The organism is Actinopolymorpha sp. B17G11 (genome assembly GCF_040196095.1).
Classification (GTDB): domain Bacteria; phylum Actinomycetota; class Actinomycetes; order Propionibacteriales; family Actinopolymorphaceae; genus Thermasporomyces.
The window spans coordinates 288,358-402,489 of record NZ_JBEFTW010000002.1; the positions used below are offsets into that span (position 1 = coordinate 288,358).

Consider the following 114,132-nt stretch of genomic DNA (forward strand, 5'->3'; position numbering starts at 1 on the left):
GGCGATGAACGTTCGCATCCTGCTCTGGGTACGCCTGTACGTCGACCTTCGGCTACAGGCCAGCTCCGCCTGTCAGTAAGTCGAACGCCGCAGATCTGGGGCGGTCCGCAGACGCCTGAGCTCCCTTGATTTCCAGGACGCGGGCGCCCTGCCGATTCGAGACACCTGAGCGCTGCGCCGATTGGCCGGTGCGCCTTCGCCGGAGCCGGACCTGACAAAGATGACGGTCTCCAGCTCTGATCCCTTTCGCCACAAGACCACCGTCGTACGCCTTCGTACGGGAGGAAAATCGTGTCGGCTACCTCCGCCGCGTCAGCGCGGCAGACTCGTCAACCCCGCTTGCCGTTCTGGGCCCAGATCCTCGCGGGTCTGACCCTCGGCATCATCCTCGGCCTGCTCGCCCGCGGCCTCGGGCTGAGCTGGCTCGCCGAAACCCTCACCCAGATCGGCAGCATCTTCGTCCAGCTGCTGCGGGTCGCCGTACCCCCGTTGATCTTCACCGCTATCGTCGTGAGCATCGCCAGCCTCCGCCAGGTGACCGGTGCGGCACGACTCGCGGGCCAGACCCTGCTCTGGTTCATGATCACCTCGCTCCTCGCCGTGACGATCGGGCTTGTCCTCGGTCTGCTCACCAACCCGGGCCTCGACACGTCGCTCTCGCAGGACAACGCGGAGGCCTATGACGGAACCAGCGGGTCCTGGCTCGACTTCCTCACCGGCATCATTCCCGCCAACGTGCTCGGCGTGTCCGCCGAAACCTCAACGGAGCAAGCGGATGGCGTGGTCTCGGTGACGACGGCCCTGTCGTTCAACGTCCTGCAGATCGTCGTGGTGGCGGCGGTCGTCGGAGCAGCGGCGCTGGCGGCGGGGGAGAAGGCCGAACCGTTCCTGGCGTTCAACCGTTCAGCGCTTGCCCTTGTGCAGAAGGTGCTCTGGTGGATCATCCGGCTAGCGCCGATCGGGACGCTCGGCCTGATCGGCAAGGCGGTCGCGACGTACGGTTGGGACCTCCTGGGCCCGCTCGCGACCTTCACCGTCGACGTGTATGTCGGATGCGCACTCGTCCTCTTCGGTGTCTACAGCATCCTCGCCCGCCTGCACGGCCTGAGTCCGTTGAAGTTCTTCTCCGGCGCGTGGCCGGCGATCGAGTTGGCGTTCGTGTCCCGGTCGTCGGTGGGCACCATGCCACTGACCCAGCGCGTCGTGACGCGGAACCTCGGTGTGCCACAGGAGTACGCCTCATTCGCCGTGCCCTTCGGTGCCACCACGAAGATGGACGGCTGCGCGGCCATCTATCCAGCGCTGGCGGCGATCACGGTGGCGCAGATCTTCGGTGTCAACCTTGGCTTGACAGAGTATCTGCTGATCGCGTTCGTCTCGGTCGTCGGTTCGGCGGCGACGGCGGGGCTCACCGGTGCGATCGTCATGCTGACGCTGACGCTCTCGACCCTCGGGCTCCCGCTCGAGGGAGTGGGTCTGCTCATCGCCATCGACCCGATTCTGGACATGATGCGTACCGCCACCAACGTCGCGGGCCAGGCGCTGGTGCCGACCATCGTGGCGAAGCGGGAGGGTCTGCTCGACCTGCAGGTCTACAACGGCCCGCGGTCTGCACTGGCGCCGGAGCCTGAGCCAGCCGCCAGTCCGGTCACCGCAACGGCCTAGCGAGCTTGAGTGTCGCGGACCTGTCCGACGGATCAGACGCCCACCGTGGGCGGCATCTTCGGACAGGTCCGTGGCGGTCGAAACTACTGCCGTGGCAGGGTCGCATGGCTGGTCTCAGACGGAGCTCGCCAGGCGGAAGCCGATGCCGACGAGATCTGGGTCGTACGCGCCATGCCGGCGAGAGCACCGGGCGAGGTCTCGGCAGTGGAACCACGCACCGCCACGGGTGACATGAGGATCGGTCGCGTAGGTGTCGGTGACGGGGACGCCCGCAGGCGCTCCCGGGTAGCGTGCATATTCGGTCGAGGTCCACTCGTCGCAGTTCCCGGCCAGGTCGAGGACCCCGAACGGGCTTGCTCCCGCTGGGAAGGATCCCACCGGCAGGGGGCCACCCGCTCCATGCTCCCGCAGGTTCGCCAAGCGTGGGTCGAACTCGTCACCCCAGGGGTACTCCCGCGTGTCGTCGCCTCGGGCCGCGCGTTCCCACTCGTTCTCGGTGGGCAGCCGGACGGGCCGGTCGAGTTGGTGACCGAGCCAGGCGCAGTACGCAGTAGCTTCGGCCCAGGGGACACCGGTGACCGGATGGTCTGGCTCGCCTGTGGGCGATCTGCGACCGGTGTCGGCGGTGAAGTGCGACCACTGTGCGTGGGTGACGGCCGTACGGGCGATGCGGTACGTGGGGACGTACACGTCGGTCCGGGGCGCCTCCTTGCGGAACCATTCGACATCGACCTGAAGGTCACGGTGTCGGTCGAAGACAGCTGCCACCTCCTCCATCGGCGTACCTCGGTGAAGGAAGCCACCGGGCACCACCACCCAGTCGGCGTACAGGGGATCTGTCGAGCGCGTTGTCATGCGGGAAGACTCGCAGTGGTGACCAACGGCAGGCATCGGTCCACCGACCGAGCCTTCCTCCGACCATGGCCTGAGTCGAGGCTGAGCCGACGGTCAGCGCGGGACCACCATCGCCAGGAGGCAGCCGACGAGGGCGAACGCCAGGAACGTCAGGACCTTCCATCGCACGCCGTCTCCTCCCCTCTGGTTCGACGCCACCCGTTGACCCGCTTGGCCTTCGCTCGACGCGACCACATGTCGGTACGTCGCTGTGGTAGGACGCGGCGGCCGGGACCGGCGGGAATGGGGGCCGGGTCCGGTCGACCAGCCGCCGCGCCTTGGCGTTAACTGTAGGCCTAGGTGCCTGTGGGGACAACCTCCAAGCCGGCCAGGCGGACATAGCGTCACGAACGATGATCGATCCAACCGCTGATCGGGCTCTCTTCCGGCAACTCGCCGACGAGCTTCGACGCCAGATCGCCGCGGGCGAGCTTGCGCCGGGAGAGCGGCTGCCCTCCGAGGGCGCGCTAGGGCAGCACTACCACCTTGCCCGGACTGCCGTGCGTTCGGCGCTCGGTGTCCTTCGCGCGGAGGGCCTCGTCGAATCGGTACGTGGTCTCGGCTGGGTTGTCCGGGATCGTGGTGAGCTACGTCCGGTCCGCCTGGGCAAGGGTGATGAGGCCACGATCGTGCTCGGCGAAGGGCTGCCGCAGGTGGTGGTCAGTCGCAAGGACGGAACGACCGAAACGTTCCCGGCGGACCAGGTGGTCATCCGCCCTGCTTAGAGCCTGTTCCTGAACCTCTGTTGATCTTGGTCGGTCGCCCCGTCAATGTCGCACGGGCTCGGTGTCGCGCAGAGAAGTGCCGGCGGGCTGGGGTACCGCGTCGGGCTCGGGAGTCGAGGTAGCCGGCACCACACCAAGGTGCCTGGAATCCGCGTGCCTCGTTCGGATCTTGATCGGAAGGACGAGGTGCTTGACACCCTTGTACGGCTCGCCGCTGGTGACGCGGTGATGAAGCAAGAGTGCCGCCTCACGGCCGATGTCCGTGGCGGGAAGGGACGCGGCGACCACGGTCAGCGGAAGGATGTCGAACGGGCCGGCGTCATCCATGCCGGCCAGGTCGACCTGTCCTGGTACGTCGACGCCCATGGCCGCAAGGTCGGCGACGGCGTGCGCGAGGGTAAAGCCGTTCGCGCAGAGAAGGACGCTCGGAGGATCGGGGTCTGCAAGCAGCGTCTCGAGCGTCCCGGACTGTCCGGGCTCGGTCAGCCCGACGTATCTGCGGAGCACCGTGAGTTCGGGGTGGATGGGGATGTCGTTGTTCCGCAGCGCCTGCAGGTGCCCTGTCAACCGGTCGCGCACGCTGGTGCATTCGGTCTCGCTCCACAGAGTGGCGATGCGTCGGTGCCCCATGCGGATCAGTTCCTGCGTCACCTCGTAGCCGACCGCGACGTTGTCTGCGACGACTGCGTCCGCGGCAAGGTCCGGCCGGTACCGGTCGATCATGACCAGAGGAACGCCGCGCCGGCGTACCTCGGCCAGGGCGTCGGCGTTGGCACCGCCTTCGGCCGGGTAGAGCACGATGCCGCTGACGTTCGCGTTGAGTGCCTCCTGAAGTGCCGTCCGCTCCCGCTCGGGACGGTCGTTGCAGTGCGTGAGGAACAAGCGGTAGCCGTGCTCGGTGCAGGTGGTTTCCAGACCCATCAGAAGCTGACTGATGTAGGAGCTGTGGTTCTGCAGGATGCACGCCACGGTGGGCTTCCGGTGCGCTCCGGCGGGCGTCGGCGCCTCGGCATTTGCCTTCTCAGCAGGCCGTTCGGCGATGAACGTTCCGACTCCCTGACGGCGGACGAGGACCCCCTCGGCAACAAGCTCGTTGAGGGCACGGACGGCGGTTGTCGAACTCACGCCGAACCGGCGGCATACCTCGCGCTCGGTGACGAACGGTGTTCCGGGGGCGTGGCCACTCTGCTCGATCGCGGCACGCAGCGCGCGCCGCACCTGCTCGTAGAGCGGAGCCCTGTCCGTCTTGTTGTCCACGCTCATCGCACACCCACTGGTTCATTCTCATCCGACCGCGACTGCTCAGGTTAACCCTCCCGTCAAATGCGTCCAGAGGCCGTTGCTTAGGGACGCTGCTACCACATTGACACATGCAATCCTCGCAGTACCTTTACCGCCATCGCCCACCGTCCTGAGCCCTGTAGGGAAACCCCGCCATGGACCGAACCCCGTCGAACGTCTCGCGTCGCCGGTTCCTGCTCGCCTCGACTCTGCCGATCGGGCTGTCCGTCCTGGGTTCTGCCTCCCCTGCGAACGCGGCCCCGCCGACGTCGGGTATCTCGTGGCCGGAAGGTCAGGCTCTTCCGCACTTCGCGCGGCCCCGCCACCTCGATGTCGTCAACCTTCTCTCGCCGGTCCCCAACGACGAGAAGGTCATGTTCACCACGCTTCAGGGTCTGGTCAATCGCTCCCGGCCACGCCTCTACCTGCTCCACACCGAGGAAGAGGGTGCATACACCTGGCTGGAGGACCTCGGCCTGCCGTGGGACGAGCAGGACCGCTGGGAGATGTTGTCGAAGTATCAGACGGAAGCCAAGGGAATGGTGGTCTGGGATCCCAGCATCCCCGACACAGTCAACGTCGCCACCACACTGGCGGGAATCCACGACGCGCTGGCCGTCAGTCCGCAACTCGCGGCCCGGCTTTCCGAGGCTCCCTACCGACTGACCACACTGGTCGACCTGCGCGATCGCTTCGACAGCGGCCTCGACGCCTACAGATGGCAGTTCGAGGAGTTGTGGGACAAGACCACCCACCGGATGGTGGTAGCTCTCAATCCGGAGGTCCACCTCGGATTTTTCCGGGACTACGCCGTCGCCAACCGCGCGATGGTGTTCTGGCTTGAAGTCAACGCAGCCGAGGAACGCGCGCTACTGGAGGACATGCTGTCCGCGGTTGACCCGTACACGCCGTACATGGGGTGGTTTGCGTCCGACATCGCCGGCGAGTTCGCCGGCACTGAGCTGGTGTCCCAGCACGCCGCCTACGTCGTCCCCGCGGACTGGTTTGCGAACGGCACGGTGTTCGCGGGTGCCCGGCCGCCGGTCAGTGACCAGCAGCAGTCACCGCCCACTCCGCGGCTGGAGAACCGGATCTATGTGACGTTCACCCTGGGCGAGGGCGACAACTTTGCCTACAACCAGCACCACATGCGCAACCTGTGGGAGAACGACGCGCGCGGCAGTGTTCCGATCAACTGGACCACCAACCCGCTGCTCGCCGATGGCGCACCGGCGATCCTGGCCCACTACCAGCAGACCGCGACCGAGAACGACTACCTCGTCGCTGGACCCTCTGGCGCGGGCTACATCTACCCGACCGCGTGGCCGGACGCCACCTTCTCCACCTACACAGCGACGACGGGTGCGTACATGAAGCGCACCGGCATGGACTCGATCCAGATCCTCAACCGGGTCGACCACGAGGACGTGGACCTCAGCGACGAGAAGGCTCACCAGTTCGCCACGGACGTACGGCCCAGGGGTTGGTTCATCCACCACACCGACCACACCGAGATGCAGGTCGTCGCGGGCGTGCCGCAGGCGACCGGATATCTCGTCAACAGCGTCGAGCAGACCAAGAACGCCATCGCCGAGTCGGCCGCGGACTGGGACGGCACGTCACCGTTGTTCGTGTCAATCGCTCCGATCGCGTGGAGCATGAATCCCGCGGACCTGGCGGAAGTGGCCAACTCACTGAGCGATGACTACACGGTGGTCCGCGGCGACCACTTCCTCGACCTCGCGCGTGAGGCGCTCGGACTTCCCCCGATGGACTGACCCGTACGACGGCCGTGCTTCGGCATCTGACCGCCGACCCGATGTCTGTGTGGGTCGGCGGTCAGATGTCACTTCGGACCCGCCGCGAGTCGCCTGACCACCAACTCGGTTGTGTCTACGCCAGCTCGCCGCAAGGCCAACAGTGCCGCGCCCGCAGCAGGCTCGAGCACCGGATCAACAACGTCGAGGCGTTTCCCTCGTGAGGCTGCCAACCCGGTCCCGACTCTCCCTGCAAAAGCACCGGACCGACCTAGACCAACCTGTAGAGCTACTGGCACGGTCGTCGACTCGAAGTGAGCAGCGAGCAAGCGGACACCAACACAAGTCGCCCCGGCGAGTTGGCTGCAGGTCGCCGAGGCAAGCGGTGACGACTCCGCGGCAGCTGTTGTCAGCTGAGCCACGGCATCTGCGTCGGTGTCCTCGTCGATCAGGATGCGCGCCATTGCGTCGAAGGACAGGTGACGAGCACCACCGGATAGTGGAAGTAACGGTCGTTACGAACGTGTTCTCCATCTTCGGTGATGCCAAGGATCACCGAGCCCGTACCGGCGATCACGACGATGCCCGGACGGCCAGCAAAAGCTCCAGCCTGGGCCACAACTGCGTCATTGACGGTGTACCGAGCGCATGCGAGCCCGCTGACCTCGACATGTTCAATAGCCCAGCCCAAGTCGCGCTCACCGTCGAAGCCAGCCATTCCGGATACCAGCCCAACGGCGTTACCAGACTGAACGCCAGCTCGATGTATCGCATCGTGAATGGCGGACCGAACGTGCTCCTTGGCGTTGATGTCGTGCGTAGGACTGCCACCGGCAGCCTGCGACAACCCCAGTACACGTCCGTCGAGAGCGACGCACACAACCCGGGTGTGGCTGCCACCTGAAGGCCGTATGCGTGCGGCTGTCTGCCCTCCCCGTCGGTCGGTCGCGCACATGTCGACCAAGGATGCAGCGCGACAAAGTTGATCGACGGCAGTCGATCGGACGGCCCATGTCGGAAGTCTGAGCGCTCGGACCGCACGGGAGGTGCGGTCTGACGCGTTCAATGCGGAGAAGTGGCCTTCCGAAACGGGTCACGGTCAACCATTTCTCCGCAATCGACTCAGGCTCGAGGCAATTCCATTCAGGTTCGAGAGCAATTCCATTCAGACTCGGGGGCACGGGGTGCCCGCGACCACGACGTCCTCCACTGTCAACTCCGCCTTGCCGGCGCTCCGACGGAACCGGACCAGGTCCGCCGGCGCGCCGATGTCGAGAGTCCCGCGGCCGCCCGCGATGGCACCTGGCGTCGTCGTCGCCAGCGCCACCGCCTCGCCGAGCGAGAACGGCCCCAGCCCCGCCACGTGTGCCACGCCGTCGCCGATCGAACGCGCGGCACCGGCAAGGTACGGCGTACCCACATGCGACAACCGCCCCTCGGCGGACAGCTCCACCTCGCCACCGACCGGCGTGCGGTAGGTGCCGGGCGGCGATCCCGCGAGTGTCGTGGCGTCCGACACGAGGAACGACCGCGACAGTCCCTTGGCCCGCAGCATCGCGATGAGTGTGTCCGCCGGCAGATGATGGCCGTCGGCGATGAAGCCCGCGGCCAGGCGGTCATCGGCGAGCTGCGCCCACACGTAGTTGGGATGCCGGGCCAGGACCGCATGGGCGCCGTTGCCGAGATGCGTCGACAACGACGCACCCGCCTCCGCCGCCGCCCTGATCTGCTCGGGTTCGGCGTGCGTGTGGCCTACGGAGACGCGGATCCCGCGGGTGACGAGATCTGAGATGTAGGCAGGACTCCCAGCGAAGTGCGGCGACAGCGTCACCATTCCCACCAGCCCGTCGCAGGCCGCCTGCCAGCGCGCGAACTCCGCCACGTCGGGCGGGCGTACGTGCGCGGCCGGATGCACCCCGCGTGGCCCGTCCTCGCCGGACAGGTGCGGCCCCTCCACATGGACGAAGGGGATCGCGTGCCGCACCAACGGGTCGCGCTCCCGGGCCCGGACGATCCGGCGCAGGCACGCGATGATGTGGGACTCGGCCGCCGTCACGATGGTGGGAACGACGGTCGTGACGCCGACCGCGAACAGCGCGTGGACGAGACCGACCACCACCTCCGGCCCGGCATCGTCCTCGGCGGCATTGGCGTCGAATCCGCCGAACCCGTTGACCTGCAGGTCGACGAATCCGGGCGCTATCCATACCTCCGCGTCCTCCGCTGAGCCCGCTGAGCCCGCCGGACTCCTGGTCACCTTCGCGATGAGGCCGTCCTCGATGCGTACGACCGTCAACAGGCCGGTAGCGGGGTCGCGGCCGGCCAACTCGGTCACGCCGGGAGAACCGGGCAAAGGCTCAGTCGAGGTCATGGGCGGAGTCCTGGTCGAGATAGACGGTGCAGCCGTGGTGGGTACGCAAGGCACTGGCCGGACACGACTCCGCGATCGGACCCTGCAACGCGTCGCGAACCGCGGGCGCCTTCGCCGGCCCGGGAACCATGCAGAACATCCGCCCCACGTCGAGCAGGCGCGGCACGGTCAGGGTCAGAGCCCTCGTGGGTACGTCGTCGAAGGTGGGGAAGCAGCCGTCGTCCACCTGTTGCTGGCGGCAGGTGGAATCGAGCTCGACCACCTTCACGGCCAATGGATCGGCGAAGTCGGCCACCGGCGGGTCGTTGAACGCGATGTGGCCGTTGACGCCGATGCCGAGACAGCAGATGTCGATCGGGGCCTCGTCGAGCAGTGTGGCATATTCCGCCGGCCGGAGCTCGGCATCCCCGTCGGTCCGCATCAGGTGCACGTCCTTGAACGGCAACCTGTCGAAGATCGCTGCCCGCAGCCACTGACCGAACCGTTGTGGTGCCTCGTCGGGAAGCCCGAGATAGTCATCCATCTGGAACGCCGTCACGCGTTCCCAGTCGATTCCCGCCTCGGCGGTGAGTGCGTCGAGGGTCTCCTGCTGGCTGGGTGCGGCCGCGAAGATCATGCGTACGGCGTCCTGGAGGCCGAGCCGTTCGCGGATCTCCGCCGCGATGTCGCTGGCCGCCGCATGCCCGAGGCTGGCGCGGTCTGGGAACACGCGGACGATCGGTTCGGTCACAGTGGGTCCTCTCGGTGCGAAATGCCCGACACCTACCAATAGCAGAGGCCACATCGAGATGTTCTGGTGTGGCAGGGAGTCGGACGTGATCGGACATCGGCGATGATTTGCAGGGGTACCGCCGGTCAGACTCAGCAGCGGGCGACGACACGACCATCGGTGGAGGGGAAGGGCCATGAACGACTCGACGAGTGCGACCAGCCCGGGCTGGTTGCGCGGACCGTTGCGGCCGTTCCGGTTCGGGCAGTACCGGCTGTTGGCCGCGTCGGTCACGCTGTCGCTGTTCGGTGCCGGCGGATGGTTGATCGCGCTCGTGTGGCAGGTCATCGCGCTGGGTGGTGGGCCTGGCGCCGTGTCGATGGTGTCGGCCGCCTCTGCCGGCGGAATGCTCGCCACCGCTCTGCTCGGCGGGGTCATGGCCGACCGCATCCCGCAGCTCCGGATCCTGCGTGCCGTCGCCGTCGTACGCACCCTCGCGGTCGGCGTGGTGGTGGCACTGGCCGTCGCAAGCTGGCTCGAGGTGTGGCACCTGGTGCTCGTGGCACTGGCGATCGGGCTCGGCAGTGGGTTCACCTATCCCGCGTACTCCGCGCTGCTGCCGTCGATCCTTCCCGGCCGGGACCTGATGGCCGCGAACGGTGTCGAGGGCATGCTGCGCCCGATGATCATGCAGGCGGCCGGTCCGGCCGTGGCGAGTGCGGTGATCGCGGCCTGGTCCCCGGGCGCGGCCCTGGTGGTGGTCTGCGTGTGCGAGGCGGCCGGCGTCGCCCTGCTGCTGGCGATGCGCCCGGTGCCACTCCGGCAGGAGCGTCCGGCAGGCCCTGAGCATCCCGTGCGATCCGCCGTGACCGACCTCAGGGACGGCTTCGTCTACATGGTGCGTACGCCATGGCTGTTGGCGACGTTGCTGTTCGCGTCGGTACTGATCCTGCTGATCATGGGGCCGATCGACGTCCTTGTACCGTTCGTGATCAAGGACCGAGCCGGCGGCGGACCCGGCGACCACGCGATCGTGATGGCGGCGTTCGGAATCGGTGGCGCGGTCGGGTCGATGGCGATGGCCTCGTTCCGGATGCCACGGCGATACCTCACGGTCATGAACCTGTTCTGGGGCCTCGGTTGCGCGCCCCTCGTCTTCGTCGGCTTCGCCACCCACGTCGCGCAGATCGCGGTCGCGGTGTTCGTCGTCGGGATCTGCTTCTCCGCGCCGATGGTGATCTGGGGAACCCTGTTGCAGCGTCGGGTGCCCCCGCACATGCTGGGCCGGGTCTCGAGCCTCGACTTCTTCGTCTCGCTGGTGTTCATGCCGTTGTCGATGGCGCTGGCCGGGCCGGTGAGCGCCGCGGTCGGGTCGGGTACGACGTTCCTCGCCGCCGGCCTGATCCCCGCCGTGATCGCGGTGCTGGCGATCGTGCTGGCGAAGATGCCGAAGGACGAACTCGCGCACCCGCTCGACGACCGCGGAGACGACGAGGACGGATCCGCCGGAACGGACGACGAGCCCAGGAACGAAGCGGTCCCCCCGGTCGAGCCCGTGCCCGTGTGCACCTGACGTTTCCGGTCTCGGCGGGACGCCGCCGGATCGGCCGCCGGGTACCGCTCGTCGCCCGCCGGTCGGGGTCAGGGAGTCGTCGGGCGGTGCAGGTCGGCCGGCAGCTCCTTGGCGGCGGCCCGGTCGAGCAGCCACAGCGTGCGCTGCCGACCGCGTACGCCGGCCGCCGGGATCTGTACGGGACCCGCCCCGGACAGAGCCAGGCGTACAGCCCCCGCCTTCTCCGCTCCCGAGACCAGGAACCACACCTCGCGCGCGGCGTTGAGCGCCGGGAAGGTCAGGGAGATCCTTGTGGGCGGCGGCTTCGGCGCTCCGTGGACCCCGACCACCGGACGTTCGTCGTAGACGGCGGGACGTTCGGGGAACAGCGACGCCACATGACCGTCCGGCCCGACCCCGAGCATGCAGATGTCGAACGCCGGAACCGGGCCGTGGTCCTCGGGACGCACCGCGGCGGCCAGCTCGGACGCATAGCGCTCCGCGGCCGCCTCGACCCTGGCGGCGTCATGCTCGTCCGCGGACGGCATGGGGTGGATCCGGGCCGGATCCACCGGCACGTGGTCGAGGAGTGCCGCACGGGCGCCGGTCTCGTTGCGTTCGGGATCGCCGGTGGGCAGGTAGCGTTCGTCGCCCCACCACACGTCCAGCCGTCGCCAGTCGATCGCGTCGCGGGCCGGCGAGTTGGCGAGGGCGGCAAGGCTGCCGGTCCCGATCCCACCGCCGGTGAGGACGACCGACGCCCTGGTCCGGCTCGCCTGGACGTCGACCAGCGCGGTGACGAGCCGGGCCGCGATGGCTTCGGCGAGCAGGTCCTTGGTGGCATGGACGACGATCTCGGGGGTACTCATCGCGAACCCTGGACCTCCGCCTCGCGCGTGGACTTGCGCGGATCGATGTCGTGGGCCCGCATGCGCAGCAGTTCCTCGACCGTCAGCGCATAGACGTCGTCCGGATCCAGCCGGCGCAGTTCCTCCGCGAGCAGTTCGGAGGTCTCGCGGCGTTTCAGTGCGACGTGGCGTTCGGGCTGATCGGGAATCGAGTACCGCGCCAACAGACCGTCGCCTCGGGTGATGGCGATGTCGCCGTCGTCGGTGTGGAGACGGGCCGCCGTGATGCCGGGGCCCTCGCTCGTCGTCACCGACGTCGGGATCCGCAGCCGCAGGGCCAGCCAGGCGGCTATCAGGTCGGCGCTGGCGTTGGACCGTTCGGCCTCGATGGTCGCGCCGACGACCCTGGCGTGCTTCTGGTCCAGTGCCGCGGCCAGCAGGGCCCGCCACGGGGTCGTACGCGTCCACGCCAGGTCCGTGTCACCCGGCGCGTAGCCCCGGCAGTGTTCGTGCAGCGCCTCGATCGGTCGTTCGGCTGCCGCCGCATCGGTGACCCGGCGACGGGCCAGCTGGCCGAGCGGATCGGCTGAGGGGATCGCGGGCGCCCTCCCGGGCCACCAGGTGACGACCGGCGACTCGGGCAGCAGCAACGGCATCGCCACCGAGTCCGGGTGCTGGGAGAGCTCTCCGTAGAGGCGGAGCAGCAGGCTCTCACCCGGACCGCTCTCGCCGCCCACCCGCACCTCGGCGTCGAGTCTCGCCGGGCCTTCGCCGTTGCGCGGGATCACGCCGATGATGCGGGACGGATGCTCCTTCGCCGCCAGCATCGCGGCCTTCAGCGCGTCGTAGTGTCCGCTCTCGTCGGCCACCACGATGAGCGTGAGCACCATGCCCATCGCCGGGCTCCCGGCGTTGCGACGCGCCTTGACCAGGGCCGACGCGATCTCGCTCGCACTCGTGTCGGAAAGATCGATGATCACAGCACTGCTCCTTCACTCCGCACGATCGGCGCCCGGATCCCCTTGTCGTACGGGTGTGGCTGTCGTACGGGTGGCTGAGAAGCCTCGCGCACGTCGCTCACGGTCGTCTCCAGGTGCGGCCGTCCCGGGCGAGCATCTCGTCAGCGCTGGACGGCCCCCAGGTGCCGGACGGGTACTGCTCGAGCTTGGCGTGTTCGGCCCAGAAGTCGACGATCGGGTCGAGGATCTGCCAGGACAGCTCGACCTCCTCGTGCTGGGGAAACAGCGGCGGATCGCCGAGAAGCACGTCGAGGATCAGCCGTTCGTACGCCTCCGGCGAGGACTCGGTGAACGCACCGCCGTAGGCGAAGTCCATCGTCACGTCCCGGATCTCCAGCTGCGTTCCCGGCACCTTCGAGCCGAACCGGATGGTGATGCCCTCGTCAGGTTGGATCCGCATCACGAGCGTGTTGTGGCCGAGCTCCTCGGTCGCTGTCGCCGCGAACGGCAGGTGCGGTGCCCGCTTGAACACCACCGCGACCTCGGTGACCCGCTTCGGTAGGCGTTTGCCGGTACGTAGGTAGAACGGCACCCCGGCCCAGCGTCGCGTGTCGACCTCCAGCTTGATCGCGGCGTAGGTCTCGGTGCGGGAGTCCTTCGGGATGCCCTCCTCGTCGAGGTAGGCGCCGACCTTCCTGCCACCGGCCCACCCGTCGGCGTACTGTCCGTGCGCCGTGTGCAGATCGAGCCGACGCGGCAGCTGCACGGACGCGAGGACCTTCTGCTTCTCGATCCGCAACGCCCGGGCGTCGAAGCTGACCGGCTCCTCCATCGCGTTGAGCGCGAGCAGCTGCAGCAGATGGTTCTGGATCACGTCGCGGGCCGCGCCGATGCCGTCGTAGTAGCCGGCGCGCCCGCCGATACCGATGTCCTCGGCCATGGTGATCTGCACATGGTCGACGTAGTTGGCGTTCCACACCGGTTCGAACATCTGGTTGGCGAACCGCAGCGCGAAGATGTTCTGGACCGTCTCCTTGCCGAGGTAGTGGTCGATCCTGAAGACGGCCTCGGGCGGGAAGACCTCCGACACGATCTGGTTGAGCTCGCGGGCGCTCTCCAGGTTGTGACCGAACGGCTTCTCGACCACGACCCGGCGCCAGTGCTCCGTCCCCTGGTCGGCCAGGCCGTGTTCCTTGAGCTGGCGTACGGTCACGGGAAACAGCTTCGGCGGCACCGAGAGATAGAAGGCGTGGTTGCCGTTGGTGCCGCGCTCGCGGTCGAGCTCGTCGATCGTGGTGCGGAGGCGTTCGAACGACGGGTCGTCACCGAGCTCGCCCTGAACGAACCGGCAGCCCTCCCGCAGCTGCTTCCAGACCTCCTCGCGGAACGGCGTGCGCGCGTGTTCCTTCACCGCGTCGTGGACGACCTTTTCGAAGTCCTCGTTGGCCCACTCGCGGCGGGCGAAGCCGACCAACGCGAAGCCGGGCGGTAGGAGCCCGCGGTTGGCGAGGTCGTAGACGGCCGGCATGAGCTTGGTACGCGCCAGGTCGCCGGTGACCCCGAAGATGATGAGGCCGCACGGACCGGCGATGCGGGGGAGCCGGCGGTCCTGCGGATCGCGGAGCGGGTTGGAGGGTGCGGGGCGGTTCTTCACCAGCACGGCCTCATCGGTCATGGACGACCTCTCCTTGGTCGGCGCTGTGCCCTCGTGACGACCGCACGTCGTTCGGTCATGGGCGCACCGTCTTGACGGCGGCGATGAGCTGGGCAAGGCCAGCTCGACGATCGGTGAGATGCAGGCGTACGACGGGTTGTCTGGTGGCGATCAGCACCCGGGCGTCGCCTGCGGCCTGGGCCCGCTGGAGCTGGCCGAAGGTGTACGGACGGTCCGGTACGGCGAGGTCCTCGGCCACCTCACCGGTGATCTGGACGAAGCCGCCGTTGCGGTGCCCGCCCTTGTGGTACTGCCCGGTCGAGTGCAGGAACCGTGGGCCCCATCCGAACGTCGTCTGGACGCCGCTCGTGGCCGCGACAAGAGGGCGGAGCTCTGCCGCATCGGCCTCGCCGTCACGGTCGAGGTAGGCCTGCAGCGCGAGATAACCCGTCTCTGGGACGAGAACGTGCAGGGACGCGAGGAGCGCGGCGAGCGACTGCTCGCCGCGCAATGTCGAGGGGTCGCCGTAGACCTCGACCGCTCCTTCGGTCAAGGCGAGCGGCATCCCGTCTCCGGCCTCTGGCGCATCGAGCAGCGCCCGCGCCTGCTTCTTCGCCTCCTCGACGTTCGGCTGGTCGAAGGGGTTGATCCCGATGACCCGGCCGGCGATCGCGACGGCGGCCTCCCAGAGCTGGAACATCGCGCCGAGGGGTCCGCTGGTGAGGACCTGGCCAGGGACCTGGTGTTCAGGCGTGCCGATGGAGACCCTGGTGCCGGCACCGGCACCGTTCCAGCCGGGTGTCGTGGCCGACGTGCGGCCGACGTCGACGGGCAGCAACCCTCGCCCGTCCTTGCCGGTGGACTCGGCGACGAGCTGTTCGACCCAGGCGGGGAAGCCCCTGATGGGCGTGGCACCGTCGCCCAGCACGACCTTCTCGAGGCCCTGCTCGTGAGCCGCGGCGAGGGCGGCGGCCAGCGTCAGGGCGGGGTTGTCCGGGGTGGACTCGGCGAGCGCCGGAAGGATCGCCTCCGCCTCGTCGAGAAGCTCGGCGACGTCGGCTCCCGCCAGTCCGGCCGGCACCAGACCGAACGCGGTCAACGCGGAGTAGCGCCCGCCCACCTTGGGGTCGGCGAGGAACACCTTGCGGTAGCCCTCGCTCTCGGCCAGCTCGGCGAGCGGAGAGCCCGGGTCGGTGACGACGACGATCCGGCTCGGGCCGTCGATACCCGCATCGGCGAACGCCCGGAGGTAGGCGCGGCGCTGACTGTCGGTCTCGACGGTGGAACCGGACTTGCTGGACACGACCAGCACGGTCCGGTCGAGCCGGTCCGCGAGCGCCCGTCGGACGACGGCGGGGTCGGTGGAGTCGAGGACCGTCAGCGCGACGCCGGCGGTCGCCGTGATCACCTCGGGCGCCAGCGACGAGCCGCCCATTCCGGCAAGGGCGATGTGGTCGAGTCCTTCCTGGCGCAGCTCTGCGGACAGGGCGTCGATCTCGGCGAGCAGTGGCCGCGACGTGCGCGGGGAGTCGACCCAGCCCAGCCGGATCGAGGCCTCCTCCTGCGCCGCCGTACCCCACAGCAGGGAGTCGCCGCGGGCCAGTGCCGGCGCGACGTCGTCGTCCACGAGTGCCCGCAGGACCGCCCCACAGGTGGGCTGGTCGACCTCGACCCGGACGGCGTCGGTCACCGGTGGGCCCCCAGCTCCCTGCTCACTGACTCCAGCAGTTCCTTCCAGCTGGCCGCGAACTTCTCGACGCCCTCGTCCTCCAGGACGCCCACCACGTCGGCGTAGCTGATGCCGAGCGCCTCGAGATCGTCGATGACCTTGCGGGACTCGGCGTAGGTGTCGAGCACCGTGTCGCCGCGCGTCTCGCCGTGGTCGGCGTATGCCTCGATCGTCGCCTCGGGCATCGTGTTGACGACGCCGCGGGTCACCAGCTCGGTGACGTAGATCGTGTCGGGCAGGCTCGGGTCCTTCGTCGACGTCGACGCCCACAGCGGCCGCTGCGGGTGCGCACCGGCGGATTTCAGCGCCTGCCAACGGGCACCCTCGAAGACCTCTTCGTACGCCTGGAACGCGAGGCGGGCGTTGGCGATCGCGGCCTTGCCGCGCAGAGCCCTGGCCTCGGTCGATCCGATCTTGTCCAGCCGCTTGTCGACCTCGGTGTCGACCCGGCTGACGAAGAACGACGCCACGCTGCCAATGCTCGACAGCTCATGGCCGGACGCCTTTGCCTGCTCCATGCCGGTGAGGAACGCCTCCATCACCTCGCGGTAGCGCTGCAGGCCGAAGATCAGGGTGACGTTGACGCTGATGCCCTCGGCCAACGCCGTCGTGATGGCCGGGAGTCCTTCGCGCGTCGCCGGGATCTTGATGAAGAGGTTCGGCCGATCCACGAGCCACCAGAGCGCGCGCGCCTCGGCGATCGTCTTCTCGGTCTCGCGCGCCAGCCGGGGGTCGACCTCGATGGACACCCGGCCGTCGACGCCCCCGCTCGCGTCGTACGCCGGACGGAGGACGTCGCAGGCCCAACGGATGTCGTACGTCGTGATCGCGCGGACGGCCTCCTCGACGTCGACGCCGCGGACGGCGAGGTCCCGGGTCTGGTCGGAGTAGACCTTCGCGTCGGACAGCGCTTTCGCGAAGATGGTCGGGTTGCTCGTCACGCCGACGACGTGCTTGTCGCGAACCAGCTCGGCGAGGTTGCCCGAACCGAGTCGCTGCCGGGACACGTCGTCGATCCAGATCGCCACGCCCTCGTCGGCGAGGGCCTTGAGTCGGTCGTTCATCTGGGTCCCCTTCTCATCGTCTGCGATGGCGGCGCAGGTTGGCGCAACAGCCCTGGCGGGCTGGCCCGTCCCTACCCGCGAGCGGCGGCGATGCTCTCGCGGGCCGCCTGCGCGACCGTTTCCCCTGTCAGTCCGAACTCGGTGAACAACGTCTTGTAATCCGCTGAGGCGCCGAAATGTTCGAGTGAGACGATCCGGCCGGAGTCGCCGGCGAAGCGGTACCACGGCTGGGCGATGCCCGCCTCGACACAGACCCGCGCCTTGACGCCGGGCGGGATGACGGTGTCGCGGTAGGCCTGGTCCTGCGCGTCGAACCACTCGACGCACGGCATCGACACGACCCGGGCCGCGACGCCCTCGGCCTCGAGCTGCTCCCGGGCGGCGACGGCCAGCTGGACCTCCGAGCCGGTCGCGATCAGGACGACGTCGGCCACCTGGTTTCCTGGAGCGTCGACGAGGACGTAGCCACCCCGCGCCACCTCGCTCGCCGGTGCGAACCCGGTGCCTCCCGAACGGTCGAACGTCGGGACGTTCTGCCTGGTGAGGGCGAGTGCCTTGGGCGCGTCGGAGTGAGCCATGACGTGCTGCCAGGCGGCCGCCGTCTCGTTGCCGTCTGCCGGGCGGATGACCTCGAGGCCGGGAATGCCGCGCAGTGCCGCGAGATGCTCGACCGGCTGGTGGGTCGGACCGTCCTCACCCAGGCCGATCGAGTCGTGGGTCCAGACGTAGATCACCGGCAGCTTCATCAGCGCGGCCAAGCGCACGGCGGGGCGCATGTAGTCGCTGAACACGAGGAAGGTGCCGCCGTACGGACGGGTGCCGCCGTGCAGGGCGATGCCGTTGAGGACCGCGCCCATGGCGTGCTCGCGGACGCCGAAGTGCAGGACCCGGCCGTACCAGTCACCGGTGAACTCCTTCGTGGAGTATTCCGGCGGGATGAACGACGGCTCGCCAGCCGGCGTGGTGTTGTTGGAGCCGGCCAGGTCCGCCGAGCCACCCCACAGCTCCGGCAACACCGGAGCCAGTGCGGTCAGCACCTCACCGGACGCCTTGCGGGTCGCGACGTCCTTGCCCGGCTCGAACGACGGAATCCGGTCGGTCCAACCCTCGGGCAGCCGGCGCGAACGCATCCGATCCAACAGCAGGGCCTGGTCGGGGTGATCGTCGCGCCAGGCCTGGAAGGTCTCCTGCCATTCCTCGTGCACCTTCGCGCCGCGCTCGCGCAGTTGGCGGACGTGGGCGAGCACCTCCTCGTCGACCTGGAAGCTTCGGTCGGGGTCGAAACCGAGGACGCGCTTGGTGGCGGCAACTTCAGTGGGCCCGAGGGCCGAACCGTGCGCCTTGCCGGTGTTCTGGGCGTTGGGTGCCGGCCAGGCGATGATCGTCTTCACGATGATGAGCGACGGTCGGGCGGTCTCGGCGATCGCCTCCTGGTACGCGTCCCACAACGCCTGGACGTCCTCGACGTAGCCATCGGCGCGGCGCCACTCGACCGTCTGGACGTGCCAGCCGTAGGCCTCGTACCGCTTGGCGACGTCCTCGGACAAGGCGATGTCGGTGTCGTCCTCGATCGAGATCTGGTTGGCGTCGTAGAGCGCGATCAGATTGCCGAGCTTCTGGTGCCCGGCGATTGCGCTGGCCTCGTGGGTGATGCCCTCCTCGATGTCGCCGTCGCTTGCGAACACGAAGATCCGGTGGTCGAACGGGCTGGTCCCCGGCGCGGCGTCAGGGTCGAGCAGGCCACGCTCGCGGCGGGCCGCCATCGCCATCCCGACCGCGTTGGCGAGGCCCTGGCCGAGCGGGCCGGTCGTGGTCTCGACGCCCGCGGTGTGGCCGTGCTCGGGGTGGCCGGGGGTGCGGCTGCCCCACTGGCGGAGATGCTTCAGGTCATCCAGGTCGAGCAGGCCGGCGAAGAAGAGCTGGACGTAGAGCGTGAGGCTCGAGTGGCCACAGGACAGGACAAACCGGTCACGACCCATCCAGTCCGGGTCGGCCGGGTCGTAGCGGAGCAGACGTTGGTACAGGAGGTACGCCGCGGGGGCGAGGCTCATGGCCGTTCCAGGGTGGCCCATTGCCGGTGTCTCGACCGCGTCCATGGCCAGCACCCGAACGGTGTCGACGGCGCGCTGGTCGAGATCGGTCCACTCGAGGCGGTTACTTCTGTCGTTGGCGCTCATGTGCGTCGATCGGCTCCTGCTCGCGGATGGAAAACTCTGTTGAACATCACCGATTCGGAGCCTACCCATGCTCCGTGCCGCAGCGGTGGCCGCCGCATGACCATCGGGTCTCTGGTCGCACCCTGTGCACGGATGGGCGACCTCCCGCTTCTAGACTGACGGCTGCTTTCTGTCCGGCCGGCCCGGTTGCCGGCGTTGCTGGTTTCGCTCCCGAGGTGTACGTGACAGCTGTCGGCTCCGAGTCCTCGCTGGGCGAAGCAGGGTCCTCGCTGGGCGAAACCGGGCGTTTGCCGAGCGAATCCGGCACCCTGGTGACCGAACCGGCTGGCGTTGGTCCGGCGACGTGGCGCGACGTTGTCGGCGCCTACGTCGCCCTCACCAAGCCGCGGATCATCGAGCTCCTGCTCGTCACCACGATTCCGGTGATGTTCCTCGCCGCCGGGGGAGTGCCACCGCTCGGGCTGGTGCTTGTCACGGTGGCGGGCGGGATCCTCGCGGCCGGAAGCGCCAACACCCTCAACTGCGTCCTCGACCGCGACATCGACGAGCGGATGCGCCGCACCCGGCGCCGGCCGTTGCCCAGGCACGCCGTAAGCCCTCGCGACGCGCTGTGGTTCGGTCTCGCGCTGGGTGTCGTCTCGACCCTGGTCCTCGGGCTGGCGGTCAACTGGCTGTCGGCGGTCCTCGCCCTGGCGGCCAACGCGTTCTACATCTGCGTCTACACCCTGATCCTCAAACGGCGTACGCCACAGAACATCGTGTGGGGCGGCATCGCCGGCTGCTTCCCGGTCGCCATCGGGTGGACCGCCGTGCGGGGGTCGCTCGACTGGGCGCCGTTGGCGCTGGTCCTCGTGGTGTTCTTCTGGACGCCGCCGCACACCTGGACGCTCGCGATGCGCTACCGCGACGACTACGCCGCGGCCGGTGTGCCGATGCTGCCGGTCGTCGCGACCGAACGCGCCGTCGCCTGGCAGGTCATGGCGTACTCTCTCGCGACCGTCGCGGCCTCCCTCGCCCTGTGGCCGATCGCCCCCACCGGGTGGTTCTACCCGGTAGCCGCCTCGGTGCTTGGCCTGGTCGTCCTGGTGGAGGCGTACGCCCTGATCCGGCGGGTGGCGCGCGGCCGCAGCGGGCTCGACCTGCGTCCCATGCGGTTCTTCCACTGGTCCAACCTCTATCTCGCGCTGCTGTTCGTCGCCGTCGCCCTTGATCCGCTGTTGACCTGAGGAGGTCCGACCGTCGATGACTGTGCCGGCAGCCCCCACCGATCGGAACGAACCACAGCATTCGCCACTCCACCTCGACTGGCCCAACTGCCTCAACGCCCGCGACGTCGGCGGGCTCCCCACGACCGACGGTGGTCGGATCCGGGAGCGGGCGCTGGTGCGTACCGACAGCCACTCCAAGCTCACACCGGAGGGAATCGCCGCCGTCCATGCCTACGGCGTGAGCCGGATCATCGACCTGCGACGGAACCGGGAGTGCGAGGCGGCGCCCAGCCCCTTCGCGGCCGACCCGCTCTACCGCAACCTCGAGGTCCAGAACCCAGCCGATCCGGACCACCAGGCGCTCGACCTCGCCGACATCTACCTCACGATGCTCGACCTGCGGCCGACGCTCTTCACGGCCGCCGTCGCGGCGATCGCCGACGCCCCGCCCGGAGCGGTCGTCGTGCACTGCGCAGGCGGCAAGGACCGGACCGGTGTCGTGGTCGCGATGGCTCTGCACGTGGCCGGCGTCGACGAGGAGACGATCGCGGCCGACTACGCACTGACCGAGGCGCAACTGGTCGAGGAAAGCGCGGCTTTCCTCGCGGCGGTCGAGGACCAGGAGTTGCGTGAGGCCTACCGCCGTCTCCAGCCCACGCCGCCGTCGAACATGCTGAAGGTCCTCGGTCACCTGGACCAGCGCTATGGCGGAGTCCCGGGCTATCTCGAAGCCGGCGGCATGAGCACCGCGCAGGTGGGCGCGCTACAGGATCGTCTGCGCGCCTGAGCCAGTCCGGCGGGTGCGGACTGGACACCTCTTGGCCCCGACGAAGCTGACGGTGAATGACCACGCTGAGCATGCCTGGTGCCTGCAAATGACCACGCTGAGCATGCCAGTGGTCCCCGGAAAGGCATGGATGCATGTCCCGGCTACCACAGGCATGCCCAGCGTGGTCATTCACCACCGTCGGCGGCCTACCCAGCGTGGTCATTCACCACCGTCGGCGGGCCTACCCAGCGTGGTCATTTGCGGCTCTCGCCGAGGTGATCAGCCGGACAGGGTGGACTCGATTTCGCCGAGTTGCTCGGTGGTCAGGGTGATCGCGCCGGCTCCCGCGTTGGACTCGAGCTGGGCGAGCGTCGAACTGCTGGGAATCTGCGGTCCCATGCCGGGCAGCGTCAGGAGGTACGCGAGAGCCAGCTGGTTCACCTCGATGTCCCAGGACTCCGCCAGCTTCACCAGCTTGCGTACCGATGCCAGCCGTTCCGGCGTCGCGACCGCGGCGAGCTTGCCCTCGTCGTGCAGCCGGTCACCGGCACCCGCCCGGGCGGGGTCGAGGTAGCGGCTCGTCAACAGCCCGCCGGCGAGCGGGCTGTACGGGATGTAGGCGACGCCGTTCGCCGCACAGAAGTCGAGCACGCCGCGGTGTGGCTCCGTCTCCCGGCCGAGCGGGTCGTACTGGTTCTGCACGGCGACCGGTCGGCACCGCCGCGACAGACCCGACGCCACGTCGAGGTACGTCGCGAGCTGGTCACGACTGAAGTTCGACACGGCGAAATACCGGACGAGGCCCTGGCGTACGACGTCCTCGACGGCCTCGAGACTCTCCTCGACCGGCACCGTGTCATCGGGGCGGTGGAAGTAGAGCACGTCTACATGGTCCAGCTGCAGTCGCGCGAGCGACGCGTGGAGAGCGTCGAGGATGTTGCCGCGGGACAGCCCGCTGTGGTTGGGTGTCGCGCCGTCCATGCCGCCGTGGATCTTGGTCGCGAGAACGACGTTGCGTCGCTGGTCGGGGTTGGCGCGGAACCACCGTCCGATCAGGCGTTCGGAGTTGCCGGAGCCGGCGTTGTAGCGGTTGGCGGTGTCCCAGAAGGTCACGCCGAGCTCGATGGCCCGGTCGAAGATCGGGAAGGCCGCGCGTTCGTCGACCCGCGCGGCGTCGCCGGTGTCCGGGTAGCCGAACTTCCAGGTGCCGAGCCCGATCACCGATGCCCGTAGGCCCGAGGCGCCGACGAGACGGTACGTCATCCCGTGGTACTCCTCGGCCATGAAGGGGACGTCGTAGAGATCAGGGCGGGGAGTCAGGTGGTCCATGCGGTCCTCTCGGCAGGCGTGGCGCAGGGGGAGTACGCCGACGATGATGCCCGAACCGGCACGCGCTTCGGAAGGCGCTTTCCCACACCGGTCGCCCAGGACCGGGGGTGCGGACGGACGGCAGGCGAGGTACGGATGACGCACGGGCGAGGTACGGATGACGCACGGGCGAGGTTCGGATGGCCTACGACCTGGTCCCTCGGGTGTCCTCGAGCGGCTGCTGGCTGGTGCACGGAGCCTGGCAGGCATGGTGAACGCCTGGCAACGGGTTCACGTGTACCGGCTGGCCCCTGCGTACCGTCGCGAATGCCACCAACCCACCCACCCCACACAGCACGGCGCTGATGAGCATGGCGCGCCCGAAACCGGGGCCCAGTGGGCTGTCGGTCCCCGCGCTGACGCCAGCGACCGGGGGGAGGACCGCGACCGCGAGCAGGCCGGCCGTCCGGGCCACAGCGTTGTTGACGCCAGAGGCGGCACCGGCCCGCTCATCCGAGACCGATGCCAGCACGGTGGAGGTCAGCGGCGCGACAGTGATCGCCAGACCGAGGCCGAAGACGACGATCGCGGGGAGGGCGTGGGTCCAGTACGAGCTGCCCGGCACTATCCGCGCCATCAACGCCAGCCCGGCGCCGGCCACGATCGGCCCCAGCGTCATCGGCACCCTCGGCCCGACGCGTTGGGCGAGGGCGCCCATCCGCGAGGACAACAGGAGCATGAGCACCGTGATCGGGAGCGTGGCGACGCCCGCCGCGAGTGCCGTGTAGCCCAGCGACTGCTGCAGTTGTAGGGCGAGCAGGAAGAGCGCGCCGCTGAGTGCGGCGTAGACCGCGAACGTCGTGAGGTTGGCTCCGGTGAACTGCGGCGAGCGGAAGATGTCGAGCCTCAGCAGCGGATCGCGCTGCCAGGTCTCCACCAGCGGGAACGCGACGAGTCCGACGACGCCGAGCACCGCCGCCACCACGCTGACCGGCTCCCAGCCGCGGGCTGGAACCTCGATGAAGGCGTACGTCACGCCGCCGAGCCCTAGGGTGATGCAGGCGGCGCCGAGGACGTCGAGCCGGCGCGGGGCTGCGGGATCCCGGCTCTCCGGTACGTGACGCAGCGTCACCCAGAGTGCCGCTGCCGTGAACGGCAGGCTCAGGAGGAACACCCACCGCCACGACGCGGCGTCGACCAGCCACCCGCCGAGGAAGGGACCGATGGCCGACGAGACGCCGGTCAGCCCGGCCCAGAGCCCGACCGCGGCCCCCCGGTCCTCTCCCCGGATGCTGGCGTCGATGAGGGAGAGGCTTCCCGGAACCAGGAGTGCGCCGCCGACGCCCTGGACCAGGCGCGCGGCCACGAGGACCGGACCGGTCGGAGCGAGACCGCAGGCCAACGAGGCGATGGTGAACGCCACAAGACCCAGCGTGAACACCTTCCGCCGGCCGTAACGGTCGCCCAGGACCCCACCGAGGAGGAGCAACGCACTGAGCGTGAGGAGATAGCCGTCGACGACCCACTGCTGGACCACGAGTCCGCCGCCAAGGTCCCGGCTGATCGCCGGAAGGGCGATCGTGACCACGGTGCTGTCGAGGAACGCGATACCCGAGCCGAGCACGGTCCCCACGATCACCCACCGGCCGCGGCTGGAGTCGAGCGGCAACGACAGCCGCGCGGCAGGGGCGTTCGGTCCCTGCGGTGGCTGGTTCATCGGCGTCCCCCGGGATCGTTCCTGGCCCCACCATCGTGCGCGATCGACGGCGGCGAAAGCGGGAGGACGGACCGGATCGACTGAACGAGTCCTGGTCCGGGTACACTTCCACCCGACGGCCTCCGCCGTCTCTCCTGCGGGCGAGCCGCCCGCGTGGTCGCTTTCCGAGTGTTCCGTTCGGTCCGGTGCCTCAGTCGCCGGATGTCGTGCGAGCCTTCGACCGGAAGTCGCGGCCGCTTGTCCAACACGACGGAGCATTCCTTCTTCATGCCACAAAGCCCTAACACGTCCACGCCCCGTGCCCGAACCAGCTCGTCCTCGCGGTCCGGCAAGGGCCAGCGCCGCGACAACCCGAACTCCGCCCGCTCCGCGAACTCCGGTTCCCAGGGCGGTCGTCGTACGTATGGCAACCAGTCGTCCGGTGAGCGCCGTGGCGGAAGGTCCAACGACCGTGGCCGGTTCGCCCGACGCCAGTCCGCACGACCCGCGACCCAGCCTCGCCCGGCCGACGCCGATCGGGCCCGTGAGCGGGAGCTCGACGCCGCCCTCGACGCGGCCGCGCAGGTCGAGCCGGCCGATCTCCCGGAGAGCTTCTCCGACACCGACCTGCCCGAGCGACTGGCCGAAGCGCTCAGCCGTCGCGGCATCCGCCGGCCCTTCCCGATCCAGGCGAGGACCCTGCCCGACGCGCTCGCAGGACGAGATGTGCTCGGCCGGGCGCAGACCGGCTCGGGCAAGACACTGGCGTTCGGGCTGCCGATGCTCGCCGCGCTCGCCGAAACAGTGCGGGAGCGGACGCCCGGCAACCCTCGCGGACTCGTCCTCGTCCCCACCCGTGAGCTGGCCCAGCAGGTCGCGGACGCACTCGCGCCGTTGGGCCGGCGGCTCGGCATCGAGCTGACGACGGTCTACGGCGGTTCCTCGATGCGCCGTCAGGTCTTCGCCCTCCGTGATGGTGTCGACATCGTGGTCGCCACGCCGGGTCGTCTCATCGACCTGATCGAGCAGGGCGAATGCCGTCTCAGCGACGTCAGGATCAGCGTTCTGGACGAGGCCGACTACATGGCCGACCTCGGATTCCTCCCGGCGGTGACCCGCATCCTCGACCTGACGCCGGCCGGCGGGCAGCGGATGCTGTTCTCGGCGACCCTCGACCGCGGCGTGAGCCGGTTGGTCGGCCGGTACCTCAGTGACCCGGCATTCCATGCCGTCGCCGCGGCAGCCGCACCGATCGAGTCGGTGGAGCACCGGGTCTTCACCCTGCGCCCAGAGGACAAGGTCGAGGTCGCGGCCGAGATCGCGTCCCGACCCGGGCGTTCGCTCTTCTTCGTACGCACCAAGCACGGCGCCGACCGCCTGGTCCGCCAGTTGCGCCAGTCCGGCGTCGAGTCCGTCGCCATCCACGGCAACCTCAAGCAGGGTGCCAGGCGCAAGGCGTTGGCCGGGTTCTCGGCGGGCTCGCCCCGGGTGCTCATCGCGACCGACGTCGCCGCCCGGGGCATCCACGTCGACGACGTGGACCTCGTGGTGCACTTCGACCCGTCCGCCGACCACAAGGACTACCTCCACCGCTCAGGGCGGACGGCGCGGGCCGGTGCCACCGGGACGGTCGTGTCGCTCGTCCACCACGACCAGCGGCGTGAGGTCGACCGGATGCACAAGCAGGCCAAGGTGAGTGCGACGGCAGTCGACGTCGAGCCCGGTCACACCGCGGTGCGTGACGTCGCCACCTCCGGCACGCCGATCGTCGTACGACCGCAGGCGACCGCCTCCGGCCGGCCAGCCCGCAGCGGTCGCCCCACCAACGGGCGGGGGCGCCCGAGCGGCAACCGGCGGAGCTCGTCCAAGAACTCCTGGCGTCCGCACGACCACCAGACCGCGGACGGTTTTCGCCGCGGACGCCCCAAGGGCCAGGTCTCACGCGGCCAGCAGGCTTCGTAGCTGGTCGAGCGAGGCGTTCGCGCCGGTACACACGATGCCGACCTGACGCCCGGCGAACCTCGGCGGATCGCCCAGAACGACCGCCAACCCGGCCGCGCCCGCACCCTCGGCGAGGGTGTGGGCGTGGCTCAGTAACAACCGCTGGGCGGCACGGATGTCGTTGTCGCTGACGAGGACGAAGCCGGCGAGACCGTCCCGCATCAGTTGCTGCGTCAGCGCGAAGCCGCGGCCGGTCGACAGCCCTTCGACCTCCGTACGGTTGGGGCGCTCGACCAGGTGCCCCGCATGCCAGGAGTCGTGCGCGGCCGGCGCGGCGTCGGACTGGACTCCGATCACCTCGATGTCCGGCGCGAGGGTACGCACCACCAGGCTGGCCGCGGCGGCGTTGCTCCCACCTCCCACCGGTACGACGATGACGTCGAGATCAGGTGCCGCCGTGAGCAGTTCGAGGTAGGCCGTACCGACGCCGGCGATCAGCGCGGGTTCGTCGGCAGGGCTGACGAGCCGAGCACCACACCGGCTGGCGAGCAGCGTGGCGGCGGTCGCGGGCCTCCTCGAGCGTCGTGCCACGCAGCACCACGGTGGCGCCCAACGCCTCGACCGCTCGGTGCTTGGACTCGTTCGCCCCTTCGGGCATGACGACCGTGCAGGGCGCGCGGAACTCCCGGGCCGCGTAGGCGATCGACTGGGCATGGTTGCCGGTCGAGTAGGTCACCACACCACGGTCGCGCTCGGCGGCCGGCATGGTGGCGAGCAGTGTCAGCCCGCCGCGGACCTTGAACGCACCGGTGGGCTGGACGTTCTCGTGCTTGACCACCACATGAGCCCCGCACGCCGCGTCCAGGGCGGGATAGGACCAGGCCGGTGTGGGCGGCAGGTGCGGCCGGAGCGTCTGACCGGCGCGGAGGACGTCGGTGAAGCAAGGTAGGCGCATGGCTCCAGGCTCCGGCACGGTTTCGTATTCGTCCAATGCCACTTGTCTCGATGTTCCATAGATCGCATCGATACAATGCACCGCATGCTCGACGTCGCCCGGCTCCGGGTCCTCGCCGCGGTCGCCAAGCACGGCTCGGTCACCGCCGCGGCGCGTGAGCTGCACTACGCCCAACCCTCGGTGAGTCATCACCTTGCCCGGTTGGAGGTGGAGACCGGCGCCCGCCTGGTGCAGCGGGCCGGACGCGGGATCCGGCTCACCGAAGCCGGACGGATGCTCGCGGCCCGGGCGGAGGAGATCCTGGGGCGGCTCGACGCGGCGGAGGCGGAGCTGGCCGCGCATGTGGGGTTGCGGCGGGGGCGGGTTCGGCTGGCCGCGTTTCCCTCGGCCCTCGGCACCGTGGTCCCCGTGGCGGTACGTCGGCTCGAGGAAGTGGCACCGGGCGTCGAGCTCTCCCTGGCCGAGGCGGAGCCACCGGAAGGTCTCGCGATGCTGCGGTCCGGCGAGGTCGACGTGGCTCTGGTGTTCCGGCACGGCGACGATCCCGACGAGGGCAGCGACAGCGACCTCCGGCTGGCGCACCTGCTCGACGAGGCCATCTACGTCGTCACCAGGAAGGGCAGCCGCAGCGACGGCCCGCGGACCGACGTCGCCACCTTCGCCGACGAGTCGTGGGTCGCGGGGTGCGAACGCTGCCGTGCCGACCTCGTGCGGCGCTGCGGCGAGGCCGGGTTCGCCCCGCGGATCGCCTACACGACCGACGACTACGTTGCTGTGCAGGCCCTCGTGGCCGCGGGCATGGGAGTGACGACCCTCCCAGCTCTGGCGCTCACCGCATCCCGGCATCCAGGCGTACGGATCGATCGGTTGCACGGCTCGGTGCGCCATGTCGCCGCCGCGACGTACGGGCATCCACCCGACCCACCAGCGGCGGCCGCGCTGGTCTCCGCGCTCCAGGAGGTATGCCGGGATTTCGCCCCGGCGTTCTGAGCGAAGCGTCAGGGTCAGCCGGCCTCGAGCGGCGGAAGCCCTCAGACGGTCGCGAGCCGGGCCTGGTCCTCGTCCGCCGAACCCGTTGGGTCGTCGGCGCGTTCCTGCGTACCGACGACCACCCAGGCCGCCATCGCCACGGTCACCGCCGCGCCGAGCAGGTGGAGGCCGACGAGCACGACCGGCAGGTCGGTGGCGTACTGCACGAAGCCCACCCCTCCCTGGGCCACCTCGACGGCGAGCAGCCACGTGGCCGCCCGGCGGGCCCGCGCGGGTGCGCCGGTCGCGTGGAGGGCCAGCAGGAGGCCGACAGTGAGTCCGACGAGTAGGAACACCAGATCGGCGTGGAGTTGGCTGAGCATCGCGGAGTCGAGACCGTTGCGCGGAGCGCGATCGTCACCGGCGTGGGGTCCGCTCCCGGTGACGACGGTGCCCGCGTACATCACGGCGAAGGTGGCCCCGAGCGCCACCTGCGCCAGCCGGCGGACGGCGGACGGGACGGTCGGCACGGGAGCGCCGCCACCTTCCCGGGTACGTCGGACGAGCACCACGGCGACCGCGATGAGGGCCGGCGACACCATGAAGTGCGCGGACACGACCCACGGGTTGAGCTCGGTGAGGACGGTGACGCCGCCCATCACGGCCTGGAAGGGCACGCCGAGCAGGAGAACGGTGGACAGCCGTACGAGGTCGGGCCGGCGCGGCCGGAGGCGCAGGGCGGCGAGCCACGCCAGGCCGACGGCGATCGCGACCGCGAAGGTGAGCAGCCGGTTGCCGAACTCGATCGTGCCGTGAATACCCAGCTCGGGATGGGTGGTGAGCGACTCCGCGCTGCACCGCGGCCAGGTCGGGCAGCCGAGGCCGGACCCGGTGAGCCGGACCGCGCCACCGGTGACGACGATCCCGACATTGGCGACGAGGGCGGCCACGGCGAGCCTGCGCATCAGTGCCGCGGTGGGGCGGGGGAGTGACACGCGGTAAAGCGTAGGTACCACCGCCACCCGCGCCCCCCTCGGGTGTCCGGCGCCCCTGCGGGGGTCCACCTCCACACCAACCCGTTCTTCCCGTGATCATGATCGTGATCATGAAGGAAAGTCGTGTATACGCCGAAAGTCTTCATGATCACGGGAGGGCGCCACGCGCACAGGGGAAATGGGAGTGCGCCACGCCAAGGAGAAATGGGAGGGCGGCCACGCCCATGATCATGGGAGTGCGCGCCCCGCTGGAAGTCGTGACGAGAGGGCGGGCGACTACTCCCAGCGGAAGGTGCGGGCCGTGGCGATCCCGCCCAGGACTGCCCAGCCGAGGAGGACGCCCACGAACCCGCCCACACCGCCCCAGGAGGGACCGGAGAACGCATGACGCAGTCCCTCCGCGAGCGCCCCAGATGGCAGCCAGCCGATCACCGGCTGCAGGAGCACGGGGTACGCCTCCACAGGCACCAGGGTCGCTCCACCCACGAGCAGGAGGATGTAGACGAGGTTGGCCGCCGCGAGGGTCGCCTCCGCACGGACGGTCCCCGCCATCAACAGGCCGAGCGAGGAAAACGCGCAGGTCCCCACCACCAGCAGCACCAACGCCGCCGCGGCACCGCCCACACCCACGCCGGGTCGCCAACCCAGCAACCGGCCGGCGCCCACCACCAGGACGAGTTGCAGCATCTCGACCAGGACGACCGCCAGCAGCTTGCCGGCCAGCAGCCCGGTCCGTGACAGCGGTGACGTGCCGAGCCGCTTGAGGACGCCGTACCTGCGTTCGAACGCGGTCGCGATGGCCACGCTGGTGAAGGCCGTCGACATGACGGCGAGCGCGATCACGCCGGGCACCAGGAGGTCGATCCGTCGCGCGCCGCCGGCCGCCGATCCGAGGTCGAGCCCGGGCGCGAGCGCGCCGATCACCAGCAGCAGCAGCGGGATGACGAGCGCGAGCACCAGTTGTTCGCCGTTGCGGAGCAGCAGGCGCGCCTCCATCAGGCCCTGCGCGAGGACCATCCGGGGCCAGGGCGCGCGGCCCGGCGCGGGCGCGAACGTCCGTCCCGCCGCCGACGTCCCGGGCTCCGACGCCGCGGACCGCGGGGTCACCGGTGCAGCTCCCGCCCGGTGAGCTCGAGGAACACGTCCTCGAGGCTGTGCCGCTCGACGGCGAGGTCGTCAGGGAGTACGCCGTTGGAGGCACACCACGCCGTCACCGTCGCCAGCAGGTGCGGGTCGACCGTCCCCTGGATCACGTAGCTACCGGGCAGGGGTTCGCGTACCTCGCAGCCTTCGGGCAGTGCCGCGCGCAGCGAGCGCACGTCGAGCCCTGCGGGACCGCGGAACCGCAGCGTGTTCGCCGCTCCCCGCGAGGTGAGCTCGGCAGGGGACCCGGACGCGATCACGGTTCCGTGGTCGATGACGTGGACCTGGTCGGCAAGTCGTTCGGCCTCGTCCATGTGGTGGGTGGTCAACACCACCGCCACCCCGTCGGTGCGGAGGTCCTCGATGAGCTCCCAGGTCGTACGCCTGGCCAGCGGGTCGAGGCCCGCCGTGGGTTCGTCGAGGAACACGAGTTCCGGCCGCCCGACGATCGCCATCGCGAGGGCGAGGCGTTGGCGTTCGCCGCCGGAGAGCCGGCGGTAGGTGGTGGCACCGCAGGAGCCCAGGTCGAGCCGGCGTACCAGCATGTCCACATCGAGCGGATGGGCGTGCAAACGGGCGATATGCCGCAGCATCTCCACGGCGCGTACGCCGGACCAGGCGCCGCCGTCCTGGAGCATGACGCCGAGCCGGGGCACAAGCTGTCGCCGGTCGCGCACCGGGTCTAGGCCGAGCACGCGAACCCGTCCGCCGCTCGGTCTCCGGTAGCCCTCGCAGGTCTCGATCGTCGTCGTCTTGCCGGCGCCGTTGGGCCCGAGAATCGCCGTCACGGTGGCCTGGCCGACCGTGAGGCTCAGCCCGTCGACAGCGGTGACGGCGCCGCTTCCCCGCCCGTACCGCACCACGAGGTCCTCGACCTCGACGACGAGCTCACCCACGAAGGCGAGTCTAAGAGGCGGTCCCCTCGCGTCACGTGACCCGCCTCCTGCCGTGCTTCCGGGCGTACGCCATCGCCGCGACCGCCACGGCCAAGGCGACCGGCGGTGCGAGCAGGAGGGCTGCCCGGACGCTCCCGGCCGACCTGACGTCGGGCCACGGCCACCAGCCGCCACCGGAGGTCCCACGGGTGTCTGGAGGCGACGTCGCCGGCGGGTCGACCACGACGGTCACCAACGTCCCGGCCCGGCTCGGCATCGACACCCGGCGGCGCTCGACCGCCTGGCCGACCTTGACGCTGACGTCGTAGTCGCCGAGGAAGCCCCGGGTCGTGTACGCGCCACCGCCGTTCGTACGACCGCCAGCCCGGGTCCACCAGTCGTGGTAGATGAGGTTCCGCCACGCGGCCGCGTTCGGCTTGGGCGTGAAGTCTGCCCGGTACATCGCCGCCGACGGACTCCAGTGGATCGGCTCCCAGAACCCCCACGTGGTGATCCGGGTGACGGCCGGATGGCTGAACGCCACGGTGAGGAAGTCGCGGGTGTAGTCCGCCTGGAGGGCCTCGTCGGTGGTCGTCACGTCGAACTCGCTGACCTCCAGCGGAACGCCGAGGCGGGCGTACCGGTCGAGGATGGGGACGAGATCGGCGGGTGGGGTCAGCTGTGGTGTGGCGAAGTGGGCCTGGAATCCGACGCCCTCGACGGGTGCGTCCTCGTCCCGAAGCTTCTCGACGAGCGTGAAGAGATAGTCCTGGTGGCGGCGGTTCCAGCCGTGGTCGTCCAGAATGTCGTAGTCGTTGACGAACAGCCGCGCGGAGGGGTCGGCCCGGTCAGCCAGCCGGAACCACGACGCCACCTCGTCCGGTCCGAGGACGTCCTGCAGGTCGTGCATGGCGTACGGCTCGTTCAGGACATCCCAGACGTCGATCGTGCCGCGTAGGGCGCCCACCTCGTCGCCGATGTGCCGGTTGACCCGTTCCCGCAGGAGCGCCGGTCGGTCCCTCAGCTTCCGGACGTCCTCGGGCATCCGCCGCCAGCCCGGCCACAGCAGGGCGTGCCCGGTGGTGGTCATTCCCGCCGTACGCATCCAGTCGAGGGCGGGCAGGGTGGCCTGCCGGCGATGTCGGGTGTTCTCCCACGCCGACCATTTGAGGTCGTTGCCAAGCGTGCCGTGGTTGAACGTGGACCGCAGCACCTGTTGGTACTGGGCGTGGGAGCCGAGGGTGGCGGCGTCGACCGCCGTACCGAACCTGAACGCATGCGCACGCATGGCCACCTCCACCTCGGCCCCGCGTACCGGCCGGCCGGCCGCGTCGCGCACCCGGACCTCGAGGTTGCCCTTGCGGTAGGTGTCGATGCGGGCCCGTGCCTCTGCGCGCCAGGTGGCGTCCTCGCCCCGCCCCTCGTAGGTCGAGGACGGGAACCCCGGCGGGTCGCCCGGGCCGAGGTCGCGGAGCGAGAAGCCCGCGATCTGCAGCGTCTGCGGCCCGTGACCCAGCCAGAACGACGCCTGGGCAGCGCCTGCCGGGTAGCTGCCCGCGACCCGGAAGGGGTACTCGTACTCCCGCCACTCGGGTCCGAACTCGAGCGCGACCGACACCAACTTGCGGCGGTCGCCGCCGGCCTGCTCGACGTTGAACCGGGCGTGGGCGTCGGCCGCCCGAAGCGACCGGCCCCAGAACCTCACCACGACCGCGTGCCCGTCCCGCAGCGGCACGGCAGTCCGGGCCGCCATCCTGATCTCCCGTTCGCCGTCGGCGTACGGGCTGGTGGGCGGTGAGGCGACGGTGAGCTGGAGTGCCCGCTTCAGTCCCGGTCCGTCGGGGATCGTGCCCGGTCGGACGGGAACGATCCGGGGCCGACGGATGTCGCCGGTCCTCGCGGAGTCGGCGAGGGCGCGAAGTGGATCGGGGCCGAGCACGTCGCGGGGGGCGGCTGACATGTCAGCCTGTGGCGCCGAGCCTGCCGTGCCTGCCGTGCCTGTCTGCGGCGCTGCGGCTCCGGCGCGTACCGGCGGGGCGAGGGGGACGAGAGCACTGGCGCACAAGACCGCGACCGCGCCGAGGAGCGCCCACCGCCCGGACGTACGCATCGGAGCCCACACGCGGACCAGCCTCCACCATCGTCCGACGGTCGCCTCCGGCCGACACGCGTACGTTTCCTGGCGGTTCGATGCCACGACAGAAGGGAACGGATGTGACGAAGGTCGCACCTGCCCGCATGCGACCCACGCCGGCGACTTAGGTGCGCCTCACTAGCCGGCGCCGCCGAATAACAGCACAATGAAGTTGTGAAAAACGCCCGGCCGCCTGTCGCGGCTCCCGCGGCAGCGGGATATGGTGTGTCCGGTGGGCATTCCACGCCCACAGACACGCAGCGGGACGTCACGCCCGAATCGGCCCACCAGCACGGGTCGACCCGGGAACGTGTCGCGCGGGTGATCCTCGAGTCCGGGCCACAGACGGCCGCCGCCCTCGCCGAGCGGCTCGGCGTCACACCGGCGGCCATCCGGCGCCATCTCGACGCCATGCTGGCCGAGGGTGTCGTCGTGGGGCGGCAGCAGCGCGTCTACGGACACCGCGGGCGTGGCCGGCCGGCGAAGGTGTTCGCGTTGACCGACGCGGGCCGTGGTGCGTTCTACCAGGCGTACGACGATCTCGCGGTGAGCGCGCTCCGCTACATCAGGGAGACCGGCGGGGAGCACGCCGTCGAGGAGTTCGCGCGCCGCATGGTCGGCCGGCTGGAGGAGCGGTACCGCTCCGTCGCGGCGTCCTCGCCGGGCGCGGAGGGAACATCCGCGCTGGCCGAGGCGCTGTCCGAGGATGGGTACGCTGCCTCGGTCGAGCCGGCCCGGCTGGGCGAGCAGCTGTGCCAGCACCACTGCCCGGTCGCCCACGTGGCCGAGCAGTTCCCACAACTGTGCGAGGCCGAGACCGAAGCGTTCTCCCGGCTCCTCGGGCGACACGTTCAGCGCCTCGCGACCATCGCCCACGGTGACGGCGTGTGCACGACGCACGTGCCCCACCAACCGCAGGAACACCGCACGCACGAACTCCGGGCCGCAGAACCCCGGACGGAGCAGGACCGAAGCCAACCCACGACCCGGCTCGACCGGACTGGGAGGAATTCTTCATGACCACGACCGCGCATCCAGAACTCGAGGGTCTGGGCCGCTACAAGTACGGCTGGGCCGACTCCGACGTCGCGGGTGCCACGGCCAAACGGGGCCTGTCCGAGGCCGTCGTCCGCGAGATCTCTGCGCTCAAGAACGAGCCCGAGTGGATGCTCGACATGCGGCTGCGGGGTCTGAAGTTCTTCTACCGCAAGCCGATGCCCACGTGGGGCGCCGACCTGTCGACGATCGACTTCGAGAACATCAAGTACTTCGTACGCTCCACCGAGAAGCAGGCCGCGACCTGGGACGACCTGCCGGCGGAGATCAAGAACACCTACGACAAGCTCGGCATCCCCGAGGCCGAGAAGCAGCGTTTGATCGCGGGCGTCGCGGCGCAGTACGAGTCGGAGGTCGTCTACCACAAGATCCGTGAGGACCTCGAGGAGCAGGGCGTCATCTTCCTCGACACCGACACGGCGCTTCGCGAGCACCCGGAGCTGTTCCAGGAGTACTACGGCACGGTGATCCCCCCGGGCGACAACAAGTTCGCGGCCCTCAACACCGCGGTGTGGAGTGGCGGCAGCTTCATCTACGTACCGCCGGGCGTGCACGTCGAGATCCCGTTGCAGGCGTACTTCCGGATCAACACCGAGAACATGGGGCAGTTCGAGCGGACGCTGATCATCGTCGACGAGGGTGCCTATGTGCACTACGTCGAGGGCTGCACGGCGCCGATCTACTCGACCGACTCACTGCACTCGGCGGTCGTCGAGATCATCGTGAAGAAGAACGCCCGCTGCCGGTACACCACGATCCAGAACTGGTCCAACAACGTCTACAACCTCGTCACCAAGCGGGCCACCGCGGCCGAGGGCGCGACGATGGAGTGGGTCGACGGCAACATCGGCTCCAAGATCACGATGAAGTACCCCGCGATCTACCTCATGGGCGAGCACGCCAAGGGCGAGACGCTCTCGATCGCGTTCGCCGGTGAGGGGCAGCACCAGGACGCCGGCGCCAAGATGCACCACCTCGCACCGCACACCTCGTCCACGATCATCTCCAAGTCGGTGGCGCGTGGCGGCGGCCGCACGTCCTACCGCGGCCTGGTCGAGGTGCAGGAAGGCGCGGACCACTCCAAGAGCACGGTGAAGTGCGACGCCCTGCTGATCGACACGGTGAGTCGGTCCGACACCTACCCCTACGTCGACGTCCGCGAGGACGACGTGGAGATGGCGCACGAGGCGACGGTGTCGAAGGTCACCGACGACCAGCTCTTCTACCTCATGAGCCGCGGGCTGGGCGAGGACGAGGCGATGGCGATGATCGTCCGCGGGTTCGTCGAGCCGATCGCGCGCGAGCTGCCGATGGAGTACGCCCTCGAGATGAACCGGCTGATCGAGCTGCAGATGGAGGGCGCAGTCGGCTGACGCCGGCAGGGCCACCGCGCGGCCCACGCCGAACGAACGCAGAACACACAGGACACCACGAACGACAGAAGGCGAGAACGACTCCGACATGCCCGAGATCAAGACCCGTCCCCGCAGCGCGGACGCTGGTACCGGTGCTGGAACCGCCAAGCCGGCTTCGCACCTGCACCCGCCGGGTTCGTTCGACCTCGCCGACCACGAGGTGCCGACCGGCCGCGAGGAGGTGTGGCGGTTCACCCCGCTGAAGCGCCTGCGTGGCCTTCACGACGGCTCGGCGCCGAGCGGTGGCAAGGTCGTCGTGGACGTCGACGCGCCCGCGGAGGTCGGGGTGGAGACGGTCGGCCGGGACGACGCCCGGCTGGGTGGGGTCTATCTCCCGGGTGACCGGGTGAGCGCCCAGGCCTGGACGTCGTTCACCGAGGCCACGGTCGTGACGATCCCGTCGGAGGTACGGCCGTCGAAGCCGGTCGTCGTGACCGTCCGCGGGGAGAACGCCGAAGGCGCGAGCTACGGCCACACCTTCGTCGACGTCCAGGCGTACGCCGAGGCGGTCGTGGTCCTGGACCACGTGGGTACGGCGACCTTCGCCGACAACGTGGAGTTCAGCATCGGAGAGGGCGCTCAGGTCACGGTCGTCTCGATGCAGGACTGGGCGGACGGCTCCGTCCACGCGGGACACCAGGCCGTCCGGGTCGGCCGTGACGCCAGGGTCCGGCACGTCAACGTGACCTTCGGCGGCGACCTGGTGCGGATCTACACCCACGTCGAGTACGCCGGCGTGGGTGGTGAGGCCGAGATGCTCGGGCTCTACTTCGCCGACGCGGGCCAGCATCTCGAGCACCGCCTCTTCGTCGACCACAACGACCCGCACACCAAGAGCAACGTGGAGTACAAGGGTGCGTTGCAGGGCAGCAAGGCGAACACCGTGTGGATCGGCGATGTGCTGATCCGCAAGGCGGCCGAGGGCATCCAGACCTACGAGAACAACCGCAACCTGATGTTGACAGACGGCTGCCGGGCGCACTCGGTGCCGAATCTCGAGATCGAGACCGGCGAGATCGTGGGCGCGGGCCACGCGAGCACGACAGGTCGTTTCGACGACGAGCAGCTGTTCTACCTGCAGTCGCGGGGGATCCCCTCCGACGAGGCGCGTCGGCTCGTGGTGCACGGGTTCTTCGCCGACCTGGTCCGCCACATCGGCGTTCCCGAGCTCGAGGACCGGCTGCTCGCCGCCGTCGAGGCCGAACTGGAACGCAGCGTCGGCCTGCCACCGGCGTCCTCGGGGGTGGGAGCATGAGTGACTACCAGCGGGCCTGTGCGTTGGCCGAGGTACCGGACCTGGGTGTCGTGCCGACCGTCATCGACGGCGTACCCGTCGCGATCGTCCGCAGTGAAGGTGCCGTCCACGCGATCTACGACGTGTGTTCGCACGAGGAGGTCGCACTCTCCGAAGGCGACGTCGACGACGGCGAGATCGAGTGCTGGCTGCACGGCTCGCGCTTCGACCTCGCCAGCGGGCAGCCGACCGGCCTGCCCGCGACCGAGCCGGTGCCTGTGTATCCGGTGAAGATCGACGGCGACGACGTGCTCGTCGACGTACGCCATCCCCTGAACGCCGCGACCGAATGAATCCCACAAGCGACTGACCTGCACGAGAAACTGGAGCCTGATATCCCGTGAGCACCCTCGAGATCCGCGACCTGCACGTGTCCGTCGAGACCGAGTCCGGTCCGAAGGAGATCCTGCGTGGGGTCGACCTGACCGTCACGTCGGGGGAGACCCACGCCATCATGGGCCCGAACGGCTCGGGCAAGTCGACTTTGGCGTACTCCATCGCCGGCCACCCGAAGTACCAGATCACCAAGGGCGGCGTCACGCTCGACGGCACCGACCTCCTCACGATGACAGTCGACGAACGCGCCCGGGCCGGGCTGTTCCTCGCCATGCAGTACCCCGTCGAGGTGGCGGGAGTCTCGGTCTCCAACTTCCTGCGTACGGCCAAGACCGCGGTCGACGGCAAGGCGCCGGCACTGCGGCACTGGGTGAAGGACGTCAACGGCGCTCTGGACCGGCTGGGCATGGGGGCCGACTTCGCCCAGCGCAACGTCAACGAGGGCTTCTCCGGCGGTGAGAAGAAGCGGAACGAGATCCTCCAGCTGGAGCTGCTCGACCCGAAGTTCGCGATCCTCGACGAGACCGACTCCGGGCTCGACATCGACGCCCTGAAGGTCGTGTCGGAAGGCGTCAACCGGTTCAGCGACAAGGGTGACAAGGGCGTCCTGCTCATCACCCACTACACCCGGATCCTGCGCTACATCACGCCGGACCACGTGCACGTCTTCGTCGACGGCCGGGTCGCCGAGGAAGGTGGCCCCGAGCTGGCCGAGAAGCTCGAGGCCGAGGGCTACGCGAGCTACGCGAAGGCGGGCGCATCCACGTGACGACCACCCCTGCAGTAGACCGGCTGGACGCGCAGAGGATCCGGAAGGACTTCGCGATCCTCGACCGGGTCCTGCCCAACGGTCGTCGGCTCGTCTACCTCGACAGCGGGGCGACCTCGCAGAAGCCGCGCCAGGTTCTCGACGCCGAACGCGACTTCTACGAGCAGCACAACGCCGCCGTCCACCGGGGCGCGCACCGGCTGGCCGAGGAGGCGACCGACCTCTACGAGTCCGCCCGGGCGCGGATCGCCGCGTTCGTCGGTGCTGACGAAGGTGAGGTGGTGTTCACCAAGAACACCACCGAGGGCATCAACCTCGTGGCGTATGCGATGAGCAATGCCGCGACGGCGGGCCCTGCGGCGGAGCGCTTCTCGGTCGGCCCCGGCGACGAGATCGTGGTGACCGAGATGGAGCACCACGGCAACCTCGTGCCCTGGCAGATGTTGTGCCAGCGCACCGGGGCCACGCTGAAGTGGTTCGGGCTCACCGACGACGGCCGGCTCGACCTCTCCGATGTCGAGGCCATGATCACGCCGCGCACCAAGGTGGTGGCGTTGACCCAGCAGTCCAACGTCCTCGGCACGGTCAACCCGCTCGATCTCATCACCGCCCGGGCCCATGTCGTCGGGGCGCTCGTCGTCGTCGACGCCGCGCAGTCGGTGCCGCACCAGCCGGTCGACTTCCACCGGCTCGGCGTGGACTTTCTCGCCTTCTCCGGCCACAAGATGCTCGGCCCGACCGGCATCGGGGTGCTGCTGGGGCGCCGCGAGCTGCTCGAGGCGATGCCGCCGTTCCTCACCGGCGGGTCGATGATCGAGGTCGTCCGCATGGACATGACGACGTTCGCTCCGCCGCCACAGAAGTTCGAGGCAGGGGTGCCCAACATCGCCCAGGCGATCGGGCTCGGCGCCGCGGTCGACTATCTGAATGCCGTCGGCATGGAGGCCGTCGCCGCGCATGAGCACGACCTCACGGCGTACGCCCTGCACCGGTTGGCCGCCATCCCCGGCGTACGCATCATCGGGCCGCCGACGGCGGAGGCGCGTGGGGGAGCGGTGTCGTTCGTCGTCGACGGGATCCACCCGCACGACGTGGGCCAGGTCCTCGACGACCTCGGCATCGCCGTCCGGGTCGGGCACCACTGCGCCTGGCCGATCGTGCGCCGCTACGGCATCCCGGCCACCACGCGAGCGACGTTCTACCTCTACAACACCCGGGCCGACGTCGACGCGCTCGCCGAGGGCGTCGAGGAGGTCAAGCGCTTCTTCGGCGTGGACAGTGCTCTGGGCGTGGACAGTGCTCTTGGCGTGGACAGGGGTACGGGAACCTGATGCAGGTCGAGGCGCTCTACCAGGACATCATCCTGGACCACTACCGAAGCCCGCACGGCAAGGGCCTGCGGGATCCCTTCGACGCCGAGGTCTACCACGTCAACCCCACGTGCGGTGACGAGGTGACGCTCCGGGTCCGCCTGTCCAGTGGCGAGGGCGACGGAGACGGACCGGTCGTCGAGGACGTGTCGTACGACTGCATGGGGTGTTCGATCAGCCAAGCGGCCGCTTCGGTGCTCCACGACCTTGTGCAAGGCCGCCGGGTCGACGACGCGATGCGGGTGCATGACGAGTTCCTCGCGCTCATGCAGTCGAAGGGCCAGGTCGAACCGGACGAGGAGGTGCTCGAAGACGGCGTCGCCTTCGCCGGTGTGTCGAAGTACCCCGCGCGGATCAAGTGTGCGCTCCTCGCCTGGATGGCGTGGAAGGACGCGACTCTGCAGGCGATGGGTGCTGGTGATGCAGTTGGCACGCACGAGCAGGTAGCGTCGGAGCAGTTGGGCACCCAGTCGGACGACGAGAGGGGAGCCGGGCGATGACCGAAGTGAAGACGTCTGACGACGACGTTCTCGAGGCGATGAAGGATGTGGTCGACCCCGAGCTCGGCATCAACGTCGTCGACCTCGGTCTCGTCTACGGCGTTGCGCTGGACGACGCGGGTGTCGCGACGATCGACATGACCCTGACGTCCGCGGCGTGTCCGCTCACCGACGTGATCGAGGACCAGACGCAGGTGGCGCTTGACGGCGTGGTCGATGCGTTCCGGATCAACTGGGTCTGGATGCCGCCGTGGGGCCCGGACAAGATCACCGACGAAGGTCGCGAGCAGCTCCGCGCGCTCGGCTTCAACGTCTGAACGGCATCTCCGCACCACCACGCCCAGTCCGGTCCGTCCGCTGCCAGGATGGTGGGCGTGAAGGAGATCCGGTGTGCGCCCGAACGGCTCGACCGTTGGCTGGCCGGCTTCGCTGACCGACACGGGGAGACGTCGTACGCCGCGACTCCGGAAACCGTGGCGGTCACCGCGGCCGATGGTGCGCGGGCTGAGTGTCGCGTGCCGTTCCCTCCGCTCTCGGTCGACGAGACCTTGCCGTACGCCGGTCTGGTCGAGCACGCCCGCCGTGACCGGACGGTCGGCGTCGTACTCGTCCGGATGGGTGGGTACGCCGCAGGAGTGTTCGAGGGTCGCCATCTTGTGGCGTCGAAGGTCGGGTCGCGCCTGGTGCAGGGCCGGTCCGCCGCCGGCGGCTGGTCACAGCAGCGGTTCGCGCGGCGGCGGGAGAAGCAGGCGAGGGAGGCGTTCGGTGCGGCCGCGGACGTCGTCGCCCGGGTCGTCGTCCCCCGTGCCGAAGCGGGCGAGCTTGACGCGGTCGTCGTCGGTGGTGACAAGCGGGCGGTCGAGCAGGTCCTCGCCGACACCCGGCTGGCCGCGCTGCATCGGCTCGTCGTGCCGCCGCATCTGCACGTGCCCGACCCGCGCCTGGCGGTGTTGCGGCGTACGCCTGAGGAGTTCCGGGCCGTCCACATCCGGCTCAGCGCCGCAGCTTGGGGATGATGTCGCGGCCGTACGCCTCGAGCGTGCGTTCGGGTTCGTCGTGCATGAGGTACAGCGCGAAGTGGTCGACCCCGATCTCGGCGAGCTCACGGAGCCGGTCCACGTGCGCCGACTCCGGACCGACCAGGCAGAACCGGTCGACGATCGCGTCGGGTACGAAGTCGGTGGACGGATGGCCGGCCTTGCCGTGGTGGGAGTAGTCGTAGCCCTCCCGCCCGGCGATGTAGTCGGTGAGCGCCCGGGGGATCGGGCCGTCCGTGCCGTAACGGGCGACGAGATCGGCCACGTGGTTGCCGACCATCCCGCCGAACCACCGCAGCCGGTCCCGCTGATGCGGCACGTCGGCGCCGACGTAGGCCGGAGCCGCCACGCACATGGTGATCGCGCCCGGATCACGGCCGATGTCAAGTGCGGCTTGACGCACCGACCCGATCGTCCAGCGGGCGATGTCGAGGTCGGCCGTCTGCAGGATGAAGCCGTCGGCCACCTCACCGACGAGGCGCAGTGCCTTCGGGCCGTAGCCAGCGAGCCACATGGGCAGCCTTCCCTCGCGTACCCACGGGATCCGCAGGGGTACGCCGTGGTGGACAACCTCCCGGCCTTCGGCGAGCTCCTTGATGACGTGCATGGACTCGCGCACGGTGGCGAGGGTGGCGGGTCGCCGGCCGATCACCCGGTGGGCGGAGTCACCGCGCCCCATACCGCAGATCGTGCGGTTACCGTGCATCTCGTTGAGTGTCGCGAACATCGACGCGGTCACCGACCAGTCGCGCGTCCCGGGGTTGGTGACCATCGGACCGACCGTCATGCGCGACGTGGCCGCGAGGATCTGGGAGTAGATCACGAACGGCTCCTGCCACAGCACGTGGGAGTCGAAGGTCCAGCCGTAGCTGAAGCCGTTGCCCTCCGCCAGCCGCATCCGGTCGACGACGTCACGGGCCGGCGGATCGTTCTGCAGGACCACCCCGAATTCCATGCGTCCCCCAAGTTTCCTGCGTGTGTTGTCGACGATGCGAGCGGGCCTGAGTGCAGGCGCTCGCTCAGGTGAGGTACTGGCAGAGGTCGCGGGCGAGGAACCCACCGTGGCCCGCCCGACCGTGGAACTCCCCACCGGTGATGATGATCCGCCCGCGCGAAAGCACCGTCTCGACCCGGCCGGTGATCGACATTCCTTCGTACGCCGAATAGTCGACGGCCATGTGATGCGTACGCACCGACAGGGTTTGTCGTGCCCGCGGGTCGTAGACCACGATGTCGGCATCGGACCCGGGCGCGATCACGCCCTTGCGGGGATAGAGGCCGAACATCCGCGCGGGCGTCGTCGAGGCGATCTCCACCCAACGACCCAACGAGATCTCGCCGCGGACGACGCCCTGGTGCAACAGATCCATCCGGTGTTCCACGCCCGGAATTCCGTTGGGAATCTTCGAGAAGTCACCCTTGCCGAGCTGCTTCTGGTCCTTGAAGCAGAACGGGCAATGGTCGGTTGACACGACGCTCAGGTCGTTCGTCCGCAGCCCACGCCACAGCTCGTCCTGATGCTCGACGGGGCGCAGCGGTGGCGAGGCGACGTACTTCGCACCCTCGAAGTCCGGCCGACCGAGGTCGTCGAGGGACAGGAAGAGGTACTGCGGACAGGTCTCGGCGAACACGTTCTGCCCGGTGTCGCGGGCAGCGGCGACGGCACTGAGCGCCTGGCTCGCCGACAGGTGGACGATGTAGAGCGGCGCCCCGGTGACCTTCGCCAGGGTGATGGCCCGGTGGGTCGCTTCCGCTTCGAGCTCCGGCGGCCGGGTCGTGCCGTGGTGTACAGGATCGGTCCGACCCTCGGCCAACGCCTGGACGACCAACTGGTCGATCGCGATGCCGTTCTCGGCGTGCATCATGATCGTCGCGCCGATGTCCTTCGCCTTCTGCATCGCCCGCAGGATCTCGCCGTCGGTCGCGTAGAACACTCCGGGGTAGGCCATGAACATCTTGAAGGAGTTCACTCCGGCCCCGACGCAGGCGTCCATCTCCTTCAGCGTGGCGTCGTTGACGTCGGAGATGATCATGTGGAAGCCATAGTCGACCGCGGCCTTGCCGGCGGCTTTCCCGTGCCATGCCTCCAACGCCGACAGCAGGGACGTGCCCTTGGGCTGCACCGCGAAGTCGACGATGGTCGTGGTGCCGCCCCAGGCGGCGGCGGTGGTACCGGTCTCGAACGTGTCGGCTGAATGCGTTCCGCCGAAGGGCATCTCCATGTGCGTGTGGACGTCGATGCCACCGGGCAGGACGTACTTCCCCGTGGCGTCGATCACCCGGTCCGCACCCGCCGCCCAGGTGTCGGCGAGGCCGGACTCGGGCGCCGCGACCGCCGCGACCTTCTCACCGGCGACGAGCACGTCGGCGGGGGTCGCGCCGGTGGTCGAGAGGAGGATTCCGTTGCGGATGACGGTGTTCATCGCCTGCGTCCCTTCGACCTACGGCGTCACGAGAGAGTCGTAGGTCTCGGGCCGCCGGTCGCGGTAGAAGGCCCACAGATCACGCACCTCGGACAGCACCGCCATGTCGAGGTCGCGGACGACCACCTCGTCGTCGGTGTCGGATGCGGCGTCGCCGACCACCTGCCCGCGCGGGTCGGCGAAGTACGACTGGCCGTAGAAGTCGTTGTCTCCCAGGGGTTCGACGCCGACGCGGTTGAGCGCCCCGACGAAGTACTCGTTGGCGACAGCGGCAGCCGGCTGCTCGAGCCGCCACAGATACTGCGAGAGGCCGCGGCTCGTCGCCGAAGGATTGAAGACGATCCGCGCGCCGGCGAGTCCGAGCGCGCGCCAGCCTTCGGGGAAGTGGCGTTCGTAGCAGATGTAGACACCGATCCGCCCGACTGCGGTGTCGAACACCGGATAGCCGAGGTTCCCGGGTCGGAAGTAGAACTTCTCCCAGAAACCTTTCACCTGCGGGATGTGGTTCTTGCGGTGCTTGCCGAGGTAGCGCCCGTCGGCGTCGATGACAGCGGCGGTGTTGTAGTAGACGCCCGGCTGTTCCTCTTCATACATCGGGACCACGAGCACGATGCCGTGCTGACGGGCGAGCTCGCACATCAGCTGCGTCGTCGGGCCGTCGGGGATCTGCTCGGTGTAGGAGTAGTAGTCGGCGTCCTGCACCTGGCAGAAGTACGGACCGTAGAAGAGTTCCTGCAGACACACGACCTGCGCGCCCTGCGAGGCCGCCGTCTGGATGTGCGCGACCGCGTTCGCGATCATCGAGTCCTTGTCGCCGGTCCAGCGTTGCTGCACGAGCGCGGCCCGCACCGTTCCCGGCGTACTTCTCGAGTCAGGCATGGTCAGACACTCCCCGTTCCTTTCGTGTGGGACGACGCCGCTCGGGTGGAGGACGCTGGTCGCGTCGCGGACAGCGCCACGTAGATGATGAGCCCCGCGGCCAGACCCACCGCCCAGCTGTAGTCGTACAACGGTCGGAGCCAGGGGAGCAGACCGTCGGCGGGGAAGGGCCCCTTGCCCGGCGCGGAGTAGGCGCCGCCGACCGCGAGGACCGCGCCGACGACCGTCGCGACGACCGCCCGCCAGTTCCAGCCGGCGGTGTACCAGTAGCGCCCACCGACGCGGTACAGGTCGCCGAGCGCGATGGTGGTGCGGTCGACGATCCAGTAACCCGCGATGAGGACGCCGGCCACGGAGGCGAGCACCCCGCCGTAGAAGCCCAGCCAGGCGAAGATGTAGACGTTCGGGCCCGAGATCAGCCGCCACGGCTGGATGAGGATGCCGATCACGCCGGTGAGCAGGCCGGCCGTACGGAAGGTGAGCCAGCGCGGCAGCGCGTTGGAGAAGTCGTACGACGGACTGACGACGTTGGCCGCGACGTTGCACGACATGGTGGCGAGGATCGCCATGACCAGTCCGATGATGACGATGACCGGATGGTCGAAGCGCCTGGCCACCTCGACCGGATCCCAGACCGCCTCGCCGTAGACCACGATCGTGGCCGAGGTGATCATGATCGACACGATCGAGATGAACGCCATCGTGGTCGGCAGGCCGAGCACCTGCCCGATCGCCTGCTGGCGTTGGCCTCCCGAGAACCTCGTGAAGTCGGGCATGTTCAGCGAGAGGGTCGCCCAGAACGCGATCATGCCCATCAGCGACGGCCAGAAGACCGTCCAGAAGTCGACGCCCCAGCCGAGTTGCGACGGCTGGGAGAAGATCGGACCGAACCCGTCCGCCTCGATCACCATGTAGACGAGGAGAGCGAGGAACGCGACGGTGACGAGCGGAGCAGCCCAGTTCTCGAACCGTCGCAGGCCGTCGATCCCGCGGGCGATGAGGACCATCTGGACCGCCCAGAAGAAACCGAAGCTGAGCCACAGGGTCCACGGCTGGCCGGCGAGAGCAGTGGCCTCGATCCACGCGACCCCCGCCAGTTTGCCGACTATCACGAAGATCGCCTGGCCACCGATCCAGGTCTGGATGCCGAACCACCCGCAGGCGATGAACGCCCGCAGCAGGGCTGGAAGGTTCGCGCCACGGACGCCGTAGAAGGCGCGGGCGAAGACGGGGAACGGGATGCCGTACTTCGTACCCGCATGGCTGTTGAGCAGCATCGGCACGAGCACGATCAGGTTGGCGAGGGTGATCGTGACGAACGCCTGCAGCCAGTTCATCCCGATCGCCACCAGGCCCGAGGCGAGGAGGTACGCGGGAATGTTGTGCGCCATCCCCATCCACAGGGCGGTGTAGTTGTACGTCGTCCAGCGCCGGTCCTTAGTCGGCGTCGGTGCGAGTTCGGCGTTGGCGTACCGACTCGCGACAATGGCGGACGGATCCCTGAGGTCGATCCGGCCGTCGTGATGGACGACCTGCTCCTGCGACTCTCTCGTTGCCGTCATCGCCCCCCGCTCCCTCGCCGGTCCCACCTGGCGAAGCCCCACCGTCGCAAAGGCTTGGATGCCACCTGCGTGCGGCAGACCAGCGCCTCGTCAGGCCGATGCTAGGCGATCACCGGACCGGTCGGGGCAAAACGGTGAACGGCGAGGCGGCTTGGAGCGAGTCGCGATCGAAGCTCTCGTCGTACTACCGGGCGCGGTAGCGGGCGAGCGCGTCGGCGACGAGATCGATACTGGCCGCCTCGCTCGGCTCGGGCCAGCAGATGAGCTCCGACACGCCTTCGGACTCCCAGGCGGCGAAGGCGTCCGCGATCTGATCGGCGTCGCCACGGATGACCCGCGCCGGATCCTGGTCGTCACCGTCGGGGTTCGCGGTCTGGCCGCCGGGAGCGGCGATCCGGATGCCGGCGGTGCGGGCGAGCGTCGCCGGGTCGCGGCCGATCTCCTGGCAGGCGGCGGTGAGGGCGGCGTTCGCCTCCCGGAACCGGTCGCCGGGCAGGCCGAACCACGCGAGGTTCCAGCTGTCGGCGTACTCCGCGGTGAGCCGGAGCATGCGTGGCCGAACTCCGGCCACCAGCACTTCCGGGCCGGTCCGGTCCGGGCGGATGCGTACGGGCGCGTCGGCGGCGTGGTGGAAGCGACCGGACACGGACGCACGGCCCGTACGCAGCATGGTCGTGATGATCTCCAGCGCCTCTGCGAACCTGCCGACCCGGTGGTCGAACGGCAGCCCGAACGCCTGGAACTCCGGCTCGTGCCACCCCGCGCCCAGGCCGAGGACCACCCGGCCGCCGCTGATCTCCTGCAGTGTGTCGGCCATCCGGGCGAGGACGGCGGGTGGTCGGAACGCCGTACACAGCACCAGCGCGCCGATGCGTACGCGTGACGTGGCGTCGGCGAGCGCGCTCATCACCGTCCATGCCTCCCACGGCGACGCCGACGCATCCTCGGTCGACTCGCCGAGCAGGTGGTCATAGACCCACACCGAGTCCAGGCCGGCGTCCTCTGCGCGGGTCGCGAGGGACCGGATGTCGGCGTAGCTCAGCGGCACACCCGGCTGCGACTCCTCGCCCAACGGCAAGATCACGCCCACACGCATGGATCCCCTTCCACCGGGAGGTGAGGTCCGCAGCCTTGACGCACTCGGTGGTGCGAGGTGCGGCGGGCTGTCGGCCATCAGTGCTACCGGCGGCAGCGTATCCGTCCAGGCCGGCTCGAAGGAACGACAGCGGTCCCCAGGCGCGTTGAACCCGCATGTTCTTCGACACCGACGCGACCCTCACCGGGTGTCACGATTTCCGCGACAAGGGTGTTGACCACCTGCGCTATCCGGTCGACTCGGTCGTCGTTCTCGTCGGGATCCCAGGTGCCGGCAAGAGCACCCTTCTGCACAGGCTTTCCGGGACCGCCGCTGACGAGCCCCTCCCGGAGCAGCGGGGAGGCGTCCGGATCGTCGACTCCGAGCAGGAACGTTTCCGCTGGCAGCGGTACATGGGGAGCCATGCCTACGCCTGGTGGCGCCCGGCCGTGCACGCGGTGCACTACGGTCGCGTCTGGGCGGCGATCCGGCACGGAGGTCCGGTGATGGTTCCCGACTGCGGTACGCGTCCATGGGTACGCAGCCTGCTGGGGCGCCTCGTCGCTGCTGAGCGTCGCGTCCTGCACCTCGTGCTCCTCGATGCGACACCAGAGCAGGCCCGGGCGGGTCAGCGGGCGCGAGGGCGATCCCTTGGCGTGCAGACCTTCCAGCGGCACTGTCGCCGATGGGGCGCGCTCCTGGCCGCGGTGGAACGGGAGGGAGACCCGGCACATCTGGTGCCCGGCGCCCGGTCGGCGGTGGTCCTGGACCGGCGGTCGGCGGAGCGGCTTCGCGCCGTGAGTTTCACCGGCGTGTCGCAGCGGTCGGACTACGGCGTTGTCGCCGAACTCCGGTCCGGTTCCTGATCGTCCCCCTGTTCCTCGCCCCCACCCTGATCCGTACGCCGCCTCTGGTCTTCGTCCCGACCCTGGTCCAGGGCCGGCCCATGCCGGCGCCGACGTCCGGACAGGAGTACCGGGAGCAGGACGAGGACCACCATCAGGGCCAGCAGCACGATCGAGGCCGGCCGCTGGACGAAGATGTCGGGACTGCCCTGAGAGATGATCATCGTCTGACGCAGGCTCTCCTCCGCGATCGGCCCGAGGACCAGCGCGACCACGAGCGCGGCCGGGGAGAATCCGTGGAGCCGCATGAAGAATCCGAGCACCCCGCACCCGATCATGACGGCGACGTCGACCATGCTGGTGTTGACGGTGAAGGTGCCGAACGTACAGAGGACGACGATGATCGGGGCGAGCACGCGGAACGGCACCCGTGCGATACCCGCGAACGCCGGAATGCAGAAGATGTTGACCAGCAGCAACATCGCGTTCCCAAGGTACATGCTCGCGATGAGGCCCCACGCGAACTCGGGGTTCTGTTCCATCAGCAACGGACCTGGCTGCAGGCCCCACATCAGGAATCCACCGAGCAGGACGGCCGTGGACGCGGAGCCCGGAATTCCCAGCGTCAGAAGTGGAACCATCGCACCCGCCGAGGCGGCGTTGTTCGCCGCCTCCGGACCGACGAGACCCGGCATGGCGCCCTTGCCGAACCTCCCCGGTTTCGCCGAGAGCGACTTCTCCACGCTGTAGGACATGAGGGACGCAACGGTGGCCCCTGCTCCCGGCGTCGTGCCGACGAAGAAGCCGAGGAACGAGCCGCGCAGGATCGGCCCCCGCGACTCGAGGACATCGGCGCGGTTCGGCCAGAATCCCTTGGCGCGGGCGCTGACGGAGAAGTAGCCGAGCCGTTCCAGATGCCCACCACGGTAGAGCGTGTGGAACACCTCGCCGAGCCCGAAGATCCCGATGGCGACCGGGATGAAGTCGATGCCGTTGATGAGTTCTGGCGAGCCGAACGTGAACCGCTGCTCGCCGCCGCCGATGTCCACGCCCACCGTCGCCAGGACGAAGCCCATGAGAGCGGAGAGCCCACCAAGCAGACGGTTCCGGCCGATGACGACGACCAACGTGAGCAGGCCGGCGAGCACCAGCAGGAAGAGCTCCGGCGGGCCGAACCGCGACGTCACCGACGCCAGCAACGGCGCCGCGACGCTGATGAGCAGGGTCCCGATCGTGCCGGCGACGAACGACGCGACCGCGGCCATGACGAGTGCGGGACCGGCTCGGCCCCGGCGGGCAAGGGGATAGCCGTCGAACGTGCTGGCGACGGTCGCCGACTCGCCCGGTGTGTTGATGAGTACCGACGTGATCGTGCCGCCGTACATCGCGCCGTAGTAGATCGCGGCGAGCATGACGATCGCACCGGTCGGATCGAGGGAGAACGTCAACGGCAGCAGGATGGCGATACCCGCGGACGGGCCGAGACCGGGCATGACACCGATCACCATGCCGACCAGGACGCCCAGGGCGAGCAGGACGAGGTTCTGCGGGCTGAGGACCGTCGCGATGCCCGTCGCGAGATGCTCCAGGATCCCCATGCGCGGGCGCTCCTTCTAGAAGATTCCGGAGGGCAGCTGGGCGTCCAGGACCCTCTCGAAGAGCACGTAGAGCGTGACCGGCAGGCCGACACCGAGAGCGGCGTTTCCGACGAGCCGGCGGCGCCCGGGATTGAGCAGCATCAGCGCGCCGGAGAGAAACACCACCCCGCCGACAAGTGCGCCAGCGACGGCCAACAGGACGAAGAAGCCCACACACGCACAGACAGCGCCAGCCAACAGGGGCGGATGAGTCGGGGTCCCGGTGTCGGCTCCGGTGTCGGCCCCGTCCCCAGGATCGTGTCGCCACAAGGCGACGAGGCAGAGGACGAGCGCGGCCACACCGATGAGCCGTGGGAAGAACCCCGGACCGATCTGCCCCGAGGGCATCCGCCATGCCATGTCCCAGGACAGAACGGAGTATCCGGCAAGCACGCCCGCGAGCACGCCGAGGAACATGCCACGAGCGCCGAGCCGCCGAAGCCTCATATCGCACCGCGTTCGCGCAGGATCTCCTCCAGCTCCTTGGAGGTGTCGGCGATGAACTGGCCGAAGTCGTCGCCCCAGCGGACGTCCTCGACGAGAAGGTTGTCGCGCAGGTAGGCCTTCCACTTCTCGGTCCGTACGAGCTTCTTCATCGTGGTGATCCACCACTGCCGGGCGTTGTCCGGCACCTCCGGCGGCAGGATCAGTCCGCGCGGCATGGTGGGAAGCTCGGTGAACCCGAGCGACTCACCGGTGGGTACGTCGGACAGCTTCGCCGGTGACTCGCGCCCGGTGAAGAGCAGCGGCACCATGTCGCCGGCGTCGATCTGGCCCATCACCTCGCCCGGGTTGGAGACCACCGCCTCGAGGGACTTCGACGTCAGGGCGGTGAGCAGTTGCCCCTCGTCGTTGAACGGTACGTAGTCGATCTTGTAACCGGCCTTCGCGGCGAACATGTCGTGGAGGATGAAGTCGACGTTGACGGTGCCGATGCCGCCGACCGCGACGGTGCCCTTGCCCTTGGCATGGTCGACCCACTGCTGCCAGGTCGCCAGACCGCTCCCGGCATTGACGACCAGCAGCGCGGCGTCGGTCGCGAAGAGGCCGACCGGAGTGAAGTCGGTAGGAGTCCAGCCCGGATCGGACTCCAGCGGCGTGGTGAGGAACGATCCCGACGTGGTCGAGATGACATAGGGATCGCCGGACTTTCTGAAGACGTGGCCCCAGCCCGTCGCGCCGCTGCCACCCTCGCGGTTCTGGACCGCGATGTGTTCGGGATAGAGCTTCTCCCGCTCGAGGATGTCGACCATGGTGCGGGACATGATGTCGTTGCCGCCTCCTGGGCCGAACGCGATCGTCCAGTCCAGGTCCTCCGACGGGTAGTCGGCCTCGCCCCCGCCCGTCGCGGCTCCGTCGGCACACCCCGCCACGCCGACAGCCGCGGCACCCAGGGCGAGGAACGTTCTTCTCGGGTACGCATGCGTCATTGCAAGGCTCCCTTCGTTCCGGTCGTACGCCGGATCGGCGTGGCCGGGTGGCCCTCAGCCGAACCGCGGAGTGCGCTTGTCGAGAAAGGCGCGGACCCCTTCGGCGTAGTCGGCGGTGTCGAACGAGGTGTTACGCAGGTCGGTCGTCACCGCGTCCTCGGTGGTTTGCCCGGCGACGATCCGGTTGACGATCGTCTTCGCCGCCCGGACGCTGTACTGGGCGCGCGTGGTGAGCAGGTGGGCAAAGTCGTAGGTGTGCTTCTCCAGGTCGTCGACCGGCGTCACCTCGTCGAGCAGTCCGACCCGCAGTGCTTCGGCCGCCGACATCTTCTCGCCGGACATGAGGATCCACTTCGCCCGCGACGGTCCCGCCAGGTCGACCAGCCGCTTCGTGGACTCGAGGCTGTAGACGAGACCGAGCTTGGCCGGGGTGATGGCCATCGTGGTGCGCTCGTCGCCGAAGCGCAGGTCGGCCGCGAACGCGAGCCCCGCGCCTCCGCCGATGCAGTAGCCGTGGATCATCGCGATCGTGGGTTTGTCGAGCTCTTCGATGGATTGCTCGGCCGCGGCCACCCGGTCGTTGTAGACGCGGGCCTTCTCGGCGTCGCCGCGGACGCGTTCGAACTCGCTGATGTCCGCCCCGGACGCGAACGACCGGACGCCCGCACCCCGCAGGACCACCACCTTCACCGACTCGTCGGCCGCGATTACGCCGAAGAGGTCGGGGAGAGCGGTGTACATGTCGAGGGTGATGGCGTTGTGGCTGTCCGGGCGGTTGAGCAGCACGGTGGCGACGGCACCGTCCCGCCGCAGAACAAGGTCGCCGTCTGGAGCGGCGAAACGGTCGGCATGGCTGGCGGAGTTCACGATTCGACACCTGCGCGGTCGTAGGGAGTGGTGGAGGTCTGGGGGGCGGGCCTGCGATGCCGCTGCATCTCCGGATGGGCGTCGAACGCGATGCTGTCGGCGAACAACGCCGCGATCTCGTCGTCGGCGAGCCCCGCCTCGGTGAGGACCTCGACCGTGTGCTGGCCGAGCCACGGCGCCGGAGCCCTGACGGCGAAGTCGAACTCACTGAACTTCGTGGGTGGCCCGATGGTGTTCATCGCCCCGATGATCGGATGGTCGAGGTTGACCACCATGCCGCGGGCCCGCACGTGGGGATCGGCCAATGCCTCGTCGTAGGTGAGGACGGGTCCGCCGGGGACACCTGCCTTGTCGAGTGCGTCGATCCATTCCTGCGTACGACGGTGGGTGGTGATCGCCTCGATCTCGCGTTCGAGGTCGTCGATGTTGCTCAGCCGGTCGGGGAGCGTGCGGAAACGGGGGTCGTCGAGCCACTCGGGCCGGTCGAGTACACCGGTGACGAGGCGCTCCCACAGCCGGTCGTTGTTGGCCCCGATCGTGACGTAGCCGTCGGCGGTGCGGTAGGCCTGGTACGGCGTCGACCGGCGGTGTCGGGTGCCGGTGGGTGCGGGGCGTTCGCCGCCGCCGAACCAGGCACCGGACTCCCACACCGTCCAGGCGAGGCCGGCTTCGACCAGCGAGACGTCGATGTGCTGCCCCTTTCCGGTGCGCTGGCGGAGGAGAACGGCTGCGAGGATCGAGTAGACGGCCGTTGCGCCGGCGGCGAGGTCGTTGACCGCGATGCCGACCTTCGCCGGCCGTCCGTCGGGATGCCCGGTCATGCGAAGGAACCCGACGGCGCCCTGCGCCATGATGTCGAAGCCCGGCCGGTCGCGGTAGGGCCCGTTCTGGCCGTAGCCGCTGATCGAGCAGTAGAGCAGGTCCGGTCGCAGGGCACGCAGGACTTCGTAGTCGATGCCGAGCCGGGCGACGACGCCGGGCCGGAAGTTCTCGATCACCAGGTCGGCGCCGTCGACGAGGCGGAGGAACGCCTCCCTGCCCCGGTCGGCCTTCAGGTCGAGGGAGACGCTGCGCTTGCTCCGGTTGGGCATGGCGAACGGATAGCTCTCGCCGTTGACCTTGGGGCTGAGCCGCCGGGAGTCGTCACCGGTGATCGGCTGCTCGATCTTGATCACGTCGGCGCCGAGTTCGGCGAGAACCATCGTCGCGTACGGCCCGGACAGGAACCGGGTCAGGTCGAGAACCCTGAATCCGTCAAGGGGCAACATGTTCGGCATTCCTCCCGTGCTGCCACGAATCCGTGCACTTGGTCAGTTCGTGCAATTGGTCAAGATCGGTGCTTGCCACAAAAGCGATGGATGCCGCAAAGTGGGATAACATCCTGTAATTCAGGAACACTAGGCAGGGAGGCAGGGTGACGTCAACGGACTGGCAGGATCCGAACACATCGGGTGGCGTCCTGGGCTCCGGCGTTCCCGGCGGCGGCGCGGGCCCGAACGGACCCGAATCCCCAGGCGCGGAGGTGGGCGCATCCGAGACGCCCGCGCGTCGTCGAGGCGTGCAGTCCATCGATCGCGCCGTCACGATTCTGCGCTGCTTCGACGCCCGCCATCCCGAGCTGGGCATCAGCGACATCGCCCGGATGACCGGACTGTCGACGAGCACGACGCACCGGCTGCTCGGCGCGCTGCAGGACAACCGATTGGTACGCCAGACCCGCGACCGCCGCTATGCCCTGGGCTCGCTTCTGGTCCAGCTCGCCCGCGGAGGAGCGATGGCGACGAGTGTGCGCGAAGCCGCCCTCCCGGCGATGCGGCGGCTCCGCGACGAGATCGACGAGACCATCGGTCTGCACGTGTTGCTGCCCACCCATGACCGCGCGGTCATCGACCAGGTGGAGAGCCGCCAGCCGCTGCGCCGCAGTTACACCGAGTTCGGCGCACCGATCCCGCTGCCTCTCGGCGCGCCCGGCAAGGCACTCCTCGCGCACCTCGCCCATGCCGTGCAGGAGTCGATCCTCGCCCGGCCGATACCGGCCGCGACCCCGACGACGGTCACCGACCCGGTGCTCCTTCGCAAGCAGCTGGCCGAGATCCGGGCCCACAACTTCGCGCTCTCCTACTCCGAGCGCACGTCGGGTATCCGGACGATCGCGGCCGTCGTCTTCGACGGCTCCGACGTTCCGGCGGCATCGATCAGTGTCTCCGCGCCAGAGGTACGGATGCCCAACGTACGGATGGAACGCCTCGGCCCGGTCGTCGCGGCCACGGCATGGTCGATCTCCGAGGCCCTCGGTGCGACCCGCGACGGCGTGGCCGCACAGATTGCCCTGGCCAGCCCACCCGTGGAGTGACTTCGACGTCCAGCCCTTCAGTCGTCGAGGCCACGGGCTGCGAGCGCGTCACCCATGGCGTCGGCCTTCTTGAGCAGGCGTACGACGAGGGACACCGCGAGGGCGACCGGGCTGCGTTCGAGGCCACGGGCACGCTGCGCTTCCCGGGTTTCCGCGTACGTCTGGGCGACCAGGGGGATACAACGCACCGTGAGGGCCAGCACGAGACCGACCCGCATCGGGCTGACGCCGACCCGCTCGAACGGACGCAGGGCCGACTCGAACGCGTCGAGCATCGCCGTGACCCGGGTCGTGAGCGTGACCAGCGCTGCGAGCGCCACCAGGACGAGCAGCTGACCGACGACGAGGACCGCGTGGGCGGGTCCGGCGCTCACCCACTGGAACGCCAGGAGCGGTACGGCGAACCAGCAGACCGGGCGGACCTGCGCGAAGCCCACCCGCCAGGGGATCTGCGCGGCCGTCACCAGAGCCAGGGTGAGCACGACAGCGACGCCGAGGGTGGACACGGCGGTGATCCGCAGGATGACCACCGCCGCGACGGCGAGCGCGGTGAGCTTCGCGCCGGCCGGAAGCCGGTGCAGGAGCGACGACCCCGGTTGGTAGAGGCCCAGACCGCCGTGACCGGGAAGGGCGGCGTTCATGTGAGCAGCTTCCGGTAGGCGTCGACCGCGTCGTCCGCGGTGCTGTCGGCGACCAGGCGCCCGTGGTCGAGGACGAGAACGCGCTCGAACCCGTCAAGCAGTTCGAGGTGATGCGTGACGAGGACGACCTGCTGAGGAAGCCGGCGGAGCAGGTCCGTGACCATCCGTGCGTTGCGCAGGTCGAGCAACGTGGTCGGCTCATCACAGACCAGCGTGGTGGGCTCGGTCACGAGAACCCCGGCGAGGGCGAGCAGTTGCAGCTGGCCACCGGAGAGCAGGTGGGCGGGATGATCGGCGTAGTCGGCGAGACCGTACGCCTCGAGCGCGGCCTGCGCTCTCCGGGACACCTCCTCGCGGGGCAGGCCGAGCCGGCGCAGACCGAACGCCACGTCCTCACCGACGGTCGGCATGACCACCTGGGCATCGGGATCGGTGAAGACGAAGCCGACCCGCCGGCGGACCTCGCGGCCGTCGGTCCGGGTGTCGAAACCGTCGACCTCCACTGTGCCGTGGGTCGGCACCACCAGGCCGTTGAGCAGCCGCGCGAAGGTCGACTTGCCGGACCCGTTGGCACCGACGACACCGATCCGCTGCTCGGTCAGGCGTACGTCGAGATCGGCCAGGACCCGCCGGGAGCCGTAGTGGTGGGAGACGCCCCGCAACTCGATCACCGGTCGCTCCCGGTGCCGCTGCGCCGCCTCTTGGAAGACGGGCCCACGCGGCGTACCAGTGCGGCGACGCCCATGCCACCGCCGACGGAAACCGCGGCGAGTCCGAGCGACGGGCCGTCGTCGCGCACCATCCGGGTGAAGAGCCGGACCATCACGACAGCGCCGGTCGCGCCCCAGGCATGGCCGAGCGCCAGTGCGCCGCCCTCGGGACAGAGCCGGTCGGGGTCGAGGTCGAGCGCGTCGGCGCAGGCCAGCACCTGTCCGGCGAAGGCCTCCACGAACTCGATCGCGCCGATGTCGTCCATGCCCAGCCCCTGCCGGTCGAGCACTTGGCGAACCGTGGCGACCAGACCCAGACCCGGCCGGCCCGGGTCGGTACCCGTGCACGCCCAGTCGAGGATGCGCAGGCCCGGCCAGTTGTGCCGCGCCCGCAGGCGTTCAGGGACGACGGCGACCGCTGCCGCGCCGTCGTTGACGCCGCAGGAGTTGCCGGCGGTGACCGTTCCGCCTGCGTCGTCCGGGACGAACGCGGGACGCAGCCGGGCCAGCCGGGCCGACGTGAGACCGGCGCGCGGGCGTTCGTCATGATCGAGCCCGCCGACCGGAACGAGCTCGTCGGCGAACCGCTTCGCCTCCATGGCCGCGACCGCCCTCGCGTGGCTTCGCGCCGCGTAGGCGTCCTGGCGGATTCGGGAGATGCCGGCCTCGTGGGCCACCAGGTCCGCGGCCTCGCCCATCTCCGGATCGGGAAATGGCGGGGGAGCGAACGGCGCCCGTTCGTAGCGCTGCGGCTCGCCGTCCTGCCCGCCCGCTCGTGCGGGCCAGCTGCGGATCGGCGCCGTCGAGGCACTCTCCGCGCCGCCGGCGAGGTAGACCGTACCCCTCCCGGCCTGGACCAACCCTGCCGCGAGGGTGATCGCCTCCAGCCCGCTGCCGCACTGGCGGTCGACCGTCAGGCCCGGCACGCCGGGGCCGAGTCCGGCCGCGAGTGCGGCCACCCTCGCCACATTGCCGCCGGGACCCATGCAGTTGCCGAGGACGACCTCGCTGACGTGCCGGGGTGAGAGGCCAAGGTCGTCGACCAGCGCGCGGAGAACGGGCGCGGCCAGCTGTTCCACCCGCACGTCGGCGAGCCCGCGGCCTCGGCTGCCGAGGGGGGTACGCCTGGCCGCCACGATCGCCGGGGCGTTCGGGTCCGTGCGTTCGGGCGGGGCGGCTTCCACGTGGTTCAGAGTGTTCACGTAAGTGCCCGGATGACAAGGCTGCCGTCCGCGAGTCCGGCGATGACCTCGGCGCGGGCGACCTTGCCCGAGCCGGCACGTGGGAGCCGGTCGACTTCGTACCACACCCGTGGTCGATGGGAAGGGTGCAGTTGGTCGGCGATCGCGGCCCGCAAGGTCGCCAGGGCGACACCGCCTGGGCCGTCCGGCTCGACGACCGCGACCACGACCTGCCCGAGTTCATCGTGCGGCGTGCCGACGACGGCGACGTCGGCGACACCGGACGCGAGGCGAAGAGCGCGTTCGACCGCCTCGGCGGCGATGGTCGCCCCGCCGCAGTTGATCGACTGGTTCGAACGACCGGTGACGATGAGGGTGCCGTCGGGCTCGAGGCAGCCGTGGTCGCCGACGCTCGCGTACCCGTCGGCGGAGAGGTCGAGTCCCTTGGCGAGGTACCGACTCCGCGCCCAGATCACGCCGTCACGGATTTCGACCTCTACATCGGGGAACGGCCGCATCGCGCCCGGGGGAGAACCACGCCGGCGGAGCGCGACGAACGACAGCTCGGCCGCGCCGTAGTAGTCGATGACCTCGATCCCGGCCGCACCCGCTACCGCCTCCACTGTGGGGGCGAGGTGTGCGCCGGCACAGACCGCCCGCCGGAGCCGACTGGTCGCCGGGTCGGCCCGGCCGGCGAGGACGCCGAGCATGGCGGGTACGACGTGAGCCGTGGTGCAACTCGCCGTCGCCTCCGTCGCGAGCGTGGGCGACCAGTGCGACAACGGGTGGATCGCCGCACCCATGACGAGGGCGTGCAGCGCGCCGAAGAGGAAAAGGGTTCCCGACATCCGGCCGGGGATCAGCACAGTGTCAGTGGCGTCGACGCCGGTGAGCGCCGAGAACGCCGGAAAGCTGTACGTCCACGACTCCTGCGTACGCACGACCGGCCGCGGGACGCCCGTGCTGCCGGAGGTGAAGACGACCAGGCACCCCGCTCCGCCATGGCGTTCGGCGGCCGCGGTCGCGGCGTCGAGGGCGGGACCGCGCATGGCGTGCGGCCATGCGGAGTCGGCGACGATGATGCTGGCACCCACGCGTTCGGCGGCCATCAGGTCGACCAGCAGGCGGACTGGCTCGCCGTCGAAGGAGATGACCACGCCTCCAGGCCCCACGCCCTCCGCGGCGAGCGCGTCAGCGCGCTCGGACGCCCGGTCGGCGAGCGCGCCGAAGCTCAGGGGACCGCACGGACCGACGACAGCCGGCCGCTCAGGTTCGGTCGCCGCGCGGCGGGCCACGTCACGGAAGATGGCCATCGTTTCGCACCGTACCCCCTGCCGTCCCCTCAGAGGCCCCACTCGTGGATGTGCCTCCTGAACGCGGCGTACGCAATGTGGGATAGCCGGCATGCACGCCCTTGGCGACGACGGTGGCGACCGCGGCCTTGATGAGGTCACCGGGCAGGAAGACCGCCGCGGCCACCATGGTGGCCACCAGGCCCGACGTTCCGGTGCGGGCGGCCTGCACGGGGATGCCGATGGCGTAGACGACGGCGATGCCACCGACGACGTTGGCGATGAACCCGACGGGCAGCGTGTACCGCGGCATCGTCTTCTCGGTCAGCCAGCCGGTGACCCAGGCGCCCAACGGGAACGCGAGGAAGTAGCCGGCCGACGGGCCGGCGAGGACGCCGATCCCGCCGCGTCCGCCCGCGAGCAGCGGCAGGCCGGCGAGGACGAGGACGCCGAACGTCGCCACCGCGAGGAACCCGCGACGCGCGCCGAGGATCGACCCGGCCAGCATGACGCCGAGGGTCTGCGCCGTGATGGGGACGGCGTTGCCGAAGAGGTTGAACGAACCGGGAAGGCCTAGCGCGGCGATGAGGGCCGCGAACAGGGCGATGACGGCGAGGTCACGCGTCGGTAGTCGGCGACGGGAGGGCACGGGCGGCTCCTTCGGCAGGCTTACGTCTGTTCGGGCGTCGGCAGTCCGAGCGTAGGCGCGTCGACGTGCGATGCCCGCTCCCGCCATCGCCAACCTCCCGGCCGCAGGCTTGGAGCGATCCGACAATGCCGCAGCGGCCGCGAGTTGCAAATGACCACGCTGGGCATGCCTGTGGCCGCCCAGCCGGGCGACGACGCCCTTTCGGCTACCACAGGCATGCCCAGCGTGGTCATTTGCACCTCGGCCAGCGCTGTACGGCAGGTGCGCGGCGATCCGGGGGGGTGGGGCGATCTGGGGGGGGGGGCGCTCCGGTGGGGGGGGCGCGCGGGTGGGGGGGGGGGGGTGGTGGGGGGGGCGCTCTGGTGGAGGACGGAGGAAACCCGGAGGCGGGACGCGCGGCTCGTTCTCTAGACTGGTCCGCATGCTCATCCGCTGTGCTTGATCGGACACTCCTTCGCCCACGTGTCCCCTGTGTCCGATCGGCTCCGGAGCGTTCTCAAGTGATCACGGCCAGCAACCTCGAACTCCGCGCGGGTGCGCGACTCCTCCTCTCCGACGTATCTTTCCGCGTCTCTCCCGGCGACAAGGTCGGCCTCGTCGGCCGCAACGGCGCCGGCAAGACCACGCTGACCCGGGTCCTCGCCGGTGACGGCATCCCGGCGAGCGGTGACGTGACCCGGGTCGGATCCGTCGGCTACCTACCCCAGGACCCGCGCACCGGTGACCTCGACGTCACCGCCCGCGATCGGGTGCTCTCCGCCCGCGGTCTCGACGACGCGGTACGCGAACTCCGGTCGACCGAGTTGGAAATGGCGGGCGCGGCCGGGCGCGAGCGTGACAGCGCGGCTCAGGACCGGGCGATGCGGAAGTACGCCAGGGCCGAGACCGAGTTCCTCGCCCGGGGCGGTTACGCAGCGGAGTCAGAAGCCGCGCAGGTGACCGCCAACCTCGGCCTGCCCGACCGGGTGCTCGGCCAGCCACTGCGTACCCTCTCCGGCGGCCAGCGACGCCGGATCGAACTCGCCCGCATCCTCTTCTCCGGCGCCGACACGCTGCTGCTGGACGAACCGACGAACCACCTCGACGCCGACTCGATCGGCTGGCTGCGGGAGTTCCTCCGTGCGTTCAAAGGCGGACTCGTGGTGATCAGCCACGACGTCGGGCTGTTGGAGGCGACTGTCAACCGCGTCTTTCACCTCGACGCCAACCGGGCAGAGCTCGACATCCACAACGTCGGCTGGAAGATCTACCTCACCCAGCGCGAGGCTGACGACCGGCGCCGCAAGCGCGAACGCAGCAACGCCGAACGCAAGGCTCAGGCCCTCATGGCCCAGGCCGACCGGATGCGGGCGAAGGCCACCAAGGCGGTCGCGGCGAAGAACATGGCCCGCCGGGCCGAGCGCCTGATCGCCGACCTCGAACCCGAACGACGATCCGACCGCGTGGCGAAGATCCGGCTGCCCGAGCCCGCACCATGTGGCAAGACGCCGTTGACAGCGACCGGTTTGTCCAAGTCGTACGGGTCTCTCGAGGTCTTCACCGACGTCGACCTCGCCATCGACAAGGGGAGCCGAGTCGTGGTTCTCGGCCTCAACGGTGCAGGCAAGACGACGTTGCTGCGTATTCTCGCCGGCACGGAAAGTCCCGACACCGGAATCGTCGAGGCCGGACACGGTTTGCAGCTTGGCTATTACGCGCAGGAACACGAGACCCTCGATATCCGGCGTACCGTCGGAGAGAACATGGCCTCGGCCGCACCGGATCTCACCGACAGGGAGGCGCGCCGCGTCCTCGGTTCGTTCCTGTTCACCGGTGATGACGTGGACAAGCCGGCGGCCGTGCTTTCCGGCGGTGAGAAGACCCGCCTCGCGCTCGCGCGGCTCGTCTGCTCCGCGGCCAACGTCCTCCTGCTCGACGAACCGACAAATAACCTCGATCCGGTCTCGCGACAGGAAATTCTTGGTGCAATTCGGTCGTACAAAGGGGCGATCGTCCTCGTCACCCACGACGAGGGTGCGGTCGCGGCCCTCGAACCCGAGCGGGTATTGCTTCTACCCGATGGCGTTGAAGATCTCTGGAACACCGAATATGTTGATCTTGTAAGCCTCGCCTGACCCCAGAATCCTGGCCGGGACGTCCGCCCCCACCGTGCCTGTCCGCAACAGAAGAGAAAATAATATTGGCGCGACACGGCCGATCTTCCGTTGGTAACGAGGCATGGGTCGGCGGATCATGGGGCATTGGTATTGATCGAATGCTGTACGCCATCGGTACCACGTGAGCGTGAGCTGTCGGTGAATGAGACCGAGCGCGACGTGAGCGCGTGACCGATACGTCGGCATCACTGGGGCGGGTCGGCGAACGGAAAGCCGAACGCGACCATCACACTCGTCAGCGGGAGGCAGGCGTGGCCGAGACTCTGAAGAAGGGCGTACGGGTCACCGGAACGCAGCGGGACAAGCTCGCGGCGGACCTCAGGAAGAAGTACGACGGCGGAAAGAGCATCCGCACCATCGCTCAGGAGACGGGCCGGTCCTACGGGTTCGTGCACCGGCTGCTGAGTGAGTCGGGGGTGAGACTTCGCAGCAGGGGTGGCGCTACGCGCACCAAGAAGGTGCGGGTCTAGCGCCGACGTGGGACTGGGGTGTGGACGCCCACACCCCAGTCCCGACACCTGGTGTCGAGGGCGGATCGCGCCTGTTGCAGAAGAGCGTTGCCCTGGAGCGGGTGTTGCTCCTGGTTGCCACGCCGCGCGCAGACGATGGGACGCAGCGCGACACCGGTGCGTTCAAATGGTGCGTTCAGATGGTTGGTGCGGCGCGTTCAGATGGTGCGGAGCACGCCGCCGTCAACAGCGACGGTGGTCCCAGTGATGTAGGACGCCACCGGCGACAAGATGAAGGCCGCGACCCGGCCGAACTCCGGCGGTGAGCCATAGCGACGCAGCGGTATCTCCGCCTCGCGACGTCGCCGGAGGGCCTCGGGATCGGCACTCTGCGCGGCAAGTTCGCGACTACGCTCAGTGTCGAAGCTGCCGGGCAAGAGGCCGTTGACGCGCACACCGGCCGGACCGAGTTCGTCGGCCAGTGTCTTGGACAGGCCGGCAAGTCCCGGTCGCAGGCCGTTGGAGATGGCGAGGTTCGGGATGGGTTGGCGCACCGAGCTCGACAGGACGAACCCAATCGACCCGCCGTCACGACACGCCGCCGCAACTGCCCGGGCGAGGCGTAGCCCACCCAGGAAGACCGACTCGAATGCCGCCCGCCACTGGTCTTCGTCGGAGTCGAGTGCGCTTCCGGCAGGTGGGCCGCCGACACTGATGAGGGCACCGTCGAGGCGTCCCCACTTGGCCATCGCGGTGGCGACCAGGCGTTCGGCCGACGCCGGGTCGGCGTTGTCGGCGGCGACGCCGACGGCGCGCGCGGTGCCCAGACTCGCGGCAGCGCGCTGGACGCCGTCTTCGCCGCGGGCGGAGATCACCACATAGGCGCCCTCGGCGACGAGGACCTCGGCGGTTGCCCGGCCAAGCCCCCGACTTGCTCCGCTGAGAAGGAACACTCGGTCCCGCACCCCAAGATCCACGGTGCATCATCCTGCCTCATGGTGGTCACGCATTGCATGCAGAAACTGTAAGTGTCCGGCGAAATTTGGGGCATCCCGGTGCACCTTCCCGCATCATGATCACGTTCCGCACACAGGGCCGGTCGTTGGGCGGGTCGCTGGGCCGGTCGCTGGGCCGGGCTGCCCATCCACCGGCGGACACGCGGACCGGCCCGCGTCGGCGTGAGCGTACGGTCGGAGGCATGTCTGGAGACGACGTGGTCGACCTCGCAGGCGTAGGGCGCTGGCTGCGCTCAGCTCGGGCGGTGACGGTGCTCACCGGTGCGGGTGTCTCGACGGACTCCGGAATTCCCGACTTCCGCGGACCGGCGGGAGTGTGGACCACCAACCCCCGTGCCGAGCGGCTGTCGACGCTGGCCGACTACCTGGCCGATCCCGCCGTACGAATCGAAGCCTGGCGGCAGCGGCAGAAGCACCCCGCCTGGACCGCGCGGCCGAACGCTGCCCACCGGGCGCTGGCGGCGCTCGAGTCCGCCGGCGTCGTCCGCACGCTCCTCACCCAGAACATCGACGGTCTGCACCAGCGGGCCGGCTCGGAGAACGTGATCGAGCTCCACGGCACGGTCTGGTGGGCGGTCTGCCTGGAGTGTGAGGTGCGTACGCCGATGGCCGACGTACTCGCGCGGGTCGAGGCGGGTGAGCCCGACCCACGGTGCCTGGAGTGTGCCGGTATCCAGAAGTCGGCGACGATCTCGTTCGGGCAGTCGCTGGATCGGGAGGTGCTCGAGCAGGCGGCGCGCGCCGCGGCATCATGTGACGTCCTCCTGGCCGTGGGTACGTCGTTGCAGGTGCATCCGGCGGCCGGACTGTGCGACGTCGCGGTCGCGGCGGGCGCGAAGCTCGTCATCGTCAACGCCCAACCGACGCCCTATGATGCGGCCGCCGCGGCGGTGGTCCGCATACCGATCGGCGACGCGCTCCCACGCCTCGCCGAGACGTCCGGCTCGCCGATCGCAGTGGCGCCAGACGATCAAGGGGCACCGTGACCACTACTCCGGCTGGCACTCCGGCTGGCACTCCGGCTGGCACTCCGGCAGGCACTCTGGCAGGAGCCAGGAGCATCTGCTCGCGATCCACTACCGCTCGGTCGGGCTCGGTGCCGGCCTGCTGCGGGCCGGCCTGTCTGCCGTCCATCGAACCCGCCCCGGGAAACCCGGTGGATGAGCCCTGAACGGCGCGCCCATAATGGGGTCGAACGAACGTATGCGAGGAGAAGTCGCGGCATGACGCGCGTGGGACAGCGAGCTAGGTGCGCCGAGCTGGGCGCTGGGGTCTTCGGCATGAGCTGAGTCCGCAGTCCGGCCCCTCGGTCCGGCTCGGCGTGGGTGAGATCACCCGGTCCCTGATCTGCCAGGTCCCTCAGCTGTTGAGGCACCGCCGCCGTCCCGATCCGCCGGAGGCTTCCCGTGCGTACCACTGACATCCGTCGACTGTTCCTCGACTACTTCCGCGAGCGCGGCCACCAGCTGGTGCCGTCGTCCTCGCTCGTGCCCGACGACCCGACGCTCCTGCTCACGACCGCGGGCATGGTGCAGTTCAAGCCGTACTTCCTGGGCGAGTCCTCGCCGCCGAAGGACCGCCTGGTGTCGCTGCAGAAGTGCGTACGAACGGTCGACATCGACAACATCGGCACCACCGACCGGCACTCGACGTTCTTCGAGATGCTCGGCAACTTCTCCTTCGGCGACTACGGCAAGGCGATCGCGGTGCCGTGGGCGTACGAGTTCCTGACCGACGTGCTCGGCCTCGCACCGGAGCGGCTCTGGGCGACGGTCTACCGCGAGGACGACGAGGCCGTCGAGCTGTGGCGGCGCGTCGGCATCCCGATCGAGCGCATCCAGCGGCTCGGCGTCGCCGAGAACTACTGGGACACCGGCGGTCCGGGTCCGTGCGGTCCGTGTTCGGAGATCTTCTACGACAGGGGTCCCGCCTACGGTCGCGAGGGTGGGCCGGCGGTCGACACCGACCGGTACCTCGAGGTCTGGAACCTCGTCTTCATGCGCTACCTCCGCGGTGAGGGTGGTGACGAGAACACGATCCCGATCGTCGGGGACCTGCCGCGGCCCTGTCTCGAGTCGGGACTCGGGCTGGAGCGGGTCGCGATGGTCCTGCAGGGTGTCGACACCATCCACGACATCGATGTGATGGCGCCGGTGATGGCGCGCCTCGGTCAGCTCACCGGGGCGGACGTCCGTGCCGAGGGTCAGCGGCGTCCGGCGCGGATCGTCGTCGACCACGTGCGGGCGGCCGCGTTCCTGCTCGCGGACGGCGTACTCCCCTCGAACGAGGGCCGCGGCTATGTGCTCCGTCGGCTGCTGCGCCGGGCCATCCGCCACGGTCGGGCGCTGGGGGTGGACCATCCGTTCCTCCACGACCTCGCGGGCACGGTCGTCGACCAGCTCGGTCAGGTCTGGCCCGAGCTGACCGAACGCCGCGGCCTGGTCGAGCAGGCGATGGGACACGAGGAGGACGGATTCGGGCGGACGCTCGTGCAGGGTGCACGGCTCCTCGACACCGCGATCCGGCGTACGCGTGAGGAGGCGGTGCGCCGGAGCTCCACGTCGACGACACCGACGACACCGGCGCAGCCGGAGCTGTCGGGGCGACCCGTGCTGTCGGGGCGTACCGCGTTCGAACTCCATGACACGTTCGGCTTTCCGGTCGACCTGACCACCGAGATCGCGGCCGAGGCCGGGTTGGTGGTGGACACGGACCGGTTCGAGGCGCTGATGGACGAACAGCGCCGACGTGCGCAGCGGGCGCGAGGCGAGGCGCGTACGCAGGGCGATGACCGTGGCCGTGGGCAGGCGTACCGGACCATCCTCGACCGCACCGGGGCGACGCGCTTCGTCGGCCACGACCGGCTCACCGAGGAGGGCTCGATCATCGGGCTGGTCCGGGACGGGACCGAGGTACCGGCGGCGCTCGAGGGTGAGCACGTCGAGGTGGTGCTGGACCGGACGCCGTTCTACGCCGAGTCCGGTGGGCAGGTGGGCGACGCCGGAGTGATCCGTACGCCTGACGGCAGCGAGCTGCGGGTGGTCGACACCGGTCTCGGTGCGGGTGGCGACCTTCACGTCCACCGGGCGGAGGTGGTTCGTGGCGAGCTGCGCGTCGGCCAGTCCGTGCACGCGGTCGTGGACGATGACCGGCGGTCGGCCACCGCGCGCTCGCACAGCGCGACCCATGTCCTGCACGCGGTGCTGCGCGACACGCTCGGCGACCACGCGCGCCAGCACGGGTCCCTCGTCGCGCCCGGCAGGCTGCGTTTCGACGTCACCCACTTCGCGCCGATCGAACCCGACGCGCTCGCGCGCATCCAGGACGAGGTGAACCAGCGGCTGCTCTCCGATCCGGAGGTCCGTATCTGGCAGGCGAGCCGTGCCGAGGCGCAGGAGGCGGGGGCGATCGCGCTCTTCGGCGAGACGTACGGCGAGGTTGTGCGGGTGGTCGACATCGGCGACTTCTCCCGGGAGCTCTGCGGCGGTACCCATGTGGGCCACGGCAGCCAGGCCGGTCCGGTCCGTCTGGTGGGGGAGACGTCGGTCGGTTCAGGCGTACGCCGGATCGAGGCGTTGACTGGGCTCGACGCGCTCCGGTACAGCGACCACGAGCGGGTCCTGGTCGACCAGATCGCCGCCCTGCTTGGGGTTCCGCGGTCCGGCGACATCCTGCGCCGCCTGCAAGGTCGCCTTGACGCACTGGCGCGGGCCGAGGGTGAGCTGGCTGACGTGCGGCAGCGCGAGCGGGCGAAGCTGGCTGAACGCCTTGCCGGAAAGGGCCGCGACGCCGGTGGTCGGTGGATAGTGGCCGAACGTCTGGACCCCCCGGACGTGCGTGACGGTCACGACGCCAAGCAGGGCGAGGAGATCCGGGCGTTGGTCGACGGCGTCCTCGCGCACTGCCCGCCGGGGCGTCCCGGTGGTGCGGTGCTCGGGATGGTGCGGGACGGCAAGGCGCAACTGGTTCTGGGGATCAATCCCGCGATGGAGCAGCTGACCGCTCCGGCCCGGGACCTCCTGCGGCCCGCGGGACGCACGATCGGTGGTGGCGCTGGCGGGGTCGGCCGCATCGCGCACGCGGGCGGTCGGGAGGTGAACCGGCTCGATCAAGCCCTCGCGCAGGCGGCTCACCACCTCGCCACGTCGACCCGTACGTGAATCGCGGGCGGGTGTGGGTTGATCATTCCGGGCGGCTGCGGTCACCTGCGGGGACCGGGCGTGGGCCGCGCTCGGCGGTACGGATCCGGGTGCGCAGCCGCCCGTCGTGGGCTTCGTCGTACGCGAGAAAGCCCACTCCGAGGACCGCGATCAGTGCGAACAGGAACCACTGCACCGCGTAGGACAGGTGCGGCCCTTCGGACAGTTCCGGCGGGGGGAGCACTCGCGGGGACGACTCCGACGCCTGGCCGGCACCGGGCGGCTCGATCAGCTCCAGATAGCCACCGACGACCGGGTACGGCAGGTGCGCGGCGATCTGCTCGACGTCGATGAAACGCACCTGACCGTCTCGTGGAGCGCCGCTGCCCGGATCGGCCGCCTCGGAGGGGCGCACCCGGCCGAGCACGCGCACCTCTCCGGTCGGGACCGCCGGTGGCTCCGGTGCCTGCACCGAGGCAGTGCGCGGGACCCAACCACGGTTGACGAGAACGGCGGCGCCTCGGGAGGTGACGAGTGGGGAGAGGACGTTGAACCCGGGCTCGCCCCCCTGAGACCGGTAGCGGACCAGAATCTGGTGCGAACCGTCGTACCGTCCTCGCGCGCTCACGCGCGTCCACTCCTGCCCAGCTGCCACCGGCCGCCCGGGGGCGAGCACGGTGTCGAGCGGCTTCGCCGCCGCGGAGCTGTTGGTCGTGATGACCGCGTTGTGTGCCCGCCGATCATCGAGCCGGTGCAGCTGCCAGCGCCCCAGCTGGACGAACACGGCGACCAGCAGCGCGACGATGATCACCAGGGCGATCCAGCGCGGGCGCAGCAGGAAGCGGTACACGTCTCGCGACGCTAACCGAGCGCCCCGCCCGCCGTGCCTGTGGGGTGTCCACCCGGTACCGAGCGGCGCGTCGCCCCGGGTTGCGGTGTCCGCCTACGCTTGGCGGGTGGCAGGCGAACTGGTGGACAGGTACGGGCGGGCGGCAACCGACCTCCGGGTCTCACTGACCGACCGTTGCAATCTGCGGTGCAACTACTGCATGCCGGCCGAGGGCCTGCCCTGGCTGCCGACGCCCGAGGTCCTGACCGACGACGAGGTCGTACGCCTGATCGCGGTGGCGGTCCGACTGCTCGGGGTCCGGGAGGTGCGGTTCACCGGTGGCGAGCCGCTGATCCGCCGGGGCCTCGTCGACATCGTGCAGCGCACCGGAGAGCTGAGTCCGCGCCCCGAGATGTCCCTCACGACCAACGGCATCGGTCTCACCCGGCTCGCGACGCCACTTCGGCAGGCTGGTCTGGACCGGGTGAACGTCTCGTTGGACACGTTGAGCGCTCCGGCGTTCCACGAGCTCACCCGCCGCGACCGATGGTCCGATGTCGTCGCCGGCCTGGCCGCGGCGGAGACGGCTGGGCTCACGCCGGTGAAGGTCAACGCCGTCCTCATCCGTGGCCTCAACGACCACGAGGGACCGGACCTGCTGGCCTGGTGCCTCGAGCGTGGTTACGAGCTCCGGTTCATCGAGCAGATGCCCCTCGACGCCCAACACCGCTGGAACCGCGACACGATGGTGACGGCGGACGAGATCCTGGCCGGGTTGCAGAGCCACTTCGACCTGCGACCTGACGACCGCAACCGGCGGGGGAGCGCTCCGGCCGAGTCGTTCGTCGTCGACGGTGGACCGGCGCGGGTCGGGATCATCGCGTCGGTGACGCGGCCGTTCTGTGGTGACTGCGACCGGGTGCGACTCACCGCAGACGGGCAGGTTCGCAACTGCCTGTTCGCCCGCGAGGAGTCCGACCTGCGCGGTGCGCTGCGCGGTGGTGCGGACGACGAGGAGTTGGCTCGGCGTTGGCGAGCGGCGGTCGCGACGAAACAGCCCGGACACGGGATCGACGACCCGACGTTCCTGCAGCCGACCAGGCCGATGTCCGCGATCGGCGGTTAGCCAGCGGGCCGCGCTGACCGTGGTCTCTCCCGGACGAGAGGTGCTTCGGGGCCGCTAGCTCTTGCCTGCGGCACCGCCCGGCGTGTCCGTGCCTTCGAAGGGTTCGATCTCGCGGAGAAACCCCCGCGCGCTGAGAAAGTCCGCGAGAGAGCTCCGGTGACCGTCACAGGCCACCCAGGTCTTGCGTCGCTGCGGCGGGTGGATTTTCGGATTGTTCCAGCGAAGCGCCCATGTGGCCGGATTGTTGCACCCCTTCGCCGAACAGATCGCCTGGTCGGGGCGGAAGTCGTCGGTCATGGGTTCTCCCTCAACCAGGCTCGCCCGGCTCATCCAGGCCGTGGTGACGCGTTACGCACGAGGGCGACTTCGAAGAGTAACGGTGCAGTGGGGGAAGTCCGGTGGTTTGCGTACGCCCTGTGACGGCGAGAATGTCGCCAGATAACAAGAAGCGATGCCGGGCAGCCACGGGGGAAGCCGCCCGGCATCGCATCACGTCGCACTCCGACGGGGGAAGCGGAGCGCGCAGACATGAGTTTGGCACGAACGTCCCGCCAGGTCTAGACGGCTCCCCGGGTATTTTGCGGTCGGCTTGAATGATCGGATCCAGCCGGTAGTTCGCGAGGGTGGTCGGGGACGTACGCCGGCAGGCTGTCGGTACGCCGCTCACGGCCCGCATTCGCAATCACCACAGCGATATAAGGCAGGATGAAGGCCGCCACGATGAGCAGCCACCGCAGTGTGCCCTGCGTGACGAACGCCATGACGAAGCACACTGTCCGCACTCCCATGGACAGCAGATAACGGACCTCACGGGAACGTACGTCCGCTTTCAGACTCTTTGGTGCCGTCGTGACCCGGAAGGTCGGTTTGCGCACCTTCTGCCGCATCGCGTCTCCTCCACCTCTGCTGCAACCGTACGCCTGAACGACGTGCGAACGGCCTCGCCTGTGACAGTGAGTTGCCCCACTGCGACGGCGGTCAGGTCCCGCTCCTGCGCCGGCTCCCCGGCACGGGGAGGGCCGTCAGGTGCGTACCGCCTCGACGGTGTGGTGGACGGGCAGGACGATGCGGGACTCCGCGCGGCCGCCCCGGTGGACGGTCTGCTCGGCTGCGGGCGAGAGGTCGAAGCGTGGATAGTTCGAGGATGCGATCTCGACCCGGATCCGGTGCCCCGCGGCGAAGGTCATGGCGGTCGCGCCGACCTCGATCTCGACCTCGCCCGGTCGACCCGGCGCCGTGCGTACCCGTCGGATCGAGTCCACCACCAGCATCGCCCGCCCGTCGGGATGGAGGTCGACCAGCTTGACGGTGACGTCGGCCACATCGGCGGTCGAGGCGAAGGCCACGTGCGCGCGGACCTGGCCAATGATGGTGAGGTCGCGCTCGAGGGGTCCGGTCGTGTAGACGAGGACGTCCGGGCGTTCCTCGATGTCCCACTGGTCGAGCGGTCCGGCCTCAGGCGGGACCGGATGGAGGGTGCGCCCACCACCGGTCGGCACCGGATCCCCCGGGTCGTGACGGTAGTGGTCGGCTCCGGCCTCCTGCGGCGGCTCCCAGGCGAGGGCGTCATCGCCGGCAAGGAACAGCGGCGTGGGCGTGGTCTGCGGAGGCCAGTCGGGAAGGTCGAGCCAGCGGTTGGCTCCCATGACGAAGACCCGCACTCCGGCAGGCACGTCCCGGTCGGCGATTCCCGCGGTCAGGAACGCGAGCTGTTCCTCCGCGATGCCGTTGAAGTCGCCCTGTGCGGCGACGCCGAAGTCGAGTCGTCCGGTCGTACGCCGGAGCAGGCTGGCGTGGGACCACGGCCCGACGACGAGGCGCTGCCGGCGACGTACGGACTCGTCGACGTCCGGCCCGGTGAGGAGGGTGTAGCCGCCGATCGTGGCGTCACAGAACAGATCGTGCCACCCGGCGAGGTGGTATCCGGCCGGCTGCGGACCGACCGGCCGGGTACCGGCGCCCTGTTCGTCGCGCAGTGCGGGAGCCGCGTCGAGGGGATCCCAGAGCTCCGCGTCGTCCGGGTCGAGCCACCGGTGCCAGTCGGCGCTGATCCGGGGCAGTGTGGTGTTCTCGACGCCCGACCTCAAGACGCCTGGCCAGGTGTCGAGGTCCGCGATCGCCGCCTTCACCAGCTCAGCGTCGTAGCTGCCGCCGACCGCGCCGATGCCGAGGGTCCAGGCGGAGAAGACGCCCAGCTGGAGAGCGCCGCCTTCGTACACCGCATCCCGAACGGTCGGTCCGGCGACGGCGGGCACGATGACCCGCAAGGCTGCCGGGCGTTCGGCGGCGGCCAGCCACTGGGTGAAGCCGTTGTACGAACCGCCGGCCATGGCGACGGCGCCGTTGGACCACGGCTGAGACGCACACCAGGCGACGGCCGCGGCGCCGTCGAGGCGTTCGCTGCGAAACGGCGCGAAGGTGCCGGGTGAGTCCCAGCGGCCGCGTACGTCCTGGGTGACGACGGCCCAACCCAGCCGGGCCATGCCGATGGCGTCATGGTTGCCGCGGACCGATGCCCTTCCGTACGGCGTCCGCATCAGCAGGACAGGGTGGGGCTCGCCGTCGTCGGCGACGATCACGTCGGTCGCGAGCGGGATGCCGTCGGGCATCGTCACGGTGGTGTCGAGACAGGTGAGGCGCGAGGTATCTCCCACGCTCGTGGAGCCTAGTTGTCGCTCGCTGGCCGGTCATCGGACACAGGGCGGCTGGTGCCGGCCACGTTCGCGCGGGTCCTGCCCTGCCCTCCGCACATGGACGACCCACGCCGATTCCCCGCGACGCACGCCGAATCGGCCGTGTTTTCGTGGGGAATGATCGCGTATGCGTGATCATTCCCCGCCAACGGCCCTGGGCTCGGCTCACATTTGCCTTGCCATGATGTCGCAATGACGTCATAGTGGCGTCATGTTCTCCGTCAAAGGCCATCAAACGTTGCGAAGGCGGATACACCTGCCGCCTGCGGTGCTCGGCATCATCGCGGTCCTGAGGCTGCTGCCCCAGGTCGGACGGGGCAGGACGGTCCTCTTCGCGGTCGGTGTCGCTCTCTCCTCCGTCCTACCGATCGCCCTGGCCGTGCTCACCGGTCTCGTCGTCGGCTCGATTCCCGCCGCTGTGCGAGGCGGCCTCGACAGCCCCGCAGGCACGACAACGATCCGGCTGCTGGTGGCCCTCGCCGTCATCGTCGTGGTGCTGCGGGTCTGTCAACCGGTGCTGGCCGCCCTCACCGCGACTCTCGGCCGGGGGCTCGACCGGCTGCTCCAGGAGAAGGTGATCATGGCGGTCGGGCGGCCCCACGGGATCGCGCATCTGGAGGACCCTGACGTCCTCGCCGACGTCCGCAAGGTCCGCGGTCTCGGCATGGACCCCACCCGGCCGAGCATGGCGATCGAGGCGCTGGGCTGGCTGTTGCCGTCGTGGTTGCAGGCGCTGGGCTCGACCGTGGTGCTCGCCTTCTTCCACTGGTGGCTCGGTCTGATCTGGCTCGTGGCGTGGCCGGTGCTCGTCTACGTGATGCAGCGGGAGTACGTCAGGGTGGGCCAGATCACCTATGGCCAGAGCAGCGCGCTACGGCGTGCCGAGTACCTTCGCGACCTCGCGCTGGAGCCGCCGGCCGGGAAGGAGGTTCGGGTCTGGGGGATGCTCGACTGGCTCATCAGTCGGTTCGAGTCGACCTGGCGGACCGCGATCGAGCCGGTGTGGAACGCCCGCAAGCCCCACCCACGGACGCTCTTCGGATCGACCGGAGCCGTGCTCGTGCTCAACCTCGCCTCCTACGGCCTGGTCGCCTGGGCGGCGACTCGGGGCGACCTGGCCCTGGGAGCCCTCGCCGTCTACGCGCAGGCGCTGAACGGGGCGAACGCCTACGCCGCGTTCAACGACGGCAACGCGCACCTGTCGTTCGCCGCTGTCGTCGTACCACGGCTGTTGGAACTGGACGAACGCCTGCGGACCGACGCGCCGGCGGCGGCGCGCGCCATCGCCGGACCGGCGGGCGACCGGGACTTCCCGACCCGCGACGTGCGCTTCGAAGGGGTGACGTTCCAGTACCCGCGCAGCGAACGCCGGGCGCTCGCTGGTCTCACGCTCACCCTCGCCGCGCACCGGTCGCTCGCGATCGTCGGTGAGAACGGCGCCGGCAAGACGTCCCTCGTCAAGCTCCTCTGCGGGCTCTACGTTCCGACATCCGGCCGGATCAGCGTCGACGGCACCGATCTGCGCGATCTCGACCCGGCCGCGTGGCGCCGCCAGGTCGCCGTGCTGTTCCAGGACTTCGCCCGCTACCACCTGCCCGTCCGCGACAACATCGGCATGGGTGCGCCGGAACTCGCAGGCGACCTCGACCGGCTCCGCAGTGCCGCACGCAAGGCCGGGCTGCTCGAGGTGATCGAAGGTCTGCCCCTCGGCTGGGACACCGTGCTCTCCCGCGAATACACCGGCGGCACCGACCTGTCGGGCGGCCAGTGGCAGCGGGTCGCACTCGCCCGGGCGATGTTCGCCGTGGAGGCCGGCGCCCGCGTCCTGATCCTCGACGAACCGACCGCCGCGCTGGACGTTCGGGCCGAAGCCGAGCTCTACGACCGCTTCCTCGAACTCACCGAAGGCCTCACGACGATCCTGATCTCCCACCGCTTCTCGACGGTACGAAGGGCGGACCGGATCGTCGTCCTCGCCGACGGAGCCATCGACGAGGACGGTACGCACGAACAGCTGATGGCCCAGGGCGGTCGGTACGCCCACATGTTCACACTGCAGGCGGCCCGGTTCACCGACGAACTCGCCGTCGCCGGGGAAGGAGGCCGTGATGCGTGAGGCATGGCGGGCGTACCGCATCAGTCTCGCGATCGGTTTCAGGGCCGCGCCGTGGCACGCGACGTTCCAGCTGATCACCGGTGCCCTGATGGCGTCGACCCCGCCTGTGGCCGCCTACCTCGTCAAGCTGCTCATCGACGCGGCGGTCGCCAGGGACCTCACCGACGCCATGGTCGCGGCGGCCTTTCTGGCTCTCGTCGTCGCGGGCGGACTCGTCCTCGTCTTCTACTACTGCGACTGTGTTTTCGCCGTGATCGAGCGCTCGGCCGCCTATGCGGACCGGAGGCTCATGGAACTGGTGGGCGGGGCGGACGGGCTCGCCCACCACGAGCAACCGGAGTATCTCGACCAGGTGCAGCGGATCCGGGAGGAGCGGGGCAGCCTCGCTCTCATGGTGAACGGCACGGCCGGTGTGGTCCGTGTCGCGGCGGCGCTCATCCTGACGGCGATCCTGCTCGCGCAGATCCATCCCGCCCTGCTGGGTCTGCCGGCGGTAGGCGTCGTCTCGTTCCTGCTCGCCAAGCGGGGACGGGACCTGCAGGTGGCGGCACAGGAGGCAACGACCGAACCGGAACGCCTGCGCCGGCACCTGTTCGAGGTGGCGACCGCTCCGGGGAGCGGCAAGGAGTTGCGGGTGTTCGGGCTGGCGGGGGAGCTGCTGCGTCGGCACCATGCCGCATCCGAGGAGGTCCTGGTCGAACGTGACCGGGCGGACTGGCGGGGAGCGCGCCTGCAGTCGTTCGACGCGGTGGTCACGGCATCGGCGTACGTCGGTGCGGTGACGCTCGTCCTACTCCTCGCGATCGACGGGCGGGCCACACCGGGCGACGTCGTACTGGCCGTCGGTCTCGCCACGCAGATCGGCGGCATCGTCGACACGGCGGTGTCCTACGGCACCCACTTCCTCCACGTCCTGAAGATCGCCAGGCGGCTCACCTGGCTCGAGGACTACGTCCACGACGACCGGCGAACTGTCCCCGATCCGGTCGTGGTGCCGCCTCGGCTCGAACGCGGCATCGAGTTCCGCGACGTGTCGTTCCGCTATCCCGGCACCGAGCGCCCGGTCGCTGACAAGGTGACCTTGACACTGCCCGCCGGCAAGGTGGTCGCCCTCGTCGGCGAGAACGGCGCGGGAAAGACTAGCCTGATCAAGTTGCTGTGCGGCTTGTACCAAGCTGACAGCGGTCAGATCCTCCTCGACGGCACACCTCTGGACCGGTTCGACCAGGCGAAGTGGCGCGCCCGGATCGGTACGGCGTTCCAGGACTATGTCGCGTTCGAGTTCCTCGCCGGTGAGTCGGTGGGTGTCGGCGACCTGGAGCGGATCGACGACCGCTCCGCGGTGTCCGCCGCTCTTGACCGCGCCGGCGCGACGCCGGTGCTGGACGTCCTGCCGAACGGCCTGGACACCCAACTGGGCAAGGCATGGGACGGCGGCGTCGACCTGTCCGGCGGCCAGTGGCAGCGCCTCGCCCTTGGCCGCGGGCTCATGCGTACCGACCCGCTTCTGGTGGTCTTCGACGAGCCGACGGCGGCGCTGGACGCGCAGACCGAGCACGCGTTGTTCGAACGGTTCGCAGCCGCCGCGCGCAGCGGGGAGAGTCGGGGCACCGTGACGCTGCTGGTCTCGCACCGCTTCTCGACCGTACGCATGGCCGACCTCATCGTCGTGCTCGACGGCGGGAGGGTGCTGGAGCAGGGGAGCCATGCCGAGCTGATGGCCCAGGACGGGTTGTACGCCGAGCTGTACGACCTGCAGTCCATGGCATACCGCTGACACCGGTGCTACGGAAGGGCTCCGTGCTCCTACGGAAGGGCTCCGTGGACCGGCGTCCCTCGGGCCATCACGGTCTCCACCTCGAGGCGGTCGGACAGGACAACCAGGTCGGCGTCCTTGCCCGGCGCGATGGTGCCGGTGTGGTCCGCGATCCCCAGCAGTGTGGCCGGTGTCGTCGCCGTGGCGATCGCGGCGTCGGTGATCGGGATGCCCACGCACGTGACGGCGTGACGGAGGGCCGCGTCCATGGTGAGCGTGCTGCCGGCGAGTGAGCCGTCGGAGAGGGTGACCTTGCCGTCGCGGGCGAAGACAGGCACCGGCCCGAGACGGAACTCCCCGTTGGTCATGCCGGCCGCCGGTGTGGCGTCGGTGATGAACGCGATCCGCTGCGGGCCCGCGGCGTCCACCGCGATGCGTACGGCGTCGTCGTGGACGTGGAACCCGTCGTTGATCAGCTCGCAGGTGACCGCCCCGTTGGCGAGTGCCGCACCGGCCGGACCCGGATCGCGGTGGTGGAAGTGCCGCATCGCGTTGAACAGGTGGGTCGCCAGTCGTGCACCCGAGGCGAAGGCCGTGCGCGCCTGGTCGAAGTCGGCCTCGGTGTGTCCGACCGCGGCGATGACGCCGGTCGTGACGAGTTCGCGCAGCAGCTCCATGCCACCGGGAAGTTCCGGTGCGAGCGTCACGACCCGCACGGTGCCGTCGCCCGCCGCGAGCAGGTGCCGCAACGCCGGGAGGTGGGGCGGGAGCAGGTGGTCGGCATGGTGGGACCCGCGTTTGTCGGGGTTCAGGAACGGGCCCTCCAGATGGACACCCACGATTCCGGGATCGGCGCCGCCTCGGATGATCTCGGCGATGGTGCGTACGGAAGCGGCCATCCGGTCCAGCTCGTCGGTGACCAGGCTGGCCAAGGTCCGCGTCGTGCCGTGGCGGCGATGGAAGGCGATCGCGGCCAGGATCTCGTCGCGGTCATCGGTGGTGATCTGGGCGCCACCGCCACCATGCATGTGCAGGTCGACGAAACCCGGCAGGACATAACGGCCGGTGAGATCGTGCACGGCACCGTCGACGGCGGGCGGGTCGCCGGATCCGACGCCCACGATCCGGCCGTTCTGGATGGTCAGCCAGCCGGGGTCCAACACGCGACGAAGCATGACGACGCGGGCGTTCGCGAGAGCGATCACGTACGCAACGCTATCCACGCATCGCGCGGCCCGGAGGAACGGCGGCCAGGTCGGCGTCGACGTCGGAGACCGAGCGGCACCCGCACAGGGCGAGGGTTTCGGCGACCTCCGCCTGCAGCGATGTCAGCAGCTCGCGTACGCCGTCGGCGCCGCCCGTGCCGAGTGCCCACAGCGCGGGCCGGCCGACGAAGGCGGCGGTGGCACCGAGGGCGAGCGCGCGGACGACGTCGCGGCCTGTACGGATGCCGCCGTCGACGTAGACCTCGCACGCCTCGCCGACGGCCGCCCGGACCTGCGGCAGTGCCACGGCCGTAGGGATCGCGCCGTCGAGCTGGCGCGCCCCGTGGTTGGATACCCACACCGCCGCCGCGCCCGCGTCGACGCACGCGCGGGCGTCGTCACCGCGCAGGACGCCCTTGACGACGACGGGCAATCCGCCGGAAAGCTCGCGCAACCAACCGATGTCCTTGAACGTCACCGCGGGATCCTGCCAGGTTCCTTCGTCGTCGCGGGTCTCCATCGCGGGTACGAGCCGTGGCACGGACGGACCGACTGGGACGGCGCCGACGCGCGCCTTCGTCGCGACGTACGGCGTGTCGGCGGTCAGCACCAGCGCCCGGGCTCCCGCGTCCACGGCACCGCGCACGATCTCGGCGGTGAGGTCGCGGTCCCGAAGCAGGTAGTGCTGCATCCACCACGGCCCCGCCACCGCCGCCACCTCGTCCAGTGACGCTGTCGCCCTGGTCGACAGGACGAAGAGCGACCCTGCCTCGGCCGTGCCCTTGGCCGTCGCCACCTCACCGTCGGGATGCGCGAGCCGGTGGTAGCCGGTCGGTGCGACAAGAACCGGCGAGGCAACCGGCGTCCCGAGGACGCTCGTCGCGGTTTCCACGTCGGACACGTCGCGTAGCACCCGCGGACGCAGCGCGACCTCGTGCCACGCCCGGTCGTTGCCGGCGAGGGTCTCCTCGACGCCGGAGCCGGTCGCGATGTAGTCGTAGACGTCGGCGGGAAGTGCCGCCCGCGCGGCCTGCTCCCACTCGGCTGGACTGGCCATGACGGGCATTCTGCCGGAACGGGACGCGCCCGGCCGCCTGCGGTCAGTGATCGACCTGGCGGCTGCTAGCGTGCCAGAACGCGGAAATCGCTCACCACCATCCACACGCCACGGGAGGCAGACGTGGGTCGCTCAGTACTCGTCACCGGAGGAACCCGGGGCATCGGACTCGCGGTCGCGCAGGCGTTCCGTGAGGCGGGCGATGACGTCGCGTTGACCTATCGCGGTGGCGAGCCACCGGCGGGATTCCTCGCGGTGAAGGCCGAGATGACCGAGCCGGACACGGTGGAGCAGGCGTTCGCGGAGGTCGAGGAGAAGCAGGGTCCTGTCGAGGTCCTGATCGCCAACGCCGGCATCACCCGCGACACCCTCCTGCTCCGGATGAGCGAGGACGACTGGTCGAGCGTGATCGAGACCAACCTGACCGGTGCGTTCCGGTGCGCCAAGCGGGCGGCCAAGGGCATGCTCAGGCTGCGCCGCGGCCGGATCGTCTTCGTGTCGTCAGTCGTCGGTCTGCTCGGTTCCGCCGGCCAGGTCAACTATGCGGCCAGCAAGTCCGGCATGGTCGGCATGGCCCGCTCCATCGCCCGCGAACTCGGGTCGAGAGGCATCACCGCCAACGTTGTCGCGCCCGGTTTTGTCGAGACCGCGCTCACCGAGGTGCTGTCCGAAGAGCTACAAAAGAAGTACGTCACGCAGATCCCGTTGGGTCGCCCCACGACCACCGAGGAGGTGGCCAAGGTGATCCGCTGGGTCGCGAGTGACGAGGCCGCCTACATCACCGGAGCGGTCATCCCGGTCGACGGCGGCCTGGGCATGGGCCACTGAACCGCAGAGGAATGGCGCTGAGCCGAAGGACGAGCCGCACAGGGATGGGGAGCTGAGCAATGGGTGGGATTCTCGAAGGTAAGCGGATTCTCGTCGCGGGCGTGACGATGGACACGTCACTGGGCTTCGCGGTCGCGAAGGTCGCGCAGGAGCAGGGCGCGCAGGTCGTCATCACCAACTTCGGTCGGGCGCTCGCGATCACCCGGCGGATCGCCAAGCGGCTGCCGGTCGAGCCCGCGATCATCGAACTCGACGTGACGAACGACGAACACCTGGCCGGCCTGGCCGACTCCCTGCGTACGCATGTGGACGGACTCGACGGAGTGGTCCACTCGATCGCATTCGCGCCCCAGGAGGCGTTGGGCGGCAACTTCCTCAACACCTCCTACGAGGACGCCGCCACGGCGTTCCACGTCTCGGCGTACTCCCTGAAGTCGCTCACCACGGCGGCGCTGCCGTTGATGGGGGCGGGCTCGTCGGTGGTCGGGCTGACGTTCGACGCGACCGTGGCGTGGCCGGCGTACGACTGGATGGGCGTGGCCAAGGCGGGCCTGGAGTCGTGTGCCCGCTACCTCGCCCGGGACCTCGGGCCGAAGGGCATCCGGGTCAACCTGGTGTCGGCCGGATACACCAAGACCATCGCCGCCAAGGGCATCCCCGGTATCGAGCAGGTCGAGGGCATCTGGGGCGAGCGCGCTCCGCTCGGCTGGGATCCCGACCTCGACCGCGAGGCGACCGGGCGGGCGTGTGTGGCGCTGCTGTCGGACTTCTTCGGCAAGACGACCGGCGAGATCGTCCACGTCGACGGTGGCTACCACGCGATGGGCGTCTGAGGCTGAGCGTCCACCGTCTCCAGCCAGGTTCGTGCGATGAGGGCGTGGCCGGCTGGAGTCGGGTGGACGCCGTCGGCTGCGAGTTCGTCGGCGGCCCGGGTGGTGGCCGCGTGCGTCAGCACGGAGTCCAGCGGGACGAGGGTGGCGTCGTGGTCCGCCGCGAGCCTGCGTACGACGGCGATCTTCGGATCGAGATCCTCCCGCCAGCTGTCCTGCCCGGGTCTGACCGGCAGCAGGAACGGCTCCACGAGAACGAGCGCCGCACGGCTGTTGTCAACCGTGGCTTGCAGGATCGCGCGATAGTCGCGCCCGAACGCCTCGACCGACGTCGGATCGCCGCTGTCGTAGCGCCGCCAGGTGTCGTTGACGCCGATCATGATCGAGACGACGTCCGGCTTCAGGTCGAGGCAGTCGGCCTGCCACCGCTCCCGCAGGTCGCGCACCCGGTTACCGCTGATGCCACGGTTGAGGAAGGTGACCGGACCGCCCTCGGAGTTTTCGGCGTACGTCTGTGCGACGACTCGCGGATAGCCGCCGCCGAGGTCACGGGGATCGCCTCGGTCGCGACCGGCGTCGGTGATGCTGTCGCCGATGAACAACACCCTGCTCGCGGTCTGGAGAAGGCTCATGACGGCACACCCCTCGTGCTCGAGCTGGTTGTCACGCGGTCGGGACGTCTACGTGGTCGCGCCAGGAGTACTGCGGGGCGAAGCCGAGTGCCTCGCGGGCACGGTCGATCGCCAACAGCGTCTCGAAGCCGGCGACGTCGCGGGAGACCTTCACCTCGGGGAACACCTCGCGCAGGAGGTCGGCGGACGGCCGGTCCATGATCGTGTCGGCCGCGGCGATGATGAAGTTCGCGCTGCCCTCGACCGGCGCGTCGAGGCCGAGCCGGCATGCCTGGGCGACGTCGCGGACGTCGACGTAGCCCCACAGGTTCCACTTCCGCGCGTGCGGATCGGCCCAGAACGACCGAACCCGCGCGTAGTTTTCCGGCAGGAAGATGTTCGACAGGCGCAGCCCGACGAAGGGGATTCCCGACCATCCCGAGATCTGCGCCGCGATGGTCTCGCCCACCACTTTCGACAGGGCGTACGTCGAGGTGGGGTGGGGGAAGTGGTCCTCGTCGACGGGTGCGTAGCGCGGCGGTACGTCACCGAAGGGGAGGCCGAGCGTCGTCTCGCTGGACGCCCACACCACCCGCCGCAGGCCCAGCTGTGCCGCCGCGAGGAACACGTTGCCGTTCATGGCCGAGTTGGCGTTGAAGGTCGTCGCCGGGGTGTGGCGGCCCGGCGCCGGGATGTTGCCCAGGTGGACCACCGCGTCGACGCCCTGCAGCAGCTCGACGACCTGTCCGTAGTCGGTCAGATCAGCGCGCAGGAACGAGGTTCCGAGGTCGGCCGGGGCGGGTGCGAGGTCGGTGGCGACCACCTCGTGCCCGTGCGCGAGGAGGTCCCTGGTGGTGGCCTGGCCGGCCTTGCCGCTGGCTCCGGTGACGCAGATCCTTGCCATGGTCATCCTTTCGTACGCGGGAGATCCCCGTACTGCAACGCTAACCGTACGATGCACCACCCAGCTGAACCTCGGTCTTCCGGGTGAGAGAAGAATGGCCGGGCATGAGCGTCCACGAACTTCGCCCGACTGAACCGCCGGCGGAGTGGTCCGCCGTCCTGCGTGAGCTGTCCGCGTCGGGCCCGATCAGCGAGTCCGATCTGGTGGAAGCCGTACGCCTGGACGCGGCGGACGTCGAGGACGTGCTGCTCGACAGTGCGTTGGCGTACGAATCGCCCGACGGGTGGGTCAACCTGATGACCTTGGCCGACGGCGCGGTCTTCACCCACATCCTGACCCGAGACGACGTCGAAGCCGGTCGCCTTTACGCCAACGGCGACCTGGCTTTGTGGGAGCGGTTGGCCGAGGAGGACGATCTACCCCTGCGAGGGGGTGGATCCCTGTCCATCGACTGGATCGGCGACGGGCCGGACGAGACTCCGGTGTTGGCAGGTCCCGACGGCTGGCTGAGCGGGTTCGAGGAGGGAGACCTGCTCGCTCTCCGGTTGCGCGACGGCATTGTCGAGATGTCCACCGCCAGCGTGGAGGAGCCCGTCAGCCCCGAGCTGCGCCGGTCGGCGGCGACGGTCGCCGCGGGCTTCGCTGGAGCGGCTGTCGAATCCCTGAACGACCTTCCCCGGCTCGGCGAGATCGACTTCGCCCCAGGCGCACGGATCGACGAGGTACTCGCCACGCTCCTCCTCGAACGGCCGGAAACGTTCGCCGAGCCGTTGCCCCCGTTGACCAGGATGCTGCACGCCGGACAACTCGAGGTGGTCGGTGGTCGCGTCGGCCCCGCCGGTATGCCGTGGGACCCGCGGCTCACCGCTGGCATGGATCCTGCCGACGTGGTGCGTTACGCCCGCGCACGTGCGGCGCTGCGCATGTGGGGGGCAGGCGACGACTTCACCAGCTTCCTCCGGCACCTGGCCGACTCCGAGCTGGTCCTGGCCAAGATCGCTGACGACGTTGAGACGAGGCCGCTCGACGCCGATCGGCTGACGGCGATCCGCCGCGCGGCCTCAGGTCCGGCGCAGCGGGCTGCGGCACTCCTGTTGGCGGCGCGGACGGCGGAGGGGACCGGTCGGCCCGACGAGGCGGCGGAGCTGGTCGAGGAGGTCCTTCAGGAACGGCCCGACCTCGGGCCCGCGCTCTGCGACGCCGCGGAGTACGCCGCCTGCAAGGGGGACGCACTCCGTGCCGACGGTCTGCTGCGTACGGCCGGATTCTCGTCCGACGACGGAATGCGCAGGTGGCTACGCCCGCTGACCGCACTCCCCGCCGCGTCGACGTCACGCAACCGGCCGTGCCCCTGCGGGTCCGGGCGGAAGTACAAGATGTGTTGCCTGCGTAAGGAGATCCATCCACTCACCACTCGGGCCGCCCTGCTCTACGGCCTGCTGGTCACCTATGCCGAGCGGGGCAGGCATTTCGACCAGATTGTGGCGCTGATGGATCTGTGTCCGCGTGTCCCGGTGATGTTCGGCGTCGAGTTGGCGTTGTTCGAGTGCGGCTACCTGGCCGAGTTCCTCGCCGAACGTGGACCATGGCTGCGCAACGACGAACGCGAGCTGCTCACCCGCTGGGAGCAGAGCCCACTCCGGCTCTACGAGGTGGTGTCGTCCCGAGCGGGTCGCGACGCCACCGTGCGGCACCTGCCCGACGGCGATCCGGTGGTGCTGCCTGACCGGGCATTCTCCCGGAGCGCCGAGCCGCTGGATCTCGTCCTTGCCCGGCTGCTCGACGACGGAAGCCGGTTGGCCCTCTTCACCGATCCTCTGCGGGTCCACCGCTCCCGCCGTCGCGCGATGCTCGGGCTTCTGGACGGCGACGTCGACCCGTCGGCAGTCATGCGGTTCTTCGCGCCGCAACCGCCACCTGAGCTGCGCAACGGGGACGGACACGAGCTGACCCAGTGCTCCGCGACGTACGACGTGGACGGTGGCGACGAGGCGTGGGCCGCCCTCGCGAAGGATTTGTCCGAGGAAGGACCGGACCGTCTCGTTGCCATCGTGGACGACGTAGTCCGCGGGTCGGTACGTCGGGCCGGAACCCGCTGGACTGTCGAGGCAAACTCCCTCGAACGCCTCCGAGAACTCCAGCAAGTCCTCCTCGCGGCCGCTCCCGATGCTCGCCACCGCTCCGAGTCGAGCGTCCCGATGGAAGAGCTGATCGGATCCGCCGCCCCACCGGCCGGCCTCGGTGCCGCAACCGCACCTGCCTCTCCCGGGGAGATGGAGCAGGTCATGGCCGAGGTCATCCGGCAGTACGAAGAGAAGTGGCTCGACGACGCCATCCCCGCGCTCGATGGCCGCACGCCTCGGGAGGCAGCGGCCGAGGGCGGCGCCGCTCTCGCGGAACTCACGGCCCTGCTCGACGACTTCGAATGGTCCAGCCGTCAGGAGGGTGGCGGCATGAGTGGCGAACGGATTCGTACGCTCCTGGGCCTACCTCCCGGGCGGGTTCAGGGCAGAGGACGGGTCTGAGGGACGGGAGTTGACGTCGCCGAAGCCGGTGGCGCCAGCCCGTTCGCAGTGCCGACGGCACTTCGGTCGAGAGGCCCCGGATCGTGGACGTGATGGGGCCACTGTCCACCCGCCTGAGGTGGGGGCGTACGAGCCGACCGAGGAGAGAGACGCCTCGCGAAGCTAGGTGTCTGACCGGCGGCGTATTCTTCGCCCGTGGGACTGCGGTTCGAGACGCGCCGGTCCGATTCGCCGTGGGTCGACACCGTGTGGACCTGCGCAAGCGAACAGGTTACGGCGATGACGTCCGTCGCAGGGGTGCGCTGGGGTCTGGTGTTCTGGGAGCAGGACGGCTGGGCGTATGCGGGCATCACCGGTCCCGAGACCCGGACTGGCACCGCGCCGGTGCCGGAGGGTGCGACCTTCACGGGCATCGAGTTCGCCGTCGGCACCTCGTTGCGGGCCGTGCCGACGTCTGCGCTGGTCGACGGCGGCGTCGCGCTCCCCGACACCACGCGCCGGACGTTCCGGCTGGATGGCGCGCGCTGGGAGACGCCCAGGCCCGACGACGCCGAGGCCCTGGTTGAGCGTTTCGTCCGGGCCGGGATCGTGTTTCGTGACCCGCTCGTCGCCGAGGTGCTGCTGGGTCACCGCCCGGACGTCTCGGGGCGCACGGTCGAACGCCGGTTCCGCGCCGCGACCGGGCTGACGCGGGGTGCCGTCCGGCAGATCGAGCGGGCCCGCACGGCGGCGGACCTGCTGGCGGCTGGCGAACCGGCCGCGCATGTCGTCGTCAAGCTCGGCTATTTCGACGAGCCGCACCTGGCCCGGGCGCTGCGTTCCTATGTCGGACGCACTACTGGGCAGCTGCGCGAGAGCGCCGGCGGCGCGATCGCCCTTGACCTGGATCAGCGCTTGACGTCGTAGACCAGCTTCAGGATCCCGTTCGAGTAGCTCTCCGACTCTCGCAGCGTCAGCATCTGCTTGTCGCGGTCGGCCCGGCCGAACAGGCTCTTCCCGGCACCGAGCAGGACGGGGAAGACGAGCAGGTTGTACTGGTCGATCAGGCCCGCGTCCGACAGCCGCCGGGCCAGCTCCGCGCTCCCATGGATGAAGATCGCGCCGCGCTCGCCCTTCTTGAGTGCGGCGACGTCCTCGGTCGAGCGCAGGATCGTAGTGGACCCCCACCCGTCGACGAGGGCGTCGTCGGACAGCGTGGTCGACACCACATACTTGGGCAGTTCCTTGTAGGCGGCGTGGTCTTCCGAGCTGGGCCAGGTGCGCGAGAACGCCTCGTAGCTGCGGCGGCCGAACATCAGCGCCGTCGTGTCGGCGAGCTCCTCGCCCTTCAGCGACCAGGCTTCTGGGACGAACTCGAGGTCCTTGAACACCCAGCCGCCGCTGCGGTGCTCCTCACCCGGCCCACCGCCGGGCGAGTCCACGACGCCGTCGAGCGACATGAAGCCGGTGTAGACCAGGTCACGCATGGTGCTGTCTCCTTAGGATCGGGCGAGCTGCTGGGTGGTCATGCTAGGTCGCGGCCCTGGCGGCCGTCTTGGACAGAAACGACAGCGCGTTCAGTCGTCCGCCGGCTGTCGTCCTGCGGAATCGGGGCAGCTCCTTTGCCGCTGGGGGCCGCCCTTCGGGAATTCTCGCCCGGGAGCTTCGGCCTCCAGGTGGTTCACGAATCATGCGCTCGGCGCGCGCCCGCGACGAAAGCGCTGGTACCAGGGTCCTCGAGCCACTCACGCGGACGCCCGGCGATGCCGGTGTCCTCCAGCGCTTGGGTCAACATGGTGCTGCCCACGCGCTGGCTGAACCAAATGAGATACGACTGTCGGGGCGCCGCGACCGCCATGCGTGGAGCTTAGCGCCCCGCGAATGGCGTCCGCGTAGGTCAGACCCAGCGCACGCCTCAGGCGGGGCCGGCCGTCGGCAGGAGGCGGCGACGAGCGCCAGGGCGACGCCAAGGTGTCATTGTTGCTCAGGATGCAGATCAACTGTGAACGTCGGGTAGTCCGGCTGCGGGCAAGCCAGTCCTGTGTATCCAAGCTTGGTGTAGAAAGGCACCGCGCGAGTTTCGTGCGCCTGCCACTCAACGTAGCGGGCACGACCTCTCGCCCACTCTATTGCCGCATTCAGTAGTTGAGTACCTGCGCCGCGCCCGCGCTGAGATTTCAGTCACGATCAGGTCGTGCATCCGGACGATCCGGTGGAAGTCACCATGCCTGAGGTGTGGTCCGTAGTCCTGCGCGGCAACGTATCCGACCGCCCGATCGTCGCGATAGGCCCCAATGATTGCGCAGCTGTCGGCTCCGACGAGTCGGGCGAATACCTGCATTGCCTTCGGCTCGGGATCGTGAGGGTCGATCAGCGGCCGTAGATCTTCATAATCAATCAGCTGGACAGGTCGGATCGCAAAGATCATGGTGTCATCCTGGCCCGGTCGATCAATAACGACAACAAATCAGGCTGGCCCGTGACCTCTGAAGACGAGCGCACCCCCGACAATGCTGCCCCTCAAACTCGACGACCAGCATTGTCGAACGGTCCCGCGGAAGGGACGCGTGCCGTCCGCTCCCCGGGAAGGCCAGAAGGCGGCGTTCCATGGAGTAATGGGTCGTCACCGAGGAGCCTCGCGAGGGACGACCTGTGCCTTGTGGGGTTGCCGCGTATAAGGTGTCTCGGCGATCGAGCGCGAGCATCGACCATGACGCTTGACGAGGACGACGAGGAAGACCGTGGAACCATCCGAAGTCCGGCGGGCGGTTGAGGCCGCCGGGGCGACTGCCTCCGCGCTTGGTCTGCAAGTAGGCGATGCGGTCGTCGTTCACAACTCGGACCGCATCGCCGTGCGCCTGATTCCTTGCGATGTTCTTGCTCGTGTAGCACCGCTGTCCCTTCACGACGGTCAGGGACAAGCGGGCATGGAGTTCGAAGCAGAGGTTGCTCGCCGTCTCGCCGAAACCGACAGCCCGATAGGTGAGCTCGAGCCTCGGGTGGAGCCCGGCGTCTATCTGCGTGACGCCTTCGCTATCACGCTATGGACCTACTACGAGCCCGTCGTTGCTGACCGGCAAGGCGGCACGGCGCACGAGCAGCCCGGCATGTCCACAGACCTCGCGCCGGCGGACTACGCGCACGCACTCGTCCGCCTCCATGCCGGCTTGCGCAAGATCGATCTGGCGGCACCACACATCACCGCTCGAATCGCCGGTTGGGCAGAGGGAGTTGGCGATCCAGAGCAGACTCCAGAACTTCGCGACCGTGACCGCGAACTGGTCAGCGACACACTCAGCCGCGTGAGCGCGGCGATCAGCCGTTGGGGTTCGGGCGAGCAGCTGATGCACGGTGAGCCGCATCCGGCAAACGTGCTCAGCACCAGGAGAGGGCCGCTCTTCATCGACCTCGGGACGTGCCAACGTGGGCCGGTCGAGTACGACCTCGCCTATGTCCCCGATGAAGTTGCAGAACACTATCCCGGGGCCAACCAGGACCTCGTTCACCAGTTCCGCCTCCTCATGTGGGCAGGCGTCACGACGATGCGCTGGAACCGAAACGACCAGTACCCCAACCGGGACTACTGGAGAATCGAGACGCTCAACCAGCTTCGAGCAGCGCTCGATCGCTACGGACTGGATTGAGTCCACGGTGAGGTTCACCGTCGTTCGGATCGTCAGTCGAACCGGTCATCAGGGTGCGGCTGCGCTGACCAGTTGGTTGTAGCGCGAGGTGATCCACTCGATCGCCCGCAGATTGCGTTGGTAGCCAGTGGGATCGGGCACCCATCCGTGTAGGCACCAGTCGGCGCCGCCGACCAGGGTCGTGAGTAGCAGCGGTACGACGGCGGCCTGCTCGCGTTCGGTCAACGGGTGGGTTGAGTGGTAGCCGGCGACGTAGTGCCGCAGCACGGCGGCCATGGCATCGGGATCGCCGTCGATGATCTGGTCCAGTAGGCGGCTGGCGAGGTAGACGCCGAGGTCCCGGACTCGTGGGCTGTGTGGCAGGTGGTCGAGGTCGATGTATCCGGTGACCTCGCCATTGTGGACGAGGATGTTGCCGACGTTGCAGTCGCCGTGGGTGAGCTGGGTGGGTAGGTCGGTGAGCGCGGCCCAGAGCTGGTCCCGCAGGGGATCGACCAGCTCGCGCAGCCCGGGCGGCAGCTTGGCGTAGTCATCGCCGAGGATGTCCGGTGCGGGGTCGTCGGTGAAGGACGTGACGTGCCATGGGCAGTCGGCGAGCATGCGGTCGAGCTGGCCGATGCCGGCGCCGATCGTGTGCGCCAGCTCCGGCGATTCGCGCAGCTCGGGGTCGTTAAGGAGCAGGGGAAGGAGTGCGTACGCGTGCGGGCCGGTCGGTTGCTTCTCGTTCGGGTCGGTGCCGAGGTTGTCGGCGTTGTAGGCGATCAGCCCGTCGTCGGTGACGACTGGCACGGCTACGGGCAGTCCGCCGGCCTGCAGGTAACACAGCACCCGGTACTCCTCGACCGGGCCCACTCCGGGTGGCCACTCCGGTAGGTGCTTGAGCACCCACTGCCGGCCGTCCTCGCCTGTGACCTTCCATATCGGGTTGTGGACCCTGTCCATCGGCTCGACTCGGGTCGCACCGACGACAGTCTTCCAGGCCTCCAGGGCCGCGTATTCGTCCATGCCGGGGACGCTAGGCGCGTCCGGTCCGTGCTCGCACGACATTTTCGCCGGCCGGGTCCGGCCATGTCGATCCCCCTACGCCGTGGCATGGTCGACGGAGCCCTTCGTCCCCCGCCACTCGGTTCGGACCACTGGCTAAGCATCTGGCTCTGCTCAGCTGGGCCGGGCGGTTGGACTAGCCATGGGTTGCGGCACTTCTGCGCGTCGTCTTCGCACCGGTACGACTGCCGAAAGGGAGCGTCATCTGCATGACTGACCCGAACGCACGGCCTGACTTCAGCCACAACGACTTCTATCACCGGTATCTGCTGCGCCAGGTACCACGGCAATGCGATCGAGCGCTCGACATCGGATGCGGAACCGGCTTGTTCGCCAGGCGATTGGCTCAGCGTGCGCAGACGGTTGAAGCCATCGATCGCGCGCCCGAGGTGATCGACCAGGCGCGTGCGCTGTCCCACGACACACCCAACGTCCACTACGCCGAGGCAGATGTTGCCGACTACGACCTGGGCACTGCGCGTTATGACTTCATCTCCGGTATCGCCAGCATCCATCACATGCCGTTCGCGGAGACGATCACGAAACTGCGTGATGCGTTGGCCCCGGGGGGCGTACTGGCCATCCTGGGCCTTTGCCGCTATGCGACACGAGCCGACTACCTGCCCGACCTGGTCGCGGCCCCGGCGAACCTGGCTGCCAAAGCGGCGGTCCGGGCGAAGGCCCGCCTTGGCAGCCGGGCGGCGGGCTCCGGACCGGCGCCGTCGATGGATGCGCAGATGACGTTGCCGGAGATCAGAACTGAAGCGGTACGGCTTCTGCCTGGAGCGGTCATCCGACGTCGTCTCTTCTGGAGGTACTCCCTCATCTACCGGCAGCGGTCGAGCTCGACGAGATGAAGGCAAGCGCTGAGAACCGGAACGGCGTGAGCTCGTGCGCTGGAACCTTCGTCTGAGGGCAGCTGAGCAGGGCATCTGGAAGTCGACCGGGATGCGGCCACGCCTGGGCCCTTCCGGCCTGGACCCAGGGGCGGCCGTCGTACATCACAGTGTCGGTGTGCAGGTCGATGCGGGCATCGAGGTCGTCCCATGTGTCATATCAAGAGGTTGACGTCGCCGAACTCGTGCCACAGGTAACCGCCGTCGAGCGCGGCGGCGTAGCAGGCCCGTACCAGCTCAGTGCCGGCGATCGCCTCGAGCATCTGCAGGTGTGACGCCCGCGGTTCGTGGAAACCGGTCAGCAGGCCGGACACGACCCGTACGCCGCGTGCCGGGGTGACCACCACGTCGGTCCATCCGTGGGCGGCAGCGATCGTGCCGGACCCCGGCGGCGCGGACTCCAGCGCGCGGACGACCGTCGTCCCCACCGCGACCACGCGGGCGCCACGGTCTGTCGCGTCGCTCACCACCCGCGCCGTCACGTCGGGGACGTCGAACCATTCGGCGTACGGAGGTTCGTGGGCCTCTGCCGAGGCGACGCCGGTGTGCAGCGTGACGGGTACGACGAGAACGCCCCGGGCGACGAGCCGGGTCACGATCTCCGGAGTGAACGGCCTGCCAGCGCTCGGCATCTCCGCACTGCCGGGGATGGTCGCGAAGGTCGTCTGATAGTCCTCGAGCGGCCACTGCTCCGCGACGTAGCCGTACCTGATCGGTCGACCGTACGCCGCGAGATAGCGGGGTATGTCCGTCACTGTGAGCACCGCGTGCCACAGCCGGCGGGACACGTGGCGGTCCCGCAGCACCAGGTCGACGCCACCGGGCAGGGCCAGCCGGTCACCCGGTTGCCCGCTCGGGTCGGGGTCGGCGCCACGGCGCAGCTCCACCAGCCAGGATCCGTCCGGTGCGAGGGTCGAGAAGTGCACGGCCCGCTGCGTACCCCTGTCGTCCGGCAGGTCCACCGCAGCTGGCAACGTCCCCGATCTGTTGACCACAAGGACGTCGCCGGGGGAGAGCAGGTCGGGCAGCTCGCGGAACGCATGGTGGCTCACGCCCCCGGCGCCCTGACCGTCGCGCGGGCTCCGACCCACCAGCAGGCGTACGCCGTCACGGGTGAGGCCGCGCGCCTCGGGCGGCTCGTGCGCCTCGAGGGCAGCCGGCAGCGAGAAGTCGATCGACGAAGGACCGGCACGGTCGATGGGCGCGCCACCATCGGCGGTCTTGGCTTCGGCCACCGACGTCATGCGGCGAGCCCGTCGAGCAGGTCCGTCGCCCGGAAACGACCGCTGGGTGGGCGTTCGGCGATCAGCCGGACGAACGCCGGAACAACGGTGTCGGGCAGTGGCCGGTCGGAGATGTCCTCGCCCGGGAACGCGTCCTGGTGCATCTGGGTACGCAGGTCACCGGGGTCGACCCACCAGAGCCGCACGTCGTGCCGGCCTTCGGCGAGCTCGGCGGCGAGGACGTTGGACCACTGTTCGAGTGCGGCCTTGGCCGAGCCGTAGCCACCCCATCCGGCGTACCCCTCGACGGCGGCATCGCTGGTGACGTTGAGGATCGCACCGCCCCTGGCCGCGAGGTGGGGCAGGGCGAGCTGGGTCAGCGCCAGCGGCGCGACCGTGCCCACCTCGAGGATCTCGCGATACGCGGCGAGGCCGAGGTCCGCCACGGCGGGTAGCGGGCTCGGCCCGAGTACGCCGGCGTTGTTCACGACCAGGTCGGGGCCACCGAGCAGCGCGGCGGCCTCGACCAGCTCGGCCCGGTGCCCGGGGTCGGTGACCGAACCCGCGAGGCTGGTGACCGTGCCCGCCGACCCGGCACGGGCGGTGAGCTCCCGGGCGGCGTCGGCCAGGGGGTCGGGGTTGCGGGCGTCGATCACGAGGGACCAGCCCCGGTCGGCGAGCCCGCCGGCAAGGGCGAGGCCGAGACCGCGGGACGCTCCGGTGATGAGGGCGACAGACATGGGGACTCCCTTCCTGGACAGGGTGTGCGGGTCGGTTCGGAGAACGCGGTCGCCACCCCCTAGCAGCCCTGGGCCGCCGGCGTGGTCGCCGCGGCCGCCGCGGTCGGTCGGATGGCCGGCTCGGCCCGGTGCCGGCCGGCTTCTGCCGCCCTCCGCCGCGCGTGGTGGGCCAGCCGGGCGAGGCGGCGCTGTTCGGCCTGGCGCAGCAGCTCTTCGGCGCGAGCGGTGGCGAGGCTCTGGATCATCACGTCGTTCCACATGAGGTGCTCCCTTCACTGGAACCGACGCTAGGGCGGCGGCGAACGCCCGCCATCGGGCCGCCGATGGGACCGGAGTACGCCGTTCGCCCTACTCCATGCGGCCTACAACCCGTGGCCTACGTCGTGAGACCTACGACCTGCGGCCGGTCCGCCAGCGGGTCAGAGACGGGTAGCGTGTCAGCCGTGTCCACGCCTGTGCCGCCGGAATGCCGCGACGACCTCGACGCGCTGTCCCGCGCGCTCCTCGCCGTCACCGGGCAGACGGCCACGCACGAGGTCCTGCAGATGATCGTCGAGTCGGCGCGCAGCCTCGTCGGGGCGGAGTACGCGGCACTGGGGCTTCCCGACGGGCAGGGCCGGTTCGCCGAGTTCTACACGTCCGGCGTGAGCAGTGAGCAGTGGGCGGCGATCGGCCCGGTACCGCGCGCACACGGCCTGCTCGGCGTCCTGATGCACGACGCCCACCCCTACCGCGTCGTCGACGTCCAGACCGATGGCCGTTTCTCCGGGTGGCCCGGCGCACATCCCGACATGCGCGGATTTCTCGGCGTACCCATCGTCGACCGAGGAGACATCCTCGGCGCGGTCTACGTCGCCAACGGCCCGGATGTGCCCGAGTTCACCGCGGACGACGAACGCCTGCTGACGATCCTCGCCGCGCACGCGGCGATCGCGCTCACCCGGGCGCGGATGTTCGAACGCGACCGGGAGCTGACGCTGGTGGAGGAGCGGTCCCGGATCGCCCAGGACCTCCACGACGCCGTGGCGCAGAAACTGTTCAGCCTCCGCCTGACCGTGGGTGCGGCCGAGGCCCTTGCGCTGAAGGGGGATCTCGACCGCTCCCGGGTGGAGTTCGCCAGGGTGAAGGAGCTGGCGGGTTCCGCGCTCGACGAGCTGCGCGCCGTCGTCACAGAGCTCCGCCCCCCGGCGGTCCGCGAGGACGGTCTCGTGCCGGCCCTGCGCAAGCACATCGCCGTGATCGGCAGGGCGCACCCAGTCGAGATCGGCTTCACCTCCGACTGCGACGGCCGCTGCCAGCTGCCGGAGCAGGTGGAGGACGTCGTGTTCCGGGTGACGCAGGAGGCGCTGCACAACGCCTTGCGGCACGCCGAACCCAGCGCCGTGATGATCGACCTGCGGACCCCCGAGACCGGCGTCGTCCTGACCGTCGCCGATGACGGCAAGGGATTCGTCGACGACCCCGCGCGGCAGGGCGGGCATCACCTGGGCCTCGCGTCGATGCGGGAGCGGGCGCGGCGGGCGGGTGGGAGGCTCCGGGTCGAGTCGCGTCTCGGGGAGGGGACGACCGTGACCCTCGAGGTGACCCGTGAGTGAGCCCGAAACTAGGACCGTGAGTGAGTCCATGAAGGGTCCTGACGCCGAGCCTGTGGCCGACGGCGTGGGTACGCCTTCGGACACCGAAGCAGGGCCGATCAGGGTCCTCGTCGTCGACGATCACCAGGTCGTCCGGCACGGCCTGCGGACGTTCCTCGACATCCTCGACGACATCGAGGTCGTGGGGGAGGCGGCCGACGGTCAGGAAGCGGTCGAACAGGCTGAGGCGCTCGCGCCCGACGTGATGCTGCTGGACCTGCAGCTCCCGTCGGTCGACGGTGTGGAGGCCTTGCGGATGCTGCGCGACCGGGGGAACCCGGCCCGGGTTCTCGTGCTCACCTCGTTCACGGAACCGGCCAAGGTCGTGCCGGCCCTGCGGGCGGGTGCGGCGGGCTACCTGTTCAAGGACGTCGATCCCGACGCGCTGGCGCAGGCGATCCGTGCGGTGCACGCCGGACAGGTGCTGCTCGAACCAGAGGTCGCCGCGGCTCTGCTCCGAGGTGACGCGGGCGACGAACGCGCCGGCGCCCTCACCGACCGCGAACGCGAAGTGCTCGCCGAGATCGCCCGTGGCAGGTCCAACCGCGAGATCGCCCGCGCCCTCGTCCTGTCGGAGAAGACCGTGAAGACCCACGTGTCGTCGATCCTCGCCAAGCTCGGCCTCGCCGACCGCACCCAGGCCGCCCTCTACGCCGTTCGTTCCGGCCTCGTCTAGGTTGGCGTTCCATGGACCGCACTGAAAACCGAGCGTTCGTCGACCGGTGGGTCAAGGACTGGAACGCCCACGACCTCGACGCCGTCCTCGAGCACTTCGCCGACCACGTGGTCTTCACCTCGCCCAACGCCGCGGAATGGATACCCGCCTCGGGTGGTGTCATCCGGGGCAAAGCGGCGCTGCGCGAATACTGGTCCGTCGGCCTCCGGGCCCAGCCTGACCTCCATTTCGAGGTGATCGCCAGCTACGCCGGGGTCAACACGCTGGTGATCAACTTCCGGAACCAGCACGGTCGCGTGGCCAACGAGGTTCTCACCTTCGACGGTCCGCTGGTCGTCGAGGGCCACGCCACTCACCTCGACGGCTGAGCCTGGAGCGCACGGTCGCTGGTCGCGTGGCCTCAGCGGTCAGGCGACCCTCGACGCCAGCCGTTCACCGGTGACTCCTAGGCTGGGGGACCGGCGGCCAGGGTGTCGCCGTATCGACCACAGGACCTGAGGATGAAGACGTTCGACGAGCTGTACGCCGAGCTGGCGGCGAAGGCGGTGGCCCGCCCCGAGGGATCGGGCACCGTCGCCGCCCTCGACGCCGGCGTCCACGCGATCGGCAAGAAGCTCGTCGAGGAGGCGGCCGAGGCGTGGATGGCGGCCGAGCACGAAGGCCGGGAGCGGGCCGCTGAGGAGATCTCGCAGCTGCTCTACCACGCCCAGGTGCTCATGATCGCCTGTGATCTCGACCTCGACGACGTCTACGCCCATCTCTAGGGTGAGCCGGCCGCGACAGGTTGGCTCGCCCTCGCCGACGCGTCCGTTCGTCCCTACCCCAGGCACCTGAGGAAGAGAGCCAGACAATGCTGCGTGTCGCCGTTCCCAACAAGGGATCGAGAATCGCCGAACCCGCCGCGGAGATGCTGCGCGAGGCGGGCTACCGCCAGCGCGGGGATTCCCGCGAGCTGGTGCTCACCGATGCCGACAACGGCATCGAGTTCTACTACCTGCGTCCCAGTGACATCCCGGTCTTCGTCGGACAGGGCACCCTCGACCTCGGGATCACCGGGCGTGACTATCTGATTGATTCCGGCGCACCGGGCGAAGAGGTCCTGCAGCTGGGCTTCGCCCGTTCGACGGTCCGGCTCGCCGCCCGGCCCGGAACGGCGTCCTCGATCGAGGACCTCGAAGGGCTCCGGGTCGCCACGTCACTGACCGGACTGATGCGGAACTTCCTCGCCGAGCGTGGTGTGACCGCCAAGGTGATCAAACTCGAGGGCGCGGTCGAGACGGCCATCAGCCTCGGCGTGGCCGACGTCATCGCCGATGTCGTCGAGACCGGAAGCACGTTGCGCAACGCCGGCCTCGAGGTCTTCGGCGAGCCGATCCTCACGTCCGAAGCCATTCTCGTCAAGCGGGACGGAGTGGCCAGCCCCAGCGAGCTCGAGCTGCTCATCCGCCGGCTTCAGGGAGTTCTGGTCGCCCGCGACTACGTCCTGATGGACTACGACCTCGAGGCCGACGCCATGGAGCGGGCCGTCGCGATCGCACCCGGTCTGGAGGGGCCGACGGTCTCACCGCTTCATCGAGCGGGCTGGGTCGCCGTGCGGGTGCTCGTGCCGCGCGTCGAGGCCCAGCGGCTGATGGACGAGCTGTGGGAGATCGGCGCCCGCGCCATCCTCGTCACCGACCTGCACGCCTGCCGGCTGTGAGATGCGGCCACCACGATGACCTCCACGCCACCCGGTGGTCCCGACGGGCCGAGTACGCCGGTGCCCGACAGCCTTCCCGCACTGCCGCACACGTGGCGCCCACGCTTCGTGCCCGTGGTGGCCGCCGCGATGGGGGTTGTCCTTGTCGCCGCCGCTCTGGGCATGTGGGTCGGGTTGCCGGCGGCGGCCCGGGCACAGATCAACATCCTGCAGTCCCTCACCCTCGGCCTGGTTCTGCTCGCCCTCCTCGCGGGGTTGTACCGGCTGGCCCGGTTAAAGGTGCGCGCCGACGAGGCCGGCCTCACGATCGTCAACGTCCTGCGCACTCGCCAGTTGGAGTGGGCGCAGGTCCTGTCGGTCAATCTCCGCTCGGGCGATCCGTGGGTGCAGTTGGACGTCGACGACGGTACGACGGTGCAGGCGATGGCGATCCAGTCCGCCGACGGTCAGCACGGGCGGACGGCGGCGCGCGAGCTGTCCCGTATGGTCGCCCAGCACACCCGAACGCAGCGGAACGACTGACGCCCTTGGAGATCGAACACGTGTTCGATATCCTGTGGTGGAGGGCAGCGGGAGGCGGGAGCGGTGAGAGAGCGATTCGTCGTACGCGAGACCGACTACGGCCATGGCATCTGGGATCTGCTGCTCGACGACTGGTGGATTCCCCGGCTCGACATGGCTCGTCGCGATGCGGAGCTGATCGTCGAGGAGCTCAACCAGGGGTCCTGACTGGCGCGTTCCTTGTCGACGTGACGTTGGTCGGCTGGATCCGGTCATGACGAAGCGTCGCGCCGTCGCCGTGGCGGTGCTCCCTTCGGTTTTCGCGTTCGTGGTCTACCTGTGGGCGCTCGGTGTTCCCGCGCTCTGGCTCGACGAGGCGGCAACGGCGAGTGAGGTCGGGCGATCCCTCGGCGGTCTGCTCGGATTTCTCGCACACCGCGACGCCGGTCTCGGCGCCTACTACCTCGCCATGTCGGCCTGGACCTCGGTGGGCGACGCGGGGTGGTGGCTACGTCTTCCGTCCGCCGCGGCCATGGCGGTCGCGGCAGGTGTGATCGCCGATCTGGCGCGCCGCTGGTGGGGGGCGTCGAGCGGGATCACCGCCGGTGTGCTGACGGCGTTGTCGCCGATGGCGTCGCGGTACGCCCAGGAGGCGCGCCCCTACGCCCTCGTCGTGGCCGTCGGCGTCCTGTCCGTCTGGTTGCTGCTCTGGGCAGTACGGACGGATCGGTGGTGCTGGTGGGTCGCCTACGCCGCCGCGCTGACGCTGCTCGGCCTGCTGCACCTGGCGGCCGTCCTCATCGTCGCCGCACACCCCGTGTTCGTGGCGGCGTGGAGGCGATCATGCGGACCGGGTGGACCGTGCGGGCCGGGTGGACCGTGCGGGCCGGGTGGACCGGGTGGACCGGGTGGCTGGCGGAGGTGGGCCATCGCGGCCACGGTGGGGTTGGTCCTTCCGGCCGCGCTCGCGATGGTGGTGTTCAGCCAGCGCGCGACGGTGGGCTGGATACCCGCGCAGAGGCCGGGCGACCTCGCGGATGCGTTCGTGGCCATGACCGGTTCCGGGCCATTCCTGGTGCTGCTTGCGGCACTTGCGCTGGTCGGCGTACGACGGAACCCGCTCACCGCGCCGCTGCTGGTGTGGCTCGTCGCTCCGCCCCTGCTGCTGTTCGGCGTCGGCGCCATCACACCGGCGTTCCTTCCGCGGTACCTGCTCGCCTCGGCGCCCGCGCTCGTCCTGCTCGCCGCGGCCGGGCTGCGGCACCGGACGGCCCGGACGGTCGCGGTCGTGGGTGCGATGGCTGCAGCGGTGGCATGGGCTCCCCTGGCGAGGATGCGTGCGCCCGACGGTCATGGACCGGACGTGCGCGCGGCCGCACGAGTCGTCGCCGCTGACTGCCGTACCGGCGATGCGGCGTACGAAACCCTCACGACCGTTCACACTCTTCCGTACTACCTGCGAGGCTCCGATTGCGACCTCACCTGGGTCGCCGGTGGTCTGCCGCCAGGCGTGCGCAGGGTGTGGATCGTCGTGCCGCGGTGGCAAGAGGGCAAACCGTCAGGTGTGACCGGACTCCGGCACGTACGCACGACTTCGGTGGCCGGCGCGCGCGTCATGCTCTGGGAGCGGCCGCGCCGGTGACGTCCGTGCTCTGGCGTCCACTACCACCCCGCCCGTGCGAGGTTCACCGACTTCGACCCCTTCTGGGAGTTCGTCTCGGGCCCGCTCAACGAGGTTGGTGTGGGTGACTCCGCCGAAGATGCTGGCAGGCGATGCGGCGACGCTCAGACGGTGGTCAGGATCTCCGCGCCCGTGGGCGTGACGAGCAGCGTGTGCTCGAACTGCGCCGACCACCGGCGATCCTTGGTGAGCACGGTCCAGCCGTCCTCCCACATGTCCCATTCGTGCGTGCCGAGGGTGAGCATCGGCTCGATCGTGAACGTCATGCCGGCCTCGATCGTGGTGTCGAAGCGTGGCTCGTCGTAGTGCGGAATGATCAGTCCCGAGTGGAACGCCGTGCCGATGCCGTGGCCGGTGAACTCCTGTACGACCCCGTAGCCGAACCGCTTGGCATAGGACTCGATCACCCGTCCAATGACGTTGACCTGGCGGCCGGGTGCGACGGCCTTGATTCCTCGCATCATGGCCTCATGGGTGCGTGAGACCAACTGGCGTACGTCTTCTGCGACGTCGCCGACGAGAAAGGTGGCATTGGTGTCGCCGTGCACGCCGCCAATGAACGCGGTGATGTCGATATTGACGATGTCGCCGTCTTCGAGTTGGCGCGCGTCAGGAATGCCGTGGCAGATGACTTCATTGACCGAGGTGCAGAGCGACTTGGGGAATCCCTGATAACCGAGCGTCGAGGGATAGGCGCCAGCGTCACACAGAAACTCGTGGCCCACCTGGTCGAGTTCATCGGTGGTGACGCCCGGGGCGACGTGCTTCCCGACCTCCTGGAGCGCCTGTGCCGCGATCCGCCCGGCGACCCGCATCCGCTCTACGGTGTCGGCGTCCTTGACCTCCGAGCCGGTGAACCGGCGTGGCGCGGCCTTGTCGACGTACTCAGGTCTGCCGATGTCCTGGGGGACCTTGCGGCGCGGGGAGATCTCGGCGGGAACCAGTGGGGCCATGGTTCCGGGAGTCTACGACGCCCGTCGCGAGGTTCTGTCACCATGTCCGCCGGGTGCGAACGACGGTGCGGAGTTGCCGGAGCCGCTTCGCTGGGGAAAGCTTCCCCCATGAGCGTGGAACCTGCCGAGTGGTATTTCTGTCTACGGCACCACCGGGTCGAGCCTCGGGAAGGATGCCGCGCCGCTGATCGGCTCGGTCCCTACCCCAGCGAGGCGGAGGCGCAGGGGGCCCTGTCCAAGGTGGCCGAGCGCAACGAGCAGTGGGACACCGACCCACGCTGGAACGACGACGTCGACGACGAGCGCTGATCGGGCCCATCCGTCTCCCGTCGCAACGAGTGCTGGCTCGGCTGTGACGGATCTGGGTGGCGGCATCAGGTTGTTGGCCGTGACTGGAGTCGGCTGTGGGGACGGCGCATTCTGCGCACGTCCCCACAGCTGACACTGCTTTTTCGTTTTCGGTCGATCTACCCGGTTTGGATCATCCCGCGGACTGGCGGCGCGGCGCACGGCTGCCCGTCCGGGCGGTCGCTGTCTGCGTGGCGCTCGGTGTGGTCGCTGCCCGGGTCATCCTGCGTCCGGCCATCTTCCGAGTCCCGGCGGTCCTCCTCGTGGTGGTCCGCTTCATGCCGGCCCGCTTCCGAGTGGCCTTCTTGGCCGGTGCGCGCTTCTTGGCGGCCTTGCGCGCCGGCGCCCGCTTTGTCGCGGTTTTCTTGGCCGTACGCTTGGCCGTCGTGCGCTTCGCGGTGGCCCGCTTGGCGGTGGCCCGCTTGGCGGTAGTGCGCTTCGCGGTTGTCCGCTTGGCGGCGCCGCGCTTGGCGGCGCCGCGCTTGGCGGCGCCGCGCTTGGCGGTGGCCCGCTTGGCCGTCGCCCGCTTCGCGGTGGTCCGCTTCGCGGTGGCCCGCTTGGCCATGCCCCGCTTGGCGGTAGTGCGCTTCGCGGTGGCCCGCTTGGCCGTCGCCCGCTTCGCGGTGGCGCGCTTCGCGGTGGCCCGCTTGGCCGTCGCCCGCTTGGCGGTGGCGCGCTTCGCGGTGGCCCGCTTGGCGGTGGCCCGCTTGGCGGTGGCCCGCTTGGCGGTGGCCCGCTTGGCGGTGGCCCGCTTGGCGGTGGCCCGCTTGGCGGTGGCCCGCTTCGCGGTGGCCCGCTTCGCGGTGGTGCGCTTGGCGGTGGTGCGCTTCGCCGTCGTCCGCCGAGTCGTTGTCTTGCGACCCCCGCGCTTCGCCGTGCTCCCGGTGGCCTTCCTTGCCGCAGCCACCGTCTGCTTCCGGACGGTCTTTGCCGCCGACTTTCCTGCCGCTGTGGCCCGGGTAGCTATCTTCCCCGTCTTCCTGGCCGCGGCCGTTCTCTTGTTTGCGGTCTTGGTCGCCGCTGTTCTTGCTGTGGGCACCGCACTGCCTCCCTTGCAGGGGCCTCCGGCCTTCAACCGGACCGTTGCTGCCAACTTGGCCAGGACATTCACTCCGGCCGTCTCAGTGGATCTTGCGCATTAACGGCTCCCGTAAACCACGAACGGCGGGGGAATTTATTGATCTGTGCGAGAACCGCTCAGAAATGCGGTCGAGTTCCATGCATCGTGATTTCGCAAACCCAGAGTTGATGGGAAGCATTGGCGTCCAAACACCGAATATGTAAAGCAGATAGGCGTTCGCCGAAGTCGTCCTCCCGCAGACGCTATGCGCCCGGGCCCACGATGGTGTCGAGAAGGCGACCGAGTCGTGCGCGCAGGGTGCGGCGTCGACCGGGCGTCGGTTCGGTGGCCGCGATGCTCAGCAGGTGTTGTGCACTGTCGAAGGACACGGCCGGCAGGGCATCTGTGTCTACTGCGAGAACATCGTGCGCGAGGGCGGCGAGTTCTGGCTGACCTGTGTCGAGGGCGAAGATGTTCGCGCCCTTGCGGCGTACGTCATCGACGCGTTCGAGCAGTGGATCCGGCACCGACGCAGCGACGACGAGGAGCGACTCGCCTCGGCGTGCGTCGCTCAAGCGGTCCAGCCCGATGGCGAGATGTGCCGGCGCGCCTGGTGGTGGGTTCCATCGCACCAGGGTGGGCGCGATCTCAGGGAGGGCGGCATACCGCGACTCGTCGTCGAGGTGTGCGGTGAGGTGCCAGGGTTCGTCCTCTGGTGGGCCGAACAGCAAGAGCCCACCGGGGGATTTCGTGGTGGTCCGAAGTGCGCGTCCGAACTCGGCGGTACGTTCGAGCCAACCGCTCCCGTCGAGAAGCTCGCGGAGTGCTCGTGCCTGCTGGAGATCCATCGCACACCACCGTGCCACATGGGCCCCGCGAGGGGGACAGTTTGGTGCCGACTGGTTTGCTGGACTCGTACGGCGGGCGTCGTGCGGAGAGGAGCAACCAGTGAGGTACGGCTACAAGGCATCGGCCGAGCAGTTCGGCACCCGCGAACTACTCGACTACGCACTACTCGCCGAGCGGCTCGGCTTCGACATCGTGGCGGTGTCGGACCACTTCCAACCGTGGCGACACACCACCGGGCACGCGCCCCTTGTCTTCAGCTGGCTCGGTGCACTGGCGTACGCATCGGAGCGGATCACGATGGGCACGAGTGTGCTCACGCCGATCCTTCGCTACCACCCGTCCGTGGTGGCGCAGGGCTTCGCCACCATCGACCAGTTCGCACCCGGCCGGGTCTTCCTCGGCGTCGGTACCGGCGAGGCGATGAACGAGGTACCGGCCACGGGCGCGGCGTGGCCTGGCGGCAAGGAGCGACGGGCGAGGTTGCGGGAGGCCGTCACCTTGATTCGTACCCTCTGGACGCAGGAACGCGTGGACTTCGCCGGTGACTACTACACGACCTCCAAGGCGACCATCTACGAACGCCCGGACGATCCGCTGCCCATTTACGTCGCGGCGTCCGGACCGCTCGCCGGCCGGCTGGCGGGGCGGATCGGCGATGGTGTCATCCAGACCAGTGGCAAGTCACCGGAGCTCTACGAGACGGTGCTCGGCAAGGTGCGCGAAGGTGCGGAGGCGGCCGGACGCGATCCAGCGAAGCTCCCGAACCAGATCGAGATCAAGGTGTCCTACGACGCCGACCGCCGGGTCGCCGAAGAGGCCTGTGCGTGGTGGGCGGCGCTCGGACTGACGCCGGAGCAGAAGCAGGGCGTCGAGGACCCGGTGGAGATGGAACGCCTGGCCGATGCCGACCCGCTGATCGCCACGAAGCGGTTCATCGTCTCCGACGACCCTGACGAGGTTGTGGACAAGATCGCGCCGTATGTCGATCTCGGCTTCAGCGAACTCGTCTTCCACGGCCCGGGCAACGACCAGGCACGCTTCCTGGAGGGTTTCGCCCGCGACGTCCTGCCGCGCCTGCGGTCCCGATGGGCCTGAAGCCCGGGGAGTAGTCACGACGAGCGCCTGACGGGCACCATGGGTGCATGAAGTCACTGGTCCGGTTGGCTGGCTGGGTCGGCATCGTCCTGTTGTTCCCCGTGCTCTACCTCTACGTCGTGAGCGGGCTCGTGGCCCCGATCTGGGCGGTGGTCGTGCTCGTCGCCTGCTGGCTCGTGCTCGGGCTCTGTGCCGTGCGGTGGGTTCGGCGCCGGCCGCTGGTGGTGCTGGCGCTGCCCTTCGTCGGGGTGGTGTTCTGGTTGGCCGTCGTCTCGCTCGGTGAGGTCCTCTTCGGGTGGACGGCCTGACGGGTTCACCGGTCGCCGTACTGGCAGACACAGTGGACTTGCGCGCCGGGGGAGGCGCCGGCCACCGCGATGAGTCGCGCCATCGCCTCCGTCCTCACCGGGGGATGAGGCGGCAGCGGACCGGGCCGGTCGCCCGGAGAGTGATTCCCGCGGCGAGGGGCACCTCGGTGTCGATCGCGGTGAGTTCGTACGCCTGGAGCACTAGGGCGAGGGCCAGCACCGACTCCAGCATCGAGAAGTGCTGACCGATGCAAGCCCGGGGTCCGCCGCCGAACGGGAACCAGGCGTAGCGCGGACGTGCCGCCTCCGCCTCCGGCGTGAACCGGTCGGGGTCGAAGACCTCGGGCTCGTCCCAGTACGCCGGATGCCGGTGGGTGACCCATGGACTGACGAAGACGTGTCCGCCCGCGGGGATCGCGAAGCCACCGATCTCGGTCTCGGTGACCGCCAGACGACCCGTCGCCGGTGCCGCGGGATAGAGGCGCATCGCCTCCTTCAGTACCTGCGTGGTGTAGGGGAGCACGTCGAGGTCCCTGGCCTCGGGAACTCGACCACCGAGCAGCTGGTCGACCTCTTCCCGGGCCCTGGCCTGCTCGTCCGGATGACGGGCCAGCAGGTGCAGCGCGAAGCCCAGCGACGTCGCGGTGGTCTCGTGCCCGGCCAGCAGGAAGATGAGGACCTGATCGCGGATCTCACTCGCCGCGAGGCTGTCGCCGTCCTCGTCGGTGGCGCGCGCCAGCAGCGAGAGCAGGTCAGTACCCTCGGCGCCCTCGGCGGTCCCCTTGCCGGTGCTGGCCGTACCGGCGCCGCGGCGCTCATCGATGATGCGGTCACAGACGCCGTACAGCTCGCGCAGGGCCGCCGCCGCGCGGCGGTTCGAGGAAGTCGGCCACTGCCGTGGGATGTGGATCGGTGAGAGACCGCGACGTCGGGTGTATTCGCCGATCACCGGGAAGGATCGACGAACGGTTTCGATGGCGTCGTCGACGTCGGCGCCGAAGAGGATGCGCGCCACGACCCGGAGCGTGAGCCGGGTGGACTCCTCGATCACGTCGACCACCTGGCCGGTGGCGCCCCGCCAGGCCTCGACTGCCGCGCCGACCTCCTCGCACATGGCAGCTGCGTACAGGTCGACCCGGCGCCGCGTGAACAGCGGCTGGATGAGCCGGCGTTGGCGTGCGTAGTCGGTGTCCTGGCTGGTCAGCAGGCCGTTGCCGAACGACTCGCGCACCTCGAGGTAGAACCTGTTGTCCTTGCGGAACAGGGCCGCATCCGAGAGAACCTGTCGCGCACCGTCGGGGGAGAACACGCCGTGGACCACCAACCGAAGGCCGGGCGGGCCGACGACGAAGCGCACCACATCGCCGCACTCCTGGAAGGCGCGCACGTACGTGCCCAGCGAGTCACGCCGAAGATCGAGCATCGACCCGACCAGAGGTCGGCTGGTGGGCGTCGGTGCGGTGGTGAGAGTCATGGCTCCTCCAGCGGCGGGCAGTGGCGGCTCGGATCAGTCGTGGGTGCGGGTAGACCCCGTGGCTCCACTCAACATGCTCGTACGCGCTGGCCGGCGCTGATCACCGGCCGTACCCTGCGCACCCAGTCGGGCCGTACGCATGGCGCCGGCGCTCGCCACGACGACCATCCCCACTGCGGCGAGCTGCCACGGGGTGAGCCGCTGGTCGAGAATCAGGAAGCCCGCGACGGTCGCGACGGCGGGCTCGAGGCTCATCAGCACGCCGAAGGTCCGCGGTGAGAGCCTGCGCAAAGCCGTGAGCTCGAGGGTGTAGGGCACCGCGGTGCACAGCAGGGCGACGCAGGCGCCCAGGAGGAGGGTGGGCGGGGCGAGGAGAGTGGGGCCGGTGGTGACCGCCGCGAGGGGAAGGATGGCGATGCTGGCGACGACGAGTGCGAACGCCAGGCCGTCGGTGCCGCGGAACCGCCTGCCGGCCTCGGCGCCCAGCAGGATGTAAGCCGCCCAGCACACCCCGGCGCCCAGGCCGAACGCGGCTCCCACCGCGTTCAGCTCCTCCAGCCCGCCCTCGCTCAGGAGTACGACGCCGATCCCGGCGAGTCCGACCCAGAGGAAGTCGCGTAGCCGCCGGGACATCACGACGGCGAGCCCGAGAGGACCCAGGAACTCCAACGTCACTGCGGCGCCGAGGGGCAGGCGGGCCGCGGCTTCGTAGAAGCAGACGTTCATCGCCGCGAGGACCAGTCCGAGGCCGACGCCGACCGCCACGTCCCGTCGAGTGCGGCCGGACAGGCGGGGACGCACGAGCCCGACGACGAGTACCGCCGCCAGCAACATCCGTAGCGTGACCGCACCGACCGCCCCCACCTGCATGATCAGGATGACGGCGAGCGCACCGCCGAACTGGACCGAAAGGGTCGCCCCCAGCACCAGGGCGACGGCCTGTCCGTCACGACGCGGCCACTGAGCCGGAGGGCCGGTGTCGCCCGCGCCGGAGGACTTCGACGTCATGCCTCCCGCGGGCCCTCACCGGGTGGTGCCGTGCGTTCCGGCGGAGCCGCGGTTTCCGTCACGCGACCAGGCTGTGTCGTCTCCCGCCAGCCGTCGGTGATCGGCAGTCGGCGGTCACGACCGAACGCCTTGAACGAGATCTTCGGGCCCGGCGGGTACTGCCGACGCTTGAACTCGGCGGCGTCGACCATCCGGATCACCTTCTCGACCAGTTCCGGCTCGAAGCCTGCCGTCACGAGGTCGGCCGCACTGGCGTCCTGCTCGACGTAATCGTCCAGCATGTCGTCGAGAAGTTCGTACGGGGGAAGGGAGTCGGTGTCACGCTGGCCTGGGCGTAGCTCCGCAGACGGCTCCTTGTTGATGCTGCTGGTCGGGATCGGCGGTGTCTCGCCGATGTCCCGGGCGACCTGGTTGCGCCAACGGGCCAGCCGCCAGACCCACGTCTTCGGGACGTCCTTCAGGGGCGCGAAGGCACCGACCGCGTCGCCGTACATCGTGGAGTAGCCGACCGCCAGCTCGCTCTTGTTTCCGGTCGCGATGACCAGGTGCCCTTCCTGGTTGGCGACTCCCATCCAGATCATGCCCCGGATCCGGGCCTGGAGGTTCTCCTCCGCCACCCCTGTCAGCTCGACGTTGTCGAGGAACGCCGCGACTATCGGCTCGATCGGGATCTCGCGGTAGTCGAGCCCGGTGCGCTCGGCGAGGTCGGCGGCGTCGTCCTTGGAATGATCGCTGGAGTACTTGCTGGGGTTGGAGATCCCGTGGACGTTCTCCGGGCGCAGGGCGTCGCAGGCGATCGTGGCGGCCAGGGCGGAGTCGATCCCGCCGGACAGGCCCAGGACGACGCTCTGGTAGCCGTTCTTGTGGACGTAGTCGCGCAGGCCCGTGACGACCGCCGTGTAGATCTCGGCCTCCTCGTCGAGCCGCGGCGCGATGCCGGAACGGCTCGGCGGGTAGCTCATGAGCGGTGTGTCGGAGATGACCGTACGTTCGATCCGGATGCCGGCGTACTCCTGCGCGCCCTGGGTCGTCGTCGCGAGGTCGAGGTCGACCGTGAGCAGCCCCTCGGTGAACTGCGGCGCCCTGGTCAGGACCGTGCCCGTCTCGTCGACCACGATCGAGTCGCCGTCGAAGACCAGCTCGTCCTGCCCACCGACCATGTTGACGTACGCGAGCGGGCACATGGCCTCGCGGGCACGCCGGGTGACGAAGGTGAGCCGCTCGTCGTCCTTGGCCAGTTCGTACGGCGAGGCGTTGATCGTGAGCAGCAGGCCGGCTCCGGCGGCGCGGGCCGCGCGGACTGGTCCGCCGTCCTGCCAGAGGTCCTCACAGATCGCGATCGCGACGTCGATGCCGTGCACCGTGACGACCTGGAGGCTCTCGCCGGGCACGAAGTAGCGGTACTCGTCGAAGACGCCGTAGTTGGGCAGGTGGTGCTTGATCGCGCGGGTGACGATCTTGCCGCCGTGGAGGACGGCGGCGGCGTTGTGCGGCGAGCCCTTGGGCCGCCCGATCTGGTCCGGCGATCCCGCGCCCTTGTCCAGATATCCGCAGACGACGACGAGCTGGCCGAGGCCGGCGGCGGCGAGTTTGGCGGCGAGATCCTCCATGGCGGCGCGGGAGGCATCCACGAACGACGAGCGGAGAGCAAGGTCCTCGACGGGGTAGCCGGTCAGAGCCATCTCGGGGAACGCGACGATGTGCGAACCCCGGTCGGCGGCATGCTGGGCCCACCGCAGGATGGCATCGGCGTTGCCGGCGATGTCACCTACCGTGACGTTCAGCTGTGCCAGTGCGAGGCGGATTTGTGCCACGCTCCGAGGGTAGTCGGTCGGCGTCTGCCGGCCGACTCTGCGCCCGTGGGCGTTCCCGATCCGGTCGCGCGTCGCGGGGACCGAGTGGGATCGACGCTGGACAAACCGGACGCCTCACCCTCACGGGCGTCCCGGTTCCGCCGGCAGTGATCAAGATGTGGCGTCGGCGGGGGCCGGCCACGTGTGTGGCCCGGGCGGGCAATGCGCCGGTAACCCCGGAGTGATACTGATGGTCAGCGGGACATACCGCTGCCCGACGCCAGTGAACGAGTCGCAGGGATGGATGAGCTATGGACAAGCAGCAGGAATTCGTCCTCCGCACTCTCGAGGAACGCGACGTTCGGTTCGTCCGGCTGTGGTTCACCGACGTCCTCGGCTTCCTCAAGTCCGTGGCGGTCGCACCGGCCGAGCTCGAGGGCGCGTTCGCGGAGGGGATCGGCTTCGACGGTTCCGCGATCGAGGGCTTCGCCCGTGTCTACGAAGCTGACATGCTCGCCAAACCCGACCCGGCGACGTTCCAGATCCTGCCGTGGCGGGGGAGCTCGCCCAGCACGGCGCGGATGTTCTGCGACATCCTGATGCCGGACGGTTCACCGTCGTACGCCGATCCGCGCTACGTCCTCAAGCGGGCCCTCGGCAAGGCGGCCGATCTGGGCTTCACCTTCTACACCCACCCCGAGATCGAGTTCTTCCTCTTCAAGGACACCCCTGAGAAGGGCCGCCCGCCGGTGCCCGTCGACCGCAGCGGTTACTTCGACCACACCGCCCACGGGATGAGCCAGGACTTCCGGCGCGAGGCGATCACGATGCTGGAGGCGATGGGGATCTCGGTGGAGTTCAGCCACCACGAGGGCGCGCCCGGACAGCAGGAGATCGACCTGCGCTACGCCGACGCGCTGGCGACCGCCGACAACATCATGACGTTCCGGGTGGTGGTCAAGGAGGTCGCGCTCAGCCAGGGCCTGTACGCGTCGTTCATGCCCAAGCCGTTCTCGCAGTGGCCGGGATCGGGGATGCACACGCACATGTCGCTGTTCGAGGGCGACCGGAACGCCTTCTTCGAGTCAGGTGCGGAGTACCACCAGTCGAAGGTGGCCCGGTCGTTCATCGCGGGACTGCTCCGCCATGCCAGCGAGATCACCGCCGTCACCGACCAGTGGGTCAATTCGTACAAGCGGCTCTGGGGTGGCGGTGAGGCACCCGCGTACATCTGTTGGGGGCACAACAACCGCTCGGCGTTGGTGCGGGTTCCGATGTACAAGCCGGCGAAGGGACAGTCGACGCGGATCGAGTTCCGTTCGCTCGACTCCGCGGCCAACCCTTATCTGGCGTACGCCGTGATCCTGGCTGCCGGGCTCAGGGGCGTCGAGCAGGGTTACGACCTGCCACCGGGGTCAGAGGATGACGTGTGGTCGCTCACCGAAGGCGAGCGTCGTGCGCTGGGGATCGACCCGCTGCCGCAGAGCCTCGACGAGGCGATCCGGGTGATGGAGGGTAGTGAACTCGTCGCTGAGACGTTGGGGGAGCACGTCTTCGACTTCTTCCTCCGCAACAAGCGGACGGAGTGGGAGGAGTACCGCCAGCAGGTCACGGCGTTCGAACGCGACCGGATGCTCCCAGTCCTCTAGGGGTGTGTGATCCATCAGACACCCCCTAGCGTCCGGTTCGCATACGTTGCAGGATCGCAGGTCCTGGACCAGGAAGGTCGTCCCGTGCCGGAGCCCTCGTTCAACCTCGTTGTCATGGTGGGGAGTACTCGGGAGGGACGGATCGGCCACCACCTCGCCCGGTGGTTCGTGTCGCAGGTCGAGCCGCGCGACGACATGGTCACCGACCTGATCGATCTGGCCGACGTCGAGTTCCCCTCGGTCTATCCTCAGTCGCTCGGCGAGGTGGAGAAGGCGTTCATCGCGCGGATCGCGGCCGCCGACGCCTATGTGGTGGTGACTCCGGAGTACAACCACGGGTATCCGGCCTCGTTGAAGCAGGCGATCGACTTCCCCTACCTCGAGTGGAGCGGCAAGCCCGTGGCGTTCGTGTCCTACGGCGGCATGAGCGGAGGGCTCCGCGCCGTCGAACAGTTGCGTCAGGTCTTCGCGGAGGTCAACGCCGCCACCGTGCGGGACTCCGTGAGCTTCCACAACGTCGAGGAACTGTTGGACCCCTCCGGCGAACTGCGCGACCTCGCCGGGTGCAACGCGGCGGCCAAGGCCATGCTCGACCAGATCGTCTGGTGGGCGCTGGCGCTGCGCGCTGGGAGAGCCGCCCGGCCGTTCCCCGCCTGATCCGGTGGACGTCAGGGCTTGCGTGCCACGCCGCGGTACATCCAGCGGGACTCATGCGCTCCGCGGCGGCCGGAAGTCCAGCTAGCTCGGCGCGAACGCCGCGGTCGTCACGCGGCCCTTCCGGACGTGGACGACGGTTCGTACGTCGTGGGATCCGGGCACGTCAGCCCTGACCTGCCAGCTACCGGGTGGCACGTCGACGATGCCGAACCACCCGCTGCCGTCGGTGAGCCCCGACGCCACCTTCTTGCCGGTACGCAGGTCGTGCACGCTGACGGTTCGCTGGTCCAGCGGCATGCCGTCCTGGCCGACGAGTTCTCCGGTGACGTGACCCGTCTCGGGCCGGGTCTTCCACGGCATCGAGGGGACCTTGGCCGGGCGGGCGAAGACTGGCTCGTCCGCACCGGTCGGGTCCTGCTGCGTGAACGCCGAGGCGAGTGCGGCGCGCTCGGCGTCGGCGAGGGACGGATCAGTGTTGGCGGCCGCACTGGGGACCGCGTAGGAGTAGCCGCTCCACCCCACGACCCTGTTGCCGGTGGCGGTGGGCATGAGGGCCGCCCGCGCCTGGCGCACGCTGTCGGGCACGCTGTTGAGGTAGACGGCTGGCCCGACGACGTTGTGCCGGCCCGCCTGCCAGTCGGCGAGGACCTCGTTCCACTCGCGGAACATCTGCTGCTGGTCGGGCAGGTGTTCGCGCTTGTAGTTCATGGCGACGGTGGTGTCGATGATCCCCTCGTCGAGCCAGCCCTTCCAGTCCTGCATGACCTCCGCGTAGGTGCGGGTGCGTTCCCAGCCGCCGACCGACTGTGGGCCGAAGCCGTAGGTGATGCCGTTGACGGAGAGCCGGGCGAGGGGCTTTCGTTCGTACATCGACAGGTAGATCTTGCGGACCAGAGCCGTGACCTGCGCGCGGCGCCACTCGCTCCACTGGAGGTCGGCCGGGGCCGGCGTGTCCGTGCGTCCGGTGGCGTCGCGGAACCGCTGCAGCGAGACGTCGGAGTAGCCCCAGTCGCTCGTCTCGGTCGTGGAGTTGTAGTCGGGGTAGCGGATGTAGTCGAGGTTGATCCCGTCGATGTCGTACTCGTCGACGATGCTGGCGATCCCGTCCACCACGTAATCGGCGGCGGCGGGGTTGGCGGGGTCCATGACGTTCATCGTGTTGACCCGCTCGGCTCCGTCGACCCGCTTGTTGAGCCAGCGGTCGGCACCGGTTGCGGTCTCACCGTGGGTGTGGAACACGTGGTCGGGCGACGGTGGCGGAGTCGCTGCGTTCCACATCGGGGTGGCGTTGACCCAGGCGTGGACCTCGATGCCAGCGGCGTGTGCCTTCTCGATCACGTCGTCCAACGGGTCGAAGGCCGGGTCGATCGCCACGTGGGTACGCGGGAAGGCGGACCGGTTGCAGAAGCAGTCCATCCACCGGCCGACCTGAACGATCAGGGCGTTGGCTCCGAGAGCCTCGGCGTCGGCGACCAGTTTGTCGACGTTCTCCGGCGTGTAGATGCTCGGCCGGAACGAGTCGACCCAATAGCTGCGCCACTGCGCGATCGGATTCGGCTCCGCCGTGGCGGTCGGGGTCGGCCCGACCGAACTGGCGAGGAGGGCGCCCATCGCCCCGACCGCTCCCAGCGCGGAGATCGCACGGATGATCCGACCCATGGGCTGCTCCTCCCGGGATCCTGACGCTTCGCATGTGTCCTGCCGACGCATGCTCGCAGTACGAAGGGAAGTTACACCGGCGGGTCCACCGGTGGAAGCTGTTGCCGCCTCGGGCCACGTCCCAGGCTGTCGCCGGCCGCCGACCCGGCATGCCGAGACTCCCGCGGGCGCCGGTGTCGGCGGTCAGGACACGAGATGGTCATCTAGGTTGGGGTGCGTGCCGGGTAGGGGCGGACGCGGGGCCGGGCCGCAGCGGCGGCAGAGGGAGGTTGCGGGGTGACGCCACAGGCGCACGTGTGGACCACGGGACAGCTCGTCCGGCTGGGATTCGGGGAGCCTGACCGCATCCGGGAGACGCTGGGGGAGCTGGGTCCCAGGTTCGACCCGCTTCTCGAGGCCGCCGCCAGAGCGGCCGACCCCGACCAGGCGTTCTTCTTTCTCGCGGCACTCCTCGACGCCGCGCCGGACCGGGCGGAGCTCGAAGGCCACCTCCTGACCGACCGCGCACTTCTGTCCAACCACGTGCTCCGGGGCCGACTCGCCGAGGTTCTCGGCGCAAGCAGCGGGCTGGGAGAGCATCTCCTGCGACATCCCGCGCACTGGCGTGAGCTCGCCGATCCCGAACTGAACCTGGTCCGACCGACCGCGACGGCGTTGCGCGTGGCACTTCTGGAGGCCGTCGGAGCCGACCCGTTCGCGGCCGAACCGGTCGCCGCCGAAGCCGGACCGGCCGCCCCCGACGCCCTGCGGGTGGGGTATCGCCGGCTGCTGCTGCGCCTCGCGGCCAGGGATCTGGCCATGACGGTCTCGGTCGACGATGTGGCCGCCGAGCTTGCCGACCTTGCCGCTGCCGCGCTGGAGGCGGCTCTCGCGATCGCGCGCGCCCGGCTGCCCGAGGGTGCCGCGCCGTGCCGGTTGGCGGTGATCGGTATGGGCAAGTGCGGCGGCCACGAACTCAACTACGCAAGCGATGTCGACGTGTTGTTCGTCGCCGAGCCGGCGTCGCCGGGACCCGCGGGTCCTGGCCCGGACGGGGAGGTGGGCGCCCTGCGTACCGCCACCCAGCTCGCGTCCCAACTCATCCAGATCTGCTCCGACCACACGGCCGAAGGAACGCTCTGGCCGGTCGATGCGGCACTTCGCCCCGAGGGCCGCAGCGGACCGCTGGTTCGCACTGTCGCGAGCCACCTGGCCTACTACGAGCGGTGGGCGAAGACCTGGGAGTTCCAGGCCCTGCTGAAGGCGCGGACCGTCGCGGGTGACCGGGACCTGGGCGCGTCCTACATCGACGCGGTGACGCCGCTGGTGTGGCGCGCCGCGGACCGGCCAGGCTTCGTCGAGGACGTCCAGGCGATGCGGCGTCGGGTCGTCGACCACATCCCGGCGGCCGAGCTCGACCGTCAGCTCAAACTCGGGCCGGGTGGCCTGCGGGACGTGGAGTTCGCCGTCCAACTGCTGCAGCTCGTCCATGGCCGCGCGGATCCCACTCTGCACAGCCCGTCCACGCTGTGCGCGCTCGAAGCTCTCACCCAAGGCGGGTACGTAGGACGCGGTGACGGTGCCGCCCTGGCCGATGCGTACCGCTTCCTGCGTACGTTGGAACACCGCGTCCAGCTGACCCGGCTCCGGCGTACCCACCTGCTGCCCGCGGACGAGCGGGAGCTGCGCGCCCTCGGGCGTTCGTTGGGCTACTTCGCCGAGCCGGTCGCGGAGCTCACCCGGGTCTGGAAGCAGCACAAGCGCGAGGTACACCGCCTGCACGAGAAGCTCTTCTACCGGCCGCTGCTGGCCGCTGTCGCACGGATCCCCGGCGAAGAGGCCCGGCTCACCCCGCAAGCCGCGCGCGTCAGGCTCACCGCGCTCGGCTTCTCCGATCCGGCAGCCGCGCTGCGTCATCTCGAGGCCCTGACCGCCGGGGTGTCCCGACGGGCCTCGATCCAGCGCACCCTGCTGCCGGTGATGCTCCACTGGTTCGCCGACGCACCGGATCCCGACGCGGGCCTGCTGGCGTTCCGGCAGGTCTCCGACGCGTTGGGCACCACCCCGTGGTACCTGCGGCTGCTGCGCGACGAGGGCATCACGGCCGAACGCATGGCCAGGGTGCTCGCGACGAGCAGGTTCGTCGTCGACCTCCTGCGCAGGGCGCCGGAGGCCGTCGCCATGCTCGGCGACGACGAGAGCCTCCGCCCGCGAAGCCGGGAACAGCTCGAGACGGAGACCCTCGCGGCGGCCGGGCGCCACGACGACCCCGTGGCAGGGATCGGCGCCGTGCGTAACGTGCGTCGACGAGAGCTCTTCCGGATCGCCGCCGCCGACGTCCTCGGGCTGATCGATGTCGACGGCGTGGGCGAAGCACTCACCGACATCGCGACGGCCACCCTGGTCGGCGGGCTGACCGTCGCGGTCCGCGCGGTCGAGGCCGAACGCCGAAGGTCGCTGCCGACCCGGCTCGCTGTGATCGCGATGGGCCGGTTCGGTGGCCACGAGATGAGCTACGGCAGCGACGCCGACGTGATGTTCGTCCACGAGCCGCTCGCCGGCGCCGACGAGCAGGAGGCCGCCGAAGCCGCGACCGCCGTTGTCACCGAGCTGCGCCGACTGCTCGCGTCGCCGGCACCGGATCCGCCCCTGGTCGTGGACGCCGACCTGCGGCCAGAGGGACGACAGGGACCGATGGTGCGGACGCTCCCGTCGTACGCGGCGTACTACCGCCGCTGGTCCCACGTCTGGGAGGCGCAGGCACTGCTGCGTGCCGAGCCGATCTGCGGCGACCCCGAACTGCGCCGACGCTTCGTGGAGCTGATCGATGCGATCCGCTGGCCAGCGGCTGGACTCCCCGAAAGCGACGCCCGTGAGATCCTCCGGATCAAGGCTCGGGTCGATGCCGAACGCCTGCCACGTGGCGCCGACCCGACCACCCACACCAAGCTCGGACGCGGCGGTCTGGCCGATGTCGAGTGGACGGCACAGCTGCTGCAGTTGCGGCACGCCGGCCGCCTGCCGGAGCTGCGGACGACTCGGACCGTCCAGGCGCTGCGGGCCGCCGCGTCGGCCGAGCTGATCGACAACTCCGACGCCGAGGCGCTCGTGTCGGCCTGGCGGCTCGCCACCCGCGCCCGCAACGCGGTGCTGCTGGTCCGGGACCAGCCGTCAGACTCCCTGCCGCGCGACCCCCGGGACCTCGCGGCCGTCTCCCGGGTCCTGGGATACGCGCCGCTCGAAGCTGGCCGCTTCCTCGAGGACTACCGGCGGGTCACGCGCCGGGCCCGGGCGGTCGTCGACCGCGTCTTCTGGCAGTGAAGGAGTCGGCTCGGCCGCCGCCGGCTACCCGGTGAGGGAGGAGCGACCGTCGAGGCTGGCGAGGTCGGCGGCCACCTTGCCGGCGGCCCACCCGGCGGCGTTGGAGACCGACACCGAACGCGCCCTGGTGCGGGGGAACAGCTCGCCGAACAAGGCCTCGACCTCCTGTTCCCGGGCGGCGAGGACAGGCAGGAGCCGGCCGGATGACCCGGCATCGACTGTCGCCTGGCTGGCGGCATTCGCTTCGTTCAACCGCTCGCCGATGCGCGAGGAGTAGGACACGAGGAACGACTGGCGCCACGAACGCGTGCTCGACCGGCCGAACCTGCTCACCTGGCTGCCATGAGCGAGCATCGCTCGGTTGGCCTGCAACAGCAGCGACGTCGTGAGGATCTCGACCAGCTCCAGGTCGACCTCCTCGCCGACGACGGTGACGTAGCCGGTCTTGTCCTCGACCACGGTGCGCGATCGGTTTGCCGTGGCGACCACGTGGACGAGCAACGACTTGGCGCTGACATACGGTGCGTCCAGCCAGATCCGCCGGGCGCTCGCACTGCCAGTGCCGGGCGTTCGCCCGGCGCCGTCGACGTCGGCGTCGAGCAGTGCCCGGTCGAGCGAGAACTTCGTCATCAGCTCCTGCGCCTTGCTGGACAAGGCTTCCGCTTCGTCCGGGAACTCCGTCGACTCGGCCTTGGCCAGTAGTGCCCGGATGCGGGCGAGGACCTTGTCGTCGACATCGCCGCGCCATGGTCGTTCGGAGCGTACGGACGCCTCCCCTGGAAGGGGAAGGATCTTCGTGGTGCGTGGCAGCGTCAGGCAGAAGCCCAGCACGGTCATCGCCGTCTGCAGGGCGGTGGAACGGTCGCGGCCCTGACGGGTGCGCCACTGGTCGAGATGCGGCTGGTCGGATCGCCACCACAGCGACCCGCCCAACTCGTCGAGCTGGGCGCGCCAGCGTGGATCGATCGTGGACTCGGCATAACGCTGGGTCTCGCCGAGGATCACGTCGGTGAGGTAGTCACGCTGCAGGGGGTCGAGCCGGCGGCTGGCAAGCTCGGCGGCGTCGCGAGGTTGCCAGCCGCCCTCCCACATCCCGCGAACGCCGCGAAGCAGACAGGACCCGATCACGGTGTCGACCAGGCGGGCCTCCACGCCGGGAGCGGCGAGGTCCGTCGCCACTCGGCGGGAGATCTCCGCGTTGTCGCGGCCGGAGTAGGCAGCGGCAAGCACCCACCGCTCGATCTCCTCAGGCGTCGGCGTTGCTCCAGGAGACATCGCACGCACGGATCCGAGCCCAGCAGCCCCGAACTCGTCCGGCCGCAG

106 protein-coding genes (1 of these 106 only partly in view) are annotated in these 114,132 nt (G+C 69.5%); 47 read left to right on the plus strand and 59 right to left on the minus strand.

Features of this window, described 5'->3' with window-relative positions:
* The first annotated feature begins 291 nt into the window (after positions 1-291).
* A complete protein-coding gene (locus tag ABN028_RS03665) occupies positions 292-1,665 on the plus strand; it encodes a dicarboxylate/amino acid:cation symporter (protein ID WP_349695617.1) in 1,374 nt (457 codons plus the stop codon).
* A gap of 114 nt (positions 1,666-1,779) precedes the next feature.
* Here the strand turns inward: ABN028_RS03665 and ABN028_RS03670 are convergent, their stop codons facing one another.
* Entirely contained in the window at positions 1,780-2,520 is a 741-nt protein-coding gene (locus tag ABN028_RS03670) for a formylglycine-generating enzyme family protein (RefSeq protein WP_349695618.1), read from the minus strand.
* A 392-nt stretch (positions 2,521-2,912) separates the two neighbouring features.
* Between ABN028_RS03670 and ABN028_RS03675 the strand changes: the two genes are divergently transcribed.
* The gene (locus ABN028_RS03675) at positions 2,913-3,284 is read left to right on the plus strand and encodes a GntR family transcriptional regulator (RefSeq protein WP_349695619.1); all 372 of its coding nucleotides are present in this window, start codon (positions 2,913-2,915) and stop codon (positions 3,282-3,284) included.
* A 42-nt stretch (positions 3,285-3,326) separates the two neighbouring features.
* On the opposite strand, the gene ABN028_RS03680 is transcribed toward ABN028_RS03675, so the two are convergent.
* The gene (locus ABN028_RS03680) at positions 3,327-4,547 is read right to left on the minus strand and encodes a GntR family transcriptional regulator (RefSeq protein WP_349326530.1); all 1,221 of its coding nucleotides are present in this window, start codon (positions 4,545-4,547) and stop codon (positions 3,327-3,329) included.
* Between the two features lie 173 nt (positions 4,548-4,720).
* Here ABN028_RS03680 and ABN028_RS03685 point away from each other — a divergent pair, with 173 nt between their 5' ends.
* Both ABN028_RS03685 and ABN028_RS03690 read left to right on the plus strand, forming a co-directional pair.
* A complete protein-coding gene (locus ABN028_RS03685) occupies positions 4,721-6,343 on the plus strand; it encodes a GxGYxYP domain-containing protein (protein ID WP_349326532.1) in 1,623 nt (540 codons plus the stop codon).
* A 65-nt stretch (positions 6,344-6,408) separates the two neighbouring features.
* The gene (locus ABN028_RS03690) at positions 6,409-6,546 is read left to right on the plus strand and encodes a hypothetical protein (protein WP_349326534.1); all 138 of its coding nucleotides are present in this window, start codon (positions 6,409-6,411) and stop codon (positions 6,544-6,546) included.
* Positions 6,547-6,770: 224 nt separating this feature from the next.
* Here the strand turns inward: ABN028_RS03690 and ABN028_RS03695 are convergent, their stop codons facing one another.
* From ABN028_RS03695 to ABN028_RS03705, 3 genes are all read right to left on the minus strand, one after another.
* Positions 6,771-7,277, minus strand: a complete 507-nt coding sequence (locus ABN028_RS03695) for a BadF/BadG/BcrA/BcrD ATPase family protein (RefSeq protein ID WP_349695620.1) — start codon at positions 7,275-7,277, stop codon at positions 6,771-6,773.
* Between the two features lie 210 nt (positions 7,278-7,487).
* Positions 7,488-8,693 (minus strand): N-acetylglucosamine-6-phosphate deacetylase, encoded by a 1,206-nt coding sequence (locus tag ABN028_RS03700; protein ID WP_349695621.1) that lies wholly within the window; start codon positions 8,691-8,693, stop codon positions 7,488-7,490.
* Positions 8,680-9,423 carry a glucosamine-6-phosphate deaminase gene (locus ABN028_RS03705; RefSeq protein WP_349695622.1) on the minus strand — a complete coding sequence of 248 codons (744 nt, stop codon included), beginning with the start codon at positions 9,421-9,423 and terminating at the stop codon, positions 8,680-8,682. Before ABN028_RS03705 ends, ABN028_RS03700 begins: the two co-directional genes overlap by 14 nt.
* Positions 9,424-9,598: 175 nt before the next feature.
* On the opposite strand from ABN028_RS03705, the gene ABN028_RS03710 reads away from it, so the two are divergent.
* The gene (locus ABN028_RS03710) at positions 9,599-10,975 is read left to right on the plus strand and encodes an MFS transporter (protein WP_349695623.1); all 1,377 of its coding nucleotides are present in this window, start codon (positions 9,599-9,601) and stop codon (positions 10,973-10,975) included.
* A gap of 68 nt (positions 10,976-11,043) precedes the next feature.
* Here the strand turns inward: ABN028_RS03710 and pgl are convergent, their stop codons facing one another.
* From pgl to tkt, 6 genes are all read right to left on the minus strand, one after another.
* On the minus strand, positions 11,044-11,823 hold the full coding sequence (pgl, locus tag ABN028_RS03715; protein WP_349326542.1) for a 6-phosphogluconolactonase: 780 nt from the start codon (positions 11,821-11,823) through the stop codon (positions 11,044-11,046).
* The gene (locus ABN028_RS03720; RefSeq protein WP_349326543.1) at positions 11,820-12,782 is read right to left on the minus strand and encodes a glucose-6-phosphate dehydrogenase assembly protein OpcA; all 963 of its coding nucleotides are present in this window, start codon (positions 12,780-12,782) and stop codon (positions 11,820-11,822) included. The genes pgl and ABN028_RS03720 overlap by 4 nt, the downstream gene beginning before the upstream one ends.
* 97 nt (positions 12,783-12,879) lie before the next feature.
* The gene (gene zwf, locus ABN028_RS03725; RefSeq protein ID WP_349326545.1) at positions 12,880-14,436 is read right to left on the minus strand and encodes a glucose-6-phosphate dehydrogenase; all 1,557 of its coding nucleotides are present in this window, start codon (positions 14,434-14,436) and stop codon (positions 12,880-12,882) included.
* A gap of 55 nt (positions 14,437-14,491) precedes the next feature.
* On the minus strand, positions 14,492-16,105 hold the full coding sequence (locus ABN028_RS03730) for a phosphoglucose isomerase-related protein (RefSeq protein WP_349695624.1): 1,614 nt from the start codon (positions 16,103-16,105) through the stop codon (positions 14,492-14,494).
* Positions 16,102-17,208: a transaldolase gene (gene tal / locus ABN028_RS03735; protein ID WP_349326547.1), complete on the minus strand. Its 1,107-nt coding sequence runs from the start codon at positions 17,206-17,208 to the stop codon at positions 16,102-16,104. Before tal ends, ABN028_RS03730 begins: the two co-directional genes overlap by 4 nt.
* 71 nt (positions 17,209-17,279) lie before the next feature.
* Complete coding sequence (gene tkt / locus ABN028_RS03740) at positions 17,280-19,385, minus strand: transketolase (protein ID WP_349695625.1); 2,106 nt, start codon at positions 19,383-19,385, stop codon at positions 17,280-17,282.
* A gap of 287 nt (positions 19,386-19,672) precedes the next feature.
* Here tkt and ABN028_RS03745 point away from each other — a divergent pair, with 287 nt between their 5' ends.
* Entirely contained in the window at positions 19,673-20,611 is a 939-nt protein-coding gene (locus ABN028_RS03745) for a heme o synthase (protein WP_502877546.1), read from the plus strand.
* A 16-nt stretch (positions 20,612-20,627) separates the two neighbouring features.
* Entirely contained in the window at positions 20,628-21,380 is a 753-nt protein-coding gene (locus ABN028_RS03750; RefSeq protein WP_349695626.1) for a tyrosine-protein phosphatase, read from the plus strand.
* Positions 21,381-21,641: 261 nt separating this feature from the next.
* Here ABN028_RS03750 and ABN028_RS03755 read toward each other — a convergent pair whose 3' ends face one another.
* Together ABN028_RS03755 and ABN028_RS03760 are read right to left on the minus strand one after the other, a co-directional pair.
* Positions 21,642-22,691: an aldo/keto reductase gene (locus ABN028_RS03755; protein ID WP_349695627.1), complete on the minus strand. Its 1,050-nt coding sequence runs from the start codon at positions 22,689-22,691 to the stop codon at positions 21,642-21,644.
* A 184-nt stretch (positions 22,692-22,875) separates the two neighbouring features.
* Positions 22,876-24,387 (minus strand): MFS transporter, encoded by a 1,512-nt coding sequence (locus ABN028_RS03760; protein WP_349695628.1) that lies wholly within the window; start codon positions 24,385-24,387, stop codon positions 22,876-22,878.
* Positions 24,388-24,654: 267 nt separating this feature from the next.
* On the opposite strand from ABN028_RS03760, the gene ABN028_RS03765 reads away from it, so the two are divergent.
* The gene (locus ABN028_RS03765; RefSeq protein ID WP_349326553.1) at positions 24,655-26,328 is read left to right on the plus strand and encodes a DEAD/DEAH box helicase; all 1,674 of its coding nucleotides are present in this window, start codon (positions 24,655-24,657) and stop codon (positions 26,326-26,328) included.
* Here ABN028_RS03765 and ABN028_RS03770 read toward each other — a convergent pair.
* Together ABN028_RS03770 and ABN028_RS03775 are read right to left on the minus strand one after the other, a co-directional pair.
* Positions 26,305-26,859 carry a pyridoxal-phosphate dependent enzyme gene (locus tag ABN028_RS03770; protein ID WP_349695698.1) on the minus strand — a complete coding sequence of 185 codons (555 nt, stop codon included), beginning with the start codon at positions 26,857-26,859 and terminating at the stop codon, positions 26,305-26,307. The two genes, ABN028_RS03765 and ABN028_RS03770, sit on opposite strands and share 24 nt — an antisense overlap.
* Positions 26,753-27,262, minus strand: a complete 510-nt coding sequence (locus ABN028_RS03775) for a pyridoxal-phosphate dependent enzyme (protein ID WP_349695629.1) — start codon at positions 27,260-27,262, stop codon at positions 26,753-26,755. The genes ABN028_RS03770 and ABN028_RS03775 overlap by 107 nt, the downstream gene beginning before the upstream one ends.
* Positions 27,263-27,346: 84 nt before the next feature.
* On the opposite strand from ABN028_RS03775, the gene ABN028_RS03780 reads away from it, so the two are divergent.
* Entirely contained in the window at positions 27,347-28,252 is a 906-nt protein-coding gene (locus tag ABN028_RS03780) for a LysR family transcriptional regulator (RefSeq protein ID WP_349695630.1), read from the plus strand.
* Positions 28,253-28,293: 41 nt separating this feature from the next.
* Here ABN028_RS03780 and ABN028_RS03785 read toward each other — a convergent pair whose 3' ends face one another.
* The 4 genes from ABN028_RS03785 to ABN028_RS03800 all read right to left on the minus strand — a co-directional run bounded on the left by ABN028_RS03785 (position 28,294) and on the right by ABN028_RS03800 (position 33,366).
* Complete coding sequence (locus ABN028_RS03785; protein ID WP_349695631.1) at positions 28,294-29,226, minus strand: COX15/CtaA family protein; 933 nt, start codon at positions 29,224-29,226, stop codon at positions 28,294-28,296.
* A gap of 276 nt (positions 29,227-29,502) precedes the next feature.
* Complete coding sequence (locus ABN028_RS03790) at positions 29,503-30,333, minus strand: ABC transporter permease (protein ID WP_349695632.1); 831 nt, start codon at positions 30,331-30,333, stop codon at positions 29,503-29,505.
* Positions 30,330-31,265 (minus strand): ABC transporter ATP-binding protein, encoded by a 936-nt coding sequence (locus ABN028_RS03795; RefSeq protein ID WP_349326560.1) that lies wholly within the window; start codon positions 31,263-31,265, stop codon positions 30,330-30,332. The genes ABN028_RS03790 and ABN028_RS03795 overlap by 4 nt, the downstream gene beginning before the upstream one ends.
* A gap of 31 nt (positions 31,266-31,296) precedes the next feature.
* On the minus strand, positions 31,297-33,366 hold the full coding sequence (locus ABN028_RS03800; RefSeq protein WP_349695633.1) for an endo-1,4-beta-xylanase: 2,070 nt from the start codon (positions 33,364-33,366) through the stop codon (positions 31,297-31,299).
* A 333-nt stretch (positions 33,367-33,699) separates the two neighbouring features.
* Between ABN028_RS03800 and ABN028_RS03805 the strand changes: the two genes are divergently transcribed.
* The 9 genes from ABN028_RS03805 (at position 33,700) to ABN028_RS03845 (ending at position 41,134) form a co-directional block, all read left to right on the plus strand.
* Entirely contained in the window at positions 33,700-34,398 is a 699-nt protein-coding gene (locus ABN028_RS03805; protein WP_349326648.1) for a helix-turn-helix transcriptional regulator, read from the plus strand.
* Entirely contained in the window at positions 34,395-35,807 is a 1,413-nt protein-coding gene (sufB, locus tag ABN028_RS03810; protein WP_349326563.1) for a Fe-S cluster assembly protein SufB, read from the plus strand. The genes ABN028_RS03805 and sufB overlap by 4 nt, the downstream gene beginning before the upstream one ends.
* Positions 35,808-35,895: 88 nt before the next feature.
* Entirely contained in the window at positions 35,896-37,104 is a 1,209-nt protein-coding gene (gene sufD / locus ABN028_RS03815; protein WP_349695634.1) for a Fe-S cluster assembly protein SufD, read from the plus strand.
* Positions 37,101-37,436 carry a non-heme iron oxygenase ferredoxin subunit gene (locus ABN028_RS03820; protein WP_349326566.1) on the plus strand — a complete coding sequence of 112 codons (336 nt, stop codon included), beginning with the start codon at positions 37,101-37,103 and terminating at the stop codon, positions 37,434-37,436. Before sufD ends, ABN028_RS03820 begins: the two co-directional genes overlap by 4 nt.
* 47 nt (positions 37,437-37,483) lie before the next feature.
* Entirely contained in the window at positions 37,484-38,248 is a 765-nt protein-coding gene (sufC, locus tag ABN028_RS03825; protein WP_349326568.1) for a Fe-S cluster assembly ATPase SufC, read from the plus strand.
* Positions 38,245-39,579, plus strand: a complete 1,335-nt coding sequence (locus tag ABN028_RS03830) for a cysteine desulfurase (protein ID WP_349326570.1) — start codon at positions 38,245-38,247, stop codon at positions 39,577-39,579. The genes sufC and ABN028_RS03830 overlap by 4 nt, the downstream gene beginning before the upstream one ends.
* Positions 39,579-40,118, plus strand: coding sequence for a Fe-S cluster assembly sulfur transfer protein SufU (gene sufU, locus ABN028_RS03835; RefSeq protein WP_349695635.1), 540 nt, complete (start codon positions 39,579-39,581; stop codon positions 40,116-40,118). The genes ABN028_RS03830 and sufU overlap by 1 nt, the downstream gene beginning before the upstream one ends.
* Complete coding sequence (locus tag ABN028_RS03840; RefSeq protein WP_349326573.1) at positions 40,115-40,435, plus strand: metal-sulfur cluster assembly factor; 321 nt, start codon at positions 40,115-40,117, stop codon at positions 40,433-40,435. Before sufU ends, ABN028_RS03840 begins: the two co-directional genes overlap by 4 nt.
* A gap of 48 nt (positions 40,436-40,483) precedes the next feature.
* Positions 40,484-41,134, plus strand: a complete 651-nt coding sequence (locus tag ABN028_RS03845; protein ID WP_502877542.1) for an acVLRF1 family peptidyl-tRNA hydrolase — start codon at positions 40,484-40,486, stop codon at positions 41,132-41,134.
* Here ABN028_RS03845 and ABN028_RS03850 read toward each other — a convergent pair.
* The 5 genes from ABN028_RS03850 to ABN028_RS03870 all read right to left on the minus strand — a co-directional run bounded on the left by ABN028_RS03850 (position 41,112) and on the right by ABN028_RS03870 (position 47,115).
* Positions 41,112-42,110: a TIGR03842 family LLM class F420-dependent oxidoreductase gene (locus tag ABN028_RS03850; RefSeq protein ID WP_349695636.1), complete on the minus strand. Its 999-nt coding sequence runs from the start codon at positions 42,108-42,110 to the stop codon at positions 41,112-41,114. The two genes, ABN028_RS03845 and ABN028_RS03850, sit on opposite strands and share 23 nt — an antisense overlap.
* Before the next feature lie 64 nt (positions 42,111-42,174).
* Positions 42,175-43,578, minus strand: a complete 1,404-nt coding sequence (gene hydA / locus ABN028_RS03855; protein ID WP_349695637.1) for a dihydropyrimidinase — start codon at positions 43,576-43,578, stop codon at positions 42,175-42,177.
* Between the two features lie 18 nt (positions 43,579-43,596).
* On the minus strand, positions 43,597-44,457 hold the full coding sequence (locus tag ABN028_RS03860) for a nitrilase-related carbon-nitrogen hydrolase (protein WP_349326580.1): 861 nt from the start codon (positions 44,455-44,457) through the stop codon (positions 43,597-43,599).
* A 2-nt stretch (positions 44,458-44,459) separates the two neighbouring features.
* Positions 44,460-46,019 carry an NCS1 family nucleobase:cation symporter-1 gene (locus tag ABN028_RS03865; RefSeq protein WP_349695638.1) on the minus strand — a complete coding sequence of 520 codons (1,560 nt, stop codon included), beginning with the start codon at positions 46,017-46,019 and terminating at the stop codon, positions 44,460-44,462.
* A gap of 184 nt (positions 46,020-46,203) precedes the next feature.
* Positions 46,204-47,115: an LLM class flavin-dependent oxidoreductase gene (locus tag ABN028_RS03870; RefSeq protein ID WP_349326583.1), complete on the minus strand. Its 912-nt coding sequence runs from the start codon at positions 47,113-47,115 to the stop codon at positions 46,204-46,206.
* A gap of 155 nt (positions 47,116-47,270) precedes the next feature.
* Here ABN028_RS03870 and ABN028_RS03875 point away from each other — a divergent pair, with 155 nt between their 5' ends.
* Complete coding sequence (locus ABN028_RS03875) at positions 47,271-47,960, plus strand: AAA family ATPase (RefSeq protein ID WP_349689435.1); 690 nt, start codon at positions 47,271-47,273, stop codon at positions 47,958-47,960.
* On the opposite strand, the gene ABN028_RS03880 is transcribed toward ABN028_RS03875, so the two are convergent.
* Genes ABN028_RS03880 through ABN028_RS03900 form a run of 5 tightly spaced genes read right to left on the minus strand, consistent with a single transcriptional unit; the run spans position 47,924 to position 53,141 of the window.
* Positions 47,924-49,537 (minus strand): tripartite tricarboxylate transporter permease, encoded by a 1,614-nt coding sequence (locus ABN028_RS03880; protein WP_349695639.1) that lies wholly within the window; start codon positions 49,535-49,537, stop codon positions 47,924-47,926. The two genes, ABN028_RS03875 and ABN028_RS03880, sit on opposite strands and share 37 nt — an antisense overlap.
* A 15-nt stretch (positions 49,538-49,552) precedes the next feature.
* A complete protein-coding gene (locus ABN028_RS03885; protein ID WP_349695640.1) occupies positions 49,553-50,023 on the minus strand; it encodes a tripartite tricarboxylate transporter TctB family protein in 471 nt (156 codons plus the stop codon).
* Positions 50,020-51,006 carry a Bug family tripartite tricarboxylate transporter substrate binding protein gene (locus ABN028_RS03890; RefSeq protein WP_349326589.1) on the minus strand — a complete coding sequence of 329 codons (987 nt, stop codon included), beginning with the start codon at positions 51,004-51,006 and terminating at the stop codon, positions 50,020-50,022. The genes ABN028_RS03885 and ABN028_RS03890 overlap by 4 nt, the downstream gene beginning before the upstream one ends.
* Before the next feature lie 54 nt (positions 51,007-51,060).
* The gene (locus ABN028_RS03895; RefSeq protein ID WP_349326590.1) at positions 51,061-51,873 is read right to left on the minus strand and encodes an enoyl-CoA hydratase-related protein; all 813 of its coding nucleotides are present in this window, start codon (positions 51,871-51,873) and stop codon (positions 51,061-51,063) included.
* Complete coding sequence (locus tag ABN028_RS03900; RefSeq protein ID WP_349695641.1) at positions 51,870-53,141, minus strand: CaiB/BaiF CoA transferase family protein; 1,272 nt, start codon at positions 53,139-53,141, stop codon at positions 51,870-51,872. The genes ABN028_RS03895 and ABN028_RS03900 overlap by 4 nt, the downstream gene beginning before the upstream one ends.
* Before the next feature lie 146 nt (positions 53,142-53,287).
* On the opposite strand from ABN028_RS03900, the gene ABN028_RS03905 reads away from it, so the two are divergent.
* Positions 53,288-54,226 (plus strand): IclR family transcriptional regulator, encoded by a 939-nt coding sequence (locus ABN028_RS03905; protein ID WP_349326593.1) that lies wholly within the window; start codon positions 53,288-53,290, stop codon positions 54,224-54,226.
* A gap of 17 nt (positions 54,227-54,243) precedes the next feature.
* Here the strand turns inward: ABN028_RS03905 and ABN028_RS03910 are convergent, their stop codons facing one another.
* The 5 genes from ABN028_RS03910 to ABN028_RS03930 are packed head-to-tail and all read right to left on the minus strand — an operon-like array spanning position 54,244 to position 58,699.
* A complete protein-coding gene (locus tag ABN028_RS03910; protein WP_349326594.1) occupies positions 54,244-54,867 on the minus strand; it encodes an energy-coupling factor transporter transmembrane component T family protein in 624 nt (207 codons plus the stop codon).
* A complete protein-coding gene (locus ABN028_RS03915) occupies positions 54,864-55,538 on the minus strand; it encodes an energy-coupling factor ABC transporter ATP-binding protein (protein WP_349695642.1) in 675 nt (224 codons plus the stop codon). Before ABN028_RS03915 ends, ABN028_RS03910 begins: the two co-directional genes overlap by 4 nt.
* Positions 55,535-56,761, minus strand: a complete 1,227-nt coding sequence (locus ABN028_RS03920) for a thiolase family protein (RefSeq protein WP_349695643.1) — start codon at positions 56,759-56,761, stop codon at positions 55,535-55,537. Before ABN028_RS03920 ends, ABN028_RS03915 begins: the two co-directional genes overlap by 4 nt.
* A gap of 14 nt (positions 56,762-56,775) precedes the next feature.
* Positions 56,776-58,071, minus strand: coding sequence for a class I adenylate-forming enzyme family protein (locus tag ABN028_RS03925; protein WP_349695644.1), 1,296 nt, complete (start codon positions 58,069-58,071; stop codon positions 56,776-56,778).
* Positions 58,055-58,699 (minus strand): biotin transporter BioY, encoded by a 645-nt coding sequence (locus ABN028_RS03930; RefSeq protein ID WP_349326601.1) that lies wholly within the window; start codon positions 58,697-58,699, stop codon positions 58,055-58,057. Before ABN028_RS03930 ends, ABN028_RS03925 begins: the two co-directional genes overlap by 17 nt.
* Positions 58,700-59,199: 500 nt before the next feature.
* Between ABN028_RS03930 and ABN028_RS03935 the strand changes: the two genes are divergently transcribed.
* Both ABN028_RS03935 and ABN028_RS03940 read left to right on the plus strand, forming a co-directional pair.
* The gene (locus ABN028_RS03935; RefSeq protein WP_349326603.1) at positions 59,200-60,813 is read left to right on the plus strand and encodes an ABC-F family ATP-binding cassette domain-containing protein; all 1,614 of its coding nucleotides are present in this window, start codon (positions 59,200-59,202) and stop codon (positions 60,811-60,813) included.
* A gap of 293 nt (positions 60,814-61,106) precedes the next feature.
* Complete coding sequence (locus ABN028_RS03940) at positions 61,107-61,325, plus strand: helix-turn-helix domain-containing protein (protein WP_349326605.1); 219 nt, start codon at positions 61,107-61,109, stop codon at positions 61,323-61,325.
* A gap of 197 nt (positions 61,326-61,522) precedes the next feature.
* On the opposite strand, the gene ABN028_RS03945 is transcribed toward ABN028_RS03940, so the two are convergent.
* A complete protein-coding gene (locus ABN028_RS03945) occupies positions 61,523-62,269 on the minus strand; it encodes an SDR family oxidoreductase (protein ID WP_349326607.1) in 747 nt (248 codons plus the stop codon).
* 233 nt (positions 62,270-62,502) lie between these two features.
* Here ABN028_RS03945 and ABN028_RS03950 point away from each other — a divergent pair, with 233 nt between their 5' ends.
* Entirely contained in the window at positions 62,503-63,306 is an 804-nt protein-coding gene (locus tag ABN028_RS03950; RefSeq protein ID WP_349695645.1) for an SIR2 family NAD-dependent protein deacylase, read from the plus strand.
* Positions 63,307-63,726: 420 nt separating this feature from the next.
* Entirely contained in the window at positions 63,727-66,480 is a 2,754-nt protein-coding gene (gene alaS, locus ABN028_RS03955; RefSeq protein WP_349695646.1) for an alanine--tRNA ligase, read from the plus strand.
* Between the two features lie 22 nt (positions 66,481-66,502).
* On the opposite strand, the gene ABN028_RS03960 is transcribed toward alaS, so the two are convergent.
* A complete protein-coding gene (locus ABN028_RS03960; protein ID WP_349695647.1) occupies positions 66,503-67,309 on the minus strand; it encodes an SURF1 family cytochrome oxidase biogenesis protein in 807 nt (268 codons plus the stop codon).
* 106 nt (positions 67,310-67,415) lie between these two features.
* On the opposite strand from ABN028_RS03960, the gene moaA reads away from it, so the two are divergent.
* Positions 67,416-68,414, plus strand: a complete 999-nt coding sequence (gene moaA, locus ABN028_RS03965; protein WP_349326614.1) for a GTP 3',8-cyclase MoaA — start codon at positions 67,416-67,418, stop codon at positions 68,412-68,414.
* A 54-nt stretch (positions 68,415-68,468) separates the two neighbouring features.
* Here the strand turns inward: moaA and ABN028_RS03970 are convergent, their stop codons facing one another.
* The 3 genes from ABN028_RS03970 to ABN028_RS03980 all read right to left on the minus strand — a co-directional run bounded on the left by ABN028_RS03970 (position 68,469) and on the right by ABN028_RS03980 (position 71,068).
* Complete coding sequence (locus tag ABN028_RS03970) at positions 68,469-68,711, minus strand: hypothetical protein (RefSeq protein WP_349326616.1); 243 nt, start codon at positions 68,709-68,711, stop codon at positions 68,469-68,471.
* A 260-nt stretch (positions 68,712-68,971) separates the two neighbouring features.
* Positions 68,972-69,301, minus strand: a complete 330-nt coding sequence (locus ABN028_RS03975; protein WP_349326618.1) for a DUF3099 domain-containing protein — start codon at positions 69,299-69,301, stop codon at positions 68,972-68,974.
* Positions 69,302-69,436: 135 nt separating this feature from the next.
* Positions 69,437-71,068: a CocE/NonD family hydrolase gene (locus ABN028_RS03980; RefSeq protein ID WP_349695648.1), complete on the minus strand. Its 1,632-nt coding sequence runs from the start codon at positions 71,066-71,068 to the stop codon at positions 69,437-69,439.
* 250 nt (positions 71,069-71,318) lie between these two features.
* Here ABN028_RS03980 and ABN028_RS03985 point away from each other — a divergent pair, with 250 nt between their 5' ends.
* Positions 71,319-73,223 carry an ABC transporter ATP-binding protein gene (locus tag ABN028_RS03985; protein WP_349695649.1) on the plus strand — a complete coding sequence of 635 codons (1,905 nt, stop codon included), beginning with the start codon at positions 71,319-71,321 and terminating at the stop codon, positions 73,221-73,223.
* The gene (locus tag ABN028_RS03990) at positions 73,216-75,000 is read left to right on the plus strand and encodes an ABC transporter ATP-binding protein (protein ID WP_349695650.1); all 1,785 of its coding nucleotides are present in this window, start codon (positions 73,216-73,218) and stop codon (positions 74,998-75,000) included. The genes ABN028_RS03985 and ABN028_RS03990 overlap by 8 nt, the downstream gene beginning before the upstream one ends.
* Positions 75,001-75,029: 29 nt before the next feature.
* Here ABN028_RS03990 and nagA read toward each other — a convergent pair whose 3' ends face one another.
* Positions 75,030-76,184 (minus strand): N-acetylglucosamine-6-phosphate deacetylase, encoded by a 1,155-nt coding sequence (gene nagA / locus ABN028_RS03995; RefSeq protein ID WP_349695651.1) that lies wholly within the window; start codon positions 76,182-76,184, stop codon positions 75,030-75,032.
* Between the two features lie 10 nt (positions 76,185-76,194).
* On the minus strand, positions 76,195-77,241 hold the full coding sequence (locus ABN028_RS04000) for an alpha-hydroxy acid oxidase (protein ID WP_349695652.1): 1,047 nt from the start codon (positions 77,239-77,241) through the stop codon (positions 76,195-76,197).
* 123 nt (positions 77,242-77,364) lie between these two features.
* Here ABN028_RS04000 and fabG point away from each other — a divergent pair, with 123 nt between their 5' ends.
* Positions 77,365-78,069, plus strand: a complete 705-nt coding sequence (gene fabG, locus ABN028_RS04005; RefSeq protein ID WP_349327765.1) for a 3-oxoacyl-ACP reductase FabG — start codon at positions 77,365-77,367, stop codon at positions 78,067-78,069.
* A gap of 59 nt (positions 78,070-78,128) precedes the next feature.
* Positions 78,129-78,902 (plus strand): enoyl-ACP reductase FabI, encoded by a 774-nt coding sequence (gene fabI, locus ABN028_RS04010; RefSeq protein ID WP_349695653.1) that lies wholly within the window; start codon positions 78,129-78,131, stop codon positions 78,900-78,902.
* On the opposite strand, the gene ABN028_RS04015 is transcribed toward fabI, so the two are convergent.
* Complete coding sequence (locus ABN028_RS04015; protein ID WP_349695654.1) at positions 78,881-79,531, minus strand: SGNH/GDSL hydrolase family protein; 651 nt, start codon at positions 79,529-79,531, stop codon at positions 78,881-78,883. The two genes, fabI and ABN028_RS04015, sit on opposite strands and share 22 nt — an antisense overlap.
* Before the next feature lie 31 nt (positions 79,532-79,562).
* Positions 79,563-80,414: an NAD-dependent epimerase/dehydratase family protein gene (locus ABN028_RS04020; protein ID WP_349695655.1), complete on the minus strand. Its 852-nt coding sequence runs from the start codon at positions 80,412-80,414 to the stop codon at positions 79,563-79,565.
* Positions 80,415-80,518: 104 nt separating this feature from the next.
* Here ABN028_RS04020 and ABN028_RS04025 point away from each other — a divergent pair, with 104 nt between their 5' ends.
* Together ABN028_RS04025 and ABN028_RS04030 are read left to right on the plus strand one after the other, a co-directional pair.
* Positions 80,519-82,939 (plus strand): YecA family protein, encoded by a 2,421-nt coding sequence (locus ABN028_RS04025; RefSeq protein ID WP_349695656.1) that lies wholly within the window; start codon positions 80,519-80,521, stop codon positions 82,937-82,939.
* 279 nt (positions 82,940-83,218) lie between these two features.
* Positions 83,219-83,845: a helix-turn-helix domain-containing protein gene (locus ABN028_RS04030; protein WP_349695657.1), complete on the plus strand. Its 627-nt coding sequence runs from the start codon at positions 83,219-83,221 to the stop codon at positions 83,843-83,845.
* Here the strand turns inward: ABN028_RS04030 and ABN028_RS04035 are convergent.
* The 4 genes from ABN028_RS04035 to ABN028_RS04040 form a co-directional block, all read right to left on the minus strand.
* Positions 83,827-84,405, minus strand: coding sequence for a dihydrofolate reductase family protein (locus ABN028_RS04035; RefSeq protein ID WP_349695658.1), 579 nt, complete (start codon positions 84,403-84,405; stop codon positions 83,827-83,829). The genes ABN028_RS04030 and ABN028_RS04035 overlap by 19 nt on opposite strands.
* A gap of 194 nt (positions 84,406-84,599) precedes the next feature.
* The gene (locus ABN028_RS35250; RefSeq protein ID WP_502879162.1) at positions 84,600-84,776 is read right to left on the minus strand and encodes a Stf0 family sulfotransferase; all 177 of its coding nucleotides are present in this window, start codon (positions 84,774-84,776) and stop codon (positions 84,600-84,602) included.
* A gap of 116 nt (positions 84,777-84,892) precedes the next feature.
* A complete protein-coding gene (locus ABN028_RS35255) occupies positions 84,893-85,099 on the minus strand; it encodes a GNAT family N-acetyltransferase (protein ID WP_502879163.1) in 207 nt (68 codons plus the stop codon).
* Positions 85,014-85,346, minus strand: a complete 333-nt coding sequence (locus ABN028_RS04040) for a hypothetical protein (protein WP_349695659.1) — start codon at positions 85,344-85,346, stop codon at positions 85,014-85,016. Before ABN028_RS04040 ends, ABN028_RS35255 begins: the two co-directional genes overlap by 86 nt.
* 313 nt (positions 85,347-85,659) lie before the next feature.
* Between ABN028_RS04040 and ABN028_RS04045 the strand changes: the two genes are divergently transcribed.
* Complete coding sequence (locus ABN028_RS04045; RefSeq protein ID WP_349695660.1) at positions 85,660-86,562, plus strand: phosphotransferase; 903 nt, start codon at positions 85,660-85,662, stop codon at positions 86,560-86,562.
* Between the two features lie 48 nt (positions 86,563-86,610).
* Here the strand turns inward: ABN028_RS04045 and ABN028_RS04050 are convergent, their stop codons facing one another.
* Positions 86,611-87,567: a phosphotransferase enzyme family protein gene (locus tag ABN028_RS04050; protein ID WP_349695661.1), complete on the minus strand. Its 957-nt coding sequence runs from the start codon at positions 87,565-87,567 to the stop codon at positions 86,611-86,613.
* A 248-nt stretch (positions 87,568-87,815) separates the two neighbouring features.
* Here ABN028_RS04050 and ABN028_RS04055 point away from each other — a divergent pair, with 248 nt between their 5' ends.
* Entirely contained in the window at positions 87,816-88,463 is a 648-nt protein-coding gene (locus ABN028_RS04055; RefSeq protein ID WP_349695662.1) for a class I SAM-dependent methyltransferase, read from the plus strand.
* Positions 88,464-88,657: 194 nt separating this feature from the next.
* On the opposite strand, the gene ABN028_RS04060 is transcribed toward ABN028_RS04055, so the two are convergent.
* From ABN028_RS04060 to ABN028_RS04070, 3 genes are read right to left on the minus strand one after another with little or no spacing between them, the layout of a single operon-like run.
* Positions 88,658-89,737: an S-adenosylmethionine:tRNA ribosyltransferase-isomerase gene (locus tag ABN028_RS04060; protein WP_349695663.1), complete on the minus strand. Its 1,080-nt coding sequence runs from the start codon at positions 89,735-89,737 to the stop codon at positions 88,658-88,660.
* 5 nt (positions 89,738-89,742) lie between these two features.
* Positions 89,743-90,465 carry an SDR family NAD(P)-dependent oxidoreductase gene (locus ABN028_RS04065; RefSeq protein WP_349695664.1) on the minus strand — a complete coding sequence of 241 codons (723 nt, stop codon included), beginning with the start codon at positions 90,463-90,465 and terminating at the stop codon, positions 89,743-89,745.
* 59 nt (positions 90,466-90,524) lie between these two features.
* Complete coding sequence (locus tag ABN028_RS04070) at positions 90,525-90,725, minus strand: hypothetical protein (protein ID WP_349695665.1); 201 nt, start codon at positions 90,723-90,725, stop codon at positions 90,525-90,527.
* A 183-nt stretch (positions 90,726-90,908) separates the two neighbouring features.
* Between ABN028_RS04070 and ABN028_RS04075 the strand changes: the two genes are divergently transcribed.
* The 8 genes from ABN028_RS04075 to ABN028_RS04110 all read left to right on the plus strand — a co-directional run bounded on the left by ABN028_RS04075 (position 90,909) and on the right by ABN028_RS04110 (position 96,617).
* Positions 90,909-92,060 carry a GAF domain-containing sensor histidine kinase gene (locus ABN028_RS04075; RefSeq protein WP_349695666.1) on the plus strand — a complete coding sequence of 384 codons (1,152 nt, stop codon included), beginning with the start codon at positions 90,909-90,911 and terminating at the stop codon, positions 92,058-92,060.
* A 16-nt stretch (positions 92,061-92,076) separates the two neighbouring features.
* Positions 92,077-92,775 (plus strand): response regulator, encoded by a 699-nt coding sequence (locus ABN028_RS04080; RefSeq protein WP_349695667.1) that lies wholly within the window; start codon positions 92,077-92,079, stop codon positions 92,773-92,775.
* Positions 92,776-92,786: 11 nt separating this feature from the next.
* The gene (locus ABN028_RS04085; RefSeq protein ID WP_349695668.1) at positions 92,787-93,143 is read left to right on the plus strand and encodes a nuclear transport factor 2 family protein; all 357 of its coding nucleotides are present in this window, start codon (positions 92,787-92,789) and stop codon (positions 93,141-93,143) included.
* Positions 93,144-93,275: 132 nt separating this feature from the next.
* Positions 93,276-93,539 carry a phosphoribosyl-ATP diphosphatase gene (locus ABN028_RS04090; protein WP_349327783.1) on the plus strand — a complete coding sequence of 88 codons (264 nt, stop codon included), beginning with the start codon at positions 93,276-93,278 and terminating at the stop codon, positions 93,537-93,539.
* Between the two features lie 86 nt (positions 93,540-93,625).
* Positions 93,626-94,474 carry an ATP phosphoribosyltransferase gene (gene hisG / locus ABN028_RS04095; RefSeq protein WP_349695669.1) on the plus strand — a complete coding sequence of 283 codons (849 nt, stop codon included), beginning with the start codon at positions 93,626-93,628 and terminating at the stop codon, positions 94,472-94,474.
* 15 nt (positions 94,475-94,489) lie between these two features.
* Positions 94,490-94,996 carry a PH domain-containing protein gene (locus ABN028_RS04100; protein ID WP_349695670.1) on the plus strand — a complete coding sequence of 169 codons (507 nt, stop codon included), beginning with the start codon at positions 94,490-94,492 and terminating at the stop codon, positions 94,994-94,996.
* Positions 94,997-95,059: 63 nt separating this feature from the next.
* A complete protein-coding gene (locus tag ABN028_RS04105) occupies positions 95,060-95,203 on the plus strand; it encodes a hypothetical protein (RefSeq protein ID WP_349327786.1) in 144 nt (47 codons plus the stop codon).
* 46 nt (positions 95,204-95,249) lie between these two features.
* On the plus strand, positions 95,250-96,617 hold the full coding sequence (locus ABN028_RS04110; RefSeq protein WP_349695671.1) for a glycosyltransferase family 39 protein: 1,368 nt from the start codon (positions 95,250-95,252) through the stop codon (positions 96,615-96,617).
* 143 nt (positions 96,618-96,760) lie between these two features.
* On the opposite strand, the gene map is transcribed toward ABN028_RS04110, so the two are convergent.
* Positions 96,761-97,609: a type I methionyl aminopeptidase gene (gene map, locus ABN028_RS04115; protein WP_349695672.1), complete on the minus strand. Its 849-nt coding sequence runs from the start codon at positions 97,607-97,609 to the stop codon at positions 96,761-96,763.
* Between the two features lie 108 nt (positions 97,610-97,717).
* On the opposite strand from map, the gene ABN028_RS04120 reads away from it, so the two are divergent.
* Positions 97,718-97,918 (plus strand): hypothetical protein, encoded by a 201-nt coding sequence (locus ABN028_RS04120; protein WP_349327789.1) that lies wholly within the window; start codon positions 97,718-97,720, stop codon positions 97,916-97,918.
* Between the two features lie 172 nt (positions 97,919-98,090).
* Here ABN028_RS04120 and ABN028_RS04125 read toward each other — a convergent pair whose 3' ends face one another.
* Entirely contained in the window at positions 98,091-98,864 is a 774-nt protein-coding gene (locus tag ABN028_RS04125; protein WP_349695673.1) for a histone H1-like repetitive region-containing protein, read from the minus strand.
* 416 nt (positions 98,865-99,280) lie between these two features.
* The gene (locus ABN028_RS04130) at positions 99,281-99,865 is read right to left on the minus strand and encodes a hypothetical protein (protein WP_349327791.1); all 585 of its coding nucleotides are present in this window, start codon (positions 99,863-99,865) and stop codon (positions 99,281-99,283) included.
* Between the two features lie 100 nt (positions 99,866-99,965).
* Here ABN028_RS04130 and ABN028_RS04135 point away from each other — a divergent pair, with 100 nt between their 5' ends.
* Both ABN028_RS04135 and ABN028_RS04140 read left to right on the plus strand, forming a co-directional pair.
* Positions 99,966-100,961, plus strand: a complete 996-nt coding sequence (locus tag ABN028_RS04135) for a TIGR03557 family F420-dependent LLM class oxidoreductase (protein WP_349695674.1) — start codon at positions 99,966-99,968, stop codon at positions 100,959-100,961.
* A 47-nt stretch (positions 100,962-101,008) separates the two neighbouring features.
* Positions 101,009-101,269, plus strand: coding sequence for a hypothetical protein (locus ABN028_RS04140; RefSeq protein WP_349327793.1), 261 nt, complete (start codon positions 101,009-101,011; stop codon positions 101,267-101,269).
* A 94-nt stretch (positions 101,270-101,363) separates the two neighbouring features.
* On the opposite strand, the gene ABN028_RS04145 is transcribed toward ABN028_RS04140, so the two are convergent.
* Genes ABN028_RS04145 through ABN028_RS04155 form a run of 3 tightly spaced genes read right to left on the minus strand, consistent with a single transcriptional unit; the run spans position 101,364 to position 105,565 of the window.
* Entirely contained in the window at positions 101,364-102,743 is a 1,380-nt protein-coding gene (locus tag ABN028_RS04145; protein WP_349695675.1) for a cytochrome P450, read from the minus strand.
* Positions 102,744-102,776: 33 nt separating this feature from the next.
* Positions 102,777-103,751 (minus strand): EamA family transporter, encoded by a 975-nt coding sequence (locus ABN028_RS04150; RefSeq protein ID WP_349327795.1) that lies wholly within the window; start codon positions 103,749-103,751, stop codon positions 102,777-102,779.
* A complete protein-coding gene (locus ABN028_RS04155; RefSeq protein WP_349327796.1) occupies positions 103,748-105,565 on the minus strand; it encodes an NAD+ synthase in 1,818 nt (605 codons plus the stop codon). Before ABN028_RS04155 ends, ABN028_RS04150 begins: the two co-directional genes overlap by 4 nt.
* Before the next feature lie 290 nt (positions 105,566-105,855).
* Here ABN028_RS04155 and ABN028_RS04160 point away from each other — a divergent pair, with 290 nt between their 5' ends.
* On the plus strand, positions 105,856-107,193 hold the full coding sequence (locus ABN028_RS04160) for a glutamine synthetase family protein (RefSeq protein ID WP_349327797.1): 1,338 nt from the start codon (positions 105,856-105,858) through the stop codon (positions 107,191-107,193).
* Positions 107,194-107,277: 84 nt separating this feature from the next.
* Complete coding sequence (locus tag ABN028_RS04165; protein WP_349327798.1) at positions 107,278-107,850, plus strand: NADPH-dependent FMN reductase; 573 nt, start codon at positions 107,278-107,280, stop codon at positions 107,848-107,850.
* A gap of 81 nt (positions 107,851-107,931) precedes the next feature.
* Here ABN028_RS04165 and ABN028_RS04170 read toward each other — a convergent pair whose 3' ends face one another.
* The gene (locus ABN028_RS04170; protein WP_349695676.1) at positions 107,932-109,509 is read right to left on the minus strand and encodes a family 10 glycosylhydrolase; all 1,578 of its coding nucleotides are present in this window, start codon (positions 109,507-109,509) and stop codon (positions 107,932-107,934) included.
* A 276-nt stretch (positions 109,510-109,785) separates the two neighbouring features.
* On the opposite strand from ABN028_RS04170, the gene ABN028_RS04175 reads away from it, so the two are divergent.
* On the plus strand, positions 109,786-112,809 hold the full coding sequence (locus ABN028_RS04175) for a bifunctional [glutamine synthetase] adenylyltransferase/[glutamine synthetase]-adenylyl-L-tyrosine phosphorylase (RefSeq protein ID WP_349695677.1): 3,024 nt from the start codon (positions 109,786-109,788) through the stop codon (positions 112,807-112,809).
* A gap of 24 nt (positions 112,810-112,833) precedes the next feature.
* On the opposite strand, the gene ABN028_RS04180 is transcribed toward ABN028_RS04175, so the two are convergent.
* Positions 112,834-114,132, minus strand: partial view of a DUF2786 domain-containing protein gene (locus tag ABN028_RS04180; protein WP_349695678.1) — the 3' portion only. Its footprint extends 132 nt past the window's final position; only the last 1,299 of its 1,431 coding nucleotides appear in the window; its start codon lies off the right edge, out of view — the gene reads right to left on this strand; the stop codon is at positions 112,834-112,836.

Bases quoted from the DNA above. Each gene is read 5' to 3' on its own strand.
- ABN028_RS03670 (WP_349695618.1), bottom strand. From the start codon at position 2,520: ATGACAACGCGCTCGACAGATCCCCTGTACGCCGACTGGGTGGTGGTG.
- ABN028_RS03675 (WP_349695619.1), top strand. From the start codon at position 2,913: ATGATCGATCCAACCGCTGATCGGGCTCTCTTCCGGCAACTCGCCGAC.
- ABN028_RS03680 (WP_349326530.1), bottom strand. From the start codon at position 4,547: ATGAGCGTGGACAACAAGACGGACAGGGCTCCGCTCTACGAGCAGGTG.
- ABN028_RS03685 (WP_349326532.1), top strand. From the start codon at position 4,721: ATGGACCGAACCCCGTCGAACGTCTCGCGTCGCCGGTTCCTGCTCGCC.
- ABN028_RS03690 (WP_349326534.1), top strand. From the start codon at position 6,409: ATGTCACTTCGGACCCGCCGCGAGTCGCCTGACCACCAACTCGGTTGT.
- ABN028_RS03695 (WP_349695620.1), bottom strand. From the start codon at position 7,277: ATGTGCGCGACCGACCGACGGGGAGGGCAGACAGCCGCACGCATACGG.
- ABN028_RS03700 (WP_349695621.1), bottom strand. From the start codon at position 8,693: ATGACCTCGACTGAGCCTTTGCCCGGTTCTCCCGGCGTGACCGAGTTG.
- ABN028_RS03710 (WP_349695623.1), top strand. From the start codon at position 9,599: ATGAACGACTCGACGAGTGCGACCAGCCCGGGCTGGTTGCGCGGACCG.
- pgl (WP_349326542.1), bottom strand. From the start codon at position 11,823: ATGAGTACCCCCGAGATCGTCGTCCATGCCACCAAGGACCTGCTCGCC.
- zwf (WP_349326545.1), bottom strand. From the start codon at position 14,436: ATGACCGATGAGGCCGTGCTGGTGAAGAACCGCCCCGCACCCTCCAAC.
- tal (WP_349326547.1), bottom strand. From the start codon at position 17,208: ATGAACGACCGACTCAAGGCCCTCGCCGACGAGGGCGTGGCGATCTGG.
- tkt (WP_349695625.1), bottom strand. From the start codon at position 19,385: ATGAGCGCCAACGACAGAAGTAACCGCCTCGAGTGGACCGATCTCGAC.
- ABN028_RS03750 (WP_349695626.1), top strand. From the start codon at position 20,628: ATGACTGTGCCGGCAGCCCCCACCGATCGGAACGAACCACAGCATTCG.
- ABN028_RS03755 (WP_349695627.1), bottom strand. From the start codon at position 22,691: ATGGACCACCTGACTCCCCGCCCTGATCTCTACGACGTCCCCTTCATG.
- ABN028_RS03760 (WP_349695628.1), bottom strand. From the start codon at position 24,387: ATGAACCAGCCACCGCAGGGACCGAACGCCCCTGCCGCGCGGCTGTCG.
- ABN028_RS03765 (WP_349326553.1), top strand. From the start codon at position 24,655: ATGCCACAAAGCCCTAACACGTCCACGCCCCGTGCCCGAACCAGCTCG.
- ABN028_RS03775 (WP_349695629.1), bottom strand. From the start codon at position 27,262: ATGCGCCTACCTTGCTTCACCGACGTCCTCCGCGCCGGTCAGACGCTC.
- ABN028_RS03780 (WP_349695630.1), top strand. From the start codon at position 27,347: ATGCTCGACGTCGCCCGGCTCCGGGTCCTCGCCGCGGTCGCCAAGCAC.
- sufB (WP_349326563.1), top strand. From the start codon at position 34,395: ATGACCACGACCGCGCATCCAGAACTCGAGGGTCTGGGCCGCTACAAG.
- sufD (WP_349695634.1), top strand. From the start codon at position 35,896: ATGCCCGAGATCAAGACCCGTCCCCGCAGCGCGGACGCTGGTACCGGT.
- ABN028_RS03820 (WP_349326566.1), top strand. From the start codon at position 37,101: ATGAGTGACTACCAGCGGGCCTGTGCGTTGGCCGAGGTACCGGACCTG.
- sufU (WP_349695635.1), top strand. From the start codon at position 39,579: ATGCAGGTCGAGGCGCTCTACCAGGACATCATCCTGGACCACTACCGA.
- ABN028_RS03840 (WP_349326573.1), top strand. From the start codon at position 40,115: ATGACCGAAGTGAAGACGTCTGACGACGACGTTCTCGAGGCGATGAAG.
- ABN028_RS03845 (WP_502877542.1), top strand. From the start codon at position 40,484: ATGGTGGGCGTGAAGGAGATCCGGTGTGCGCCCGAACGGCTCGACCGT.
- ABN028_RS03850 (WP_349695636.1), bottom strand. From the start codon at position 42,110: ATGGAATTCGGGGTGGTCCTGCAGAACGATCCGCCGGCCCGTGACGTC.
- hydA (WP_349695637.1), bottom strand. From the start codon at position 43,578: ATGAACACCGTCATCCGCAACGGAATCCTCCTCTCGACCACCGGCGCG.
- ABN028_RS03860 (WP_349326580.1), bottom strand. From the start codon at position 44,457: ATGCCTGACTCGAGAAGTACGCCGGGAACGGTGCGGGCCGCGCTCGTG.
- ABN028_RS03865 (WP_349695638.1), bottom strand. From the start codon at position 46,019: ATGACGGCAACGAGAGAGTCGCAGGAGCAGGTCGTCCATCACGACGGC.
- ABN028_RS03870 (WP_349326583.1), bottom strand. From the start codon at position 47,115: ATGCGTGTGGGCGTGATCTTGCCGTTGGGCGAGGAGTCGCAGCCGGGT.
- ABN028_RS03875 (WP_349689435.1), top strand. From the start codon at position 47,271: ATGTTCTTCGACACCGACGCGACCCTCACCGGGTGTCACGATTTCCGC.
- ABN028_RS03880 (WP_349695639.1), bottom strand. From the start codon at position 49,537: ATGGGGATCCTGGAGCATCTCGCGACGGGCATCGCGACGGTCCTCAGC.
- ABN028_RS03885 (WP_349695640.1), bottom strand. From the start codon at position 50,023: ATGAGGCTTCGGCGGCTCGGCGCTCGTGGCATGTTCCTCGGCGTGCTC.
- ABN028_RS03890 (WP_349326589.1), bottom strand. From the start codon at position 51,006: ATGACGCATGCGTACCCGAGAAGAACGTTCCTCGCCCTGGGTGCCGCG.
- ABN028_RS03900 (WP_349695641.1), bottom strand. From the start codon at position 53,141: ATGTTGCCCCTTGACGGATTCAGGGTTCTCGACCTGACCCGGTTCCTG.
- ABN028_RS03910 (WP_349326594.1), bottom strand. From the start codon at position 54,867: ATGAACGCCGCCCTTCCCGGTCACGGCGGTCTGGGCCTCTACCAACCG.
- ABN028_RS03925 (WP_349695644.1), bottom strand. From the start codon at position 58,071: ATGGCCATCTTCCGTGACGTGGCCCGCCGCGCGGCGACCGAACCTGAG.
- ABN028_RS03950 (WP_349695645.1), top strand. From the start codon at position 62,503: ATGTCTGGAGACGACGTGGTCGACCTCGCAGGCGTAGGGCGCTGGCTG.
- ABN028_RS03970 (WP_349326616.1), bottom strand. From the start codon at position 68,711: ATGACCGACGACTTCCGCCCCGACCAGGCGATCTGTTCGGCGAAGGGG.
- ABN028_RS03975 (WP_349326618.1), bottom strand. From the start codon at position 69,301: ATGCGGCAGAAGGTGCGCAAACCGACCTTCCGGGTCACGACGGCACCA.
- ABN028_RS03985 (WP_349695649.1), top strand. From the start codon at position 71,319: ATGTTCTCCGTCAAAGGCCATCAAACGTTGCGAAGGCGGATACACCTG.
- ABN028_RS03990 (WP_349695650.1), top strand. From the start codon at position 73,216: ATGCGTGAGGCATGGCGGGCGTACCGCATCAGTCTCGCGATCGGTTTC.
- ABN028_RS04000 (WP_349695652.1), bottom strand. From the start codon at position 77,241: ATGGCCAGTCCAGCCGAGTGGGAGCAGGCCGCGCGGGCGGCACTTCCC.
- fabI (WP_349695653.1), top strand. From the start codon at position 78,129: ATGGGTGGGATTCTCGAAGGTAAGCGGATTCTCGTCGCGGGCGTGACG.
- ABN028_RS04015 (WP_349695654.1), bottom strand. From the start codon at position 79,531: ATGAGCCTTCTCCAGACCGCGAGCAGGGTGTTGTTCATCGGCGACAGC.
- ABN028_RS04020 (WP_349695655.1), bottom strand. From the start codon at position 80,414: ATGGCAAGGATCTGCGTCACCGGAGCCAGCGGCAAGGCCGGCCAGGCC.
- ABN028_RS04025 (WP_349695656.1), top strand. From the start codon at position 80,519: ATGAGCGTCCACGAACTTCGCCCGACTGAACCGCCGGCGGAGTGGTCC.
- ABN028_RS04030 (WP_349695657.1), top strand. From the start codon at position 83,219: ATGACGTCCGTCGCAGGGGTGCGCTGGGGTCTGGTGTTCTGGGAGCAG.
- ABN028_RS04035 (WP_349695658.1), bottom strand. From the start codon at position 84,405: ATGCGTGACCTGGTCTACACCGGCTTCATGTCGCTCGACGGCGTCGTG.
- ABN028_RS35250 (WP_502879162.1), bottom strand. From the start codon at position 84,776: ATGGCGGTCGCGGCGCCCCGACAGTCGTATCTCATTTGGTTCAGCCAG.
- ABN028_RS04040 (WP_349695659.1), bottom strand. From the start codon at position 85,346: ATGATCTTTGCGATCCGACCTGTCCAGCTGATTGATTATGAAGATCTA.
- ABN028_RS04050 (WP_349695661.1), bottom strand. From the start codon at position 87,567: ATGGACGAATACGCGGCCCTGGAGGCCTGGAAGACTGTCGTCGGTGCG.
- ABN028_RS04055 (WP_349695662.1), top strand. From the start codon at position 87,816: ATGACTGACCCGAACGCACGGCCTGACTTCAGCCACAACGACTTCTAT.
- ABN028_RS04065 (WP_349695664.1), bottom strand. From the start codon at position 90,465: ATGTCTGTCGCCCTCATCACCGGAGCGTCCCGCGGTCTCGGCCTCGCC.
- ABN028_RS04070 (WP_349695665.1), bottom strand. From the start codon at position 90,725: ATGTGGAACGACGTGATGATCCAGAGCCTCGCCACCGCTCGCGCCGAA.
- ABN028_RS04085 (WP_349695668.1), top strand. From the start codon at position 92,787: ATGGACCGCACTGAAAACCGAGCGTTCGTCGACCGGTGGGTCAAGGAC.
- ABN028_RS04090 (WP_349327783.1), top strand. From the start codon at position 93,276: ATGAAGACGTTCGACGAGCTGTACGCCGAGCTGGCGGCGAAGGCGGTG.
- hisG (WP_349695669.1), top strand. From the start codon at position 93,626: ATGCTGCGTGTCGCCGTTCCCAACAAGGGATCGAGAATCGCCGAACCC.
- ABN028_RS04100 (WP_349695670.1), top strand. From the start codon at position 94,490: ATGACCTCCACGCCACCCGGTGGTCCCGACGGGCCGAGTACGCCGGTG.
- ABN028_RS04110 (WP_349695671.1), top strand. From the start codon at position 95,250: ATGACGAAGCGTCGCGCCGTCGCCGTGGCGGTGCTCCCTTCGGTTTTC.
- map (WP_349695672.1), bottom strand. From the start codon at position 97,609: ATGGCCCCACTGGTTCCCGCCGAGATCTCCCCGCGCCGCAAGGTCCCC.
- ABN028_RS04120 (WP_349327789.1), top strand. From the start codon at position 97,718: ATGAGCGTGGAACCTGCCGAGTGGTATTTCTGTCTACGGCACCACCGG.
- ABN028_RS04130 (WP_349327791.1), bottom strand. From the start codon at position 99,865: ATGGATCTCCAGCAGGCACGAGCACTCCGCGAGCTTCTCGACGGGAGC.
- ABN028_RS04140 (WP_349327793.1), top strand. From the start codon at position 101,009: ATGAAGTCACTGGTCCGGTTGGCTGGCTGGGTCGGCATCGTCCTGTTG.
- ABN028_RS04145 (WP_349695675.1), bottom strand. From the start codon at position 102,743: ATGACTCTCACCACCGCACCGACGCCCACCAGCCGACCTCTGGTCGGG.
- ABN028_RS04150 (WP_349327795.1), bottom strand. From the start codon at position 103,751: ATGACGTCGAAGTCCTCCGGCGCGGGCGACACCGGCCCTCCGGCTCAG.
- ABN028_RS04160 (WP_349327797.1), top strand. From the start codon at position 105,856: ATGGACAAGCAGCAGGAATTCGTCCTCCGCACTCTCGAGGAACGCGAC.
- ABN028_RS04170 (WP_349695676.1), bottom strand. From the start codon at position 109,509: ATGGGTCGGATCATCCGTGCGATCTCCGCGCTGGGAGCGGTCGGGGCG.